Source organism: Phycicoccus ginsengisoli, from assembly GCF_054779295.1.
Genome location: NZ_BAAGYN010000002.1, coordinates 393644 through 504503, shown reverse-complemented (window position 1 = coordinate 504503; position 110860 = coordinate 393644). Strand labels below are relative to the sequence as shown.

General features: G+C 73.2%; 117 protein-coding genes, 2 tRNA genes and 1 riboswitch (2 of these 120 cut by a window edge). Of the genes, 42 read left to right on the top strand and 77 right to left on the bottom strand.

The genetic code is table 11. From position 1 onward, the window contains the following. The 3 genes in view from ACYVDO_RS05070 to ACYVDO_RS05060 are tightly spaced (at most 24 nt apart) and all read left to right on the top strand, a layout consistent with a single transcriptional unit that may run on beyond the window. On the top strand, positions 1–610 hold the 3' portion of the coding sequence (locus ACYVDO_RS05070; RefSeq protein ID WP_460933366.1) for an acetate/propionate family kinase. Its footprint begins 593 nt before the window's first position; only the last 610 of its 1203 coding nucleotides appear in the window; its start codon lies off the left edge, out of view; it ends in the stop codon at positions 608–610. Between the two features lie 24 nt (positions 611–634). Beyond that, a complete protein-coding gene (locus tag ACYVDO_RS05065; protein WP_460933364.1) occupies positions 635–2290 on the top strand; it encodes an amidohydrolase in 1656 nt (551 codons plus the stop codon). A 5-nt stretch (positions 2291–2295) separates the two neighbouring features. Continuing rightward, entirely contained in the window at positions 2296–3189 is an 894-nt protein-coding gene (locus ACYVDO_RS05060; protein WP_460933362.1) for a Gfo/Idh/MocA family protein, read from the top strand. On the opposite strand, the gene ACYVDO_RS05055 is transcribed toward ACYVDO_RS05060, so the two are convergent. Continuing rightward, entirely contained in the window at positions 3186–3653 is a 468-nt protein-coding gene (locus ACYVDO_RS05055; protein WP_460933360.1) for a ChaB family protein, read from the bottom strand. The two genes, ACYVDO_RS05060 and ACYVDO_RS05055, sit on opposite strands and share 4 nt — an antisense overlap. A gap of 106 nt (positions 3654–3759) precedes the next feature. Here ACYVDO_RS05055 and kamD point away from each other — a divergent pair, with 106 nt between their 5' ends. The 6 genes from kamD to ACYVDO_RS05025 all read left to right on the top strand — a co-directional run bounded on the left by kamD (position 3760) and on the right by ACYVDO_RS05025 (position 9898). Continuing rightward, the gene (gene kamD / locus ACYVDO_RS05050) at positions 3760–5358 is read left to right on the top strand and encodes a lysine 5,6-aminomutase subunit alpha (RefSeq protein ID WP_460933358.1); all 1599 of its coding nucleotides are present in this window, start codon (positions 3760–3762) and stop codon (positions 5356–5358) included. Further along, positions 5355–6185, top strand: a complete 831-nt coding sequence (gene kamE / locus ACYVDO_RS05045) for a lysine 5,6-aminomutase subunit beta (RefSeq protein WP_460933355.1) — start codon at positions 5355–5357, stop codon at positions 6183–6185. The genes kamD and kamE overlap by 4 nt, the downstream gene beginning before the upstream one ends. Next, a complete protein-coding gene (gene kal / locus ACYVDO_RS05040; RefSeq protein ID WP_460933353.1) occupies positions 6182–6577 on the top strand; it encodes a 3-aminobutyryl-CoA ammonia lyase in 396 nt (131 codons plus the stop codon). The genes kamE and kal overlap by 4 nt, the downstream gene beginning before the upstream one ends. Positions 6578–7009: 432 nt before the next feature. Next, positions 7010–8647: an apolipoprotein N-acyltransferase gene (lnt, locus tag ACYVDO_RS05035; protein WP_460933351.1), complete on the top strand. Its 1638-nt coding sequence runs from the start codon at positions 7010–7012 to the stop codon at positions 8645–8647. After that, on the top strand, positions 8640–9422 hold the full coding sequence (locus ACYVDO_RS05030; RefSeq protein ID WP_460933349.1) for a polyprenol monophosphomannose synthase: 783 nt from the start codon (positions 8640–8642) through the stop codon (positions 9420–9422). Before lnt ends, ACYVDO_RS05030 begins: the two co-directional genes overlap by 8 nt. Then, positions 9407–9898 carry an FxsA family protein gene (locus ACYVDO_RS05025; RefSeq protein WP_460933347.1) on the top strand — a complete coding sequence of 164 codons (492 nt, stop codon included), beginning with the start codon at positions 9407–9409 and terminating at the stop codon, positions 9896–9898. The genes ACYVDO_RS05030 and ACYVDO_RS05025 overlap by 16 nt, the downstream gene beginning before the upstream one ends. A 93-nt stretch (positions 9899–9991) precedes the next feature. On the opposite strand, the gene ACYVDO_RS05020 is transcribed toward ACYVDO_RS05025, so the two are convergent. From ACYVDO_RS05020 to ACYVDO_RS05005, 4 genes are all read right to left on the bottom strand, one after another. Next, positions 9992–10351 carry an RNA polymerase-binding protein RbpA gene (locus ACYVDO_RS05020; RefSeq protein WP_316008812.1) on the bottom strand — a complete coding sequence of 120 codons (360 nt, stop codon included), beginning with the start codon at positions 10349–10351 and terminating at the stop codon, positions 9992–9994. A gap of 188 nt (positions 10352–10539) precedes the next feature. Beyond that, positions 10540–12102: an MFS transporter gene (locus ACYVDO_RS05015; RefSeq protein WP_460933345.1), complete on the bottom strand. Its 1563-nt coding sequence runs from the start codon at positions 12100–12102 to the stop codon at positions 10540–10542. 120 nt (positions 12103–12222) lie between these two features. Then, positions 12223–13608: a D-alanyl-D-alanine carboxypeptidase family protein gene (locus ACYVDO_RS05010; RefSeq protein WP_460933343.1), complete on the bottom strand. Its 1386-nt coding sequence runs from the start codon at positions 13606–13608 to the stop codon at positions 12223–12225. Positions 13609–13742: 134 nt separating this feature from the next. Next, positions 13743–14303: a GNAT family N-acetyltransferase gene (locus ACYVDO_RS05005; RefSeq protein WP_460933341.1), complete on the bottom strand. Its 561-nt coding sequence runs from the start codon at positions 14301–14303 to the stop codon at positions 13743–13745. A 102-nt stretch (positions 14304–14405) separates the two neighbouring features. Here ACYVDO_RS05005 and ACYVDO_RS05000 point away from each other — a divergent pair, with 102 nt between their 5' ends. Next, a complete protein-coding gene (locus ACYVDO_RS05000; protein ID WP_460933339.1) occupies positions 14406–16106 on the top strand; it encodes an HAD family acid phosphatase in 1701 nt (566 codons plus the stop codon). Between the two features lie 116 nt (positions 16107–16222). Next, positions 16223–16654 carry a single-stranded DNA-binding protein gene (locus tag ACYVDO_RS04995; protein WP_460933337.1) on the top strand — a complete coding sequence of 144 codons (432 nt, stop codon included), beginning with the start codon at positions 16223–16225 and terminating at the stop codon, positions 16652–16654. A 58-nt stretch (positions 16655–16712) separates the two neighbouring features. Here ACYVDO_RS04995 and ACYVDO_RS04990 read toward each other — a convergent pair whose 3' ends face one another. Both ACYVDO_RS04990 and ACYVDO_RS04985 read right to left on the bottom strand, forming a co-directional pair. Further along, positions 16713–17198: a DUF3995 domain-containing protein gene (locus tag ACYVDO_RS04990; protein WP_460933335.1), complete on the bottom strand. Its 486-nt coding sequence runs from the start codon at positions 17196–17198 to the stop codon at positions 16713–16715. A gap of 10 nt (positions 17199–17208) precedes the next feature. Further along, positions 17209–17604 carry an SRPBCC family protein gene (locus ACYVDO_RS04985; RefSeq protein ID WP_460933333.1) on the bottom strand — a complete coding sequence of 132 codons (396 nt, stop codon included), beginning with the start codon at positions 17602–17604 and terminating at the stop codon, positions 17209–17211. A 246-nt stretch (positions 17605–17850) separates the two neighbouring features. Here ACYVDO_RS04985 and ACYVDO_RS04980 point away from each other — a divergent pair, with 246 nt between their 5' ends. Then, entirely contained in the window at positions 17851–19035 is a 1185-nt protein-coding gene (locus ACYVDO_RS04980; protein ID WP_460933331.1) for a methyltransferase domain-containing protein, read from the top strand. 16 nt (positions 19036–19051) lie between these two features. Here ACYVDO_RS04980 and ACYVDO_RS04975 read toward each other — a convergent pair whose 3' ends face one another. Continuing rightward, positions 19052–19342 carry a WhiB family transcriptional regulator gene (locus ACYVDO_RS04975; protein ID WP_460933329.1) on the bottom strand — a complete coding sequence of 97 codons (291 nt, stop codon included), beginning with the start codon at positions 19340–19342 and terminating at the stop codon, positions 19052–19054. Positions 19343–19568: 226 nt separating this feature from the next. On the opposite strand from ACYVDO_RS04975, the gene ACYVDO_RS04970 reads away from it, so the two are divergent. The 3 genes from ACYVDO_RS04970 to ACYVDO_RS04960 are packed head-to-tail and all read left to right on the top strand — an operon-like array spanning position 19569 to position 22268. Beyond that, positions 19569–20555 (top strand): MerR family transcriptional regulator, encoded by a 987-nt coding sequence (locus ACYVDO_RS04970; RefSeq protein ID WP_460933327.1) that lies wholly within the window; start codon positions 19569–19571, stop codon positions 20553–20555. A 22-nt stretch (positions 20556–20577) separates the two neighbouring features. Further along, positions 20578–21420: an aldo/keto reductase gene (locus ACYVDO_RS04965; RefSeq protein WP_460933325.1), complete on the top strand. Its 843-nt coding sequence runs from the start codon at positions 20578–20580 to the stop codon at positions 21418–21420. 5 nt (positions 21421–21425) lie between these two features. Further along, the gene (locus ACYVDO_RS04960) at positions 21426–22268 is read left to right on the top strand and encodes a DUF72 domain-containing protein (RefSeq protein ID WP_460933323.1); all 843 of its coding nucleotides are present in this window, start codon (positions 21426–21428) and stop codon (positions 22266–22268) included. On the opposite strand, the gene ACYVDO_RS04955 is transcribed toward ACYVDO_RS04960, so the two are convergent. Both ACYVDO_RS04955 and ACYVDO_RS04950 read right to left on the bottom strand, forming a co-directional pair. After that, the gene (locus ACYVDO_RS04955; protein WP_460933321.1) at positions 22260–22664 is read right to left on the bottom strand and encodes a DUF5655 domain-containing protein; all 405 of its coding nucleotides are present in this window, start codon (positions 22662–22664) and stop codon (positions 22260–22262) included. The two genes, ACYVDO_RS04960 and ACYVDO_RS04955, sit on opposite strands and share 9 nt — an antisense overlap. A 7-nt stretch (positions 22665–22671) precedes the next feature. After that, the gene (locus ACYVDO_RS04950) at positions 22672–23292 is read right to left on the bottom strand and encodes an L-threonylcarbamoyladenylate synthase (protein ID WP_460933319.1); all 621 of its coding nucleotides are present in this window, start codon (positions 23290–23292) and stop codon (positions 22672–22674) included. 74 nt (positions 23293–23366) lie between these two features. Here ACYVDO_RS04950 and tdh point away from each other — a divergent pair, with 74 nt between their 5' ends. The 3 genes from tdh to ACYVDO_RS04935 are packed head-to-tail and all read left to right on the top strand — an operon-like array spanning position 23367 to position 26219. Then, on the top strand, positions 23367–24404 hold the full coding sequence (gene tdh / locus ACYVDO_RS04945; RefSeq protein ID WP_460933317.1) for an L-threonine 3-dehydrogenase: 1038 nt from the start codon (positions 23367–23369) through the stop codon (positions 24402–24404). Positions 24405–24415: 11 nt separating this feature from the next. Beyond that, positions 24416–25645 (top strand): glycine C-acetyltransferase, encoded by a 1230-nt coding sequence (locus tag ACYVDO_RS04940; RefSeq protein WP_460933315.1) that lies wholly within the window; start codon positions 24416–24418, stop codon positions 25643–25645. A 25-nt stretch (positions 25646–25670) separates the two neighbouring features. Further along, positions 25671–26219, top strand: coding sequence for a dihydrofolate reductase family protein (locus tag ACYVDO_RS04935; RefSeq protein WP_460933313.1), 549 nt, complete (start codon positions 25671–25673; stop codon positions 26217–26219). Positions 26220–26235: 16 nt separating this feature from the next. On the opposite strand, the gene ACYVDO_RS04930 is transcribed toward ACYVDO_RS04935, so the two are convergent. From ACYVDO_RS04930 to ACYVDO_RS04920, 3 genes are read right to left on the bottom strand one after another with little or no spacing between them, the layout of a single operon-like run. Then, positions 26236–26697: an OsmC family protein gene (locus ACYVDO_RS04930; protein ID WP_460933311.1), complete on the bottom strand. Its 462-nt coding sequence runs from the start codon at positions 26695–26697 to the stop codon at positions 26236–26238. Then, entirely contained in the window at positions 26697–27233 is a 537-nt protein-coding gene (locus ACYVDO_RS04925; protein ID WP_460933309.1) for a DUF1697 domain-containing protein, read from the bottom strand. Before ACYVDO_RS04925 ends, ACYVDO_RS04930 begins: the two co-directional genes overlap by 1 nt. Beyond that, the gene (locus ACYVDO_RS04920; RefSeq protein WP_460933307.1) at positions 27233–28075 is read right to left on the bottom strand and encodes a PhzF family phenazine biosynthesis protein; all 843 of its coding nucleotides are present in this window, start codon (positions 28073–28075) and stop codon (positions 27233–27235) included. Before ACYVDO_RS04920 ends, ACYVDO_RS04925 begins: the two co-directional genes overlap by 1 nt. A gap of 30 nt (positions 28076–28105) precedes the next feature. Between ACYVDO_RS04920 and ACYVDO_RS04915 the strand changes: the two genes are divergently transcribed. Beyond that, a complete protein-coding gene (locus ACYVDO_RS04915) occupies positions 28106–28744 on the top strand; it encodes a histidine phosphatase family protein (protein WP_460933305.1) in 639 nt (212 codons plus the stop codon). Between the two features lie 14 nt (positions 28745–28758). Here ACYVDO_RS04915 and ACYVDO_RS04910 read toward each other — a convergent pair whose 3' ends face one another. The 3 genes from ACYVDO_RS04910 to ACYVDO_RS04900 form a co-directional block, all read right to left on the bottom strand. Then, positions 28759–29403 carry an RES family NAD+ phosphorylase gene (locus tag ACYVDO_RS04910; protein WP_460933303.1) on the bottom strand — a complete coding sequence of 215 codons (645 nt, stop codon included), beginning with the start codon at positions 29401–29403 and terminating at the stop codon, positions 28759–28761. A gap of 4 nt (positions 29404–29407) precedes the next feature. Next, on the bottom strand, positions 29408–30055 hold the full coding sequence (locus ACYVDO_RS04905; RefSeq protein ID WP_460933301.1) for a hypothetical protein: 648 nt from the start codon (positions 30053–30055) through the stop codon (positions 29408–29410). A gap of 94 nt (positions 30056–30149) precedes the next feature. Next, positions 30150–31631 (bottom strand): glutamate--cysteine ligase, encoded by a 1482-nt coding sequence (locus tag ACYVDO_RS04900; protein WP_460933299.1) that lies wholly within the window; start codon positions 31629–31631, stop codon positions 30150–30152. Between the two features lie 214 nt (positions 31632–31845). Between ACYVDO_RS04900 and ACYVDO_RS04895 the strand changes: the two genes are divergently transcribed. Both ACYVDO_RS04895 and ACYVDO_RS04890 read left to right on the top strand, forming a co-directional pair. Beyond that, entirely contained in the window at positions 31846–33087 is a 1242-nt protein-coding gene (locus tag ACYVDO_RS04895; protein WP_460933297.1) for an exonuclease SbcCD subunit D, read from the top strand. Beyond that, on the top strand, positions 33084–36176 hold the full coding sequence (locus ACYVDO_RS04890; protein ID WP_460933295.1) for an AAA family ATPase: 3093 nt from the start codon (positions 33084–33086) through the stop codon (positions 36174–36176). The genes ACYVDO_RS04895 and ACYVDO_RS04890 overlap by 4 nt, the downstream gene beginning before the upstream one ends. Before the next feature lie 131 nt (positions 36177–36307). On the opposite strand, the gene gcvP is transcribed toward ACYVDO_RS04890, so the two are convergent. The 10 genes from gcvP to ACYVDO_RS04840 form a co-directional block, all read right to left on the bottom strand. After that, positions 36308–39190, bottom strand: coding sequence for an aminomethyl-transferring glycine dehydrogenase (gene gcvP / locus ACYVDO_RS04885; protein WP_460933293.1), 2883 nt, complete (start codon positions 39188–39190; stop codon positions 36308–36310). A gap of 70 nt (positions 39191–39260) precedes the next feature. Then, positions 39261–39365, bottom strand: a riboswitch (glycine riboswitch). A 106-nt stretch (positions 39366–39471) separates the two neighbouring features. Next, a complete protein-coding gene (locus ACYVDO_RS04880; RefSeq protein ID WP_460933291.1) occupies positions 39472–40062 on the bottom strand; it encodes a MerR family transcriptional regulator in 591 nt (196 codons plus the stop codon). A gap of 155 nt (positions 40063–40217) precedes the next feature. Next, positions 40218–40715 (bottom strand): bifunctional nuclease family protein, encoded by a 498-nt coding sequence (locus ACYVDO_RS04875; protein ID WP_460933289.1) that lies wholly within the window; start codon positions 40713–40715, stop codon positions 40218–40220. 34 nt (positions 40716–40749) lie between these two features. Next, a complete protein-coding gene (ftsR, locus tag ACYVDO_RS04870; protein ID WP_460933287.1) occupies positions 40750–41418 on the bottom strand; it encodes a transcriptional regulator FtsR in 669 nt (222 codons plus the stop codon). Between the two features lie 36 nt (positions 41419–41454). Further along, on the bottom strand, positions 41455–41910 hold the full coding sequence (locus tag ACYVDO_RS04865; RefSeq protein ID WP_460933285.1) for an FHA domain-containing protein: 456 nt from the start codon (positions 41908–41910) through the stop codon (positions 41455–41457). A 108-nt stretch (positions 41911–42018) separates the two neighbouring features. Beyond that, entirely contained in the window at positions 42019–42408 is a 390-nt protein-coding gene (gene gcvH / locus ACYVDO_RS04860; RefSeq protein ID WP_460933283.1) for a glycine cleavage system protein GcvH, read from the bottom strand. A gap of 54 nt (positions 42409–42462) precedes the next feature. Continuing rightward, entirely contained in the window at positions 42463–43248 is a 786-nt protein-coding gene (locus ACYVDO_RS04855; protein ID WP_460933281.1) for a DUF881 domain-containing protein, read from the bottom strand. Between the two features lie 2 nt (positions 43249–43250). Next, positions 43251–43583 carry a small basic family protein gene (locus ACYVDO_RS04850; RefSeq protein ID WP_310156848.1) on the bottom strand — a complete coding sequence of 111 codons (333 nt, stop codon included), beginning with the start codon at positions 43581–43583 and terminating at the stop codon, positions 43251–43253. Next, complete coding sequence (locus tag ACYVDO_RS04845; RefSeq protein ID WP_460933279.1) at positions 43580–44566, bottom strand: DUF881 domain-containing protein; 987 nt, start codon at positions 44564–44566, stop codon at positions 43580–43582. The genes ACYVDO_RS04850 and ACYVDO_RS04845 overlap by 4 nt, the downstream gene beginning before the upstream one ends. Positions 44567–44575: 9 nt before the next feature. Further along, positions 44576–45205, bottom strand: coding sequence for a CDP-alcohol phosphatidyltransferase family protein (locus tag ACYVDO_RS04840; RefSeq protein WP_460933277.1), 630 nt, complete (start codon positions 45203–45205; stop codon positions 44576–44578). A 41-nt stretch (positions 45206–45246) separates the two neighbouring features. On the opposite strand from ACYVDO_RS04840, the gene ACYVDO_RS04835 reads away from it, so the two are divergent. Beyond that, positions 45247–46389 carry a MalY/PatB family protein gene (locus ACYVDO_RS04835; protein WP_460933275.1) on the top strand — a complete coding sequence of 381 codons (1143 nt, stop codon included), beginning with the start codon at positions 45247–45249 and terminating at the stop codon, positions 46387–46389. Positions 46390–46422: 33 nt separating this feature from the next. Here ACYVDO_RS04835 and ACYVDO_RS04830 read toward each other — a convergent pair whose 3' ends face one another. Continuing rightward, positions 46423–47073 carry a hypothetical protein gene (locus ACYVDO_RS04830; RefSeq protein WP_460933273.1) on the bottom strand — a complete coding sequence of 217 codons (651 nt, stop codon included), beginning with the start codon at positions 47071–47073 and terminating at the stop codon, positions 46423–46425. A 225-nt stretch (positions 47074–47298) separates the two neighbouring features. On the opposite strand from ACYVDO_RS04830, the gene ACYVDO_RS04825 reads away from it, so the two are divergent. Next, positions 47299–48078, top strand: coding sequence for a class I SAM-dependent methyltransferase (locus ACYVDO_RS04825; protein WP_460933271.1), 780 nt, complete (start codon positions 47299–47301; stop codon positions 48076–48078). 6 nt (positions 48079–48084) lie between these two features. On the opposite strand, the gene ACYVDO_RS04820 is transcribed toward ACYVDO_RS04825, so the two are convergent. The 12 genes from ACYVDO_RS04820 to xerD all read right to left on the bottom strand — a co-directional run bounded on the left by ACYVDO_RS04820 (position 48085) and on the right by xerD (position 58561). Continuing rightward, entirely contained in the window at positions 48085–48996 is a 912-nt protein-coding gene (locus ACYVDO_RS04820; protein ID WP_460933269.1) for a DMT family transporter, read from the bottom strand. Positions 48997–49150: 154 nt separating this feature from the next. After that, positions 49151–49227 (bottom strand) — tRNA-Pro (locus ACYVDO_RS04815). 32 nt (positions 49228–49259) lie between these two features. Further along, positions 49260–49433, bottom strand: a complete 174-nt coding sequence (locus tag ACYVDO_RS04810; RefSeq protein WP_460933267.1) for a hypothetical protein — start codon at positions 49431–49433, stop codon at positions 49260–49262. A 15-nt stretch (positions 49434–49448) separates the two neighbouring features. Next, on the bottom strand, positions 49449–50972 hold the full coding sequence (gene der, locus ACYVDO_RS04805; protein ID WP_460933265.1) for a ribosome biogenesis GTPase Der: 1524 nt from the start codon (positions 50970–50972) through the stop codon (positions 49449–49451). 93 nt (positions 50973–51065) lie between these two features. Continuing rightward, positions 51066–51749, bottom strand: a complete 684-nt coding sequence (locus tag ACYVDO_RS04800; protein ID WP_460933263.1) for a lysophospholipid acyltransferase family protein — start codon at positions 51747–51749, stop codon at positions 51066–51068. Next, on the bottom strand, positions 51746–52450 hold the full coding sequence (gene cmk / locus ACYVDO_RS04795; protein ID WP_460933261.1) for a (d)CMP kinase: 705 nt from the start codon (positions 52448–52450) through the stop codon (positions 51746–51748). Before cmk ends, ACYVDO_RS04800 begins: the two co-directional genes overlap by 4 nt. A 51-nt stretch (positions 52451–52501) precedes the next feature. Continuing rightward, on the bottom strand, positions 52502–53584 hold the full coding sequence (locus ACYVDO_RS04790) for a prephenate dehydrogenase (RefSeq protein WP_460933259.1): 1083 nt from the start codon (positions 53582–53584) through the stop codon (positions 52502–52504). 155 nt (positions 53585–53739) lie between these two features. After that, positions 53740–54819: a pseudouridine synthase gene (locus ACYVDO_RS04785; RefSeq protein WP_460933257.1), complete on the bottom strand. Its 1080-nt coding sequence runs from the start codon at positions 54817–54819 to the stop codon at positions 53740–53742. Next, complete coding sequence (scpB, locus tag ACYVDO_RS04780) at positions 54816–55508, bottom strand: SMC-Scp complex subunit ScpB (RefSeq protein ID WP_460933255.1); 693 nt, start codon at positions 55506–55508, stop codon at positions 54816–54818. The genes ACYVDO_RS04785 and scpB overlap by 4 nt, the downstream gene beginning before the upstream one ends. After that, entirely contained in the window at positions 55501–56445 is a 945-nt protein-coding gene (locus tag ACYVDO_RS04775; RefSeq protein ID WP_460933425.1) for a segregation and condensation protein A, read from the bottom strand. Before ACYVDO_RS04775 ends, scpB begins: the two co-directional genes overlap by 8 nt. Before the next feature lie 83 nt (positions 56446–56528). Beyond that, a complete protein-coding gene (locus tag ACYVDO_RS04770) occupies positions 56529–57344 on the bottom strand; it encodes a ParA family protein (protein ID WP_460933253.1) in 816 nt (271 codons plus the stop codon). Positions 57345–57610: 266 nt separating this feature from the next. Beyond that, entirely contained in the window at positions 57611–58561 is a 951-nt protein-coding gene (xerD, locus tag ACYVDO_RS04765) for a site-specific tyrosine recombinase XerD (protein ID WP_460933251.1), read from the bottom strand. On the opposite strand from xerD, the gene ACYVDO_RS04760 reads away from it, so the two are divergent. Beyond that, positions 58560–59207, top strand: coding sequence for a hypothetical protein (locus tag ACYVDO_RS04760; RefSeq protein WP_460933249.1), 648 nt, complete (start codon positions 58560–58562; stop codon positions 59205–59207). The two genes, xerD and ACYVDO_RS04760, sit on opposite strands and share 2 nt — an antisense overlap. Here the strand turns inward: ACYVDO_RS04760 and ACYVDO_RS04755 are convergent. From ACYVDO_RS04755 to ACYVDO_RS04745, 3 genes are read right to left on the bottom strand one after another with little or no spacing between them, the layout of a single operon-like run. After that, positions 59184–60431: a 4-alpha-glucanotransferase gene (locus ACYVDO_RS04755; protein WP_460933247.1), complete on the bottom strand. Its 1248-nt coding sequence runs from the start codon at positions 60429–60431 to the stop codon at positions 59184–59186. The two genes, ACYVDO_RS04760 and ACYVDO_RS04755, sit on opposite strands and share 24 nt — an antisense overlap. A 7-nt stretch (positions 60432–60438) precedes the next feature. Then, positions 60439–61824 carry a histidine--tRNA ligase gene (gene hisS, locus ACYVDO_RS04750; protein WP_460933245.1) on the bottom strand — a complete coding sequence of 462 codons (1386 nt, stop codon included), beginning with the start codon at positions 61822–61824 and terminating at the stop codon, positions 60439–60441. 1 nt (position 61825) lies between these two features. After that, a complete protein-coding gene (locus tag ACYVDO_RS04745) occupies positions 61826–62521 on the bottom strand; it encodes an MBL fold metallo-hydrolase (protein WP_460933243.1) in 696 nt (231 codons plus the stop codon). 44 nt (positions 62522–62565) lie between these two features. Here ACYVDO_RS04745 and ACYVDO_RS04740 point away from each other — a divergent pair, with 44 nt between their 5' ends. From ACYVDO_RS04740 to ACYVDO_RS04730, 3 genes are read left to right on the top strand one after another with little or no spacing between them, the layout of a single operon-like run. Continuing rightward, a complete protein-coding gene (locus ACYVDO_RS04740) occupies positions 62566–63390 on the top strand; it encodes a peptidylprolyl isomerase (RefSeq protein WP_460933241.1) in 825 nt (274 codons plus the stop codon). Between the two features lies 1 nt (position 63391). Beyond that, complete coding sequence (locus ACYVDO_RS04735; RefSeq protein ID WP_460933239.1) at positions 63392–64762, top strand: DUF349 domain-containing protein; 1371 nt, start codon at positions 63392–63394, stop codon at positions 64760–64762. 54 nt (positions 64763–64816) lie between these two features. After that, positions 64817–65242 (top strand): hypothetical protein, encoded by a 426-nt coding sequence (locus ACYVDO_RS04730; protein ID WP_460933237.1) that lies wholly within the window; start codon positions 64817–64819, stop codon positions 65240–65242. Positions 65243–65364: 122 nt separating this feature from the next. Here ACYVDO_RS04730 and ACYVDO_RS04725 read toward each other — a convergent pair whose 3' ends face one another. The 10 genes from ACYVDO_RS04725 to pdxT all read right to left on the bottom strand — a co-directional run bounded on the left by ACYVDO_RS04725 (position 65365) and on the right by pdxT (position 75546). After that, complete coding sequence (locus tag ACYVDO_RS04725; RefSeq protein WP_460933234.1) at positions 65365–67674, bottom strand: RelA/SpoT family protein; 2310 nt, start codon at positions 67672–67674, stop codon at positions 65365–65367. A 57-nt stretch (positions 67675–67731) separates the two neighbouring features. Beyond that, positions 67732–68283: an adenine phosphoribosyltransferase gene (locus tag ACYVDO_RS04720; RefSeq protein WP_460933232.1), complete on the bottom strand. Its 552-nt coding sequence runs from the start codon at positions 68281–68283 to the stop codon at positions 67732–67734. A gap of 22 nt (positions 68284–68305) precedes the next feature. Continuing rightward, entirely contained in the window at positions 68306–69484 is a 1179-nt protein-coding gene (secF, locus tag ACYVDO_RS04715) for a protein translocase subunit SecF (protein WP_460933230.1), read from the bottom strand. Further along, positions 69481–71322, bottom strand: a complete 1842-nt coding sequence (secD, locus tag ACYVDO_RS04710) for a protein translocase subunit SecD (protein WP_460933228.1) — start codon at positions 71320–71322, stop codon at positions 69481–69483. The genes secF and secD overlap by 4 nt, the downstream gene beginning before the upstream one ends. Before the next feature lie 13 nt (positions 71323–71335). Next, positions 71336–71671 carry a preprotein translocase subunit YajC gene (gene yajC / locus ACYVDO_RS04705; RefSeq protein ID WP_460933226.1) on the bottom strand — a complete coding sequence of 112 codons (336 nt, stop codon included), beginning with the start codon at positions 71669–71671 and terminating at the stop codon, positions 71336–71338. 134 nt (positions 71672–71805) lie between these two features. After that, positions 71806–72882, bottom strand: a complete 1077-nt coding sequence (gene ruvB, locus ACYVDO_RS04700; RefSeq protein ID WP_460933423.1) for a Holliday junction branch migration DNA helicase RuvB — start codon at positions 72880–72882, stop codon at positions 71806–71808. 29 nt (positions 72883–72911) lie between these two features. Continuing rightward, positions 72912–73523: a Holliday junction branch migration protein RuvA gene (gene ruvA, locus ACYVDO_RS04695; protein WP_460933224.1), complete on the bottom strand. Its 612-nt coding sequence runs from the start codon at positions 73521–73523 to the stop codon at positions 72912–72914. Continuing rightward, positions 73520–74056: a crossover junction endodeoxyribonuclease RuvC gene (ruvC, locus tag ACYVDO_RS04690; protein ID WP_460933222.1), complete on the bottom strand. Its 537-nt coding sequence runs from the start codon at positions 74054–74056 to the stop codon at positions 73520–73522. Before ruvC ends, ruvA begins: the two co-directional genes overlap by 4 nt. 123 nt (positions 74057–74179) lie before the next feature. Then, on the bottom strand, positions 74180–74941 hold the full coding sequence (locus ACYVDO_RS04685) for a YebC/PmpR family DNA-binding transcriptional regulator (RefSeq protein ID WP_460933220.1): 762 nt from the start codon (positions 74939–74941) through the stop codon (positions 74180–74182). Continuing rightward, entirely contained in the window at positions 74938–75546 is a 609-nt protein-coding gene (gene pdxT / locus ACYVDO_RS04680; RefSeq protein WP_460933217.1) for a pyridoxal 5'-phosphate synthase glutaminase subunit PdxT, read from the bottom strand. Before pdxT ends, ACYVDO_RS04685 begins: the two co-directional genes overlap by 4 nt. 38 nt (positions 75547–75584) lie before the next feature. On the opposite strand from pdxT, the gene ACYVDO_RS04675 reads away from it, so the two are divergent. Next, the gene (locus tag ACYVDO_RS04675; RefSeq protein WP_460933215.1) at positions 75585–76259 is read left to right on the top strand and encodes a GNAT family N-acetyltransferase; all 675 of its coding nucleotides are present in this window, start codon (positions 75585–75587) and stop codon (positions 76257–76259) included. A 117-nt stretch (positions 76260–76376) separates the two neighbouring features. Here ACYVDO_RS04675 and pdxS read toward each other — a convergent pair whose 3' ends face one another. After that, positions 76377–77291, bottom strand: coding sequence for a pyridoxal 5'-phosphate synthase lyase subunit PdxS (gene pdxS / locus ACYVDO_RS04670; RefSeq protein WP_460933213.1), 915 nt, complete (start codon positions 77289–77291; stop codon positions 76377–76379). Positions 77292–77637: 346 nt separating this feature from the next. Between pdxS and ACYVDO_RS04665 the strand changes: the two genes are divergently transcribed. Then, positions 77638–78216 (top strand): TMEM165/GDT1 family protein, encoded by a 579-nt coding sequence (locus tag ACYVDO_RS04665; RefSeq protein ID WP_460933211.1) that lies wholly within the window; start codon positions 77638–77640, stop codon positions 78214–78216. Positions 78217–78327: 111 nt separating this feature from the next. On the opposite strand, the gene ACYVDO_RS04660 is transcribed toward ACYVDO_RS04665, so the two are convergent. From ACYVDO_RS04660 to ACYVDO_RS04640, 5 genes are read right to left on the bottom strand one after another with little or no spacing between them, the layout of a single operon-like run. Next, the gene (locus tag ACYVDO_RS04660) at positions 78328–78915 is read right to left on the bottom strand and encodes a hypothetical protein (RefSeq protein WP_460933209.1); all 588 of its coding nucleotides are present in this window, start codon (positions 78913–78915) and stop codon (positions 78328–78330) included. After that, the gene (locus ACYVDO_RS04655; protein WP_460933207.1) at positions 78903–80102 is read right to left on the bottom strand and encodes a glycosyltransferase family 4 protein; all 1200 of its coding nucleotides are present in this window, start codon (positions 80100–80102) and stop codon (positions 78903–78905) included. The genes ACYVDO_RS04660 and ACYVDO_RS04655 overlap by 13 nt, the downstream gene beginning before the upstream one ends. Then, complete coding sequence (locus tag ACYVDO_RS04650; RefSeq protein WP_460933205.1) at positions 80099–81136, bottom strand: phosphatidylinositol mannoside acyltransferase; 1038 nt, start codon at positions 81134–81136, stop codon at positions 80099–80101. The genes ACYVDO_RS04655 and ACYVDO_RS04650 overlap by 4 nt, the downstream gene beginning before the upstream one ends. A 3-nt stretch (positions 81137–81139) precedes the next feature. After that, on the bottom strand, positions 81140–81760 hold the full coding sequence (gene pgsA, locus ACYVDO_RS04645) for a phosphatidylinositol phosphate synthase (protein ID WP_460933203.1): 621 nt from the start codon (positions 81758–81760) through the stop codon (positions 81140–81142). A 13-nt stretch (positions 81761–81773) separates the two neighbouring features. Next, positions 81774–82196: a thiol-disulfide oxidoreductase DCC family protein gene (locus ACYVDO_RS04640; RefSeq protein WP_460933201.1), complete on the bottom strand. Its 423-nt coding sequence runs from the start codon at positions 82194–82196 to the stop codon at positions 81774–81776. A gap of 48 nt (positions 82197–82244) precedes the next feature. Here ACYVDO_RS04640 and ACYVDO_RS04635 point away from each other — a divergent pair, with 48 nt between their 5' ends. After that, positions 82245–82736, top strand: a complete 492-nt coding sequence (locus tag ACYVDO_RS04635) for a hypothetical protein (protein ID WP_460933199.1) — start codon at positions 82245–82247, stop codon at positions 82734–82736. Then, the gene (locus ACYVDO_RS04630) at positions 82733–83689 is read left to right on the top strand and encodes a hypothetical protein (protein ID WP_460933197.1); all 957 of its coding nucleotides are present in this window, start codon (positions 82733–82735) and stop codon (positions 83687–83689) included. Before ACYVDO_RS04635 ends, ACYVDO_RS04630 begins: the two co-directional genes overlap by 4 nt. Here ACYVDO_RS04630 and ACYVDO_RS04625 read toward each other — a convergent pair. Beyond that, complete coding sequence (locus tag ACYVDO_RS04625; protein WP_460933195.1) at positions 83613–84155, bottom strand: HIT family protein; 543 nt, start codon at positions 84153–84155, stop codon at positions 83613–83615. The two genes, ACYVDO_RS04630 and ACYVDO_RS04625, sit on opposite strands and share 77 nt — an antisense overlap. A gap of 83 nt (positions 84156–84238) precedes the next feature. On the opposite strand from ACYVDO_RS04625, the gene ACYVDO_RS04620 reads away from it, so the two are divergent. Beyond that, positions 84239–84757, top strand: coding sequence for a GNAT family N-acetyltransferase (locus ACYVDO_RS04620; RefSeq protein WP_460933193.1), 519 nt, complete (start codon positions 84239–84241; stop codon positions 84755–84757). Positions 84758–84869: 112 nt separating this feature from the next. Here the strand turns inward: ACYVDO_RS04620 and thrS are convergent, their stop codons facing one another. Further along, positions 84870–86858 carry a threonine--tRNA ligase gene (gene thrS, locus ACYVDO_RS04615; protein ID WP_460933191.1) on the bottom strand — a complete coding sequence of 663 codons (1989 nt, stop codon included), beginning with the start codon at positions 86856–86858 and terminating at the stop codon, positions 84870–84872. A 140-nt stretch (positions 86859–86998) separates the two neighbouring features. Between thrS and ACYVDO_RS04610 the strand changes: the two genes are divergently transcribed. Genes ACYVDO_RS04610 through ACYVDO_RS04600 form a run of 3 tightly spaced genes read left to right on the top strand, consistent with a single transcriptional unit; the run spans position 86999 to position 88950 of the window. After that, positions 86999–87757: an N-acetyltransferase gene (locus tag ACYVDO_RS04610; protein WP_460933189.1), complete on the top strand. Its 759-nt coding sequence runs from the start codon at positions 86999–87001 to the stop codon at positions 87755–87757. 33 nt (positions 87758–87790) lie between these two features. Next, complete coding sequence (locus ACYVDO_RS04605) at positions 87791–88453, top strand: SDR family oxidoreductase (RefSeq protein WP_460933187.1); 663 nt, start codon at positions 87791–87793, stop codon at positions 88451–88453. Then, positions 88453–88950 carry a GNAT family N-acetyltransferase gene (locus ACYVDO_RS04600; RefSeq protein ID WP_460933185.1) on the top strand — a complete coding sequence of 166 codons (498 nt, stop codon included), beginning with the start codon at positions 88453–88455 and terminating at the stop codon, positions 88948–88950. The genes ACYVDO_RS04605 and ACYVDO_RS04600 overlap by 1 nt, the downstream gene beginning before the upstream one ends. A gap of 9 nt (positions 88951–88959) precedes the next feature. Here the strand turns inward: ACYVDO_RS04600 and ACYVDO_RS04595 are convergent, their stop codons facing one another. Genes ACYVDO_RS04595 through ACYVDO_RS04585 form a run of 3 tightly spaced genes read right to left on the bottom strand, consistent with a single transcriptional unit; the run spans position 88960 to position 92468 of the window. Beyond that, positions 88960–89829: a MaoC/PaaZ C-terminal domain-containing protein gene (locus ACYVDO_RS04595; protein ID WP_460933183.1), complete on the bottom strand. Its 870-nt coding sequence runs from the start codon at positions 89827–89829 to the stop codon at positions 88960–88962. 1 nt (position 89830) lies between these two features. Continuing rightward, positions 89831–91174, bottom strand: coding sequence for a 3-oxoacyl-ACP reductase (locus ACYVDO_RS04590; RefSeq protein ID WP_460933181.1), 1344 nt, complete (start codon positions 91172–91174; stop codon positions 89831–89833). A 1-nt stretch (position 91175) separates the two neighbouring features. Continuing rightward, positions 91176–92468, bottom strand: a complete 1293-nt coding sequence (locus ACYVDO_RS04585) for an acetyl-CoA C-acetyltransferase (RefSeq protein ID WP_460933179.1) — start codon at positions 92466–92468, stop codon at positions 91176–91178. Between the two features lie 100 nt (positions 92469–92568). Here ACYVDO_RS04585 and ACYVDO_RS04580 point away from each other — a divergent pair, with 100 nt between their 5' ends. After that, the gene (locus tag ACYVDO_RS04580; RefSeq protein WP_460933177.1) at positions 92569–93231 is read left to right on the top strand and encodes a TetR family transcriptional regulator; all 663 of its coding nucleotides are present in this window, start codon (positions 92569–92571) and stop codon (positions 93229–93231) included. Beyond that, positions 93228–95141 carry an acyl-CoA dehydrogenase family protein gene (locus tag ACYVDO_RS04575; protein ID WP_460933175.1) on the top strand — a complete coding sequence of 638 codons (1914 nt, stop codon included), beginning with the start codon at positions 93228–93230 and terminating at the stop codon, positions 95139–95141. The genes ACYVDO_RS04580 and ACYVDO_RS04575 overlap by 4 nt, the downstream gene beginning before the upstream one ends. 87 nt (positions 95142–95228) lie before the next feature. Here the strand turns inward: ACYVDO_RS04575 and ACYVDO_RS04570 are convergent, their stop codons facing one another. From ACYVDO_RS04570 to ACYVDO_RS04530, 9 genes are all read right to left on the bottom strand, one after another. Further along, complete coding sequence (locus ACYVDO_RS04570; RefSeq protein WP_460933173.1) at positions 95229–95654, bottom strand: VOC family protein; 426 nt, start codon at positions 95652–95654, stop codon at positions 95229–95231. A gap of 39 nt (positions 95655–95693) precedes the next feature. Then, positions 95694–97001 (bottom strand): class I SAM-dependent methyltransferase, encoded by a 1308-nt coding sequence (locus ACYVDO_RS04565; protein WP_460933171.1) that lies wholly within the window; start codon positions 96999–97001, stop codon positions 95694–95696. Beyond that, positions 96998–98413: an FAD-binding oxidoreductase gene (locus tag ACYVDO_RS04560; RefSeq protein ID WP_460933169.1), complete on the bottom strand. Its 1416-nt coding sequence runs from the start codon at positions 98411–98413 to the stop codon at positions 96998–97000. Before ACYVDO_RS04560 ends, ACYVDO_RS04565 begins: the two co-directional genes overlap by 4 nt. A 32-nt stretch (positions 98414–98445) precedes the next feature. Continuing rightward, positions 98446–98823 (bottom strand): hypothetical protein, encoded by a 378-nt coding sequence (locus tag ACYVDO_RS04555; RefSeq protein ID WP_460933167.1) that lies wholly within the window; start codon positions 98821–98823, stop codon positions 98446–98448. A gap of 82 nt (positions 98824–98905) precedes the next feature. Then, a complete protein-coding gene (locus ACYVDO_RS04550; protein ID WP_460933165.1) occupies positions 98906–99058 on the bottom strand; it encodes a hypothetical protein in 153 nt (50 codons plus the stop codon). Positions 99059–99163: 105 nt separating this feature from the next. Further along, positions 99164–99240: transfer RNA gene (locus ACYVDO_RS04545), tRNA-Val, on the bottom strand. A gap of 76 nt (positions 99241–99316) precedes the next feature. Next, positions 99317–99760 carry a TIGR02611 family protein gene (locus ACYVDO_RS04540; protein WP_460933163.1) on the bottom strand — a complete coding sequence of 148 codons (444 nt, stop codon included), beginning with the start codon at positions 99758–99760 and terminating at the stop codon, positions 99317–99319. A gap of 137 nt (positions 99761–99897) precedes the next feature. Beyond that, positions 99898–100743 carry an aminotransferase class IV gene (locus tag ACYVDO_RS04535; protein ID WP_460933161.1) on the bottom strand — a complete coding sequence of 282 codons (846 nt, stop codon included), beginning with the start codon at positions 100741–100743 and terminating at the stop codon, positions 99898–99900. Continuing rightward, positions 100740–101768 (bottom strand): chorismate-binding protein, encoded by a 1029-nt coding sequence (locus tag ACYVDO_RS04530; protein WP_460933159.1) that lies wholly within the window; start codon positions 101766–101768, stop codon positions 100740–100742. Before ACYVDO_RS04530 ends, ACYVDO_RS04535 begins: the two co-directional genes overlap by 4 nt. A 35-nt stretch (positions 101769–101803) precedes the next feature. On the opposite strand from ACYVDO_RS04530, the gene ACYVDO_RS04525 reads away from it, so the two are divergent. From ACYVDO_RS04525 to ACYVDO_RS04515, 3 genes are all read left to right on the top strand, one after another. Next, positions 101804–103003, top strand: a complete 1200-nt coding sequence (locus ACYVDO_RS04525) for a CapA family protein (RefSeq protein WP_460933157.1) — start codon at positions 101804–101806, stop codon at positions 103001–103003. A gap of 74 nt (positions 103004–103077) precedes the next feature. Beyond that, positions 103078–104220: an LLM class flavin-dependent oxidoreductase gene (locus ACYVDO_RS04520; RefSeq protein ID WP_460933155.1), complete on the top strand. Its 1143-nt coding sequence runs from the start codon at positions 103078–103080 to the stop codon at positions 104218–104220. Further along, complete coding sequence (locus ACYVDO_RS04515) at positions 104221–104850, top strand: FMN reductase (protein WP_460933152.1); 630 nt, start codon at positions 104221–104223, stop codon at positions 104848–104850. It begins immediately after the preceding gene. 172 nt (positions 104851–105022) lie between these two features. Here the strand turns inward: ACYVDO_RS04515 and ACYVDO_RS04510 are convergent, their stop codons facing one another. Together ACYVDO_RS04510 and ACYVDO_RS04505 are read right to left on the bottom strand one after the other, a co-directional pair. Then, the gene (locus ACYVDO_RS04510) at positions 105023–106255 is read right to left on the bottom strand and encodes an acetyl-CoA hydrolase/transferase family protein (protein WP_460933150.1); all 1233 of its coding nucleotides are present in this window, start codon (positions 106253–106255) and stop codon (positions 105023–105025) included. Continuing rightward, the gene (locus tag ACYVDO_RS04505; RefSeq protein WP_460933148.1) at positions 106252–106719 is read right to left on the bottom strand and encodes a pyridoxamine 5'-phosphate oxidase family protein; all 468 of its coding nucleotides are present in this window, start codon (positions 106717–106719) and stop codon (positions 106252–106254) included. Before ACYVDO_RS04505 ends, ACYVDO_RS04510 begins: the two co-directional genes overlap by 4 nt. Positions 106720–106847: 128 nt before the next feature. On the opposite strand from ACYVDO_RS04505, the gene ACYVDO_RS04500 reads away from it, so the two are divergent. Both ACYVDO_RS04500 and ACYVDO_RS04495 read left to right on the top strand, forming a co-directional pair. Continuing rightward, the gene (locus ACYVDO_RS04500; protein WP_460933146.1) at positions 106848–107777 is read left to right on the top strand and encodes a universal stress protein; all 930 of its coding nucleotides are present in this window, start codon (positions 106848–106850) and stop codon (positions 107775–107777) included. Next, on the top strand, positions 107774–108235 hold the full coding sequence (locus ACYVDO_RS04495) for a pyridoxamine 5'-phosphate oxidase family protein (RefSeq protein ID WP_460933144.1): 462 nt from the start codon (positions 107774–107776) through the stop codon (positions 108233–108235). Before ACYVDO_RS04500 ends, ACYVDO_RS04495 begins: the two co-directional genes overlap by 4 nt. A 52-nt stretch (positions 108236–108287) precedes the next feature. On the opposite strand, the gene ACYVDO_RS04490 is transcribed toward ACYVDO_RS04495, so the two are convergent. The 3 genes from ACYVDO_RS04490 to ACYVDO_RS04480 all read right to left on the bottom strand — a co-directional run. Then, positions 108288–108971, bottom strand: coding sequence for a response regulator (locus tag ACYVDO_RS04490; RefSeq protein WP_460933142.1), 684 nt, complete (start codon positions 108969–108971; stop codon positions 108288–108290). Between the two features lie 54 nt (positions 108972–109025). Next, on the bottom strand, positions 109026–109955 hold the full coding sequence (locus ACYVDO_RS04485; protein ID WP_460933140.1) for a universal stress protein: 930 nt from the start codon (positions 109953–109955) through the stop codon (positions 109026–109028). A gap of 121 nt (positions 109956–110076) precedes the next feature. Next, positions 110077–110860, bottom strand: partial view of a GAF domain-containing sensor histidine kinase gene (locus ACYVDO_RS04480; protein WP_460933138.1) — the end only. Its footprint extends 866 nt past the window's final position; 784 of the gene's 1650 nt are visible here — the last part of the coding sequence; its start codon lies beyond the right edge, outside the window; the stop codon is at positions 110077–110079.

The window sequence follows — 110860 nt, the reverse complement described above, 5'->3', positions numbered from 1 at the left end:
GGGGGAGACCAACCTCGTCGTGCTCCACCTCGGCAACGGCGCCAGCGCGTGCGCCGTCGCGGGGGGCCGCAGCGTCGACACGTCCATGGGTCTGTCCCCGCTCGAGGGGCTGGTCATGGGCACCCGGCCCGGTGACCTCGACCCGGCCCTCGGCGCCTACCTCTCCCGCGCCGCCGGCCTCGACCCCGCGGCCTACGACAAGGCCCTCAACACCGCGAGCGGGCTGCTGGGTCTGGCGGGGATCGCCGACCTGCGCGAGGTGCAGCAGCGACGGGCGGCGGGCGATCCCGACGCACGGCTCGCCTTCGACGTCATGACCTACCGGCTGCGCAAGTACGTCGGCGCGTACGCCGTGGCCCTCGGGCGCGTCGACGCCATCGTCTTCACCGGCGGCATCGGCGAGCACAGCGCCGAGGTGCGGGCCGCCGTCCTCGGCGACCTCGGGCTCCTGGGCGTGGAGCTCGACGCGGACGCCAACGACGACGGCCCGCCCGAGCGGGTGGTGACCACCGCCGCCAGCCGCGTGGTGGGGCTGGTCGTGCCCACCAACGAGGAGCTCGAGATCGCCCGCGCCTGCCTGGCCGTCGTGGGGGAGCGCAGCGGCGGGTAGCGACAGCCGCATAGGGTGCGGACCGTGAGCACTCTGTACCGCGGCGGCTTCGTGTACACCCCCATCGATCCCTTCGCGAACGCGATGGTGGTCGACGACGCTACGGGGACGATCGCGTGGATCGGCGGCGACGACGCGGCAGCGGTGCACGCCGACGCGGTGGACCGGGTCGTCGAGCTGGACGGGGCCCTGGTCACGCCTGCCTTCGTCGACGCCCATGCCCACGTGTCGCAGACGGGTGCGGGCCTGCGCGGCGTCGACCTGGGCACCGCACGCAGCACGGCCGAGGCGCTGAGCCGCGTCGAGGACGCCGCCCGACGCGAGCGCGGCCGCCCCGTCTACGCCCCCAACTGGGACCAGGGGACCTGGCCCGACAAGCGTCCCCACACCGCTGCCGAGCTCGACCGGGCGACGTACGGGGGAGTGGTCTACAGCCCCCGGGTCGACGGCCACTCGGCGGTCATCTCCTCGGCGCTCGCCGCCGCGAGCGGCGCCCGGGAGCTGCCCGGCTGGGAGGGCGACGGCCTCGTCACGCGCGAGGCGCACCACGCCGCCCGGGAGGCCTTCAACGCCGCGGTCACCCCCGCCCAGCGCAAGGCCGACATCGACCTCGCGCTGTCCACCGCGGCCGCCGCCGGCATCGGCCTGGTCCACGAGAACGGTGGCCGCACGCTGTCCGGCACGGACGACTTCGCCGAGGTCCTCGCCGCCGGGGACCGCGGCGACGGGCCGCAGACGATCGGGTACTGGGCCCAGCTCGTCTCCGACGAGCAGGAGGCCCGTGACGTCGCCACGCTGCGCGGCGCGCGTGGCCTCGCGGGCGACCTCAACATCGACGGCTCGATCGGGTCGCGCACCGCGCACCTGCGCCGCCCCTACACCGACCGCGAGGGCCACTCCGGCAACGCCTACCTCACCGTCGAGCAGGTCCGCGACCACGTCGCCGCCTGCTCCCTCGCCGGCGTCCAGGCCGGCTTCCACGTCATCGGCGACGCGGGGGTCGACACCGCCGTGGCCGGCTTCGAGGCGGCCGCAGAGCTGGTGGGCTCGCCGGTCGTCACCCGCGCCCGGCACCGGCTCGAGCACCTCGAGATGGTCTCCCGCGACGGCATCGAGCGGTTGGCCCGGCTCGGCGTCTCGGCCTCCGTCCAACCCGCCTTCGACGCCTTCTGGGGCGGGGAGTCGGGCATGTATGCCTCGCGGCTGGGCGCCGACCGCGTCCACGGCCGGGGTGAGGGCGACGCCGGCCCGATGAACCCGTTCGCCTGGATGATGGCGGCCGGCATGACGGTGGCCCTCGGCTCGGACTCCCCGGTCACGCCGTTCGCGCCGTGGGAGGCCGTGCGCGCCTGCGTCAACCACCACGACGAGTCGCAGCGGGTGTCGGCCCGCTCGGCGTTCCTGGCCCACACCCGGGGCGGCTGGCGCGCCGCGGGGTTCGACGACCGCGGCTACCTCGACCTGGGCCTGCCGGCGACGTTCGCGGTCTGGCAGGTGGGCGACCTCGTCGTCCAGGCCCCAGACGACCGGATCCAGACCTGGTCCACCGACCCCCGGTCCGGCACGCCCGGGCTGCCGGACCTGTCGCCCGGTGCCCCGCTGCCGGTGTGCCTGCGCACCTCCGTCCGTGGTCGGGTCGTGCACGACACCGGGGCGCTGGTGCCCACGACGGCGGGCTGACGGGCGTGCGGGTCGGGCTGGTGGGCGCGGGCTCGATCGCCGTGCCGCACGTGCAGGCGTGGCGAGCGCTCGGTGCCGACGTGGTGGTGCACTCCCGGCGGCGTCCCACCGAGTTCGCGGGGCGCCACGGCGCCGTCGTCGCCGACACCCTCGAGGAGCTGCTCGCCGCGAGCGACCTCGTCGACGTCTGCTCCCCGACCGACACGCACGAGCAGGTGGTCCTGGCCGCGGTGTCGGCCGGGCTCCCGGTGGTCTGCGAGAAGCCGCTGGCCCGCACGGCGCGGGCCGCCCAGTCGCTCGCCGACGCGGCCGACCGGGCCGGCGTCGCGCTGCTGCCCGCCCACGTCGTCCGGTGGTTCCCGGCCCACGAGGAGCTGCACGAGCGGCTGCTGGCCGGGTCTCTCGGAGCCGTCGCGGAGGCGTCGTTCACCCGCCAGGTCCAGACGCCGCCGGACGACAGCTGGTTCCACGACCTCGACCGCTCCGGGGGAGTGGTGCTCGACCTGATGCTCCACGACCTCGACCAGGCGCTGTGGGACTTGGGTCCCGTGCGCGACGTGACGGCACGGGCGCTCGACGGCCGCAAGCGCTCGGTCCGGGCGGTCCTGTCCCACGACTCGGGCGTCACGTCCACCGTCGAGGCGGTGTGGGGACCGCCCGGCACGCCGTTCGCGACGACGTACGCCGTCACCGGCTCACAGGGGTCCGCCCACCACGACTCCCGGACCGACGGCGTCCGGACCGACGGCGCCCCACCAGCGGCGGAGGACCCCTACCTGCGCCAGGCCCGTGAGCTGCTCGACCACGTCGAGGCGGGCACCCCGGCTCGGGTGAGTGCCGCCGACGGCGTCGCGGCCGTGGCCCTGGCCGAGCGGGTGCTCCAGGCCCTCCTGGCCTAGTCGCCCCGCGCCTTCGCGCTGGCCCGGTCGTTGGCCTTCTGCAGCGCGTCCACGAGCTCGGCCTTGGTCATCCGCGAGCGCCCGCGGACGTCCAGGCGCCTCGCCAGCTCCAGCAGGTGCTCCTTGCTGGCGTTGGCGTCGACGCCGCCCGCCGTGGGCTCGCGCGAGCCGTACCCCCGCTCGGCGTGGGGGTCCGACGGACCCTTCTCGTCCTTGGGCTCCCAGTGGTCGCCGACCTTCTCGTGGGTGTGCTTGAGCGAGGCGTAGGCCGTACGCTGCGCCCGCTCCTCGCTGTCGTAGGACTCGGCCGCCGAGTCGTACGTCTGCGCGTAGGTGTCCTTGGCCTTCTGGTCCGAGCGCTGCAGCGTGCTGGGCAGCTCGCTCTCCTTCGCCTTGCCGGACCTCGTCGTCTTCGGCACGACCACCTCCCGTCCCGCCGCGCGGTGCGGCGTCGTCCCCAGCATCGTCCGCACCGCGCCGGGAGGCGAGCCCGGCGGCCGACTGCAGCGGATCTTCCCGTCCCAGCGCCCGTACGCCGGAAATCCTGTGCTCCACTGCTAGATTCAGCGTGTGTCCTCCCGCGCCAAGCCCCTGCTCGAGCTCGACCCCGCCACCGTGCGCCAGGCCCGCGCCCTGGCCCGCAAGGCAGGCCGCCCGGTCGTCCGGATGGCCCAGGACCACACGACCGTGTCGATGGAGCGGGCCACCCTGCGGCTGGCCGGCCTCGCGGGCGCCGACCACGAACGGATCCCGTGGGTCAACCACCTCGTCGACCGCGTCCGGGCCGAGGTCGGGCTCGAGCACGGTGTCACCACCCCGGTCTTCGACGCGCTGCGACGCGGTGAGGCGGAGGACCTGCTGACCCTCGCGCAGAAGTCGGCGGGCGGCTCGGTGACCTTCCGCCTGCCGGAGGGGCGCGACGCCACGGCCGCGCAGAGGGCCGCGCGCACCGCGGTCGCCCGCGGCATACGCACCATCGACCGGCAGCGGGCCACGCGCGACCGGCTGGTCAGGCGCCACGGCGACCCGCAGCAGCGGCCGTGGATCTACCTCATCGTCGCCACGGGTGACATCTACGAGGACATCCCGCAGGCGCAGGCGGCCGCGCGCGAGGGCGCGGACATCATCGCCGTCATCCGCTCGACCGGGCAGTCGCTGCTCGACTACGTCCCGGAAGGCGCGACCCGCGAGGGGTATGCCGGCACGTACGCCACCCAGGAGAACTTCCGGCTCATGCGGGCGGCCCTGGACGAGACGTCCAAGGAGCTGGGGCGGTACATCCGGCTGACCAACTACGCCTCCGGGCTGTGCATGCCCGAGATCGCCACCCTAGCCGGCCTCGAGCGGCTCGACATGATGCTCAACGACTCGATGTACGGGATCCTCTTCCGCGACATCAACCCCGTGCGCACCTTCGTCGACCAGCGGTTCAGCCGCCAGATCCACGCCCGGGCCGGGATCATCATCAACACCGGTGAGGACAACTACCTCACCACGGCCGACGCGGTCGAGGCGGCGCACACGGTCACCGTGAGCCAGCTGCTCAACGAGTACTTCGCCAAGGAGGCCGGGCTGCAGGACTGGCAGCTCGGCCTCGGGCACGCGTTCGAGATCAACCCCGACCTGCCGGACAGCTTCCGGATGGAGCTCGCGCACGCGCTGCTCGCCAGGCAGCTGTTCCCCGACGCGCCACTGAAGTGGATGCCGCCGACCAAGCACATGACCGGCGACGTCTTCCGCGGCTACCTGCTCGACGGGTTCTTCAACCTCGTCGGCGCCATGACCGGCCAGGGCATCCTGCTCGTCGGGATGATGACCGAGGCCGTCGTGACGCCGTTCCTGTCCGACCGCGACCTCGCGCTGCAGAACGTCCGCTACGTCATGAACGCCGCAGGTGGCCTGCGCGAGGACTTCCACCCACCGCGCGACGGGTTCATCCAGACGCGTGCCCGCCAAGTGCTGGGCGAGGCGGTCGACCTGCTCGACAGCATCGTCCACGACAGCGACACGGCGGGGGACCCACCGCTGCTGGCGGCCATCGCCGACGGCACGTTCGGCCTGATGAAGCGGCCGGCCGACGCCGGCAAGGGCCTCGACGGCGTGGTGCGGCGGGCGGACGGGTACGACAACCCGGCCGTCACGCTGCTCGAGACGGGGGAGACGAAGTGAGCGCCTCCACCACCGACAGCGCCATGCCGCTCGACCCCTCGCCGACCCGCACCCCGGCGTCTGCCGCGGACGGCGGCCGACCGACCCCGGACATCGTCCGGCCCTACGGCGACACCACCGGCGACGGCATGGTGCAGGTGTCCTTCACGCTGCCTGTCCCGCACGACAAGCGGGCCGAGGGCGCGGCCCTGCAGCTCGCGGCGAAGATGGGCCTGGAGCCAGCCCTGCTCGTCCACGCCAAGGCGATGGGGCCGGACTTCACCTTCTTCGTGGTCTACGGCAGCGTGAAGCACCTCGTGGACCTGCGCGAGGTGACGGTCGTGGAGCGGGAGTTCCCCCTGCTGAGCCCCAAGGACGTCAACGCCGCGATCAAGGCACGCCTGCGCCGCAAGCTGGTCGTCGTCGGCGCCTGCATCGGCACGGACGCCCACACGGTCGGCATCGACGCGATCCTCAACATCAAGGGGTTCGCCGGCGAGAAGGGCCTGGAGTACTACCGCGAGATCAAGGTCGTGAACCTCGGCGCCCAGGTCCTCGTGCCCGAGCTCGTGGAACGGGCCCGGGCCGAGAAGGCCGACGCCGTCATGGTGAGCCAGGTCGTCACCCAGAGGGACGCCCACATCCACAACACGACGGCGATGAGCGCTGCGTTCCGGGAGGCCTACCCCGCCGGTCAGGTGCCGCTGCTCGTCGTCGGCGGCCCGCGGTTCGAGGAGGGGTCGGCCGAGCGGCTCGGCGTCGACCGCATCTTCGGCCGCGGCACCACCCCCGGCGAGGTCGCGAGCTACCTCGTCCACGCCCTCGCCCAGCCCAAGGAGAAGCGATGACCGGCCCCGAGCTCGGCACCACCGTCACCCACCGCCGCTACGTCCCCTACTCGCACGCCCACTACGCCGGCAACCTCGTGGACGGCGCCTACTCGCTGGCCGCCTTCGGGGACGTCGCCACCGAGATGTGCATCCGCACCGACGGTGACGAGGGCCTGTTCGCCAGCTACTCCGACGTCCAGTTCAAGGCACCCGTCCGCGCCGGCGACGTCATCGAGATCGAGGCCCGGCTCGTCCGGGCGGGCACGCGCAGCCGGGAGATGGACTTCGAGCTCCGCGTCGTGGGCCGCGGCGCGCCGGAGCGGGGCGAGTCCGCGGCCGACCTGCTCGACCCGCCGGTGACCGCCACGACCGCCCGCGGCGTCGTCGTGGTCTCCCCGAGAGAGCGCTGAGCCGGCCACCGGAGGGGGCGTCGGCGTGTCGTGGCGCGACACGCCGACCTGCCGAGAATTTACGAAGAATCCTCTGGAGCACAACGGAATTGGCGCAGACGCATGACCTGCGCCGATGACGTGACGGGGATCCGTCACGCGGGTTGACACCGGTGTTCGCGACGGTATGTTGGCTCCCGGTTGTTTCACCACAACGACCGCGACAGGGGGAGGCAGCACAGGGGACCCAGACGGCGATGCACGGTGACGAGCGCGCGCAGTCACCGCCTGCCAGCACCGCCGTCCCACCCCGGCTGACACCCCGCCCCGCCGCGGTGGTGGACGACGACACGGCCCGCGTGCTCAGTAGACAACAGCCGGGGGGTGGCATCCAGCCGGCCCCCTGCTGGTCCCAACGGCGGCGCGGGTCGTGTCGTGTCCTACCGTGGAGCCGTGCCGTCGCCAGCCCGTCGCACCCGTGATCTCACCCGGGTCCTCACCGCCGTGGTCTCGGGCCTGCTCACGGCACAGGCGTTCCCGACCTCGAACCACTGGTGGCTCGCCGTCGTGGGTGTGGCGCTGCTCTCGGCTGCCGTCCTGGGTGCCCGCTGGCGCCTCGCCGCCCTGGTCGGCCTGGGCCACGGGCTCGGCTTCTTCCTGCCCACCCTGTCGTGGACGGGCGTCTACGTCGGCAACCTGCCCTGGGCCGCGCTCTCGGTTCTGGAGGCGCTGTACGTCGTCGCCATGTGCGTCGTCACCGCCGCCGTGCAGCGCCCCCTGCTGCGCACCCGCTGGCGACCCCTGGCGTACGCCGTCGTGCCGCTGGCCTGGGTGCTCCAGGAGTGGGCGCGCGGGGCCACTCCCTTCGGCGGCTTCCCGTGGGCGCGGCTCGCGTTCAGCCAGGCGGACAGCCCGCTCGCGCCGTTCGCGCGGTATGCCGGGGCGCCGGGCCTGACGTTCGCCGTGGCCTGCACGGGCGTGCTCCTGCACCTGCTGGGCCGCGAGCTGACCCACCGCCTGGGCCGCCCGCGCCCCCGGGGTCCCCGGGTCGCCCCCGCCCTCGGGGCCGTGCTGGTGCTGGCGGCCCTGGCTCCGGCGGCGGCCGCCCTGGCCACCACCCCGCCGACCGACGGCCGCCGGGTCTCGGTGCTGTTCGTGCAGGGCAACGTCCCCAAGCCGGGCCTGGACTTCAACGCCGAGCGTCGCAAGGTCCTGGACAACCACGTCCAGGCGACCGTCAGGGCGACCGCCCACCGGTCGACGCCGCCCACCCTGGTCGTGTGGCCGGAGAACTCCTCCGACATCGACCCGCTGGAGAACCTCGACGCGGCCGCCGACATCCGCCTCGCCGTCGAGACGGCCCGGGCGCCGGTCCTCGTCGGCGCCGTCCTCGACGGCCCGGGGCGCTACGTCTCCAACGCCAGCCTGTTCTACCGTCCCGGCGGCGGGCCGCCGCAGCGCTACGTCAAGCAGCACCCGGTCCCGTTCGCCGAGTACATCCCCTACCGCTCCTTCTTCCGGAACTTCAGCGACAAGGTCGACCTCGTCGCCCGCGACTTCACCAGGGGTGACCGGCCGGGAGCCTTCGAGGTGCCGGTGCCCGGCAGCCGGCCGTACTGGATCGTCCCCACCATCTGCTTCGAGGTGGCCTACGACGGCCTCATGCGGGACTCGACGCTGCAGCCCGGGAAGCGCGACAGCATCCTGGCCGTGCAGACCAACAACGCGACGTTCGGGTTCACGGCCGAGTCCGAGCAGCAGTTCGCGATCAGCCGGATCCGCGCGATCGAGCACGGCCGCTCCATCGTCCACGTCTCGACCGTGGGGGTGAGCGGCTTCATCGCGCCGGACGGAACCTACGTGGACAAGACCTCGTTGTTCACCCAGGCGGCCCGCTACGGCTCCCCGGTGGTCCGGACGGAGGTCACCCCCTCGGACCGGATCGGACCACTGCCGGAGTATGCCGCGGCCCTGGGAATGCTCCTGCTCCTGGGGTTGGGACGGTGGCTGGGCCGCCGGAACGCTAGGGTCGGGCGCACCGCCGGACCGACGGAGCCGGCCGACCAGGAGAGGGAACGCGTCGTTGTCTGACCGCACGATCGAGCGGGTGCTGGTGTGCATCCCCACCTACAACGAGCGCGAGAACCTGCCGGCGGTGGTCCGCCGGGTGCGGGACTCGGTGCCCTCGGCCGACATCCTCGTGCTCGACGACAACTCGCCGGACGGGACCGGCGCGGTGGCCGACGACCTCGCCGCGCAGGACCCCCGGCTGCACGTCCTGCACCGGGCCGGCAAGGAGGGCCTGGGCCGGGCCTACCTGGCCGGCTTCGCCTGGGCGCTGGAGCGGGGGTACGACGCCGTCGTCGAGATGGACGCCGACGGGTCCCACCAGCCCGAGCAGCTGCCCGCCCTGCTGGACGCGGTGCACGCCGGCGCGGACCTCGTCATCGGTTCCCGGTGGGTCCGGGGCGGTTCGGTGGTCAACTGGCCGGTGCACCGCAAGGCGCTCTCGGTGGGCGGCAACCTGTACATCCGCGTCCTGCTCGGCATGCCCGTGCACGACGCCACGGCCGGCTACCGCGTCTACACGGCGGACGCGCTTCGCCGGATCGGGCTGCACGACGTGGCGTCGCAGGGGTACTCCTTCCAGACCGACCTCACCCGACGCGCCGTCTCGTTGGGCATGACGGTGGTCGAGGTGCCCATCACCTTCGTGGAGCGCGAGGTGGGGGACTCCAAGATGAGCGGGGCCATCATGCGCGAGTCGCTCCAGCGGATCACCGTCTGGGGGCTGCACCACCGCGCCGACCAGCTGCGCCGCCTGGGCCGCCCCGCGCGCAGGGAGGCCACGTGGCACCAGCTGTAGGGCGGACGTCCGCCGGCCGTCGCCGCCGTCCCCGGTGGCTGGCCGTCGTGTTCGTCCTGCTCCTGGTCGTCCCGATCCTGGAGATCGCGACGATCATCGCCGTCGGCAAGGTCATCGGCGGCTGGCAGACGCTCGTGCTCCTGCTGGTGGAGTCCGCGCTCGGTGCGTGGCTCGTGCGCCGCGAGGGAGCCCGCGCGTGGCAGGCCCTGGTCACGGCCCTCAACACCGGGCAGATGCCCAGCCGCCAGCTCGCCGACGCGGCACTGGTGCTCATCGGCGGCACCCTGTTGCTCGCACCCGGCTTCCTCACCGACGTGGTGGGCTTCTTCCTCATCCTGCCGGTGACCCGCCCCATCGCGCGGACTCTGCTCGAGACCGTGGTGGCGCGCCGCCTGCTCGGGGGCGTGTTCGGGGGAGGAGGCCGTGGGGGAGGGCCACCGTCCGGCCCGGACGTCATCGAGGGCGAGGTGCTCTGAGCCGTCGCACCCGAGGGCCCAGTGCGGGGTCCCGCGGCGGCATGACGAAGGCCACGTCCCAGGGGACGTGGCCTTCGTCGTCGACCGGCGTGGTCAGGCGGTGCGCTTGCGGCGGGGCTTCTCGCCCCGCGACTCGCGCAGGAGGGTCAGGCGCTCCTCGAGGAGCTCCTCGAGCTCGGGGATGCTGCGCCGCTCGAGCAGCATGTCCCAGTGCGTGCGCTGGTGCTTGACCGGCTTGTGCTCGGGCTCCGGACCGTCGACGAGACGAGCCTCCTCGCCGCACCGGCACTCCCAGGTGGGCGGGATCTCGGCCTCGATCGAGAAGGGGAGCTCGGTGCGGTGCCCCTGCGGGCACACGTACGCGGTGATCTGCCGTTCACTCGGGACGACGTGCTCGTCGGTCTCCAGGCTGTGCGAGACCATTCGGCTGCCGCGGAGGGTGCGTTCTGCCATGAGGGGTTCTCCCAACGTATGGTGTCCCTGCCCGCTCGGTTCTGGCGGGGCTCAGGGATTCGTTGTGGTCAACGCGGCGGATCGGCATTGTGTTCCGTCGGTACCTACCCCTGGAGACGGTGCAGGACGCCTGCACGTTGGCCGGTGTGACACACATCACACGACCTCGGCATGGCAGGCCCCGGGCGTCACACGTCACGGGGAAGCTCGTTCCCCGCGTCGAGGATGCCCTGGCGCAGGTCCACCCGGCGGAGCAGGGCAAAGCCCGCCACGAAGAAGACGATGAGGGCGACGATCGCCGGGCGGTAGGAGCCGGTGACCTGGTGGACCAGGCCGAACAAGAGCGTCCCGAACCACGACGTCCCACGCTCCATGGCCTGGTAGAACGAGAAGAACTCGGCCTCCCGCGCCTTGGGCACCAGCTGGCTGAAGAGCGAGCGGCTCAGGGCCTGGCTCCCGCCGAGGACGATGCCGATGAGGACGCCGAGGGCGATGAAGGGCACGAACGCCCTCGCCGGCAGGAAGAAGGCAGCCACCACGATGGCCGACCACGCGACGAGCGAGCCGAGGACGGTGCGCCACGCGCCGTAGCTGCGGGCCAGCCGCCCGAACAGCAGCGCGCCCCCGAACGCCACGAACTGGACCAGCAGGATCAGCGCGACGAGCTGGCTCTGCTCGAACTTCAGCTGCTCGGCGCCGTACAGGCTGCTCGAGGTGATGACGGTCTGGATGCCGTCGTTGAAGAACAGGTACGCGGCCAGGAAGGTCAGCGTCTGCGGGAACCTGCGCAGGTCCCGGAACGTGTGGCCGAGCTGCGTCCAGCTCCCACGCACGATCCCGGCCGCCGGGGCGTCGACTCCCCGGACCCCCGCCTGGCGCAGGTCCCACAGCCCCTTGACGGGGATGACGGTGAACACCCCCCACCACAACCCCGCCGACAGCAGGCTGACCCGGACCGCTGTCGCCTTGTCGAGGCCGACCAGCCCGGGCGCGGACACGATGACCAGGTTGAGGGCGAGCAGCAGGCCACCGCCGAGGTAGCCCAGGGCCCAGCCCTTGGAGGACACCGCGTCCCGGTCGTCCGGGCTGGCGATCCGGCACAGGATGGCGTCGTAGACCACGAGCGAGGAGCCGAGCGCGATCGTCGCCAGGATCATCATCCCCGCCCCGAAGCGCCAGTTCTGCCCGTGCAGGAAGAACAGCAGCGAGGCAGCCAGGGCCCCGGTCCAGGCGAAGGCGCCCAGCAGCCGCGCCGGCCGGGGCGTCCGGTCCGCGATGGCGCCCACGAAGACGAGCAGGACGGCGGACAGGATGGTCGACAGCGTGATCGTGTAGGACGCCACCGAGCCCGGGTCGAGGGGCGCGGTCAGGACGAGGGCGACGGCCCCGGCGCCCGCGGCACCCAGCGGCAGCGCGAAGGGCACCGGGGTCGGGCGGTCGCGCACGAGCTGCACGACGCCGCCGACGAGCACGAGCAGGGCCAGGACCGTGACGACGAGGGCGGCCTTCCAGACCCAGCCGGGCAGGTGGGCCGCGGCAGGGACGACGTGCAGGTTGACGGCGCAGCGCAGGTCGGAGGCCTGGCCCGGGCAGGCCGCCTGCTTGGCGACGGTCGTGAGGTAGGGACCGAACAGGACGGTGCCGACGGTCGTGACGAACGCGGAGTTGGCCCAGTCGTACCAGTACCACGGCCGCTTGTACCGGTCGGTGTCGGCGTAGAGCGCGTCCGGGGCGGACGCCTGTGTCGTCATGCGTGAAGGGTGGCACAGCGGGTCTGCGGCCGAATGCGTATTGCTACCCAGACCACGGGCGCGTTCTCGCCGCTCCACGCCGACCTGCCGGAGGCGTCCCGGCCGGGGGAGTGGCGTCGGTCAGCCCGCGAACTCCCAGTGCCACGGCTCGGGCAGCGAACCCTGCGGCTCGGCCCAGTCAGGGTGGAACCAGCCGTACAACGGGGCGTTCTGCGTCATCCAGAGGTGGGCCGGGTTGCCGAAGTCCTCGACGCCGCCGCACAGGTCGACCGCACGACCCAGGCCGTGCTCGCTCCTTCCCGGTTCGGCGGCCCACTTGCCGCGGCTGGCCTTGACCGACACCTGCTCGGCGTACGAGCGGTAGGAGTCGGTGATGCACAGCGGCTTCCCGCTGTCCTTCTGGTAGGCGAGGCTCATCGCGTTGAACGCGGCTGCCGCCCCGGGGCGCAGGCTCTGGCTGGGGTCGCCGACGAGCGGGCACAGGCCGGCAGCCGGGATCTGGCCGTTGGGATAGTCGTTCTCGTTGGTGCTGCAGGGCTTGACCGACCCGTCGGCCGACACCCCGGGGATGACCAGGGCCTTGCGGAGCCGCTTGGACGCCTCGAGGGCAGCGGCGTCCTCGCTGCCGAGCAGCAGCCCCGCGACCGGGCCGGCCTTCTGCACCTGGGCCGCGTGCAGCGACCTCGTGGTCTCGAGCTGTGACTTCTGCTCGGCGATGACGACGTCGAGCTCGTCCTTCGCGGCCTTGGCGGCCGCGGCTGCCTCGGTGGCCCGGGTGCTCGCCTCGACCGCACGGACCGCGACGGACCGCTGCAGCTCGGTCTGGTTCTGGACCCGCTCGAACGCACCCGCACGCAGGTCGCTGAGGTAGGACAGCTGGGCGGCGCTGTCGCTGGCCTCGGCGGGCGGCTTGGCCAACGTGTCGAGCAGCGCGCCGACGTCCGTGATGGTGCCGCCGGTCCCGGCATACGCCAGGTAGGCCCACTGCGCGAGGGCGCGCCGGTCCTGCCCCATCTGGCTGCTGAGCCGCTGGTACACCGCGACGTCCCGAACGGCCTCGTCGCGGGCGGCGCGCTCCTGGGTGCTCGCCTCGGAGTACTGCTGGAGCAGCGCGTTGGCCTGGACGGCCAGGCGCGACAGCTTCTCGGCGGCCGCCGCGATGCCGGCGTTGGACCGGGCGAGGTCGGCCGTCAGGGCGTCGGCCTTGGCGATCTGGGCCGCGAGGTCGGCCGGGCTGAGCGTGCGCTCGCCCGCCGCGCCCGGCGTGGCCGTGGCCCTTCCGGTCACCTCACCGGTCCCGCCCGTGGCCGGGTCGGTGGCGGTCCCGACGCCCGTGGGGGACGCGCCGGGTCCGCCGGTCGCCGGGCCGGTGCCGGGGGAGCGTGGGGCCGGTGTGGTCGATGTGACGGACGGGGTCGAGGACGAGGCGAGCGCCGGTGCCGCCCCTGCCAGCGTCACGGCCGCGAGTGCTGCTGCCGCGAGGCCGGCTCGTCGTCCGAACCCCACCATGTCGTCCTGTCATCCACCCCTGCCGCCGCCCCCGAGGCGCGACGACCTGCTGTCTCCACCTCGACGAACCCTAACCCGGAAGGGTCACGCGGCATCTCCTGCTTTCGGTGGACTTCTGCCGACCGAGCGGACTACCCACCCACCGCCGGTCGGCCGGGCACCGGGCCCGCACCGGCCGGCAGCTCCTTGACCATGAGCCCGACCCGGTGGCCCCGGGGACCCAGGGTCCCGACCTCCACGAAGCCGCGCGCCCGGTGGAACGCGAGGGACGGCTCGTTCGGGGGGTCGACGTTGACCTCCAAGGCCAGCCGGCCGGCGCGCCGGGCGCGCGCCTCGACGAGGTCGTAGACCCTGGAGGCCAGACCGCGGCGACGGAACCGGTCGTGCAGGACGATCCGGTCGAGGTAGAGGAACCCGGAGCCGTAGCGCTCGCAGAACCACCGGTAGTTCTCCGAGTCGTAGCCACTGCCCGGCGCGAAGGTGAGCACGAACCCCGCGACCTCACCATCGGCGGTGATGACGTCGGCACGCTCGCTCCACCCCACCAGCCGCCACAACCGGTCCTCGTCCAGCGGGGAGAGCAGCTCGACGTGGGTGGCGTTGAGCTCCAGCACGCCGGGGACGTCGGCCTCGGCGAGCGGGCGCAGGACGGCGTCGTCGGCGGGGGAGTGGAGGGCGGTGCCGGAGACCATGAACCGAGTCTGCCACCCATGACAAATGTCACTTCCGCCCACGTCAGCGCGTTGCATAGCCTCCCGCGGTCACCTACCGCGCGACCGTCAGGAGCTCGTCACATGAGTCGACCCAGCCAGCACCAAGGGGGCGGCTCGACCGCACCCCGCACCAGGCGAGGGGCGGTGGTCGCCGGGCTGGCGACCCTGACCCTGGCCGCAGCCGGCGTCACGGTCGCGGCCCCGGCGAGCGCCCACGGCAACGACGACCACCACGGCCGCCAGGACCGGCGCGACCAGCGGCTGGCGCCGCGTACCCACTTCACGATGAAGGACGACGGCTCCAGCGGCTACACGACCAGCGGCGAGGGCATCCCCAACATCGACTCGGTCAAGAAGACGATCTACGCCTACTACGGCGACCCCAAGGGCACGGGTGCCGCGAACCCGACCGACTCGCCGTACGTCCGCGAGATGGCCGGGATCCTCGCCCGGGAGCGCCAGCAGCTGCCGCGCCTGCTCGCCGACGCGAAGCGCCACCACGAGAAGCCGGCGATCGTCTTCGACGCCGACGACACGACGCTGTGGACCTACCAGATGGAGGTGGGGGACATGAAGTTCGTCTTCACCCCCCAGGCGCAGGCGCCGTGGGTCGACGGCGAGAAGTTCCCGGCCGTCCCCGGCATGGTCGACTTCGTCAACGACGCCCAGGCGATGGGCTTCACGGTGTTCGGCCTCACCGGCCGCAGCGACAGCCAGAAGGCGCACACCCTCGGCAACCTCGCCAAGGTCGGCTACACGGCCTTCACCCCGGACAACTACTTCACCAAGTTCAACTCGGGGACGACGCCGCCGGCATACCTCAGCTGCGCCGCCGTGACCACGTGCACGACGGTCGAGTACAAGGCGGGCACCCGCAAGCACATCGAGCAGGACCTCGGGTACGACATCGCCCTCAACGTCGGCGACCAGTTCTCCGACCTGCAGGGCGGGTACGCCGACCACTGGCTCAAGCTGCCGAACCCGACGTACTACCTCCCGTCGCCGGACCTGCCCGGCGTCAAGGAGCCGTGGCTCGCGCCGCGCACCCACTTCACCATGGCGCCGGACGGCTCGAGCGGCCTGACCCAGGGCGGCGAGGGCATCCCCAACATCGACTCCGTGAAGAAGACCGTGTACGCCTACTACGGCGACCCCAAGGGCACCGGCACGGCCGCGACCACCTCGTCCCGCTACATCTCGGAGATGGCCACGATCCAGAAGCAGCAGCGCACGCGCCTGCTGCAGGCCTGCGCGACCAGGGCCGGCCAGGGCCGGAAGCCGGCCATCGTGCTCGACGCCGACGACACCACCCTGTGGGGCTACAACATGGAGGTCGGTGCCATGCACTTCGTGTTCACCCCGCAGGCGCAGGCCCCGTGGGTGAACGAGGGCAAGTTCCCGGCGACGCCGGGCATGGTCGACCTCGTCAACTCCGCCGCGCAGGCCGGGTGCACGCTGGTGGGCCTCACGGGTCGCAACGACACCCAGAAGGACGCGACCCTGGCCAACCTGGCCAAGGTCGGGTACCAGGGCTTCACGCCGCAGACGTACTTCACCAAGTGGGTCAGCGGCTCGACCCCGCCGGCCTGGGTGACGGCGTCCGACTGCGTGGCCTACCCGTCCTGCACGACGATCGAGTACAAGTCGACCGTCCGCAAGCACGTCGAGGACGACCTCGGGTACGACGTCGTGGCGAACTTCGGCGACCAGTTCAGCGACCTCATCGGCGGCCACGCCGACCGGACGGTCAAGCTGCCGAACCCGATGTACTACCTGCCCTGACCGCAGCCGCCTGCCGTGAGGCAGTCGTCCACAGACCCGGCCGCGGCCGGCCCCCGTCCACAGGGGCGCCGGTCGCGGCTGGTGTGCTTCCCGGCCCGGGCAGCACCATCGAACACATGATCGACACAGGGGAGTGGGCCAACGAGGTGCGCCTCGTCGGCAGGGTGAGCGGCAGCGGCCAGGAGCGCGAGCTGCCCAGCGGGGACGAGGTGGTGTCGCTGCGCATCGTCGTCCCGAGGACAGGCCGGTCGCCACGCAGGACGACGGCGAGCGTCGACACGATCGACGTCGCGTGCTGGACGACCCGGCTGCGCCGGACGGCACGTGGACTCGCCGACGGCGACGTGGTCCAGGTGGAGGGTTCGCTGCGGCGCCGGTTCTTCCACACCGGCGCGGGTGCGGCGAGCCGGTACGAGGTCGAGGCGGTGACCCTGCACCGGGTCCGCAGCCAGGGCGGGACGGACCGGCGGTCGCGACGAGCCTCCGGGACCGTGTCGGCTGCTCCGACCGGCGGAGCGAGTCATCGAGGGCGTGCATCGGCCGGTTGACCCGGACCCTTCAGTCCTTCCCACGCGCCACGGTACAACGCCGATAATCCACATTATGTCATTCCAACGGCTCCGTGAGCAGGCGACCCCGCTCCCTCGCCCGGGTTTGCCACAGGCCCGTCCCGAGCGCGACCCCCCACGCCAGGAACAGCGGGTCCCACAGCCAGGCGTGGCCGCGCGTGGCTGCGAGGTCGTCCACCGCACCGCCGACGCCGGCGAGGGCGAGATTCGCGGCGGCCGTGTTGGCCAGGCCGTAGACCACCAACAGCGCCGAGCCGGCCCAGCACCACCGACGAAGGGCCCCGTGGGGTCCTCCTGCCCGGGCCGCCGCCCAGGGCACGCACGCGGCGGCCAGCTTCCCCAGCCCGATGCCGGCCAGGGCAAGGCCGGCAGCCACGGGAGAACCCGCCCGCCAGGCCACGGCCCACTCCCCGACGGTGTCGGCGAGCGCGTCGCCGCCGAACGCCCAGTACAGACTGGCGGCTGCATGCACCACGCCGAGTCCGGCAGCCGTCGTGAACGAGATCAGGGTGCCGCGGCGCATGGCGTCGACCCTAGGTGCTCCGAGCGCCAGCGCGGACCGGGTGAGACCCCTCTCCCGGCCTGGGCCCCTCCGCGGGTCCCTCCGCGGGCTGCGACTCCCCCTCCGCCCGAGCCTTCAACCCCAGCAGCATGGCGCGGTTCATCACCAGGTAGCCCGGCGTGAGCAGCCGGTCGACCGCGCGCAGCGCAGCCGGACGCCCCGGACCCGACCTGGTCCGGAACACCAGCCTGGTGCCACCCGCACGGTCCTCGTGCAGGACGAACTGCCACGTGCCCGTGACCGCCCCGCCGGGCGCGCCGGGGCTGGAGTCGAGCACGAGGTGGTGACCGGCCGCCAGCTGGACGACCCGGGGCCCGCTGCGCCCGCCGGGATAGCCCGCCGGGGTGAAGGCGATGACGTCGCCCACCCCCAGGTCCTGCCATTCGGGATGGATCCGGTCCGCGTGGGTCACGCCGAGGTGGAGCAGCGGGCGACGAGGCCGAGTGCCGACCCGGCCAGCAGCCCCAGGTACGGCGCCCTCGCCTCCCGTCGGCCGCCGCACCACCGGCGGGCAGGGCCGGACGTCCCGGGCGTGGCAACCGATGGTCGCCCCGGTGCCGCGCCGTGGTGTCCCCCGCCGGTCGTGCGGGTGCGCGCCCCTTACCCTGCTCGCGTGCAGTGCGACTACTTCGACGCCGGCGTGTGCCGCTCGTGCTCGCTGATGAACGTCCCGTATGCCGTGCAGCTGGCCGACAAGGACGCCTCGGTCCGGACCGCCCTCGCCGACCACGTCGCGGACTCGCAGTGGCTGGAGCCGTACGCCGGCCCGGAGTCGGGCTTCCGGAACAAGGCCAAGCTCGTCGTGGGCGGTCGGCGCGGCGCCCCCGTCCTCGGCATCCTCGACAGCCACGGCGGTGCGGTCGACCTCACCGGGTGCGGGCTCTACGAGCCCGGCCTGCGCGAGGCGGTCCTGGCCCTGCCTGGACTGGTCGCCCGCAGCGGCCTGACTCCGTATGACGTCGCCCGCCGGTCGGGAGAGCTCAAGCACGTCCTGGTCACCCACTCCCCCGACGGCGAGCTCATGGTCCGGTTCGTCCTGCGGTCCCCCGGCCAGCTCCCTCGGCTGCGCGAGGCCCTCTCCGACCTCGCCACCACCCTGCCCCGAGCCGCCGTGGTGACCGCCAACCTGCTCCCCGAGCACAGGGCCGTCCTCGAGGGCAGGGAGGAGGTCGTCCTCAGCCGGACCGACTCGCTGTCGATGCGGGTCAACGACCTCACCCTGTACCTGCGACCGCAGAGCTTCTTCCAGACGAACACCACGGTCGCGGCGGCGCTGTACGCCCAGGCGACCCAGTGGGTGGCGAGGTCGCGTCCCGGCCTGCTGTGGGACCTCTACTGCGGGGTGGGCGGCTTCGCCCTGCACGCCCTGCGGTCAGGAGCAGCTGCGGCCGTGCGGGGGCTGGAGGTCTCCCCTGCCGCCGTCGCCAGCGCCGAGCGCAGCGCGCGGGAGCTCGGCGCCGCACCGGGATCAGCCGTCTTCGAGGCCGTCGACGCCACCGCGCATCCACTCGGCACGACCCTGCAGGAAGGTGGGGCCCCCGGCCCCGAGGGCGCCGGACCGGACTCGCCCGACGTCGTCGTCGTGAACCCCCCGCGTCGTGGCCTGGGGTCCGACCTGGCCGGCCGCATCGAGCGCTTCTCCGGCCTGCGCCACGTGATCTACTCCAGCTGCAACGTCACGACACTCTCGCGCGATCTTGCCGCCATGCCGTCGCTGCGCGTCCGCGAAGCACGGCTGTTCGACATGTTCCCCCAGACCTCCCACCACGAGGTGGCGGTCCTGCTGGAACGGGGGTGATGTCGTGGTGGACCGCTCAGACCGCCGCAGCCCGACGCACCATGACCTCGCGCTCCTCGGGCGTCGTGCCACCCCAGACGCCGTAGGGCTCGCGCACCTTGAGCGCGTGGGCCAGGCACGCCTGCACGACGGGACAGGTGGCGCAGAGCGCCTTGGCCGCTGCCTCCCGGGCCATCCGCCGCTTCCCCCGCTCGGCCTCACCGAAGAAGAACTGGTCCGGGCTGCTGCTGCGGCAGGCCCCCTCCAGCTGCCAGTCGTAGTTGTCCATGAGGGGCTTCGGCAGCCGCTTGATGTTGCCCACGTCCATTGGGTGTCCCGTCCTGTTCGCTGGTGGAGAACTGCGTCGGCGAGGCTGCCAAATTCTGCACAACCTCTTCAAACGTGTGTCAACAACTTATGCAGAAACGCTTCACTATGCAACACCCTCGAATAAGTTCTATAGTTGTTCATGCCCGGAAGACCGTGGCGGCGGTGATCGATCGAAACCCCCGACGGCAGGTGTCCCGGGCGCTAACTGTGAGGAGTGGTACCCAGTGACCTCCGGGCCCGAACGCAATCCGGACGCCCCCGTCCGCCGCTCGGTGTCGGAGCCGACCCTCGCCGCGGATCCCGCGGACCTGGACTGGTCGGTCGGCCGGGTGGCGGATCGGTTGGGCATCCCCACCGCCACGCTGCGCACCTGGGACCGCCGGTACGGCGTCGGGCCGTCCCAGCGCACGCCCGGCGGTCACCGGCGCTACTCCGAGGAGGACATCCGCCGCGTGCGCGTCATGTCCCGCTTCATCGACAAGGGCGTCCCAGCCCAGTCAGCGGCGCGGGTGGCCTCGGCCATGGACACCACCAGGCTGCAGGTCGAGACGGCAGAGGACCACCCGGTCCAGGCCCAGGGTGACCGCGGTCGCGTGGCCGCCATCACCAGCGCCGCCCTGGCCCTCGACCCCGAGTCCCTCTCCCGCCTCTACCAGGCCACCCTGCGCGAGCGAGACCTCGTCGGCGCGTGGACCGACGTGTTCGCCCCCGCGATGCGCGAGATCGGCGACCAGTGGGGCCGGGGCGCGCTCGGGGTGGAGTCGGAGCACCTGGCCAGCGAGATGCTCGTGACCGAGCTCCGCGCCGTGATCCAGGCCAGCCGGCCGCAGCGGGTCCAGGCAGAGGTGATCCTGGCCAGCGCGGACGAGGAGCAGCACTACCTTCCCCTGCTCGCGCTCCAGGCCGAGCTCGCCCGGCAGGGACTCGGTGTCTCCTACCTCGGGCCCCGGATGCCCACGCACGCGCTGAGCAACGTCATGCGCACGCGCCGACCCGACCGCGTGTTCCTGTGGGCCTCGCTCGAGCGGGCGAGCAACGAGCCGATCTGGCAGACCCTGAACATCATCGACCACCCGATGCTCCTCGTCATCGGCGGACCGGGCTGGCCGGACACGACTCCCCCGGTGTCGCCGCGCGTGACCGTGGCTCGCGCGAACGACCTCGCCAGCGCCGCGAACCTGCTGATGCACCCTCCCGGGTCGCGTTCCTGACCCGTCCTCGTACGGTGTGTCCATGGCGACCCAGGACCTCACGTACCGGCTCAACGACGGCACCTCGGTGCCCTTCATCGGTTTCGGCACCTACCCGCTGCGCGGCGAGGAGGGCGTCGCCGCGATGACGACCGCGCTCGAGGCGGGCTACCGCTACCTCGACAGCGCGGTGAACTACGAGAACGAGCACGAGGTCGGCGAGGCCCTGCGTCGCAGCGGCATCCCTCGTGGCGAGGTCCGGTTGGCGACCAAGGTCCCCGGTCGCTTCCACGCCAGGGACCTGGCCCTGCGCTCGCTCGCGGAGTCCGCCCAGCGCCTGGGGGTCGACCAGATCGACGTCGCCCTGATCCACTGGCCGAACCCCAGCCGGGACCTCTACCCGCAGGCGTGGCAGGCCCTGGTCCAGGCGCAGCAGGACGGCCTGGTCCGCACCATCGGGGTCAGCAACTTCACCCGCGAGCACCTCGAGCGGATCATCGAGGACACCGGTGTCACGCCTGCCCTCAACCAGGTCGAGCTGCATCCCTACTTCCCCCAGCAGCAGCTGCGGGCGACGCACGAGGAGCTCGGCATCCGCACCCAGGCGTGGAGCCCGCTGGGCAAGAACCCCACCCCGTTCCACGAGCCGGCCGTGGCCGACGCAGCGCAGGCCCACGGCGTCAGCCCGGCCCAGGTCGTGCTGCGGTGGCACGTCCAGCTCGGCTCGATGCCGCTGCCGAAGTCCGGCACGCCCGCGCGCCAGGCCGAGAACCTCGACGTCCTGGGCTTCGAGCTCACCGAGGACGAGGTGAGCGCCATCAGCGCCCTCGAACGGGCGGACGGACGGCGGTTCGGCGGCGATCCCGACACCCACGAGGAGATGTAGCGCCGGTGAGCCGGCAGGGCCGCGCGTGGGTGGGGACGTCCGGGTGGCTGTACCCGCGGTGGCGCGGTGAGTTCTACCCGAAGGGCCTGCGGCAACGGGACGAGCTCAGCTACCTCGCGGACCGGGTCACCTCGATCGAGGTCAACGCCTCGTTCTACTCGCTGCGCCGCCCCAGCACGTATGCCGGGTGGCGCGGGGCGGTGCCTGACTGCTACCCCCTGGCGCTCAAGGGCGGGCGCTTCATCACCCACCTCAAACGGCTGCGCGGGGTGGAGGCGGGCCTGGCTAACTTCTTCGCGTCGGGGCCGTTGGCCCTCGGGCCCAGCCTGGGACCGATCCTGTGGCAGCTGCCCGAGCGGGTCGAGTTCGACGCTGCCGTCGTGTCCGACTTCCTCGACCTGCTCCCCCGCACCACGACGGCGATGGCCGCCCTCGCCCGCCGGCACGACGACAAGCTGTCCGACGACCGGGTCCTCACCAAGCCCGGGACGCACCGCCCCGTGCGGCACGCCCTCGAGCCCCGTCACGCCTCCTTCGACACCGACGAGGCGCGAGCCCTCCTGCGGGACAAGGACGTCGCCATGGTGCACGCCGACACCGCCGGTCGGTTCCCGACCATGGGCGACGGCACGGCCTCGTTCCACTACGTCCGGCTCCACGGCGAGCAGCGGCTCTACGGGGGTGGCTACTCCGAGGGCACGCTCGCGTCGTGGGCGGAACAGCTGGCCGGGTGGACGTCCGCGGGCGAGGACGCGTATGTCTACTTCGACAACGACGCCGACGGCCGCGCACCGTACGACGCGGTGCGGCTGATCGGCCTGCTCGGCGACCGTGCCGGCTCAGGGTGAGGGCGGGTCGGGCGGCCCGGCTGCGGCGGCCGCCTGCCGCAGCAGGTCGACCACCTCCTCGTCGACGTCCCCGGGACCGGCCAGCTCCAGGTGGTGCATCCAGGTGCCCGGCGAGGGATGAACCACCTCCTTCACGCGGGGGCCCGGGACCTCGCGGGGCAGCGCGACCGAGAGCACCGCGGGGACGGCGCTCCCGACGTACTGCCCGGGCCGCCACACGTACGCAAAGCCGCGGCGGCGCGACCACGCCACCTGGCTGCGGGTCACCCGCTCGCGCGCTCCCCCGAGCCCGTCCACGACCCGGCGCACGGCGCGGTACACCTCGAGGGACTCGGGATGACGGGCGAACAGCTCCTCGGCACCTCCGGCGAGGACCTGGCCGCGTCGCGTGGCCACGGCCGGCTCACTCGAACGGGATGGGGTCCCCGGCGCCGACCCGGGTGACGACCGGCGTGCCGTCGGAGTAGTCCACGACGGTCGTCGGCTCGGTGCCGCACTCCCCCGAGTCGATGACGGCGTCGACGAGGTGGTCCAGCTCGTCCTTGACGACCCAGCCCTCGGTCATCGGCTCCTCGTGCCCGGGCAGGATCAGCGTGCTCGACAGCAGCGGCTCCCCGAGCTCGTCGAGGAGCGCCTGTACGACGCGGGAGCCGGGGATCCGCACCCCGACCGTCTTCTTCTTCGGGTGCAGCAGGCGGCGGGGTACCTCCTTGGTGCCGGGCAGGATGAACGTGTACGGCCCCGGCGTCGCGGCCTTGACGGCCCGGAACACCGCGTTGTCGATGTGCACGAGCTGCCCCAGCTGGGCGAAGTCACGGCACACGAGGGTGAAGTGGTGCCGGTCGTCGAGGTGGCGGATGCGCAGGATCCGCTCCTTGCCCTCCTGGTTGCCCAGGGCGCAGCCGAGGGCGTAGCCGGAGTCGGTGGGGTACGCCACCAGGCCCCCGTCCCGGATCAGGGCCACCGCCTGCCCGATGGCCCGCGGCTGGGGGTCGACCGGGTGGACGTCGAGGTAGCGGGCCATGCCCAGACTGTATGCCGCGGTGGCGGGGCACCGCGGCATACGGCCGCTCCCGCGGGGGTCACTAGGGTGGTCGCGTGCGCGCACTCGTGAAGACCCATGCGGGTCCTGGCCTTGAGCTGTTGGACGTTCCCGAGCCGCGGGTGGGGCCGTTGGACGTGAAGATCCGGGTGCTGCGGGCCGGGCTGTGCGGCACGGACCTGCACCTGGAGCAGTGGGACGACTGGGCCGCCTCGACGGTGCACCCCCCGATGACGATCGGCCACGAGTTCTACGGCGAGGTCGTCGAGGTCGGTGAGGACGTCGAGTCGGTGCGGGTGGGTCAGCGCGCCTCGGGTGAGGGGCACATCGTGTGCGGCACGTGCCGCAACTGCCGGGCCGGCCGCCGGCACATGTGCATCCACACCCAGGGTGTCGGGGTGAACCGCGACGGCGCGTTCGCGGACTTCGTGGTCATCCCCGCGTCGAACGTGTGGGTGCAGCCGGACGACCTGGACCCCGACCTCGCTGCGGTGTTCGACCCGTTCGGCAACGCCACCCACACCGCGCTGCAGTTCCCGATGGCCGGTGAGGACGTGGTGATCACCGGGGCGGGGCCGATCGGGGTGATGGCCGCCGCGCTCGCCCGGCACGTGGGGGCACGGCACGTGGTCGTGACGGACGTGAGCGACTACCGCCTGGACCTGGCGAGCAACGCCGGGGCCGACCTGGTCGTGAACGCCGCGACGAGCAACCTGGGTGAGGCGATGGCCGAGCTCGGGATGCGTGAGGGCTTCGACGTGGGTCTGGAGATGTCCGGTGTGCCCTCGGCCGTCGAGGACATGCTGCGCAACATGAACCACGGCGGCCGGGTGGCGATGCTGGGCCTGCCGAAGGACCCGTTCGCGATCGACTGGGGGCGGGTCATCACGCACATGATCACCATCAAGGGCATCTATGGCCGGGAGATGTACGACACCTGGTACGCGATGAGCTCGATGCTCGGCAGCAGCGAGCTGCTGCGCGAGCGGGTGGCGTCGGTGATCACCCACCGCTTCCCTGCCGAGCAGTGGCAGGACGCGTTCGCCGCGGCCCGGTCCGGGCAGTGCGGCAAGGTCATCATGGACTGGAGCTGAGAGGGGCACCCGTGTACGGCACCGTCAAGGACGAGCTGGCCGCAACGCTGCGCGAGATCGAGCAGGCCGGCCTGTACAAGCACGAGCGGCAGCTGGCCTCACCCCAGTCCGCCCACATCCGCACCCGCACGGGTGGGGACGGCGAGGCGCCGGGCCAGGCGGAGTCGCTGAACTTCTGCGCGAACAACTACCTCGGCCTGGCCGACGACCCGCAGGTCGAGGACGCCGCCGCGGCCGCGCTGCGCGAGTGGGGCTTCGGCATGGCCAGCGTGCGGTTCATCTGTGGCACGCAGGTCCTGCACAAGCAGCTGGAGCGCGCCCTGTCGGACTTCCTGGGCACCGACGACACGATCCTGTACTCCTCCTGCTTCGACGCCAACGGCGGCGTGTTCGAGGTCCTGTTCGGCGAGCAGGACGCGATCGTGTCCGACGAGCTCAACCACGCCTCGATCATCGACGGCATCCGCCTGTCCAAGGCCCAGCGGTACCGGTACAGGAACGCCGACATGGCCGACCTGCGCGCCCAGCTGCAAGCCGCCCGCGACGCCGGCGCCCGCCGCACCGTCGTCGTGACCGACGGCGTGTTCTCCATGGACGGGTACCTCGCCCCGCTGGACCAGATCTGCGACCTCGCCGACGAGTTCGGCGCGATGGTCCTGGTCGACGACTCCCACGCCGTGGGGTTCATCGGCGACGGCGGCCGCGGCACCCCCGAACGGTTCGGCGTCATGGACCGCGTCGACATCCTCACCGGCACCCTGGGCAAGGCCCTCGGCGGCGCGTCCGGCGGGTACGTCGCCGCCCACCAGGAGATCGTCGACCTGCTGCGCCAGCGCTCGCGCCCGTACCTGTTCTCCAACGCCGTGGCCCCCTCGGTGGCGGCCGGGTCCCTGCAGGCCCTGCAGCTCGCCGCCGCCTCCACCGACGCCCGCGAGCGGCTGCGCACCAACACCGCCCTGTTCCGAGACCTCATGACCGAGGCGGGGTTCGAGCTGCTGCCCGGCGAGCACCCCATCACCCCGGTGATGTTCCCCGGCGAGGACGGCGCCCGCCGCGCCGCCCAGGTCGCCGACGCGATGCTCGCCCGCGGCGTCTACGTCATCGCCTTCTCCTACCCCGTCGTCCCCCAGGGCAAGGCCCGCATCCGCGTCCAGCTCTCCGCCGGCCACAGCGAGGACGACGTCCGCGCCTGCGTCCAGGCCTTCACCGCCGCTCGCGACGAAGTCGACGGGATCGGCTGAGGCCGGGGGGACCATGGGCCGGCTGGTGTTCACCGCCATCTGCTCGCTCGACGGGTACGTCGTCGACGCGGACGGCAGCTTCCGCTGGGCGGCGCCGGACGCCGAGGTCCACGCGCACGTCAACGACGAGGCGCGCGGCATCGGCACCTACCTGCTCGGCCGCCGCATGTACGAGGTCCTGCGCTACTGGGACGGTCCCGACGAGCAGGCCGACCGCGAGCCCGTCATCCGGGACTACCGCCGGGTCTGGCAGGCGGCCAAGAAGGTCGTGTACTCCACGACCCTGGCCGCGCCGTCGACGCCGGGGACCGCGGTGGAGCGGTCCTTCGACGGCGCGGCGGTCCGCCCCCTCGTCGAGCTGTCCGCGGCCGATGTCAGCGTCGGCGGGCCGACCCTGGCCGCGGAGGCGTTCGCTGCCGGGCTGGTGGACGAGGTGCGTCTGTACCGGCACCCGGTGTCCGTGGGTGGTGGCACCCCGGCCCTCCCGGCTGGACAGCGCATCGACCTCGAGCTCGCCGAGGTGCGCACGTTCGGCAGTGGCGTGGTCTTCACCCGCCACCGGGTGCGGCCCTGACGACCGCACCGACCGCCTAGGAGTCGGCCAGCCCGGCGTCGATGGGCGTGCCGTGCGCGACGGTGCGGCTCACGGTGCACAGCCGCTCCTCGGACATCTGGATCGCCTTGGGCAGCATCTCGCGAGCGCGGTCGCCGTCCGGCCCCTCGGGGAACGTCACGGCGAAGCGGACCGTCAGGCCCTCCATCCGGTTGGTGCCCTGCTCGTCGCGGATCTTGTCGCCCTCGGACGTCACGGTGAAGGTGACCGGCTCGGCCCGCTTGGCCGTGATGAAGTCGACGTCGACGGCCGAGCAGCCGGCGATGGCCGTCAGGAGCAGCTCGACCGGGGTGAAGTCCGCGGTGTCGCCACCGCCGATCCGCATCGTGCCGCCGCGCACGTTCGTCACGTCGAACACGCCCTTGGACACCCGCTCCATGCTCACGCTGCGGTGGCCCAGACCGGTGCCGCCGGTCTTCTCACTCGTCTCCTGCGCCATCAGGCACCCCATTTCTCAGCGATGGCCCGCACCACGGTCATGTTGCGGGCCGTTCCGTCCACTCCAGCGATCTTCTCCAGCAGGGCATTCCCGAGCCTGGCCTCGTGGAAGGGGCCACCGATCTCGAGCAGCACGTGCTTCCCGAGGACGAACGCCCTCTCCTGGCTCTCGTCCCACTCCTCCAGCCGGGTGCGCGCCGCTGCGGCCGGCTCTGCGGCGAGGAACGAGACGTAGCGCGAGGCGCCCTCCCACACCGCCGGTATGCCGTCGACCTCCTCGACGAGGGCGCGGACCTGCTTGCGGGTGCGGGCCATCGAGACGATGTCGAAGCCGGCGTGCGCGCTGAGGCACTCGCTGACCGCCGCCTCGACCTTCGCCGCGCTGCGCATCGCCGTGCCGAGCAGGAAGTTGCCGGTCTGGATGTGCGACTCCACGTCGGCGAAGCCGCTGCGCGACAACGCGTCCCGCGCCTCCGCCATGGTGAGCTTGCGCTTGCCGACGTTGACCGCGCGCAGGAAGACGATGAACTCGGGCATCAGAGGACGACCTCTCCCCCACCGACCTCGCGCACGAGCCCGCCCACGCGGACCGTGCCGTCGTCGTCGACGCGCAGCCGCAGCGTCGATGGGCGGGACACCTGCTCGCCCTGGCTCACCTGCCACGTCCCCGAGGTGCCCTGGGCGGCGAACCAGGCGCCGAGGTTGGAGCACGCCGAGCCGGTGGCCGGGTCCTCCGCGACCGAGGAGCCGTCGCTGAGCAGCGCCCGGGCGAGGATGTCCCCCGGCTCCGTCTCGGCCCACACGTAGACCAGCGCCTCCCCGCTGCGGCCCATCCCGGCATACGCGGGGAAGGCGGTCGGGACCACCCGCGCGCTGCGCACGGCGTCGGCGTCGACCGCGTGCGCGATGACCTGCGGCGTGCCGACGGACACCTGCTGCGCCGGGGCCACGACTGCTCCGGCGTCCAGCGACAGGGCGGCCGCGAGGTCGTCCACGTCGAGGTCCGCCTCGACCCGTCCGGGGTTGGCGGTCAGCGTCCAGGTGTCGCCGGCCGCCTCGACGGGGATCACGCCGGCCGGCATCGAGAGGCCGAGGCGGTCGCCGCCGAGGCCGAGGGCCCGGGCCACGTGAGCCGTGCCGAGCGTCGGGTGCCCGGCGAAGGGCATCTCGTAGGCGGTGGTGAAGATCCGCACCCCCGCGTCGGCGCCCTCGCCGGGCGGCACCAGGAAGGTCGTCTCGGACAGGTTGAACTGGCGCGCCAGGCCGAGCATCTGCTCGTCCGACAGCGCCGAGCCGTCCTCGAAGACGCACAGGGGGTTCCCCGAGAACGGGTCGCCCTCGCGGGCGAAGACGTTGAGCAGCCGGTACCGCAGTCGCATGACGCCACTGTGTCAGAGAGACTGCGCCGTGTGAGCCCCACACCCTCCAGCCCGTCCACCCCCGACGGCCGGCTGGTCCTGCTCAGGCACGGCGAGACGGAGTGGTCGAGGTCGGGCCGGCACACCGGCCGGACCGACGTCCCCCTCTCCGGGCACGGCGAGGAGCTGGCCCGGGCCTCCGGGCGACTGCTGACGGGGTACCGGTTCGTGCTCGCGCTGACCTCGCCGCTGCAGCGGGCCCGCCGGACGGCGCAGCTCGCCGGGCTCGCGCCCGAGGTCGACGACGACCTGCTCGAGTGGGACTACGGCGGCTACGAGGGGCTCACCACACCGCAGATCCGCGAGCAGCTGGGCTACGACTGGAGCGTCTTCGAGAACGGCGTCGTGCCCGGGGACACCCCGGGCGAGACGGTCGAGGAGGTCGCGGCCCGGGCGTCCCGCGTGCTGCGCCGGGTGCTGCCCGCGCTGCACGAGGGCGACGTCGCGCTGGTCGGCCACGGCCACTGCCTGCGCGTGCTCGCGACGGTCTTCCTGCGCCAGGAGCCGCGGATGGGGGCCCAGCTGCTGCTCGATGCCGGGTCGGTGAGCGTCCTGCAGTACGAGCGGGAGCGACCGGCGGTCCGGGTGTGGAACCACGGACCGGCCGTGACGGCCGCCCACGCCACCTGACCGGTCCCGGGTCGCTACTCCGTCGCGCCCGGCCGGGTCGTGCGGGTCCGGGGCGGCCGGACGACCGTGAGGTCCGCGAGGCGGGGCGGCGCGAGCGGGACGGGCACGCCCTCGACGGCCGCCGCCTCCACCGGCGTGGGGTCCACCGGCCAGTCGGGCTGCCCGGCCCGGCCGAACAGCGCCACGGCGGTGGCGTCACCGGGGGTGAAGCGCGGACCGTAGGCCACCCCGCCCAGCCCGGCGTCGTCGAACGCGCTCGCCCAGGCCTGCGGCACGGCATACGGCACCATGCTCTCGAGCTCGCGGGTCACCCCGAAGTCCCCCGCCGACCGCGACTGCACGTCCGCCACCTCCCGGAGGCCGGGCAGTCGCAGGCGGGACACCAGCACCTCCTCGAGCAGGGACGCCGGCACCTCGCGCCGCCCACCCAGGACGGGGCCGAGACGCTCGCGCACCGCGCTGCACCGGTCGAGCGCCGCGTAGCAGGTGCCCCGCGGGGCGGTGAGGTCGAACCGGCCTCCCCCGTCGTGCCCGAACCACCACGGGCCCCGGTCGCTGCGGTGGGCGCGGAAGAGGTCCGTGGTGCGGGTCAGGCGGCGGGTCGGGAAGCCGTCGAGGGACGCCGGCGGTCGCCCCTGGGCCGGGCGCTGTCGGTCCACCACGTCAGGCGGCCCACCGGGCGGCGTCGGCCGCTGCCGCCGTCGCGACCCGGGTGACCGCGGCGGCCGAGGACCGGTGGACGACGAGGTAGTCCACCGCGCTCTCGCCGTCGAAGACCTCGCTCGGCGTGGTGAGCCACGTGCCGGTGACCCAGCCGTCGACACCGGCCTTGGTGAAGGCCCCGACCGCCTCGAGCACGCCAGGACGCACCTGGCCCGTGCGGCCGAACTGCAGGGACGGGTACACGAGGTGCCCGTCGTCGGTGCGGCAGGCGAGCACCGTGCCGCGCCGGACACGGTCGAACAGCGCCTGCCGCGAGATGCCCAGCCAGGCCGCGAGCCCGGTGGTGTCGTAGAACGGCGCCAGCGGCTGGTCCAGCGGGTGCACCGTCGGCAGGGCGGCGACCATGCGGTCGGCGAGGTCCTCGACCTGCGCCAGGTCGAGGCGGCGCCCGTGGGCCACCAGGCCCCGGGCACGCTCCTCCACCCGGCGACGGACCTCGGCCACCAGGGCGTCCACGGCCTCGGGGTCGACCGCGACGGCGTCCGCACCCGTGACGTCCGTCGCGGGGCGGCCCTGCGCAGGGCCGCCCGTCGCAGGGCTGCCCGTCGCCTCGGTGGCCGGGGTCGGCCGGGTCGTCGTCCGGGCCATGGCGTTCGCCTCCTGCGTCAAGGGTGTCAAGGCCTGTGGCAGAGCCTACCCCGCGGCGCCGACGTCGCTACCACGACGGCCGATCGAGGCATGGTCAGGGCAGCGGCCAGGTGTGCACCGGGTCGTTGCTGTGCATGTGCCCGGCATACACCCGCAGCATCTCGGCCAGCGCGCTCTGCCGGTCCAGGCCCCGGGACTGGAGCCGGGCCACCGCCTCGGTCTGCCACGTCGCGCCGTTGGTCGAGGTGGTGCACCGGCCCTCGATCACGGACAGGTACCGGTCGCGCACCTTCTCCGAGACGCCCCACTCGGTGAGGCCCTCGTGCGCCATCGGGAGCAGGTGGCGCAGCACCAGCTCCTCGGCCCGGACCTCGCCGAACCCGGGCCAGTAGAGCCGCGACTCGATGCCGTCACGCGCCGCGCTGTGGAAGTTCTGCTCGGCCGCGGCGAAGCTCATCTTGGTCCAGACCGGCCGGTCGTCGGCCGCGAGCCTGCGCATGACGCCGTAGTAGAACGCCGCGTTGGCGAGGACGTCGATCAACGTGGGGCCGGCCGGCAGCACCCGGTTCTCGACCCGCAGGTGAGGGGTCCCGCCGACGATGTCGTAGATCGGGCGGTTCCAGCGGTAGACGGTCCCGTTGTGCAGCCGCAGCTCGGACAGCGCCGGCGCCTCCCCGGCCTCCAGCCTGGCGACCGGGTCCTCGTCGGAGACCTCCGCGAGCAGCGCCGGGAAGTAGCGGACGTTCTCCTCGAACAGGTCGAAGATCGAGGTGATCCAGCGCTCCCCGAAGAACACCCGCGGGCGGACGCCCTGGTTCTTGAGCTCGATGCTGCGGGTGTCGGTGGCCTGGCTGAACAGCTCGATCCGGGTCTCGGCGTGCAGCCGCTGGCCGAAGAAGAACGGGCTGTTGGCCGCGAGGGCGATCTGGGGGGCGACCAGCGCCTGCGCGGCGTTCCAGTGGGCCGCGAAGTCCTGCGGCGACACCTGCAGGTGCAGCTGCACGCTCGTGCACGCCGACTCCGGCGCGATGGAGTCGCAGTAGGTCGCGACCCGCTCCCCCGTCGGTCCCTCGATGTCGAGGTAGATGTCCTCGCCGCGGGCGTAGAAGATCGAGTCGTTGAGGGCGGTGTAGCGGTTGTTGGCGCTGATCCACTCACCCTCGAAGTGCTCGGGCATGATCGTGGGGAGGATGCCGACGGCGACGATGTGGGCGCCGCGCTTCTCGGCGGCGGCGCTCGCGGCGTTGAGCGAGGCGCGCATCTCGTCCTCGAGCTCGATGGCCGCGTCGCCCGGCAGGGGCCGCGGCGGCACGTTGAGCTCGATGTTGTAGCGGGCCAGCTCGGTCTGGTAGCCGGGGTCGGCGATCTCCTCCAGCACCTCGGCGTTCGCGAACTTGGGCCGGTAGTCGGCGTCGACGAGGTTGAGCTCGATCTCCATGCCGGTCATCGGCCGCTCGAACTCGAAGACGCTCTGGGCCAGCATGCGCTCGAAGACGTCGAGGTTCTGGCGGACCTTCTCGCGGTACCGCTGGCGCTGCTCGCGGCTGTAGCTCTGCGCGGTCACCTCTTCGCCCACTGACGGCCTCCTGTGCGGTGCGGCACGCGGTGCGTGCGGTGTGCGGGTGCGGCGTTCGGTCGGCGGATGCCCCGTGCGGGTCGGCGTGTCGCCTCGTCCTGGGACGACCCAACCACAGCGGACGCGCCCCTGCCACCAGCGCTCGACGATGCCCGCGAGAGGCACGCCGAGGCGCCTCACCGATCGTGTCGGTGCGCGCTCCTACCCTGCTCGTGTGCGGTTCCTCCACACCTCCGACTGGCACCTGGGGCGCTCGTTCCACCAGGTGGGGCTGCTCGCCGCCCAGTCGCAGTTCCTGGACCACCTCGTCGAGGTCGTGCGCACCGAGTCGGTCGACGCCGTGCTGGTCTCCGGCGACGTCTACGACCGGGCGATGCCGTCCCCCGACACGGTGCGGCTGCTGTCGGAGTCGGTCACCCGTCTCGTCGACGCGGGCGCCCAGGTGGTCCTGTCCAGCGGCAACCACGACTCCGCCATCCGGCTCGGGTTCGCCAGCGACCTCCTGGCGCGCGCCGGCCTGCACATCCGCTCCTCGCTGGCCTCCGTCGGCACCCCGGTCGTGGTCGGCGGCGTCGCCGTCTACCCCCTGCCGTACCTCGAGCCCTCGGTCGCGGCCGAGCCGCTGGGCGTGTCCGACCGCACCCACGCGGGTGTGCTCGGTGCGGCGATGGCGCGGGTGCGTGACGACCTGGCCGCGCGCGGGCTGCGGGGGGTCGTGATGGCGCACGCGTTCGTCACCGGTGGTGCGACGAGCGACTCCGAACGCGACATCTCCGTGGGTGGCGTCAGTGCCGTGCACCCCTCGGTCTTCGACGGGTTCGCGTATGCCGCGCTGGGCCACCTCCACGGGCGCCAGCAGGTGGGCGAGACGGTGCGCTACAGCGGCTCCCCCGTCGCCCTGTCGTTCAGCGAGTCGGGGCACACCAAGGGCTCGTGGCTCGTCGACCTCGACGCCGCCACGGGCGCCGTGGCCGTCGAGCAGGTCGAGGCGCCCGTGCACCGCGAGCTGGCGGTCCTGCGGGGTGACCTCGACGACCTGTTGCTCGACCCCCGGCTCACGCCGGCCGAGCGCGCGTGGTGCCAGGTCACCCTGACCGACCCGGTCCGGCCGCTGGGCGCGATGGAGCAGCTCCGGCGACGCTTCCCCCACACCCTCGTCCTGCAGTTCGACCCGCAGGGGGCAGCGGTGCCGGTCCGCAGCTACACCGAGCGGACCGCCGCCGAGGACCCTGTCGACGTCTGCTGCGACTTCCTCGGGCACGTGCGTGCCGGTGCCGTCGCGAGCGGGGCCGAGCGGGCGCTGCTGGCCCAGGCCGTGGAGGCCGTGCGCCTCGACCGTGGCGTGCGCGAGGACGAGGGCCGGGCCGACACCGGCGGCCGCGGTACTGCTGGCACCTCACCGGGGAGCGACGCTGCCGACGCGGCTGCCGCCCGACACGACGTAGGGGCGGCATGAGGCTGCACCGGCTGTCCGTCACGGCGTTCGGGCCGTTCGCGGGCACCGTCGAGGTGGATCTCGACGCGGTCGCCGAGGGTGGCCTGTTCCTCATCCGCGGGGCCACCGGGGCGGGCAAGACCAGCCTGCTGGACGCCATCGCGTTCGCCTTGTACGCCGACGTGCCCGGTGCGCGCACGAAGAAGGGGCTGCACAGCGACCACGCCGAGCGCGGCGCCGTGCCCCTGGTGTCGCTGGAGCTGACCGCGGCGGGGCGGCGGCTGCGGATCGACCGTTCCCCGGAGTTCAGGCGGCCCAAGGCGCGGGGGCGCGGCGAGGTGTCGGTGCCCGCCAAGGCCACCCTGTCCGAGCTGAGGGACGGCGCCTGGGAGGCACTCAGCTCCCGGCACGACGAGATCGCCGACGTCGTCGCCGACGTGCTCGGCATGGGTCTGGAGCAGTTCAGCAAGGTGGTGCTGCTCCCCCAGGGTGACTTCGCGGCCTTCCTGCGTGCCACCCCCGAGGAGCGACGCGCCCTGCTCGAGCGGCTCTTCGACGTGGGTGGGTACGTCGGCATCGAGGACTGGTTCGCCGAGCAGCGCAAGGCCGCCGGGAGCACGGTCGAGACCGAGCGCGCCGGGCTGTCCGCCGCCCTCACGGTCCTCGGCGAGCACCTCGTCGGCGCGCCGCCCGAGCTCACCGCCGACCTGCCCGAGTGGCACGACCTGGCCCCGGAGTCGCTCGACGAGGCCCTGCAGGGCCTCGAGGCGGCGGTCGAGGCCTGGGTGGCCGTCTCGATGGCCGACCTCGACGCGGCGCGCCTCGAGGAGTCGCGGGCCGTCACCGCACACGTCTCCGGCCAGGAGCTGGCAGCCCGCCGGCGCCGCGGCACCACCGCCCGGCGCGAGCTGGCCGAGCTCGACCTCGCCGGCCCGGACCACGTCGAGGCCACCGCCGCGCTCGAGCGAGCCGTGCGCGCGCGCTCCGTCTCCGGGGACCTCAGCGCGCTGGCACGGGCGACCGCGGCTGTCGCCGGTGCGCGTACCACGGTGGAGGCGACCTCGGGCCCCGTCGCCGCTCTCGGCCTGGCGGACCGGTCGGAGGGGGCGTTGCGGACCGCCCTCGAGCAGCTCGCGACCTCCGGGGAGCACCTCGTCCAGGCAGTGCACCATGCCGACGGCGTCGAGCAGGCGCTCGCGGAGCGCGCCGAGGTGGCGTCCCGCCTCGCGCGCAGCACCGAGCGGCTGCCCGTCCTCGCCACCGAGCGGTCCCGTGCGGCCGAGGAGCGGATCCTCGCCCAGCAGCGCGTGGTCGACGCGGAGCAGGCGCACCAGGCGCTCGCGCCGGCGATCTCCCGGGCCGAGGCCGCCGCTGCCACGCTGCGCCACCGGGAGGCGCTGGACGCCGCGACCCGACAGCTGACCGAGCTGCGCGACGAGCTCAGGGCCGCCCGCGACCACGAGCAGTCGCTGCGCGACACCTACCAGCAGCTGCGCGAGGCCCGGCTGGAGGGCATGGCGGCCGAGCTCGCCGCCCACCTGGCGGAGGACTCCCCGTGCCCCGTCTGCGGCTCCCCCGAGCACCCGGCTCCCGCGACCTCGGCCGACCCGGTCAGCGCCGACGACGTCGCCGTCGCCGAGAGGCGGTGGCGCGAGGCCGAGCAGGACTCCACCGCCGTGCGGGTCCGGATCGCTGCGGTCGAGGCGACGGCCGACCAGCTCGCCGAGCTGCTGGTGGACGTCGACCGGGACGCCGGCGAGCTCACCGCCGACGTCACCGCCGCGCAGCAGGCGGTGGTCACGCTGCAGGCTCGCGCCGCCCAGCTCGACCCAGCCCGCGACCAGGTCGCGGCGCTGGACGATCGCTGCTCCTCGCTGGCGGACCAGGAGGCGTGGCTGCGGGAGACCGTCTCGGCCGCGACGGCGTCCCTGGCGGACCTGGACCGGCGCCTGGCGGAGGGTCGGGTGCGGTTCGCCGACACGGTCCGCGACCACGACGCGCTGTGCCCCTGCTCGGCGCAGGCCCCTGGAGGCGAAGCAGCCGTCGCGGACGACGACGAGGTGGCCGTCGCCCGCTCCGGTGTCCGGGACAGGGCGACTCGCCACCGCGCCGCTGTCGACGGCCTGGTCGCCCACCTCGACGCAGTGACCCGGTTGCGCGAACGGTCCGCCGAGCACCGGCAGGTCGAGCTGTCCACCACCGCGGCGCTGGAAGAGCACGGGTTCGCCGACCCGGACGAGGCCGTCGCCGCGACGCTGGCGCCCGAGACGGTGCGGCTGCTGACCGAGAGCACGCGGGAGCACGATCGCCGGCGCGCGATCGCCACGGCCACGCTGGCCGAGTCGGACGTGGCCGCGGCCCTCGAGCAGGCGGCCCCCGACCTGGACGCCCTCGCCGCCACGCGGTCCGCGGCCGGGGAGGCCCTGTCTGCGGCCACGTCGGCCGATACCCTGGCCCGGGCCATGCTCGTCAACGTCCGCCGGGCCCGGGCTGCCGTCAGCGCGACCGCCGAACGGCTGGGCGAGGCCGCCCACCGCCACGAGGTCCTGCGTGACCTCGCGGACACCGTCGCGGGGACCGGCCCCCACAACGCGCTGCGGATGCGCCTGTCGGCCTTCGTCCTCGCCGCCCGGCTCGAGAAGGTCGCTGCCCTCGCCAACGAGCGGCTGCGGTCGATGGGCGACGGGCGCTACCTGCTGCGCCACACCGACGGGCTCGCCGCGAGGGGTGCCCGCAGCGGCCTGGGGCTCGAGGTGCTCGACCAGTGGACCGGCCAGAGCCGGGCCACCACGTCCCTGTCGGGGGGTGAGTCCTTCATGGCCTCACTCGCCCTGGCGCTGGGACTGGCCGACGCGGTCCGCGAGGAGTCCGGCGGGTTCGAGCTGCAGACCCTGTTCGTGGACGAGGGGTTCGGCACCCTCGACGACGACAGCCTCGAGCAGGTCATGGAGGTGCTCGACGGACTGCGCGAGGGTGGACGAGCGGTGGGCGTCGTGAGCCACGTCGCCGAGCTGCGCACCCGCATCCCGAGCCAGGTCGAGGTGGTCAAGACGGAGCGCGGGTCGACCGTCCGGCTGCGCGGCACCGCCGACTCGGCGGCCGTCGCCTGACCCCTCCCGCGCGCCCGAGGCCGTCACCCGGCCGAGGCGGCGCGCCGTTGCCCCGCCACGGGGAGACGCAGTGTGCCCACCCCACCGAGGTGGCGTGGGCACGCTGCGTGGCTTCGTCCGGCCCGGACAGGTCAGTCCTCGAACGACTCCGGCGGCGGGCAGCTGCACACGAGGTGGCGGTCGCCGTAGGCGCCGTCGATGCGAGCGACCGGCGGCCAGTACTTGTCGGCCGCCTCGATGCCCACCGGGAAGGCGGCCTCCGAGCGCTCGTACGGGTACTCCCACTTGCCGGCCAGCGCCTTCGCGGTGTGCGGGGCGTTGCGCAGCATGCTGTCGGCCACCGCGACCTCCCCGGACTCGACGGCGGCGATCTCGTGCCGGATGGCGATCATGGCGTCGCAGAACCGGTCGATCTCGTACCGGTCCTCGCTCTCCGTGGGCTCCACCATGAGGGTGCCGGCCACCGGGAACGACATCGTCGGCGCGTGGAACCCGTAGTCGATGAGGCGCTTGGCCACGTCGTCGACGGTCACCCCGCTGCGCTTGGTCAGCTCGCGCAGGTCGAGGATGCACTCGTGGGCCACGATGCCGTCGTGACCGGCATACAGGACCGGGTAGTGCTCGCGCAGCCGTGCCGCGATGTAGTTCGCGTTGAGGACAGCCACCTGGGTCGCCCGGGTCAGTCCCGCCCCACCCATGAGGCGCACGTACGCCCAGGAGATCGGCAGGATGCTCGCCGAGCCGTACGGCGCGGCCGAGATGGGGCCGACCCCGCTCTCGGGGCCCGCTTCCGCCGCCAGCGGGTGGTTCGGCAGGTGCGGCGCGAGGTGGGCGCGCACCGCGACCGGGCCGACGCCGGGGCCGCCACCGCCGTGCGGGATGCAGAACGTCTTGTGCAGGTTGAGGTGCGACACGTCGGCGCCGAACTTGCCGGGCCGGGCCAGCCCGACCAGGGCGTTGAGGTTGGCGCCGTCGACATAGACCTGGCCGCCCGCGTCGTGGACCAGCCCGCACAGCTCGGTGATGGTGTCCTCGAAGACGCCGTGGGTGGACGGGTAGGTGACCATGATGGCGGCGAGCTCGTCGCGGTACTGCTCGACCTTCGCGCGAAGGTCGTCCATGTCGACATCGCCGCCGGCGGCGGTCCTGACGACGACGACCTTCATCCCGGCCATGACCGCGCTGGCGGCGTTGGTGCCGTGGGCGCTGGCGGGGATCAGGCAGATCCGGCGCTGTGACTGGCCGTTCGCCTCGTGGAAGGCGGAGATCGCGAGGAGGCCGGCGAACTCCCCCTGCGAGCCGGCGTTCGGCTGGAGCGAGACGGCGTCGTAGCCCGTGATCTCGCACAGCCACGCCGACAGGTCGTCGATGAGCTCGCGGATCCCGGTCGTCTGCACGGCGGGGGCGAACGGGTGCAGGTCCGAGAACTCCGGCCAGGTGATGGAGACCATCTCGGTCGTGGCGTTGAGCTTCATCGTGCACGAGCCGAGCGGGATCATGCCGCGGTCGAGGGCGAAGTCGCGGTCGGAGAGCCGGCGCAGGTAGCGCAGCATCGACGTCTCGCTGTGGTGGGTGTTGAACACCGGGTGCTCGAGGTAGCCGCTCTCGCGGGTGAGGGCGGCCGGCCACTGCGGCGCCGCCACGTCCACCGACGTCGTCCCGGCCACGCCGAAGGCGCCCCAGACGGCCTCGAGGTCACGCAGGTCGGTCGTCTCGTCGACGCTCAGCGACAGGTGGTCGGCGTCCACCCGCCAGAGGTTGACCCCACGCTGCGCAGCCTCCTGCAGAACCTCGTCGGCGCGTCCCGGCACGGCCACGGTCAGGGTGTCGAAGTACGTCCCGGTGACCACCTCGAGTCCGCCGGCCGCCAGACCCTCGGCCAGCGTCCGCGCGTGCGAGTGGACGCGCGTCGCGATCGCGGCCAGGCCCTTCGGGCCGTGGTACACGGCGTACATCGACGCCATGACCGCGAGCAGCACCTGGGCGGTGCAGATGTTCGAGGTGGCCTTCTCGCGGCGGATGTGCTGCTCGCGCGTCTGCAGCGCGAGCCGGTAGGCGGGGGCGCCCTCGGTGTCGACGCTCACCCCGACCAGCCGGCCCGGGAGGGACCGCTCGAGCCCGGAGCGCACCGACATGTACCCGGCGTGCGGGCCGCCGAAGCCCATGGGCACGCCGAAGCGCTGGCTCGTGCCGACAGCCACGTCGGCGCCCCACTCCCCCGGCGCCGTGGCCAGGGTGAGCGCGAGCAGGTCGGCGGCGGCGGTCACCAGCGCGCCGGCCTCGTGGGCCGCAGCTGCCAGGGCGGCCCAGTCACGCAGCTCCCCGTCGGCACCGGGGTACTGCACGAGCACCCCGAACACGTCGCGGTCACCGGCGGCCGCCCGCAGCGACTCGACCGAGTCGACCCCGGCCAGGTCGGCCACGACGAGGTCGATCCCGAGCGGCCGCGCCCGGGTCTGCATGACCGCGATGGTCTGCGGGAAGGCGTGCCGGTCCACGAGCAGGACCGCGTCGTGGGTGGCCTTGCTGGAGCGGCGCATGAGCGTCATCGCCTCGGCGGCGGCCGTGCCCTCGTCGAGCAGCGAGGCGCCCGACGTCGTGAGCCCGGTGAGGTCGCTCACCACGGTCTGGAAGTTGAGCAGCGCCTCGAGCCGGCCCTGGGAGATCTCGGGCTGGTACGGCGTGTAGGCGGTGTACCAGGCAGGGTTCTCCAGGACGTTGCGCTGGATCACGGCCGGCGTGAGGGTGCCGTAGTACCCCAGGCCGATCATCGACGTCAGCACGTGGTTGCGCCGGGCCAGGCCCCGCAGCTCCTCGACCACGGCGGCCTCGGACGCGGCGGCGTCGACCCGCAGCGGTCCCTGGGCGCGGATGGCCCCCGGGATCGCGTGGTCGACGAGCGCGTCGAGCGAGTCGTGGCCGACGGCCGCGAGCATCGTGGCGACGTCGTCGGGCGAGGGGCCGATGTGGCGGCCGGCGAAGGCGGGCAGGTCGGCGGCGGGCTGCGCGGACAATGAGGCTCCTGAACGGTTCGGTGCTCGGATCGCCTCCCCATCTGTCACGGGCGGACCGCTCCAGAGGTGCCTGTCCCGTGCAGTCCTGGCGCCTGAGAGGTTCCGGGGAGTTTGCCCCTTCGGCGCCCCGCCGCACGCCGGCCGGCGCACGCGGGGACTCTCCCGCACGGGATGTTCAGCGGACCCAATCTAACACCGCGGCCCGCCTCCCCGAAGGGACGACGGGCCGTGCGGGACAGGTGGGTGGGTGGGGCGCGTGCCGGGTGGCCTGCGCCGGGGGTTCAGGCCAGGCGCGCCGCGCGACGCGCGCTGAGCTCGTCGTCCGGGTGCGCGGCGGGGGCCTCGTCCTCGGTCCGCTCGCTCGGCAGCTCGGCGAGAGTGCCCTCGACCTCGCGCCACACGCGGCCGACTGCGATGCCGAAGACGCCCTGGCCGCCCTGCACGAGGTCGATGACCTCGTCGGCGGACGTGCACTCGTAGACCGAGGCGCCGTCGCTCATCAGGGTGATCTGCGCCAGGTCCTCGACACCGCGCTCGCGCAGGTGCTGGATCGCGACCCGGATCTGCTGCAGCGAGACCCCCGTGTCGAGCAGCCGCTTGACCACCTTGAGCACGAGGATGTCGCGGAAGCCGTAGAGCCGCTGGGTGCCCGAGCCGGTGGCGCCGCGCACGGACGGCTCGACGAGCCCGGTGCGGGCCCAGTAGTCGAGCTGGCGGTAGGTGATGCCGGCCGCCTTGCAGGCCGTCGGTCCGCGGTAGCCGATGTCCTCGCTCAGCTCCGGAAGGTCGTCCGTGAACAGGAGCCCCTGGGCCGCTGCCGGCACGCTCCTGTGGCCGTGCTGAGCCTCTTCGCTCGGGGTCACAGCGCTCACCTCCCGGGTGTAACTACATCGGTCGCATTACGGGTCTTGCCCCGACGGTACGGCGGGGCGTCACGGCAGGTCAACAACCACTGGACCTTCGCGCGTCGGCGTGTCGCCCGGCGAAGGCCATCTCTCGATGTGAAGTTGAGGGTCAGGGTCGGGCGCTAGGCCTCGGGGCCGCTCTCCCCCGGCTCGGTCTCGAAGTCCTCGGCCGAGACGTGGTCGAGGAACTCCTTGAACCGCTCCACCTCGTCGTCCTTGTCCTCCTCGGCCGACATCGACACGCCTGCCTCCTCGAGCAGGCTCTCCCCCGTCACGATCGTGGTGCCGGTGCGCAGGGCCAGGGCGATGGCGTCCGAGGACCGCGAGGAGATCTCGACCGTGCCGTCGAAGACGAGGGCGGCGTGGAAGACGCCGTCCTTGATCTCGACGATCCGCACCTCGGTGAGGCGGTGCCCCAGGTCCTCGATGATGTTCTTCATCAGGTCGTGGGTGAGCGGGCGCGGAGGCTCGATGCCCTGCTGGGCGTACGCGATGGCCGTCGCCTCCGCGGCACCGATCCAGATGGGCAGGTAGCGGTCGCCGTCGCGCTCCCGCAGCAGCACGATCGGGTGGTTGGTGGGCATCTCCACCCGCACGCCGAGGACATCGAGGACCTTCACGGTTCCACCGTACCCCCGGCCTCCCGGCAACGGCTCAGGCCCTTCGCAATCCGTCCTTGACCAGGGCGGTGTGCAGTGCGACACACAGCCGCAGCACCTCGCCGGTGGGGTCGTCGGCCCGCCCGGTCGCGACCTGCTGCACGAGCCCGACCTCGCGATCGGCGGCCGTCCGGAACGGTCGCAGGTGCCGGGCCTCGATGCCGTAGGCCGCGAGGCCGGCGGCGCTCGTGGCGACCGCCAGGGCGGCGTCGCCGTAGTGGCCACCGTCGTCCGGGCGCACCAGGCCGAACGTCTCGAGGTCGGCCAGGAGGGACTCGCCCGCCCCGCTGGCCGCCAGCAGCTCCGCGCGGGTCAGCCGGAGGGTCGGGGCGGCGGTGAGCGCCGCCGCGGTGGGGACGTCGGGGTCGGGGGCGGCCGCCGGGACCTCGGGCCGCGACATACCGGCCCGGTCCTGGCGGGGCGGGGTCAGGCCACGGTCGAGCGCGTCGAGCGCCTCACGGATCACCTTGAGCGGCCAGAAGTGGTCGCGCTGGGCGGTGAGGACGTAGTGCAGCCGCTCGACGTCGGCGTCGGTGTAGGTGCGGTAGCCCGATGCGGTCCGCGCGGGCGTGACCAGCCCCTCGGCCTCGAGGAAGCGGATCTTGGAGATCGTGACGTCCGGGAAGTCCTGCCGGAGGGTCGCCAGCACGGCCCCGATCGTCATCGACCGGTGTGGAGGACGGGCGGACACCGTGCGGTGTCAGGCCTTGCCGGCGTAGAAGACGAGGCGGAACTTGCCGATCTGCACCTCGTCGCCGGTGTGCAGCGCGACCTCGTCGATCCGCGCGCGGTTGACGTAGGTGCCGTTGAGCGAGCCGACGTCACGGACGACGAAGGTCTCGCCCTCGCGGCGGAAGGTGGCGTGCTTGCGGGACACAGTGACGTCGTCGAGGAAGATGTCGCTGTCGGGGTGGCGCCCGGAGTGGACCTCGTCGTCGTCGAGCAGGAACCGGGCTCCGGTGTTGGGCCCGCGCAGCACGACGAGCAGGGCCGTGCCCGGGCGCAGCGCGTCGACGGTGGCCTGGTCGGCCTTGCTCAGCGCGACCTCCGGCTCGGCGGTCGTGTCGACCTGCTCCAGGTCGTGGATGCCGGGCAGCCGCATGGTCGTCGGCTCGTGCGGCTGCGACGCCTGGTCGTCCCTCTCGCTGCCGTTCATGACTGCGCGCTCCCTCGTCGTGTTCGACTGTCCCGGCCCTAGCAAAGCACACACCCTAGGCGACGCCGCAGACAGCACGCAGCGGATTCGCCCGGAGCGCGGGCAGGGTCAGCCCAGCTGGTCCTTGTACGCGGCCTGGTCGAGGAGCGCCTCCACGGCGCCACCGTCGGACGGGCGCAGCTCGTACATCCAGCCCTCGCCGTAGGGGTCGGTGTTGACCAGCTCTGGGGTGGCGTCCAGGGCCGGGTTGACGGCGGTGACCTCGCCGGCCAGCGGCGCGTAGAGGTCGCTGACCGACTTGGTCGACTCGACCTCGCCGCAGGCGTCACCGGCGGCGACCGTGTCGCCGACGGCGGGGAGGCTGACGTACACGACGTCGCCGAGGGAGTCCTGGGCGAAGGAGGTGATGCCGATCCGGACCGTCCCGTCGTCCCCGGCGCGCACCCACTCGTGCTCAGCGGTGTAGCGCAGGTCCTCGGGGTACTCCAGCTCGCTCATGCTGCTCCTTGCTCGGGTTGCGGAGGTCGACGGGCGCCGTCGTCCGGGGTGGGGTCACGTGGAGGGCGCCGGGACGGGCCGAGCGTAACGAGGCTCCGTCAGGGTGTGCAACGCGGTCACCTCGACCGTGTCGGCCTGCCGCACCGTGGAGGTCGCGCCGTCGCGCCGCACCGACTCGGTGACGCCGCCGGGGATGTCCATCGCGGACGCCATCGTCGCGCTGTCCCCGATCGCGCGGATCGTGTACGGCGGGCGGATCTGGTGCCCGCTCACCTCGACCGCGCCGTCGCTGTCGGTGAACCAGGTGTCGGCGACGACCCGCACGTCGTTGATCTGGACCGCCTCTGCGCCGGCGTCCCGCAGCTCCTGCAGGGCGTCGAGCAGCCGGGCCGCGGTGACCTTGTGGTCCGGGTCGCTGATCGTGATGACGACGCCGGGGCCGGTCGCCGGGACGGTCCCGGTGAGGATGCCCAGGGTGTCGACCCGCTCCTGCGCGGACTTCAGCGCCTCCTCGCTGCCGTCCACCCCGGACAGCAGCCGGTCCCGTCGCAGCTCGAGCGTGCGCAGGTCCGTCGAGAGCCGGTCCTGCTCCTGGCTCACGTCGTCGAGGATGCGGACCAGCTCGTCCTCGCGGAGCTGCTCCAGGCCGCTCTGGCTCGTCTGCTGCACCTGGGTGGCGATCGCGAAGCCGAGCCCGATCGCGAGCAGCGCCGCGAACGCGTTGGCCCGGGTGGCCCGCGGCCTGGCCATCCGCAGCAGGGTCCGCCAGGAGCCGTCCTGCCCCGGGGGGCGGGGCGGGGTGCCCTGGCTGTCCGGGGCGGCCGGCGGAGTGGTGGTCATCGTCAGGCCTTGAACAGGTGCCGCCGGATCGAGGCGACGTTGGAGAAGATCCGCACACCGAGGACGACCACGACGCCGGTGGACAGCTGCGAGCCCACGCCGAGCTGGTCGCCGAGGAAGACGATGAACGCGGCCACGACGACGTTCGCGAGGAACGAGACGACGAACACCTTGTCGTTGAAGATCCCGTCGAGCACGGCACGCACCGCGCCGAACACCGCGTCGAGGGCGGCGATGACGGCGATGGGCAGGTACGGCTGGAGGGCGACCGGCACGTCGGGGCCCCAGACGAGGCCGATGACGACGCCGCCGATGAGGCCGAGCAGGGGGATCACGGTGAGGTCTCCGAGGTGGACGGTGTGCCGGACGGGGTGGTGGTCGGGGAGCCCTTGCCGGAACGGGTGGGCGTGGGCGTGGCGGTCGCCTCCGGCCGCAGGACCCGGGCCTTGTCGACCGACAGCGACGCGGCAGCGGGCAGGGTCAGCGACGAGGCGCTGTCCATGGAAACACGGATGCCGTAGTTGTCGTGCAGGGCACGCGCGTAGGACCCGCCGGCGTTCTCGGCGAAGTTCGTCTGCAACGTGCTGGGGTCGCCGATGGCCTGGATCCGGTACGGGCGGGTCAGCGGCCGGTAGTTGACCAGGATCGCCTCACCGGCGAAGCGGATCGCCGACCGGGAGGTGAGCCGCTGGCCGTTCACGGCGATCGCCTCGGCGCCTGCCTGCCACAGCCCGTTGACGACGATCTGCAGGTCCTTGGAGTAGACCTTGCCCTCGTCGGTGCCCGAGGTGGTCCGCGGGTTGCCGTCGGCGCTGTTCGACTCGCTGCCCGGGGCGTTGTCCAGGACGAGGGTGATCCCCTTGCCGGTGGCGGCCTCGGACCCGGACACGAGGGTGAGGGTGTCGAGCTCGGCCTGCAGCGCCGCCTGCTGGGAGCCGAGCGCCTCCTTGCGCAGCCGGTCGATGTCGGCCTGGGTCGTGCGCAGGGCCGTCTCCTGCCGGTCGGCTGCCGCCCGACGGGTCTCGATCTGGGAGACGATGTCGGCCTTCGCCCTGGCGGCGGCGGTCGAGGGCGCGCGCAGGGCGATCGCGCCGAAGGTCAGCAGCAGCCCCACGACCGCGGACGCCACGACGACGATCGGCGTGCTGAAGCCAGTGGCGGCCGGGAGGCCGGCGGCCACGCGCCGTTCGGCGGCCGCGGCATACCCCGGGTCGAGCGGGCGCTCCATCATCGAGGTGAGCAGCGTCATCGACTCGTCCACGCGCCGTCCACCAGGGGTGGCCGGTGGTGCGTCCGAGCGGTGTGAGGTGGGGACCACGGCGCGCCCCTACCGGGCGAGCGCGACGCGGTGGGCGGCCGCCACCTGCCGCGCCTGGACGATGTACATGACGCCGGCCACCCAGTACAGGACCGTCCCCCACCACGCGAAGGCCCAGCCGATCGGCTGTGCCCAGTGGGCGAAGCCGCTGGTGCCGTCGCCGAGGAGCAGCAGCGGGAAGGCGTACAGGAGGTTGAAGGTCGCCGCCTTGCCGACGAAGTGGACGGGCAGCCCCACCTGGCCGTACCGGCGGATCCACCAGAGGACCACTGCGAGCAGGACCTCGCGACCCACCAGGGCGCCGACCAGCCACCACGGGATGATGTCGCGCCAGGCCAGGCCGAACAGCGTGGTGGCGATGTAGAGGCGGTCCGCGAGCGGGTCGAGCAGCTCGCCGAGCCGGGAAACCAGGCCGAACCGCCGCGCGATCTTGCCGTCGAGGTAGTCGCTGACCCCGGACACCATCAGGGTCAGCAGCGCGACGGCGTCGTGGCCGGCGAGGATGGCCCACAGGAAGACCGGCACGCCCACGAGGCGCAGGGCGGACAGGGCGTTGGGGACGTTGACCACCTGGTCCGTCCGGGTCGCCGGGCGTGCGGCACCCTCGACCGCACTCCCCCGCTCCGCCCGTTCGACCACGTCCGAAGCCTAACCGGCTGCTGCTGCGTAGAGTCGCAGGCATGGACAACCCGCTGCTGGGCCCGGGCCTGGAACGGCTGCGCGAGCGGCGCAGCGTCAAGTGGCGGCTCTACGGCCCGGACGTGCTGCCGCTGTGGGTCGCGGAGATGGACGTCGTGCCGGCCGAGCCGGTGCGGCGTGCGGTCCACGACGCGCTCGAGTCCGGCGACACGGGATACCCGTGGGCGGCCGACTACGCCGAGGCGCTGGCGGCCTTCGCGGCGGAGCGCTGGGGGTGGCATCCCGACCCGGACGCGATGCAGATCGTGCCGGACGTGATGCTCGGCGTCGTGGAGGTGCTCAAGCTCTTCACCGGCTCCGGGGACGCCGTGGTGGTCAACTCCCCCGTCTACCCGCCGTTCTTCCAGTTCGTCGAGCACCTGGGCCGGCGCGTGGTGCAGGCGCCGCTCGGTGCGACCGGGCGGATCGACCTCCACTCGCTGGAGCGCGCGCTGGCGGACGCCACGAGCGGTGGCGCCCGCGCGGCATACCTGCTGTGCAACCCGCAGAACCCGACCGGCACGGTGCACACCGCCGACGAGCTCACGGCGGCCATCGAGCTGTCCGAGCGGTACGGAGCCAGGGTCGTCGCCGACGAGATCCACGCGCCCCTGGTGCCGGTGGGGGCGAGCTTCACGCCCGTCGCCTCCCTGCCGGAGGGGTCGCGGGCGGTGGCACTGGTGTCGGCCTCGAAGGCGTTCAACCTCGCCGGGCTCAAGGCCGCACTGGCCGTACCCGGGCCCGACGCGGCGGCCGAGCTCGCGCGGATCCCCGAGGAGGTGTCGCACGGGGCCAGCCACGTCGGCGTCATCGCGCACCGGGCGGCCTACCTCGAGGGGGCGTCGTGGCTCGACGCGCTGCTCGCCGGGCTCGACGAGAACCGGCGCCTGCTGGCCGACCTCGTGCAGAGCAGGCTGCCCGGCGTCGGCTACCGCGTGCCGGAGGGCACGTTCCTGGCCTGGCTCGACTTCACGCAGGTCGGGCTCGGGGACGACCCGAGCGCCGTGCTGCGCGAGCGGGCGGGCGTGGCGCTGCACCCCGGGCCGGGCTTCGGGATCGGTGGCGCCGGCCACGCCCGCCTCAACTTCGGGACGTCGCCCGAGATCCTGCGCGAGGCGGTCGACCGCATCGCCGCCGCGCTCTAGCCCTCGCGGGGCGGGGCTAGCCGCTGTGCGGTCTCAGTGCGAGCGGTGACCCTTGCCGTGCCCCTTGGCCGTGGACTTGCCGTGACCCTTGCCCGACGTGCCGTGGCGGGACGTGCCCTCGCGGGACGACGTGGCGGTCCCGGTCGAGGTGGCGCTCGGCTGCTCGGTCTCGGACGGCTCCGGCTGCTCGGTCTCGGAGGGCTCGGGCTGCTCGGTGTGGGCAGCCATGATCGGGGCGCAGTACGCGCCCACCTGGTCTGCTCCACCGGCCGCCGTCGCCAGGGCGCGGAACGCCGTGGAGTCGGCGGACTTGCCGGTGGTGTGGCCCTGGTGGTGCGACCACGCGGTGCAGAGGCCGAAGGCGGCCGGGCCGCTGGCGTCCGGACCCCGGTCACCGGTCTCGGTCGGGTCGGCCGTCTCGGTCTCCGTCGGGTCGGCCGTCTCGGTCTCGGTCGGGTCGGCCGTCTCGGTCTCCGTGGGGTCGGCCGTCTCGGTCTCCGTGGGGTCGGCCGTCTCGGTCTCGGTCGGGTCGGCCGTCGAGGCGGTGGTCGCGGCTGCAACAGGCGTCGAGGTCGCGTCCGTGGGTGCGGCCGTCAGCGCGTAGGCGACGGTGCCGCCCCCCGCGACCCCGAGGGCGATGACGAGGGCAGCGCCGAGCTTGACGCCGATGATGGTGGGACGCATGGGGGGATCTCCTGCTCGAGCCCGGACCGACGGACGAACTCTAGCGCCGGACGACCGCGCATGGGGGCCGTTTGCGGGACTCCACGGCCACGAGCGGCCCCCCAGTGCTGGTTCAGTCCGTTTGCACCCGTTTGCAGGCAGCCTGTGTCGATGCCGCGGCGCCCCACCCCGGAGGTCGGGGAGCGCCCATTGACGACGCCCCGGCCGAGGCGGACCCTCAGGTGGGTGGGCTTCGAGGTGACGGCGCAGGCGTACGGGCGGTTCATGGGCCGCTTCTCCGAACCGCTGGCGGCGGGGTTCGCCGACGCCGCCGGCGTCCCACCCGGGGGCGCGACCGGCGGCACCACCCCGCGCGTGCTCGACGTCGGGTGCGGACCGGGCGCCCTCACCGCTTTGCTGGCCGAGCGGCTGGGGGCAGACCGCGTCCATGCCGTCGACCCCTCGCAGTCGTTCGTGGCCGCGGCCCGCGACCGGTTGCCGGGGGTGGACGTGCGAATCGCCACGGCTGAGGACCTGCCCTTCGAGGACGACGCGTTCGACCTCGCCCTGGCCCAGCTCGTGGTGCACTTCATGCGCGACCCGGTGGCCGGGCTGCGCGAGATGGCCAGGGTGACCCGGCCCGGCGGGTTCGTGGCTGCCTGCGTGTGGGACCACGCCGGGAGGCAGGGCCCGGTGTCGGCGTTCTGGGACGTGGTGCGCGAGTTCGACCCAGGGGAGCAGGGCGAGGGGCTGCTGGCCGGGACCGAGCGGGGACAGCTCGGCGAGCTCATGCGTGCCGCGGGCCTGGAGGAGGTCCGTGAGTCCTCGATCGCGGTCACGTCGCGGTTCGACTCCTTCGAGGACTGGTGGGAGGGGTACACGTACGGCGTCGGGCCCGCCGGCGCCTACCTCGTCGGGCTCGACGACGACCAGCAGGCCGCGCTGCGCGCCCTGGCCGAGCAACGCCGTCCCCCGGCCCCGTTCGAGGTCCGTGCCGAGGCGTGGTGCGCGGTGGGAACCGCTTGAGGCTCCTCAGGCCCCGACGCGCTCCGGCTCCCTCGCGGCCGCCGGCCGGACGGTCGTACGGCTCGCGCGGCTGCCCGAGCGCTGCTGCCCCACCACGATGCCACCCAGGACCAGCGCAATGCCCGCCAGCTGCCAGGGGGTCAGGTGCTCACCGGCCACGAGGGCGCCGAGCAGGACGCCGGTCACCGGGTTGAGCAGCCCGATGACGCCGACAGTGCCGGCCGACAGGCGGCGCAGCCCGTCGTACCAGACGACGAAGGCCAGGGCGGTGCCCGCGAGGCTCACGAACGCGGCTCCCGCCACGCCCCGGGCGTCGAGGGCTGGCGGGGCTCCCTCGACGACGGCGGCCACCACGGTGAGCAGCGCCCCGCCGAAGAGCATCTGCCAGGCGGTCGTGGCGACGACCGGGGTGTCGTCGGACCAGCGCTTGGCGAGGACGAACCCGAACGAGGACATCGCCATCGCGGACGCCGAGGCGGCCACGCCCCACCCCGAGACGGCACCCGTCCCGGCGGCCACGACGAGCAGCACGCCGAGCATGCCCACCACGGAACCGGCCACAACCCGAGCCGTCGGCCGCTCTGACGCGAGCAGCCAGGCGAACCCGGCCAGGACGAGCGGTGACGCGGCCATGATGGAGGCCGCGACGCTGCTCGGGAGCATCTGCGCCGCGAGGTAGACGAGCAGGAAGAAGCCGCCCACCGTCAGGGTGCCGAGGACTGCGGATCGCCACCACCAGGCGCCTCGGGGCAGCCGGCGGGCCACCACCAGCAGGACGAGCGCTGCCGGCAGGGCACGCAGGGCCGAGCCCCACAGGGGGCTGTCGGCGGGCAGAGTGTGCCGGATGACGTAGTAGTTGGCGCCCCAGGCGATCGGGGCGAGGGCGGTCGTGAGGACCACGCGCAGGTTCGACTCCACGGGACCCTCAATGCCTTCCGAGGAAGGCATATTCCGCGAATTCTCGGCCCGGTCGTCCCGAGCTGGTCAGGGCAAGGCCGCGCTCGGTGTCGTCAACGGCGGTCTGGGCGGGGCATTAAAGGGCCTGACCTGTGGTGACAGGTCAGGCCCCGGTTGGTCGGGCTGACAGGATTTGAACCTGCGACCCCTTGACCCCCAGTCAAGTGCGCTACCAAGCTGCGCCACAGCCCGTGGCATTCGCCCCTCGCGGAGCGAACGAAACCTTAGCGCACGGCATACCGGGCCTTGAAATCGGTGCCCGCAGGTCGGCCGCCACGCGCCGACAGGGTGGCATCTGGCTCCTCGCCACGGCGGGAACCGCCGTTCGCCACCCTCTCGATGCCGGCCTTGTCGATGCCGGCCTTGTCGATGCCGGCCGACGCGGTCCCGCGCGGCACACCGGGCAGCCGTCGCTACCGGCGCTTGCGCTTCTCGCGCACCCGCACGGACACCTCGATCGGCGTGCCCTCGAAGCCGAACTCCTCGCGCAGCCGGCGCTCGACGAACCGCCGGTAGCCGGCCTCGATGAACCCGGACGCGAATAGCACGAACCTCGGCGGGCGGGTCGAGGCCTGCGTGGCGAACAGGATCCGCGGCTGCTTGCCGCCGCGCACGGGGTGGGGGTGCGAGGCCACGATCTCGCCGAGGAAGGCGTTGAGCCGCCCCGTGGGGACACGGGTGTCCCAGGAGTCGAGCGCCTTCTCCAGGGCGGGGACGAGCTTCTCGACGGCGCGGCCGGTCTTGGCGGAGATGTTGACCCGCGGCGCCCACGGGATCTGCACCAGCTCGCGCTCGATCTCGCGCTCGAGGTAGTAGCGGCGCTCCTCGTCGAGCAGGTCCCACTTGTTGTAGGCGACGACCAGGGCACGCCCGGCGTCGATGACCTGCTGCACGACGCGGATGTCCTGCTCGGCGATGCTCTGCTCGGCGTCGATGAGGACGACCGCGACCTCCGCCTTCTCCAGCGCGGTTTGGGTGCGCAGGGAGGCGTAGAAGTCGGCACCGCGCGTCTGGTGAACGCGACGGCGGATGCCGGCGGTGTCGACGAAGCGCCAGGTCTTGCCGCCGAGCTCGATCAGCTCGTCGACCGGGTCGCGCGTGGTGCCGGCGACGTTGTCGACGACGACGCGCTCGGAGCCCGCAAGCTTGTTGAGCAGCGAGGACTTGCCGACGTTGGGGCGGCCGATGAGGGCCACGCGGCGGGGCCCACCACGCTCGTAGGCGCCGCCGACGCCCGAGACCGCGGGCAGCACCTCGAGGACCGCGTCGAGGGCGTCGCCGCTCCCCCGGCCGTGCAGCGCGGAGACCGGCCACGGCTGGCCCAGTCCGAGGTTCCACAGAGCGGCGGCGTCGGCCTCGGTACGCTGGTCGTCGACCTTGTTCGCGATGAGGACGACAGGCTTGCCGGAGCGGCGCAGCAGCTTCACGACGGCCTCGTCGTCGTCGGTGGCACCGACCGTCGCGTCGACGACGAACATGACCACGTCGGCCAGCTCGACGGCGACCTCGGCCTGCTCGGCGACCCGCAGGTGGATGCCCGTGGCGTCGATCTCCCAGCCGCCGGTGTCGACGAGGGTGAACCGGCGGCCGGCCCAGTCGGCGTCGTAGGCGACGCGGTCGCGGGTCACGCCGGGCACGTCCTCGACGACCGCCTCGCGGCGACCGAGGATGCGGTTGACGAGGGTGGACTTGCCGACGTTCGGACGGCCGACGACGGCGACGACCGGACGCGGACCCTCCTCACGGGCGTACCCGTCGTCGTCGAGCTCCCCGTCGACGAGGGCGCGGTCCTCCTCGCTGAGGTCGAACTCCTCCAGGCCGGCGCGCAGGGCGCGCTCGACGGTGGAGTCGTCGGTCAGGTGCTCGGTCACGGCGGGTCCTCGGGGAGTCGTGGGAAGGCCGCCGCGGCGCTGGTATGCCGTGGGGCCGGCGTCCATTGTCTCGCACTTCGCGGGGTGTCCCGGACAGCGCGGCCCGGACGGGGCGCGCGGGCACGGCGCTGGGTGGGGACGAGGGCGCAGGGGGGGCGGTCAGCCCTCGTCCCCCGGGAGGAACACCTGGTGCCGGGCCTGGGACTCCCGGACGTGGGAGGCCAGGGCGTCGCGCACCTGCTCGGTCGCGGCGACGAGCCGCTGCCGACCGGTCAGGGCCGGGTCGGCGGCCAGGCGGACCGGATGCCCGAACTCGACCACCACCCTGCTGCGCAGTCGCGGGACGGAGTTCCTCGACGCGCCCGCCATCCGGGTGCCGAGGAAGGCCACGGGCACGACGACCGCACCGCCCTGCTGGGCGAGCCATGCCGCCCCCTGCTGCACCGCTGCGACGTCGCCTCGCCCGCGGGTGCCCTCGGGGAAGATCCCGACGGCTCCCCCGGACTGCAGGATGGCCACGGCGGCGCCGAGGGCGCCCCGGTCACCGGCGCCGCGGGTCACCGGGATGTGCCCGATGAAGGTGAGGAACCGCCCGAGCGGTCCGCGGAACATCTCCCGCTTCACGAGCACGCACGTCGGCCGCGGAGCCACGCCGGGGAGCATGGGCCCGTCGAGGAAGCCGACGTGGTTCCCGACGAAGACGACCGGACCCTGCTTCGGCACCCGGTCCCGGCCGATCACCCGCAGCCGGTAGAGCGCGTGGAAGAGCGGCCAGCCGATGACCATGTTGACCCGGACCCGCCAGGGGGCGGGGACGGGCGCCGGGCCGGTCCGGTCAGTCACCCGCGGACCTTGGCGGGCGCCTCCGCGTGCACGAGGTCCACGAGGGCCGCGACGCTCTGCTCGAAGTCGAGGTCGGAGGTGTCGAGCAGCGTCACGCCGTCCGCCGCGTCCATGAAGTCCGACACGGTGGAGTCGTCCTCGTCGCGGCGGACGATCTGGTCGCGGGTCGCCTCGACCGCGGCGGCGTGGTCGTCGCCGTGGAGCTCCTTGGACCGGCGGCGCAGGCGGGCCTCGACGCTGGCCGTGAGGAGGACGCGCACGTCGGCGTCCGGCGCGACCACGGTGGTGATGTCGCGCCCCTCGGCCACCACGCCACCGTTGCGGGTGGCGATGGCCTCGATGAGGTCGCGCTGGAGCTGCTGCAGCACGGGGCGGACGTCGGTGTTGGTCGCGACCTTCGAGACGACCTCCGACACCCGGGTGGTTCGGATGGCGTCCTCGATCTCGCGGCCGCTCACCCGCACGCTCGGGCGCGCCGGGTCGGTGCCCATCTCCAGGGGGATGTCACGAGCCGCCTGGGCGACGGCCGCGCGGTCGTCGAGGTCGACACCCTCCTCGAGGCACCACCACGTCACCGCCCGGTACATCGCACCGGTGTCGAGGTAGCCCACACCCAACCTGCGGGCGGCGGCTCGCGACACGCTGGACTTCCCGGAGCCGGAGGGGCCGTCGACGGCCACGACGAGGTGCTCACTGCTCATGGCGGTCGAGCCTAGTGGCCGCCCCGGCCGGCGGGCGCCCGAAGACCGGCCTCAGCCGTGCAGCCGCCAGCCCCGCGACCGCAGCTCCTCGCCGAGGCGCTCGACCACGCCGGGCAGCACCGAGATCTCCGCCAGCCCGAACGGCTGGCCCAGCCCGTGCTCGAGGTGCAGGTCCTCCAGGTTGACGCCCGCGTCCCCGACGTCGTGCAGCAGCCGGGCGAGCTCGCCCGGCCGGTCCGGGACCAGGACCACCACGACGCCGTATGCCGTCGGCGCCGCCCCATGCTTGCCGGGGATCCGCGCGTGGCCGGCGTTGCCGTGCGCGACGACGCGGGCCAGGACCTCACGGGCGCCGACGGCGTCCCCCTCGGTCAGCCGGTCCAGCGCGGTGACGACCTCGTCGAGCTCCTCCCGGAGGTCGGCGAGCACGTGCCGGACGGCGGGCGCGTTGCCGGTGAGGATCTGGGTCCAGAGCTGGGGGTCGCTGGCCGCGATCCGGGTGACGTCCCGGATGCCCGGGCCGGAGAGCGCGACGGCGCCCTCGCCGAGGTCGCGCAGCCGGCTCGCGACCAGGGAGGCCGCGACCTGCGGCACGTGCGAGACCGCCGCGACGGCCGCGTCGTGGGCCTCGGGGTCCATGGTGGACACGGTCCCGCCGGCGGCCCGGGCGAGCTCCTGCACCGTCTCCACGGCACCGGCGGAGGACTCGGCGTGCGGCACCACGACCCAGGCCCGGCCGTCGAAGAGGTCCCCGCGTGCCGCCACGGCACCCGACCGCTCGCGGCCCGCCATGGGGTGGGAGCCGACGTACCGCGTGACGTCGCCACCCCGGGCGCGGACGCCGTCGAGGACGGCGACCTTGACCGAGGCGACGTCGGTGACCACGGCGTGCGGCCACGAGGCGAGCTCGAGGGCGACCACCGCGCCCGCCACGTCCGGGGGCGCGGCGACCACGACGACGTCCGGGTCGGGTGTGTCGGCTCCGGCGACCGCTCCGGCCCCGAGGTCACGGGCCAGCGCCACCGCGGTGGGCGACGGGTCCGCCAGCGACACGGCATACCCGGCCCTGCTCAGGGCGATGCCCAGGCTGGTGCCGATGAGGCCGGTGCCGACGATCCGCACGGAGGGGGTCACGACGCGAAGGCTACCGACGACCTTGTCTCCAGCGTGGCGGCTGCCCACCGGGGTCAGACCCGTGTCTCCGGTGCTACGTCACTGATCAGCGTGGCCGATCAGTGACGTAGCAGCGCGAACACGTGGCCCGAGCTGCCTCGGGGAGCGGCGTGCGGTCAGAGGCCGGCGGCCGCGTAGAGCTTGCCGACCTCGTCGCTGTTGAGCTTGCGCATCTTGCCGGGCTTGGTGTCACCGAGGTGGATCGGCCCCACCTGGGTGCGCACGAGCGAGAGCACCGGGTGGCCGACGGCGTCGAGCAGGCGCCGCACGATGTGCTTGCGCCCCTCGTGCAGCACCACCTCGACGAGGGCCCTCCCCGGCTGGGAGTCCACGACGCGGAACGAGTCCACGGTGGCCGGCCCGTCGTCGAGCTCGACGCCCTCGCGCAGCCGCCGTCCGAGGTCGCGCGGGACCGGCCCGGCGATCTGGGCGAGGTAGGTCTTGAGCACGCCGTACTGGGGGTGCTGCAGCCGGTGGGCGAGGTCGCCGTCGTTGGTGAGGATGAGCAGGCCCTCGGTGTCGGCGTCGAGGCGTCCGACGTGGAACAGCCGCTGCTCGCGGTTGCCGACGTAGTCGCCGATGTTGATCCGGCCGAGCTCGTCGTTCATCGTCGTGACGACGCCGAGCGGCTTGTTGAACGCGAAGTAGAGCCGGTTCTCGTCGAGCTGGACCCGCAGCCCGTCGACGTGGACCACCTGGTCGGGACGGATCCGCACCCCGAGCTCGGTCACGACCTGCCCGTCGACCTCGACGCGCCCCTCGGAGATGAGGTTCTCGCACACGCGGCGCGAGCCGACGCCGGCCGCCGCGAGCAGCTTCTGCAGCCTGATGCCGTCCGGGTCGTGGACATCGACGTCGGGCCTGGCCGTCTCGCGGGGAACGCGGGTCGGCTGGCTGCGCTTGGTGGTCCCGGAGCTCCCACGCTGGGGGCGCTCGGACCGCTTGGCTGCCGGTCCTCCCCCGCTGCCGGCCCCGGCGCCGCGGAACCCGGCACCGCCGCCGCGCGTCCCGCCGCCGGATGCTCCGGGGCGGCCTTCGCCGGACGCGGACCTGCCGCCGGAGGAGGACCGTCCACCGCTGGAGCCGGACCGTCCACCGCCGGAGCCGGGCCGAGCACCGCCGGTGGGCCGTCCGCCACGGGAGGGCCGCTGGGGGCGGCCGCCCCCCGCGCCGCCGCGGTCCTTGGGCGGGGTCATGCCCGACCCTGCTCTGCGATCTCGTCGAGCATGTCGACCTCCGGGAGGTAGGGGGCCAGGGCAGGCAGCTCGTCGAGCGAGCCGAGGCCGAGGCGTTGCAGGAAGTAGGCAGTGGTGCCGTAGAGGACCGCGCCCGAGTCGCCCTCGGCACCCAGCTCCTCGATGAGCCCGCGGTTGAGCAGGGTGCGGACGACCCCGTCGACGTTGACGCCGCGGACCGCACTGACCCGCGAGCGGGAGATCGGCTGGCGGTAGGCGATGACGGCGAGGGTCTCCAGCGAGGCCTGGGTGAGCTTGGCCTGCTGGCCGTCGAGGAGGAACTTCTCCACGACGGGGGCGTAGTCGCTGCGGCTGTAGATCCGCCAGCCACCGGCGACGCTGCGCAGGGTGAAGCCGCGCTGCTGCTCGGCGTACTCGCGCTCGAGGCCCTCGAGGTGGTCGCGGACGTCGTCGACGGGCAGCTCCAGGGCGGAGGCCAGCGCCAGGTCGGTGACCGGCTCGTCGACCACCATGAGCACGGCCTCGATCGCGGACCGGGCGCCGCCGGGGAAGTCGCTGACGTCGAAGGCGATCTGCTCCTCGACCACGGGCTCCGCGACGGCCGACTCCTCGACGGCCGGCTCCTCGACCACGGGCTCCGCGACGGCGGGCGAGTCCACCGGCTCGCTCTCGGCCTGCTGCTCACTCATCGTCGGCGCTCTCCTGCGTCGTGGGGTCATCCTGCTCGGGCCGCTCGGGCTGCTCGCGTTCGTCGGCCTCGTCGCCCTCGTCGGACTCGTCGCCCTCGTCGGACTCGTCGGCCTCGTCGCCCTCGTCGAACTCGTCGCTGACGTCGATCTCGCCCTCGTCGGTGCCGGTCCAGCGCACCGTGAGCTCCCCCAGCGCCTCGGCCTGCTCGAACGCGATCGCAGCCTCGCGGAACAGCTCGAGCAGGGCCAGGAACCGCGCCACGATGACCAGCGTGCTGTCCGCGTCGGCGACGAGCGCCCGGAACGAGCAGACCCGCTCGGACCGCAGTCGCGTGCCGATGATGCCCGCCTGCTCGCGCACGCTCACCTGGGGGGTGTGGAGGTGGTCCAGCCCCACCGAGGGGGCCACCCTGGGGGTCATCGCCTTGGCCGCGATCATCGCCAGCTGCTCCGGCGTGATGCCCATGACGAGCTCGGGCAGGAGCTTGGCGAACTGCGGCTCGAGGCCGGCCTGGCGGGGCGTCATCCGCCCAGCCGTGGCCATGCGGTCCGCGAAGGTGAAGGCGATGTCCTTGAACGCGCGGTACTGCAGGAGCCGGGCGAACAGCAGGTCCCGCGCCTCGATGAGCGCCAGGTCCTCCTCGTCCTGCGGTCCGGTCTGCGGCAGCAGCCGTGAGGCCTTGAGGTCGAGCAGGGTCGCCGCGATGAGCAGGAACTCGGACGCCTGCGACAGGTCCCAGTCCCGGTCTGCCTCGCGAGCGGCCTTGATGTGGGCGATGAACTCGTCGGTGACCTTGGCCAGGGCGATCTCGGTGATGTCGAGCTTGTGCTTGCTGATCAGGCCGAGCAACAGGTCGAACGGGCCGGAGAACACGTCGAGGTGCACCTCGAAGGGCGTGACGGCGCCCCGCCGGGTGATGACGCCTCCCGGCGTGATCGGCTCCTGCTCAGGGGTGGAGGCCTGCTCAGGGGTGGTGACCTGCTGCTCGGCGGCCGCCACCGGGTCCTGGGTCACGACGGTCAGGCCGAACCGCCCCGAGCGATGAGCTCGCGGGCGAGCTGGCGGTACGAGGCGGCCGCACCGTGGGTGGAGGCGTACGTGGTGATCGGCTCCGCCGCCAGGGTGGCGTCGGGGAACTTCACCGTGCGGCTGATGACGGTGTGGAACACCTGCTCGCCGAAGTGGTCGACGACGCTGCGGACGACCTCACGGGAGTGCAGGGTCCGGGAGTCGAACATCGTCGCGAGGATGCCGTCGACCTGCAGCCGGGGGTTGAGCCGGTCGGTGATCTTGTCGATCGTCTCCACGAGCAGCGCGACACCACGCATGGCGAAGAACTCGCACTCGAGCGGGATCACGACGCCGTGGGCAGCGGTGAGGGCGTTGACGGTGAGCAGCCCGAGCGAGGGCTGGCAGTCGATGAGGATGACGTCGTAGTCGTCCATGACCGGTCGCAACACCCTGGCCAGGATCTGCTCCCGCGCCACCTCGCCGACCAGCTGGACCTCGGCGGCCGACAGGTCGATGTTGGCCGGGATGACGTCGAGGTTGTCGGTGGCCGTCTGCTGGATGACCTCGCGCACGTCGTGGCCGCGCTCGATGAGCAGGTTGTAGATCGTCACGTCGAGCTCGTTGGCGCGCACGCCCAGGCCCACGGACAGGGCACCCTGCGGGTCGAAGTCCACGAGCAGCACGCGCCGACCGACCTCCGCCAGCGCGGCCCCCAGGTTGATGGTGGTCGTCGTCTTGCCGACTCCGCCCTTCTGGTTGCACATGGCGATGATGCGGGCCGGGCCGTGGCCGTCCAGCGACGGCGGCTCCGGGAAGTCGGGCATCGGCCGACCCGTGGGCCCCAGCTGCCCCGCGCCCGCGGCCTCGATCCCGGGGAGCCGGCCGTCGGTCGACGGGGTGGGCTGGGGGGTCGCCTCGGGTGACGGCGACGGCTGGTGGTGCGTCGTGGTCGCCTCAGGGTCCACAGGCGTTTCACTCCCGGTGAGGTTGCGTTCGTCGGTCAGCCTCTCGCTGATCGCCCCGACCCTATCAGCGGGTATGCCGCGAACTGGGCTCACGGCGCCGACGGGACGTGGCGCGTCGAGCGGTGTCAGCGGGCCCTGGGGTGGGACTGGGCGTAGACCTCCCGCAGCCGCTGCACGGTCACGAGCGTGTAGATCTGGGTCGTGGTCACCGACGCGTGCCCGAGCAGCTCCTGCACCACCCGCACGTCCGCACCGCCGTCGAGCAGGTGCGTCGCGAACGAGTGGCGCAGGGTGTGCGGGGACAGGTGCCCGGACAGGTCCGCCCGCTCGGCCGCGGCCCGCAGCGCCGCCCACGCCGACTGCCGCGAGAGCCGGTTGCCCCGCTGGTTGAGGAACACCGCGGCAGTGCCCTTCCCCCGGGTGGCCAGCGCCGGGCGCCCGCGGACGAGGTAGGCGCTCAGGGCCTGCGCGGCATACGAGCCCAGCGGGACGAGCCGCTCCTTGCGGCCCTTGCCGAAGAGCCGGACCACCCCCTCCTCGGTGTCGATGTCGTCGACGTCGAGGCCCACGGCCTCGCTGATGCGGGCACCGGCGCCGTACAGCACCTCGAGCAGCGCCCGGTCGCGCAGGGCGACAGGGGTGTCCCCCACGCCCGCCGCGGCGAGGAGCCGCTCGACCTCCTCGACGGTGATGGCCTTCGGCAGGCGCGCGGGCGGCGTGGGCGGGCTCACGGCGGCCGTCGGGTCGGTCCCGACCTCCCCCTCGAGCGCGAGGAACCGGTGGAAGCCGCGCACGGCGACCAGCGTCCGGGCCGCCGAGGAGGCGGCCAGCGGACGGTGCCCCTCGCTGCCCTCGCGCAGCGAGGCGAGGAAGTCGGTGACGTGGGCCTCGCGCACGTCACCGGGGTCGCTGACCCCCTTGGCTGCCAGGTATGCCGTCCAGCGGGCCAGGTCTCGCCGGTAGGACGACAGCGTGTGCGGGCTCGCGCCGCGTTCGACGTCGAGGTGGTCCAGCCAGCCCCGGACGGCTCGCTCGAGCGCGCTGGCTGGTGGCACGGATGGGAGTGTAGGCGGCATGAAGCTCTACGCAGACCTGCCCGGCCGTCGCACCGCGCAGATCCTGGCCGACGTCGGGATGCTCGCGTGGGTGTGCGTCTGGGCGTGGGTGGGACGGTTCGTGCACGACTCGACGATGCAGCTCGCGGCGCCCGGCCACCGGCTGGAGAGCGCCGGCAGCGGCTTCCGCGAGCAGATGACCAGTGCGGGCGACACGGTGAGGGACGTGCCGCTCGTCGGGGACCGGATCGCCGCGCCCTTCCGCCAGGCGAGCGGCGCCGGGACCACGATCGAGCAGGCCGGCACCGACCTGGTCGACGCGGTCACGAAGCTGGCGAACCTCCTCGGGTGGGTCACCGCGCTCGTCCCGATCCTGGTCGTCGGCCTGGCGTGGGCACTGCTGCGAGGGCGGTTCGTCCGCCGGGCGAGCGCGGCCCAGCGGTTCCTCGACAGCGCGGCCGACCTCGACCTGTTCGCGTTGCGGGCCATGGCCACCCAGCCGATGCGCAAGCTCGCGGCGATCTCCGACGACCCGACCGGCGCGTGGCGGCGCGGGGAGGCCGCGACCATCCGCGCCCTGGCGCTGCTCGAGCTCGAGGACAGCGGGCTGCGGCCACCGGTCCCAGCAGGCACGCAGCCGACCTCAGTGGGCGGGCAGCCGGCCTGACCCCTCGGTGACGTCGCGCAGCCGGCGCGCGAGGTCCGGTGTGAGCGCGCCGGGCTCCATCCGCCAGCGCCAGCCGCCCTCGATGCCCGGGGCGTTCATCCGCGCGTCCGAGCCGAGGGACAGGACGTCCTGCGCCTGCGTCACGGCCAGGCCGCACGGGGCAGCGTGCGCCAGCTCGATGAGCGCCCACGAGGGCTCGTCGTCGATCCGGGACCTGGTCCCGGCCCGTCCGCACGCGTCCCGCGCCATCCGCCGGCGCTCCTCGGGCAGTGCCGTCCACCAGCCGCAGACGGTGTCGTTGTCGTGGGTGCCCGTGTAGACGACCTGGTTGGCCTCGAGCCGCTCGGGGTCGTGGACGTTGTCGGCGTACGCCGGCTCGAACGCGAACTGCAGCACGGCCATGCCGGGGTAGCCCAGGGCCCGGCGCAGGTCGACGACGGGCTGGTCGATGTCGCCGAGGTCCTCCGCGAGCACGGGCAGGGTCCCGAGCTCGGCCGTCGCGGCGTCGAAGACCGCCCGGCCCGGCCCGGGCTCCCAGCGGCCGCCCAGGGCGGTCTCGGCCCCCGCCGGCACGGCCCAGTACGCCGCGAACCCGCGGAAGTGGTCGACGCGCACGACGTCGAACAGCGCGAAGGTGCGCCGCATCCGCTCGACCCACCAGCGGTAGCCGTCCTCGCGCAGCGCGTCCCAGTGGTACAGCGGGTTGCCCCACAGCTGGCCGGTCGCGGCATACGCGTCCGGCGGCACCCCCGCGACGGCGTCGGTGCGGAAGAACTGCGGCCACGCGCGCTCGTCGGCGCCGTCGGGGGCCACGTAGATCGGCACGTCGCCCATGAGGCGCACGCCGCGCTCCGCGGCATACGCCCGCAGCGCGGACCACTCGCGGCCGAACCGGACCTGGTCGTCGAGGTCGCCGCCGTAGTCGGTCCAGGAGGGCACCCAGTACGCCTGCTGCTCGGCGAAGGCGCGCGCCTCGTCCGGGTCGACGGGCGCGTCGGGCTGCTCGAGCAGCGCCGGGGAGGCGGCGAACGCCGACGGCGACTTGTACGGCGACCCGTGGCGGTCCGGCACCGACACGGGCAGCACCTGCCACAGCGTCTGCCCCGCGTCGGCGAGCCAGTCGACGAACCGGCGGGCCTCGTCGCCGAGCCGGCCGCCCGGCAGCGAGGTGACGTGGCACTGGACGCCGCTGGACCGTGGTTCGGTGACCGGGCTGCCCGTCATGGGGTCCTCACTCCTGGGGGTCCTCACTCCTGGGGTCGTCCGCGGTGCGCAGGACGCGCGGGTGCAGGTCCTCCGCCGGAGGGTTCCACGCCGCCGCGTCCGCGTCGACCTGGGCCCCCGACCTGATGTCCTTCACCTGGTCGCCCCCGTCCTCGGCAGCACCGGTGAACCACACGAACGGGATGCCGCGCCGCTCTGCGTACCGGATCTGCTTGCCGAACTTCGCCGGCTTGGGCGCCACCTCGCACGCGATCCCCCGCTCCCGCAGGGCCGAGGCCACGGCCTGGGACGCAGCGCGGGACTCCTCGTCGGTGACCGCGACGAGGACGCACGCCGGGGTGGACCGGGTCGCCCGGACCAGCCCCTGCGAGAGCAGCAGGCCGAGCAGCCGGGACACGCCGATGGAGATGCCCACCCCCGGGTAGGTGGTGCGCCCGTCGGAGGCGAGCGAGTCGTACCGGCCGCCGGAGCAGAACGAGCCCCACGATTCGTACCCCTCGAGCTGGGTCTCGTAGACGGTGCCGGTGTAGTAGTCGAGCCCGCGCGCGATCTTGAGCTCGGCGACCATCGCCCCCGGCGCGTGCTCCAGGCCGGCGCGGATGACGGCGGCCAGCGCCTCGAGGCCCTCGTCGAGGGTGGGGTGCTCCACGCCGAGCGCCCGCACCTGCTCGACGAACGAGAGGTCCTCGCTGCGGATGGCGGCCAGTGCCAGGCACTGGTCGGCCTGCTCGGGCGTGCGCCCCGCCTCCACGAGCGCTTCCTTCACGCGGGCGGCGCCGATCTTGTCGAGCTTGTCGATGATCCGCAGGGTCTGCTGGATCTGCGTGTCGTCGTCCGTGCCGATCCCGATGCCGCGGTAGAAGCCCTCGGGGATCTTGCGGTTGTTGACCTGGATGACCATCCGGCCGATCGGCAGCCTGCGGAACACCTCGGCGACGACGAGCGGCATCTCCGCCTCGAAGTGCGGGGCCAGCTCCCCCACGTCGACCACGTCGATGTCGGCCTGGGTGAACTCGCGGTAGCGGCCCTCCTGGGGCCGTTCGCCGCGCCACACCTTCTGGATCTGCTGGCGGCGGAACGGGAAGGCGAGGTGCCCGGCGTTCTCCAGCACGTACCGGGCGAAGGGCACGGTGAGGTCGAAGTGCAGCCCGAGCTCGGCGTCGGCGACGGCCGCGGGGTCGTCGGCGTTCGCGAGGCGCCGGATGCCGTAGATCTCCTTGTCGGCGTCGCCGCCCTTGCCGAGCAGCCGCTCGACCGGCTCCACCGCGCGGGTCTCGATCGAGGGGAACCCGTGCAGCTCGAAGGTCTCGCGGATGACGTCGAGGAAGTGCTGCTCGACGATCCGCTGGTCCGGGAGGTACTCGGGGAATCCGCTGATCGGGGAGATCTTCACGTCACAAGCCTTGCAGATAGGGGTTGGTCGCCCGCTCGCGGTCCATGGTGGTGGCCGGTCCGTGCCCGGGGAGCACGAGGGTCGTGTCCGGCAGCGGCAGCACCACCTCGCGGAGGGAGTGCTGCATCGCGGTGTCGCTGCCGCCCGGCAGGTCGGTGCGGCCGATGGAGCCGGCGAAGAGCACGTCACCGGTGAGGACGGTGGAGCGCACGTCGACCTGCTCGGCCACGCCGTCCGGGACCGTGGGCAGGCGGAAGAGGACCGACCCCTCCGTGTGGCCGGGCGCGTGCACCACGTCGACGGTGAGCCCGGCCAGCTCGAGGGTCTGCCCGCCCGTGACGTCGACGACCCGCTCCGGTTCCTTCCAGGTGGCCCGCGCCCCGAACTGCTGCTCCACCATCGACAGCAGGGGTGCGCTGATGAGCGCGAGCGGGTCCCGCAGCCGGTACCGGTCCGCGGAGTGGATGTAGGCCGCCGTGTCGCCACCGCACACCGGGGTCACGGAGTAGACGTGGTCGAGGTGACCGTGCGTCAGCAGGACCGCCGCCGGCCGCAGGCGGTGCTCGCGCAGCACCTCGCGCAGGGTGTCCTCGATGCCGATGCCCGGGTCGACGACGAGGCACTCCTCACCGGGACCGGGCGCGATGACGTAGCAGTTCGCGTCGATGACCCGACCCGGGAAGGCGAAGGTGAGCACGGCCTGCAGCCTAGCCAGAGGGCAGCCTGCCTAGACTGACGCGCGTGACCAGAGAGCAGGAGCGGGCCCGCGCACGCCGACGGGCCGAGAAGTTGGACGCCAAGATCGCCGCCAAGCAGCGTGAGGCGGCCCGCAACCGCCAGGTCGCGTGGGTGGTGGCTGCCGTCCTCGTGGTGGTCGCGGCCTTCGTCCTGCTGGCCGGCAAGCTCTCCGGCGACACGCCCACCACGCCGGCCGCCGGCGCGACGGCGACGTCCTCCGCGCCCTCCGCCTCGGCCACCACCGCCGCGGTCGCGGGCTGCACCCCGGCCCCCCAGGCGCCGACGACCGCGAAGAAGGAGAAGCTCCCCGCCAAGTCGACGGCGGCCGGCAAGACCTTCACCGCCGTCGTCACGACCAACTGCGGTGACCTCACCTTCCAGCTCGACGGCTCCAAGGCACCGCAGACCGTCGCCTCCTTCGTGGCGCTGGCCCGGGACGGCTACTTCGCCGACTCCCCCTGCCACCGCGTCACCACCTCCGGCATCTACGTCCTGCAGTGCGGCGACCCGCTGGGCGGCACGGGCACCGGCCCCGGCTACACGTTCGGCCTCGAGAACACGCCGAAGGACGGCAAGTACCCCAAGGGAACCCTGGCCATGGCGCGCACCACCGACCCGAACTCGAATGCCGACCAGTTCTTCATCGTCTACAAGGACACCGACCTCAGCAGCGTCCCTGAGGGCTACTCCGTCTTCGGCACGGTCACGTCCGGAATGGATATTGTCGAGAAGATCGCCGCAGCAGGTGCGGCCGGCGGCACCGGTGACGGGGCCCCGAACGCGCCCATCAGCATCCTCAAGGTTGCTGTGACCGAGAAGAAGGCCTGACGTGACCGACCAGACGCCGAAGCCCACCCCGCCGAAGCCGGGGCCGCCCTCCCCCGCGGCCGTGCGCAAGGTCGCCCACGCCCCTGCGCCCGCCCCCGCTCCTGCGCCGCCCAGCGGCCCCCCTGCGGAGACCTTCGGGCGGGTCGCCGAGGACGGCACGGTCTTCGTGCGGACGGCGGACGGCGAGCGTGAGGTCGGCGCCTACCCCGGAGCCAGCGCCGAGGAGGCGCTGCACTACTTCGCCCGCAAGTACGACGAGCTCTACGCCTCCGCCGCCCTGCTGCACCAGCGGGTCACCACGACGGACCTGTCCGCCAAGGACGGCGCGGACGGGCTCACCAAGCTGCGCGAGCACTGCGCCGAGGCCAACGTGGTCGGGGACCTCGCGGCGCTCGACGCCAAGGTGGCCGAGATCGAGGAGGCCGTGACCGCGCGACGCGAGACCGAGGCGGCCGAGCGGTCGGCTGCCCGGGCCGCCGCGGCGACCGAGCGGGAGGCCATCGTCTCCGAGGCCGAGAAGATCGCCGCCCAGCCCGAGACCAAGATCCAGTGGAAGGCCAGCGGCGCTCGGATGCGCGAGCTGCTCGAGGAGTGGAAGAACCACCAGCGTTCCGGTGCGCGCCTCGACCGCGAGACCGAGGGCGCGCTGTGGCAGCGGTTCTCGGCCGCCCGCAACTCCTTCGACAAGGCCCGGCGGGTCCACTTCGCCCAGCTCGAGGGCACCCAGGCCGAGGCGAAGGCGGCCAAGCAGGCGCTCGTCGCCGAGGCCGAGGCCATGGCCACCAGCACCGACTGGGGCGTGACGGCCGGGGCGTACAAGCGGCTCATGGACCGCTGGCGCCAGGCCGGTCGCGCCTCCCGAGCCGACGACGACGCCCTCTGGGAGCGGTTCAAGGCGGCGCAGGACGCCTTCTTCGCCGCCAAGGACGAGGTCGCCGCGCAGGAGGACGAGGAGTACCGCGCCAACCTCGCCGTCAAGGAGGAGCTCCTCAAGGAGGCCGAGGCCATCCTCCCGGTGACCGACCTCGACGCGGCCAAGTCCGCCCTGCGGACGGTCCAGGAGAAGTGGGACGCCGCCGGTCGGGTGCCGCGCGGCGACGTCGACCGGATGGAGAAGGGCATGCGCCGGGTCGAGCAGGCCGTGCGCGACGCCGACGACCGGAGGTGGAAGCAGACCAACCCCGAGGTGGCCGCGCGCGCGCAGAGCATGGTCGACCAGCTCGAGTCGTCGGTCGCCTCCCTGCGCGCCGACCTCGAGAAGGCCCAGGCGTCCGGGAACGAGCGCAAGGTCAAGGACGCCCAGGACAAGTTGGAGGCCCAGGAGCAGTGGCTGGCCCAGGCCCGGGGCAACCTCGACGAGTTCTCCGGCTGACCGCGACCCGGACAGCCTGACCCCGACCGCCCCGCAGAGCCCGGTCCCCAGCTCGTGGTCGACGCACCCGCCGCGGCGCTGCTCGGGGCTGCCGGCCTGCACGCGGGCTTCCAGCTGACGGTCACCGCGCTCGTCTACCCGGCCCTGGCCCGCGTGCACGCCTCGGGGTGGACGGCGGCCCACGACCGGCACAGCCGTGCCATCACCCCGCTGGTCGGCCTCGTCTACCTGCTGCTGCTGACGGCCGGCGTCTGGGCCATGGCGGCGCTGCCGCTGACCGCCGGACTGGTCACGAGCGCCCTCGGCGCCGGGCTCGCCCTCGGGACGACCGCCGTGGTGGCCGCACCCCTGCACGGTCGCCTGGGCCGTGAGGGCCCCGCACCGGCGCTGGTGCGCCGGCTGCTGGTCGCCGACCGCGTGCGCTGCGCCAGCGCCCTGCTCTGCCTGGCCGGCGCTGCACTCGTCTGCCTGCGCCCCTGACGAAACGGCAGTTGCTGGCGTGAAACGGGACTTCTGAACTGCCGTTTCATGCCAGCAACTGCCGTTTTGCGGGGGGTCAGGTTGCACGTGAGGTAGGCCGTGCTGCGCTGCGAGCAGGGGGGTCAGGCCTTGGCTGCGGTCGCCTTGGTGCCGGTGATCCGGTAGACGTCGAAGACGCCGTCGATCCTGCGAACGGCCTTCATGACGTGCTCGAGGTGGCTGGGGTCGCCCATCTCGAAGGTGAACTTGCTGATCGCCACCCGGTCCCGCGAGGTCTGCACCGACGCCGACAGGATGTTGACGTGCTGGTCGGAGAGGACGCGCGTGACGTCGGAGAGGAGCCGGTTGCGGTCCAGCGCCTCGACCTGCAGCTGCACCAGGAACACCGAGGCCGACGACGGCGCCCACTCGACCTCGATCATCCGGTCCGGCTGGGACAGCAGCGACTCGGCGTTGGTGCAGTCGGTGCGGTGCACCGAGACGCCGTTGCCCCGCGTGATGAAGCCCATGATCGGGTCCCCCGGCACCGGGGTGCAGCAGCGCGCGAGCTTGACCCACACGTCGGCGGTGCCCACGACGACCACGCCCGGGTCCCCGGTCCGGCGGCGCATCGAGCGCGTCGGCGTCGTGGCCTCGGCGAGGTCCTCCGAGGCCCCCTCCTCGCCGCCGAGCGACGCGACCAGCCGGCCCACCACGTGCTGGGCGGACACGTGCCCCTCGCCCACCGCGGCATACAGGGCGTCGATGTCCTGGTAGCGCAGCTCGGACGCGAGCCCGGTCAGGGTCTCCACGGTGAGCAGGCGCTGGAGCGGCAGGCCCTCCTTGCGCATCGCCTTGGCGATGGCGTCCTTGCCGGTCTCGATGGCCTCCTCACGCCGCTCCTTGGAGAACCACTGCTTGATCTTGTTGCGGGCGCGCGGGCTCTTGACGAAGGTCAGCCAGTCACGCGATGGCCCGGCGCCGTCGGCCTTGGACGTGAGGACCTCGACGACGTCGCCGTTCTCGAGGGTGGACTCCAGCGGCACGAGCCTGCCGTTGACCCGGCCGCCGATGCAGTGGTGGCCGACCTCGGTGTGCACGGCGTACGCGAAGTCGACCGGGGTCGAGCCGGCGGGCAGTGCCACGACCTCGCCCTTGGGCGTGAAGACGTAGACCTCGCGGGCGTTGATCTCGAACCGCAGCGAGTCGAGGAACTCACCCGGGTCGGAAGTCTCCTTCTGCCAGTCGAGCAGCTGGCGCAGCCAGGCCATGTCGCTGATGGGGCCGGTCTCGCCGTCCCGCGCCGTCGCGGCCGAGGCGGTCGCGTCCTCCTTGTACTTCCAGTGGGCGGCGACGCCGTACTCGGCGCGGCGGTGCATCGTGTGGGTGCGGATCTGGATCTCGACCGGCTTGCCCTCTGGCCCGATGACCGTCGTGTGCAGCGACTGGTACATGTTGAACTTCGGCATCGCGATGTAGTCCTTGAACCGCCCGGGCAGGGGGTTCCACCGCGCGTGCAGCGCACCGAGCGCCGCGTAGCAGTCGCGCACCGAGTCGACGAGCACGCGCACCGCGACGAGGTCGTAGATGTCCTCGAAGTCGCGGCCGCGCACGATCATCTTCTGGTACACGGAGTAGTAGTGCTTGGGGCGACCGGTGACGGTCGCCTTGATCTTCGCAGCCTTGAGGTCCTCGCTGACCTGCTCGCGCACGCCGGACAGGAACTCCTCGCGAGCCGGGGCGCGCTCGGCGACCAGCCGGACGATCTCGTCGTACACCTTGGGGTAGAGCGTCGCGAACGACAGGTCCTCGAGCTCCCACTTGATGGTGTTCATGCCGAGCCGGTGGGCCAGCGGGGCGTAGATCTCGAGGGTCTCGCGAGCCTTGCGCTGGGCGGACTCCACCGAGACGTAGCGCCACGTGCGGGCGTTGTGCAGCCGGTCCGCGAGCTTGATGACCAGGACGCGGATGTCCTTGGCCATCGCGACGACCATCTTGCGGACGGTCTCGGCCTGGGCCGCGTCGCCGTAGGTCACCTTGTCGAGCTTGGTGACGCCGTCGACGAGCATCGCGACCTCGTGGCCGAAGTCCTTCTCGAGCTGGTCCAGGCCGTAGGCCGTGTCCTCGACCGTGTCGTGCAGCAGCGCGGCCGCGAGGGTGGGCGGGGTCATGCCCAGCTCGGCGAGGATGGTGGTGACCGCGAGGGGGTGCGTGATGTACGCGTCGCCGGACTTGCGCTTCTGCCCCCGGTGGGCCTCCTCGGCCACGACGTAGGCACGCTGGATGACCGTGAGGTCGGCCTTCGGGTGGGTGGCGCGGACCGTCTGCAGCAGCGGCTCGAGGACGGGGTTGGCCGGGGCCCCGCGGGCGCCGAACCGCGCCAGTCGCGCCCGGACCCGGCTGGCCGAGGACGGACCGGTCCCGATGGGGCCGGTGGCGACGTCCTCGGTCATGACGAAAGCCTACGTGATCCGGCCGTGCCGTCGACGCAGGTCCGGGGTCCGCCGGCCTCAGTCCCCCGTGACGACGACCGACGTGTGGACCTCGCGGCCCGCGAGCCGGTCCCGGCCACCGAGGAAGGTCAGCTCGACCAGCACCTCGAAGGCGACGACCGTCGCGCCGACCTGCTCGACGAGGCGGCAGGACGCCTCGGCCGTGCCGCCGGTGGCGAGCACGTCGTCGACGACCAGCACCCGGGCGCCCGGCTCGAACCCGTCCTCGTGCACCTCGATCGTCGCGCTGCCGTACTCGAGCTCGTAGGACAGCGACACGGTCGCGCCCGGCAGCTTCCCGGCCTTGCGGACCGGCACGAAGCCGATGCCCAGCTCGTGGGCCACGGCGGCGCCGAAGATGAACCCCCGCGCCTCGACGCCCGCGACGACGTCGACGCGCCCGGCATACCGCTGCGCCATGTCGCGCACGACGTCGCCGAGGAGCACGCCGTCGGCGAGCACCGGCGTCAGGTCCTTGAACACCACCCCGGGCTCGGGGAAGTCGGGGATGTCGCGCAGGGCGCGGTCCACCCGCTCGGCGAGGGTGAGCACGGTCTCGTGGGTCGTCATCGGTCGTGGGTCCCGGCCGCGCTCAGCGCCGCGACTTCGGCGCGCGACGAGGCTGGTTGCGCGGGCCCGACGTGGCGTACCGGTGCGTCTCCCGGGCCACGGCCGTGCGGGCAGCCGTGGGGGTCGCCTCGCGCTCCGGCGCGCCCTCGTCGGACGGCTCGTCGGTCTCGGGGAGCTCGTGCGCGTGCGGGGCGACGTCGTGCGAGGTGGGGGCCCCGTGCCGCTGCTGGTAGCGCAGGGCGGCCTTCTCCAGCTGCTGCACCTCCGGCTCCTTCGACCGCAGCGTCACCAGCAGCGGTGTCGCGATGAAGATCGAGGAGTAGGCGCCGACCGCCATGCCGATGAAGAGCACGAGCGAGAGGTCGAGCAGGGTGCCGGGACCGATGGTGGCGAAGCCGACGACCAGCACCGCCAGGGTCGGCAGCAGCGCGACGACCGTGGTGTTGATCGAGCGGACCACCGTCTGGTTCACGGCGAGGTTCGCCGCCTGGGCGTACGTGACCCGCTTGCCCGCGAAGGCCTCGCCCGTGTTCTCGCGCACCTTGTCGAACACGACGACGGTGTCGTAGAGCGAGTAGCCGAGGACCGTGAGGAAGCCGATCATGGTCGCCGGCGACACCTCGAAGCCGGTGAGGGCGTAGACGCCCACGGTGATGACCATGTCGTGCAGCAGGGCGACCAGGGCCGCCAGCGCCATCTTCCAGGTGCGGAAGTAGAGCGCCATCACGAGCATCGTCAGCGCGAGGAAGACGATGAGGGCGCGCAGCGCCTGCTGGCTCAGCGACGCACCCCACGACGGGCCGATGAAGTTCGCGCTCACCTTGTCGTTGGGGACGTCGAACTCCTTGGCGAGGGCGTCCCTGACGTTGGCCGACTGCGTGTCGTCGAGCTGCTCGGTCTGCACGCGGACCGTGTTGCTGCCGAGCTTGGTGACGTTCGCGTCCTGCGCCGAGCCGACCGAGCGGACGGCGTCCTTGGCCCGGGCCTCGTAGTTCTGGGTGCCGGCCGCCGTGGTGGAGACGCGGAACTCGGACCCACCGGTGAACTCCAGCCCGAGGTTCAGGCGGAAGACCAGCAGGCCCACGAGCGCGATCACCATGACGACACCGGACGCGATGTACCAGCGGCGGCGGTTCTGGATGAAGCGGACCGACCGCTTGCCGGTGTAGAGGTCGTTGCCGAGCTGGGCGAAGTTGATCATCGGGCGCTCCCCTGGGTCGCGGTGGCGGCCGGGGCGGCGAACCGCCCCCGTCCGACGTAGCGCGGCGTCACCTTGGCCCCGAGGCGCTCAGGGCTGAGGCCAGACCACTTGTGGCCGCCGCCGAAGAACTTCGTCTCGGCCAGCACGCCCACCACCGGGTGGGTGAACAGGAACACGACGAGGATGTCGAGCAGGGTCGTCAGGCCGAGCGTGAACGCGAAGCCCCGCACGCCGGACGAGGCGAGGAAGTACAGCACCACGGCGGCGAGGAAGTTGACGCCGTCGGCGACGAGGATGGTCCGGCGGGCGCGGCGCCAGCCGGTCTCCACGGCCGCCCGCAGCGGCCGACCCTCGCGGACCTCGTCCCGGACCCGTTCGAAGTAGACGATGAACGAGTCGGCCGTCACGCCGATCGCGACCACCAGGCCCGTCACGCCCGCCATGTCGAGGCGGTAGTTGTGCGACCAGCCGAGGATCGTGATGAGCAGGTAGGTCAGCAGGCCGGCGATCGCGATGCTGGCCACCGTGACCAGGCCGAGCGCGCGGTACTGGAACAGCGAGTACACGGCGACGAGGGCCAGGCCGACGAGCCCCGCGAGCAGGCCCATGGTCAGCTGCTCCGAGCCGAGGGTCGGGCTGATCTGCTCCCGCGTCTGCAGGGTGAACGAGATCGGCAGCGCCCCGAACTTGAGCTGGTTGGCGAGGGCGCGCGCGCTCTCGATCGTGAAGTTGCCGGTGATGCTGGCCTGGCCGTTGAGGATGGCCTCGTTGAAGGACGGCGCCACGATGGAGCGGTTGTCCAGCACGGCTGCCATGCGGTTGCGCGGCGGCTCCAGGCCGACCATGCGCTTGCTCGCCTCGCCGTACGCCTTGGCGCCGGCCGACTTGAACGACAGCGAGATCTCGACCGTGCTCGACGGCTGGCCGTTGGACAGCGGGCGGTACCCGGCGGCGGCCTTGTCGATCTGGTTGCCGTCGACGATGACCGGTCCGAGGATGAACTTCTCGACGCCGTCGTCGCTGCAGGTCACCAGCGGCTTCTTCGGGTCGTTGACGATGTTCTCCAGCACCCCGGGCTTGGAGCAGTCGAGCGCCTCGAACTGCTTCTGCAGCTCGGGCGTCACCCAGGCCAGGTCGTTGGGGTTGGTCGGCGTCGCGCCCGTCCCGCCCGTGGTGGCGGTGCCGGTCGGCGTCGCTGCGCCGGTGGTGGCGGTCGCGGCACCGGTGGTGGCGGTCGCGGCGCCGGTGGTCGCCGAGGGGGTGGGCGGCGGGGTCGTCGCCTGCAGGAAGGAGCCGGGCAGGGCGCTCTTGGCCGTGGTGGTCGCCGCACCGGTGGCGGTCGGGACCTGCGGGGTGCCAGTGGCCTTGCCGGTGGCCTTCCCCGTGGGGGAGCCGGTCGCGGTGCCGGTCGCCGTGCCCGTGGCCGTCGGGGCCGGCTGGGGGCTCCCCGGGCCCGAGACGAGCACGCCGCGGAACTGCATCTGCGACGAGCGGCGGATGGCCTCCTCGTCCTGCTTGGACGGCTCACCGGGCATCGACACGACGATGTCGTTGCCGCGGGTGGTCACCTCGGCGCCGGACACACCGTTGGAGTCGATCCGCTGGACGATGATCCCGCGGGCCTGGTCCAGCTGCTGGCTGGACACCTTCTGGCTGCCGACCAGCTTGGGCTGCAGCACCATCTCGGTGCCGCCCTCGAGGTCCAGCCCCAGCTTGGGCGTCCAGCTGGCCGTCCCCCACGTGTTGGCGCTGAAGAGCAGCGCGCCGAGGGCGACCGTGATGGCGGCCAGCCAGGCCAGCACCTTCAGCGGCTTGCGGATGTACGGGTTCGTTGCCACGGGCTGCTGACCCCTAGTCAGTCGGGCTGGGCGCGTCGGTGGACGAGCCGCCGGCCGCGGGCGGCGTGCCGTCCGTGGTGGGCGTGGGCGTCCTGGTGCCGATGGCGCGCCGGTCGAAGCGGATGGTGACCCCCGGGCTGACCTCGAGGGTGACGACGGCGTCGTCGAGTGCGGTGATGCGGCCGAAGACACCGGAGGTCGAGCACACCTCGTCCCCCACGGACAGCCCGGCCTGCAGGTCCTGGGTCTGCCGCTGCCGCCGCCGCTGGCTGAACACCATGAAGGCGATGAGCGCGACCGGCAGGAGGAAGATGAGCAGGCTGGACGCGGACGAGCCGCCGTTCGACATGGGAAAGGTCCTTCGGGCAGGGTGCTTGGACGCGCCGGGCTGGGCGACCGCCCGAGTGTAGGTGACACCGGGCATACCGACCAACGTGGCCCGCGCGGGTCGCGTTCCAATCGTGACCAACCCGTGCGGCGGCCTCAGGCGCCGAAGCGGCCCTCGCCGTCGAGCGGCAGGGGGACCTGCACGTCCGCACCGGGGGGCGGGGTGAGGCCCAGGTGCGTCCACGCCAGCGCGGTCGCGGCCCGGCCCCGGGGCGTACGCGTCACGAGTCCCTCGCGCACGAGGAACGGCTCGGCGACGGTCTCCACCGTGTCGGCCTCCTCCCCCACGGCGACCGCCAGTGTGGAGAGCCCGACCGGGCCCCCGGCGAACCGGCGGCACAGGGCGTCGAGGACGGCGCGGTCGAGCCGGTCGAGCCCGCGGTCGTCCACGTCGAAGAGGGCGAGGGCGGCGTGCGCCGCCTCCTCGTCGACGACGTGCCGGCCGTGCACCTGGGCCCAGTCGCGCACGCGGCGCAGCAGGCGGTTGGCGATGCGCGGCGTACCCCTCGACCGGCGCGAGATCTCCAGGATGCCGGCCTCGTCGGCCGTGACGTCGAGCAGCCGCGCCGAGCGGCGCAGGATCGTCACGAGGTCCTCGGTGGCGTAGAAGTCGAGGTGGCCGGTGAACCCGAACCGGTCGCGCAGCGGTGCCGGGAGCAGGCCGGCCCGCGTGGTGGCCCCCACGACGGTGAACGGCGGCAGCTCGAGCGGGATCGCGGTCGCGCCCGGACCCTTGCCCACGATCACGTCGACCCGGTAGTCCTCCATGGCGAGGTAGAGCATCTCCTCGGCCGACCGCGACATGCGATGGATCTCGTCGAGGAAGAGCACCTCGCCCTCGGAGAGCGAGGACAGCACCGCCGCCAGGTCGCCCGCGTGCTGGATGGCGGGCCCGCTCGTGATCCGGATGGGTCGCTCGAGCTCGGTGCCGATGAGCATGGCGAGGGTGGTCTTGCCGAGCCCGGGCGGCCCGGAGAGCAGGACGTGGTCGGGGGCGCTCCCCCGGCGGCGGGCCGCCTCGAGCACGAGGGACAGCTGGTCACGGACCCGGGACTGGCCGGAGAACTCGCTGAGCCGCCGGGGCCGCAGGGCGTTCTCGACGGTGCGCTCGTCGGCGTCGCTACCGGGGTCGACGACGCGCGCGGTCGCGTCGACGGAGTGGTCCTCGAACATCTCGGAGGAGAAGCCGTCGGCCACGGCGCTCACCGGCCCAGCTCGCGCAGGGCGGCGCGGAGCATCGCCGACACGTCCGGCGAGCCTGCCGACGCGTCGGCGCCGTCCGCGACCCGGGCCACGGCGTCCTCGGCCTGCCGGGTCGTCCAGCCCAGCCCGGTGAGCGCCTCGGTCACCTGCTCGCGCCACGGCGCCACGGTCGCGGCGGTGGTTCCGGCGGCCCCTGCCGCCGTGGCGGCCGGCAGGCCGATCTTGTCGCGCAGCTCCAGGACCATCCGTTCGGCGCCCTTCTTGCCGATGCCGGGCACCTTGGTCAGGGCGGCGACGTCGCCACCGCCGATCGCGGCGCGCAGCCGGTCGGGGGGCATGACCGACAGCATGGCGAGGGCGAGCCGGGGTCCGACCCCCGAGACCGTCTGCACCTGCTCGAAGACGTCGCGCTCGTCGTCGGTCGCGAACCCGTAGAGGGTGAGGCTGTCCTCGCGGACGACCAGGGTGGTGGCGAGGGCGGCCTCCTGTCCCCGGTGGACGGAGGCGGCGGTCGCCGGGGTGGTGTGCAGCAGCATCCCGACGCCGCCCACCTCCACCACGACGCGGTCGAGCCCGGCGTGCAGCACCGAGCCGCGGACCGAGGCGATCACGACGACACCGCCTTGAGCCGGGCCCGCTCGGACGCCGCGGCCAGCGCGAGCCGGCGGTCGGCGCCCCCGCGCCAGTGGTGGCAGATGGCGAGGGCCAGGGCGTCCGCGGCGTCGGCGGGTTTCGGGGCGACCTCCAGGGCGAGGATGCGGGTGACCATGGCCGTGACCTGGGCCTTGTCGGCGCGACCCTGGCCGGTCACCGCCGCCTTGACCTCGCTGGGGGTGTGGGTGCCGAGCGGCAGGCCGCGGCGGGCTGCGGCGAGGAGGACCAGCCCCGAGGCCTGCGCCGTGGTCATGACGGTGGGCACGTGGTCGGCGGCGAAGACCCGCTCCAGCGCGATGGCGTCCGGCTCGAACCGGTCCAGCCACGCGTCGAGCTGGTCCTGCAGGTAGACGAGGCGCTCGCCCGTGTCGCTTCCGCCGGGCGTGCGCACGACCCCCACGGCCACCATCGCGAGGCGTCCGCCGCGGCTCCCGTCCACCACGCCGAGGCCGCACCGGGTCAGCCCCGGGTCGACTCCCAGCACGCGCACGTCAGTCCCTTTCCGTCCGAACAGGTGTTCGGTCGAACGCTACACACGACGACGCCCACTCCCCCGCACCAACACGCTGGGGCGGGCGCCGCTGTCGCTCGCGTCGGCGTCCTACTCGTCGCCCTACTCGTCGCCCTCGAGCTCGGCGAGGACGTCGTCGGGGATGTCACCGTTGGCGAAGACGTCCTGGACGTCGTCGGAGTCCTCGAGCGCCTCGATGACGCGGATCATCTTCCGGGCGCCGTCGGCGTCCAGCTGCACCTGGAGGTTGGGGACCCAGGAGGCCTCCGCCGAGTCGTACTCGACCCCGGCCTCCTGCAGCGCGGTCCGCACCGCGACGACGTCGGTCGCCTCGCTGACGATCTCCCAGGTGTCCCCGTTGTCGTTGACCTCGTCGGCGCCGGCGTCCAGCACGATCTCGAGGATGTCGTCCTCACCCTGGCCCTCGGTCTTGGGCACGATGACGACACCCCTGCGGTCGAAGACGTAGGCCACGGAGCCCGGGTCCGCGAGCTGGCCGCCGTTGCGGGTCAACGCGGTCCGGACCTCGGCTGCCGCGCGGTTGCGGTTGTCGGTGAGGCACTCGATGAGGATCGCCACGCCCCCGGGCGCGTAGCCCTCGTACGTGATGTTCTCCCAGTCGGCCCCGCCGGCGGTCGCGCCGCTGCCCCGCTTGACCGCGTTGTCGATGTTGTTGTTGGGGACCGAGGACTTCTTCGCCTTCTGGATGGCGTCGTAGAGGGTGGGGTTGCCCGTCGGGTCACCGCCGCCCTGGCGCGCCGCGACCTCGATGTTCTTGATGAGCTTGGCGAAGAGCTTGCCGCGCTTGGCGTCGATGGCAGCCTTCTTGTGCTTCGTGGTGGCCCATTTGCTGTGGCCGCTCATGCGTTGCCTCTCACGATCTCGACGAACAACTGGTGGAACCGGTGGTCACCGGTCACTTCCGGGTGGAAGGAGGTGGCCAGCAGGGCCCCCTGACGAACGGCGACGATCCTACCTGCGGCGGGACCCTCCTCGACCTGGGCCAGCACGTCCACGGCGTCGCCCACCTGCTCGACCCAGGGCGCCCGGATGAACACGGCCCGCATCGGCGCCCCGCCGATGGCGTGGATGTGCAGGTCCCCCTCGAAGGAGTGCACCTGCCGACCGAAGGCGTTGCGGCGCACGGTCATGTCGATGCCGCCGAGGGTCTGCTGGTCGGGTCGGGCGTCCGCGATGCGGTCGGCGAGCATGATCATCCCCGCGCACGAGCCGTAGGCCGGCATACCGGCTGCCAGCCGTGCGCGCAGCGGGTGGTAGAGGTCGAACGCGCGGACGAGCTTGTCCATCGTCGTGGACTCGCCGCCGGGCAGCACCAGCCCGTCCACCCCCTCGAGCTCGGCCGTGCGCCGGACGGGGACGGCGCGGGCGCCGGCGTCCTCGAGGGCGCGCAGGTGCTCGCGGACGTCGCCCTGGACGGCCAGGACCCCGATCGTGGGCTGCGTGGTCACGGCGGGAATGCTACGACCGGCCTCCTAGGCTGGATGCCGTGACCCTCCCCGACGCCCCCGCGGCCGACGTGCCGGAGACCGATGGCCCCGTGCCGGAGACCGATGGCCCCGTGCCGGAGACCGATGGCCCTGTGCCGGGGACCGATGGCTCCAGGTCGGGGTCGGCTGGGCCCGTCCCGGCGAACCCCCGACCGACCGTGCGCATCCGCGAGCGGACCGCCGAGGACCTCCCGGCCCTCGCCCGGGTCCTGGCCGTGCAGCAGCCGCACACGGGCTACCCGCAGCGGTGGCCGCTGCCGTGGCCGGTCGAGTCGTTCCTGCAGCGGCAGGGCGAGCTCGGCGCCTGGGTGGCCACCGTCGACGGTGGCACCCCGGTGGGCCACGTCTCCGCGACCACGGTGGCGGGCGACGGGCCCGAGGTCGCGGGCTGGGTCGCCGGCACCGGGAGGCCGGTCGAGGAGCTGGCGGCGGTCTCGGTCCTCTTCGTCGACCACGAGCGGTCCGGCCTGGGCGTCGGCACGGCGCTGCTCGACGCGGCGGTGGGCTTCATCCGGGACAGTGGCCGCGTCCCGGTCCTCGACGTGGTGCAGGAGACCGAGCGCGCGGTGCGCCTCTACCAGCGCAGGGGGTGGCAGGTGGTGGGTGAGGCGCGTCCGTCGTGGCTGCCGGACACCCACCGGCCCGTCCTGCTCATGGCGCTGCCGGAGGCCTAGAACCAGTCGAGGGGACGCGACGCGCTGACCGGACCGGGTGTCCGTCAGCGTGTCGCGTCCCCTCGAGGAGTCACCCTGAGGTGGGACGGCTGCGGGTGGCCGGAGCCACCCGCGGGCTCACCAGCCGCGCTCGGCCAGGCGGTGCGGCTCGGGGATCTCGTCGACGTTGATGCCGACCATGGCCTCACCGAGGCCGCGGGAGACCTTGGCGATCACGTCGGGGTCGTCGTAGAAGGTCGTCGCCTTGACTATCGCCTCGGCGCGCTGGGCCGGGTTGCCGGACTTGAAGATGCCCGAGCCCACGAAGACGCCCTCGGCGCCGAGCTGCATCATCATCGCGGCGTCGGCCGGGGTCGCGATGCCGCCCGCGGTGAACAGCACGACGGGGAGCTTGCCCGCCTCGGCGACCTCCTTGACGAGGTCGTACGGCGCCTGCAGCTCCTTGGCCGCGACGTAGAGCTCGTCCTCGGGCAGGTTCTGCAGCCAGCGGATCTGGTCACGCATCTTGCGCATGTGGGTGGTGGCGTTCGAGACGTCGCCGGTGCCGGCCTCCCCCTTGGAGCGGATCATGGCCGCGCCCTCGGTGATGCGGCGCAGGGCCTCGCCGAGGTTGGTCGCACCGCAGACGAAGGGGACGGTGAACGCCCACTTGTCGATGTGGTTGGTGTAGTCGGCCGGGGTCAGCACCTCGGACTCGTCGATGTAGTCGACACCGAGGGACTGCAGCACCTGGGCCTCGACGAAGTGGCCGATCCGGGCCTTGGCCATGACCGGGATCGAGACGGCCTCGATGATGCCGTCGATCATGTCGGGGTCGGACATGCGCGAGACGCCGCCCTGGGCGCGGATGTCGGCGGGGACGCGCTCGAGCGCCATGACGGCGACGGCGCCGGCGTCCTCGGCGATCTTGGCCTGCTCGGCGTTGACGACGTCCATGATGACGCCGCCCTTGAGCATCTCGGCCATGCCGCGCTTGACGCGCTGGGTGCCGGTGCCGGCCGAGGTCGTGGTGGTGGTCGTGTCGGCGGACATGGGGCTGCCTACTTCCGGTCGTTCAGAGGGCGCAGCGCAGGGGGCGCGCTTCGACTCCATGGTAGTTGGTGGCCGGTGGTGGGTATGCCGTGTGGTCACCCTGTGGCGAGGGGCGCGGGAGGGGCGGTGCAGGAGCCGGCGACCGCACGGCATACGCTGGGCCGCGAAAGGGAGTAGTCCCCAACCGCCGCGTCGACACACTGACCCCCGGGTCCGGTGCGGTGGGCCACCCTCCGCAGGTGGCGGACGAGACTTTCGACCAGTTCGACGTACCCACGACGGGCGTCCTGGTCGAAGGGACGTCCGGACACGGGTCTCCTCGGCCGGGCGCCGGAGGAGAACCACCATGGATGCCTTCCTGCTCAGCACCGCCGTCATCTTCGTCGCCGAGCTCGGCGACAAGAGCCAGCTCATGGCGATGACCTTCGCGACCCGGTACCGGGCCAGACAGGTGCTGGTCGGCATCACCGTCGCGACGGCTGTCGTGCACCTGGCCTCGGTCGGGATCGGCCGGCTCGTCGGCACGGCCTTCGGCGACGCCCAGTGGCTGGTCAACGTGGTCGCCGGTGTCGCGTTCCTGGCCTTCGCGGCCTGGACGCTGCGCGGGGACGAGCTGACCGAGGACGAGGCGGACAAGGCGCGGCGCAGCACCGGCGCCGCGCTGCTCGCCGTCGGCACCGCGTTCTTCCTCGCCGAGCTCGGCGACAAGACCATGCTGGCGACGATCACGCTCGCCACGAAGGAGGGCTGGTTCGGCACGTGGGTCGGCAGCACCCTCGGCATGGTGCTCGCCGACGCCCTGGCGATCGGCGTCGGTGCGGTGCTCGGGCGCAGGCTGCCGGAGAAGGTGATCCGGGTCGGGGCTGCGGTCGCGTTCCTCGTGTTCGGGATCCTGCTGGTGGTCCAGGGCCTGCTCTCGCGCTGACCTAGACGGCCTCCCCCGCACTGCGGGCCACCCAGCCCCGCCCGGCCGCGTCGGTCGGGCGTGAGGTGGCCCGAAGTGCGGGGCCACCGGGGGCGCGGGAACGGGAGCGCGTCAGGTGCTGCGGACGGCGGGCGGGAGCTCGTCGTCGAACTCGACGGTCCGCGGCAGGTCGGCGTGGCCGGCGAGCCGGAAGACGCGCACCACCTGCTTGCGACGCACCCGCCGCACGTCGGTCACCGCATCGTTGTGGAACCGCCGGGCAAGCTGGACCCGCACCCCCGCGGCCTCGACCCGCTCCAGCGCCGCCGCGGCCGGTCCCGAGGGGTCGCGGCGCAGGTGGGCCACGACGTCCGGCGTCAGGGCCGCCTGCAAGGCCTCGGTGAGGCCGCTCTCGATGCCTTCCCGGGGGCCGAAGACCTGTCCCTCGAGCAGGTCGTCCTCGAGCGCGCGCTCGTTGTGCGCCTCAAGCGACTCCGAGGCCGCGCTCACGAGCATCAGGGCGGAGGCGGGGTCGAGCGCACCGGAGTTGGCCAGCTCCACGGTCGCCTCCGCCCGGCGGACGAGCTGCGCGTCGAGCGCGGACAGCGCCCCCTCCGCGCGGGTGTGCAGCCGGTCGAGCCGGGCGGCGCTGTAGGACAGGTACCAGGCCACGCCCAGCAGGAAGGCCACGGCGACCGCGCCCCAGGTCAGCGCGTCCACGACTCCTCACCTCCCCGGCGGCCGCGCAGCAGCCGGGTCCACCGCGTGTCCGAGCCCGAGTCGAAGCGGGCCTCCTCGGCGCCGTGCGTGACCATCTCGTAGACCGCCATGACGTCGCGCGCGACCTCAGACCAGTCGAAGACCATCGCCCGCCGGTGCCCCTCCTGCGCGAGGCGCGCCCGCTCGCTCGGGTCGTCGAGCAGGCCGCAGAGCTTCGCGGCGAGGTCCTCGTGGTCCTCGTTCGCGAACATGACGCCGGTGCGGCCACCGTCGAGCACGCGCAGGAATGCCGCCAGGTCGCTGGCCACGACGGGCGACCCGGCGCTCATCGCCTCGACGAGCACGATCCCGAAGGACTCGCCGCCGGTGTGCGGGGCGACGTACGCGTCGACGGAGGAGAGCAGGGCGGCCTTGTCGTCGTCGGACACCATCCCGAGGAACTCGGTCGCGCCCGCCACCTCCGGCGCCATCCGCTCGCGGGCCGCCTCGACGTCGCCGGGGCCGGCCACGAGCAGCCGGGTGCCGGGGTGCCTGGCGAGGACGTGGGTCATCGCGGCCGAGAGCACCGGCAGTCCCTTGCGGGGCTCGTCGATCCGTCCGAGGAAGGCCAGCGTCGGGGCGTCCGCAGTGCCCTGCCACGAGGGGTTGGGCGGGGCGGAGGCGAACCGGGCGACGTTGACACCGTTGGGGATCACGACCGCGTCGCCCCCGAGGTGCGTCGTGACGGTGCGCCGGGCGTCCTCGGACACGGCGATGCGGGCGCTGATCTTCTCCAGGCTCGGGCGCAGGATCGGGAACGCCGCCTGCATGGCGCGCGAGCGCAGGTTGCTGGTGTGGAAGGTCCCGACGATGGGGCCCTCCGCCGCCCAGAGGGCCAGCAGCGAGACGCTGGGCGTCACCGGCTCGTGGATGTGCAGGACGTCGAAGTCGCCCTGCTCGAGCCAACGGCCGACGCGCGCCGCCGTGACCGGCCCGAAGCTCAGCCGTGCCACCGACCCGTTGTAGCGCACCGGGACCGCGCGACCGACGGAGTCGACGTAGTCGGGCAGCGGCGTGTCGTCGTCCGCCGGGGCCAGGACGCGGGCGTGGTGCCCCTCGCCGAGGAGGTGCTCGGCGAGGTCGCGGACGTGGAACTGCACTCCCCCGGGCACGTCGAAGGAGTACGGGCAGACGATCCCGATCCTCACCGCCGCACCTCGTCCCCCCGGTCCGCGCCCGGTGCGGCTCCCGGCTCTCCGCCCGGCCGAGGGGCCGGCTCTGCACTCGGTCGAGCACCCGGCTCGCTCCCGCGCCCGGCACTACGTCCCGCTCCCGGCAGGTCCTCGAGGAAGACCCGCTGCAGCATGTGCCAGTCCTCCGTGTGCTCGCGGATCGCGCCCCCGAGGGCGTCGGCGCACTGCTGGGTCATCGCGACCGCCTTGGCCCGCGTCGCGCCGGCGGCGGGCGGGATGACGCGGTCGTGGAAGGTGATGACGACCCGGTGCCGCCACCGCGGCTGCTGCATCGGCTCGTAGTGGATGGAGACCGGGAAGAGCGCGGCGCCAGTGGCGAGCGACAGTGCCGCGGGTCCCGCCGCCATCGACGTGCGGTGGCCGCAGAGGTCGACCTCGACGCCGCGCGCCGTGAGGTCGCGGTCGGCGAGCAGGGGCATGAGGACCGGTCGGGTCAGGTGGCCGCGCAGCTGGGCGAACAGGTCACCCCCACCCGTCAGCGGCAGGATGGTCATGCCGAGCGACTCCCGGAAGGCGAGGAACTCGGCATACACCTCCTCGGGCTCGAGCCGCTCGGCGACGGTGACGACGGGCGCGATGGCCTTCGTCCCCCAGGCGCCGGCGAGGTCCCAGTTGCCGAGGTGGCCGAGGAAGCAGACGACCGGGCGCCCCGCGGCGATCTCCTCGCGGACCGGCCCGTCGCCGACCACCCGCACCGAGGTGTCGAGCTCGGCGTGGCTGCGGTCGGGCAGCCGGAACGCCTCGCAGTAGTAGCGCAGGTACGACCGCATCCCCGCCCTGACGAGGGCTTCCAGCTCGGCCGGGCCCAGCTCCGGGCGCACCTTCGCGTAGTTGGAGCGCAGTCGCTGCACGCCCTTCCCGCCGCGGGCGACGGTGAGGTCCGCGATCCGGTCGAACACCGTGTATGCCGTGCGCTCGGGGAGGCGACGGACCGCTCCCCACCCGAGCCGGTATCCCCCGACGGCGAGGACGTCGCCGATGCCGCCCACGGCTCAGGCGGTCTCGGCCAGCGCCTGGCGGCGCACCACGAGCATGCGCTGCACCACGGTCACCAGGCTGGCGACGGCCAGCAGGGCGAGCACGACACCGAGGACGATCTCGGGCAGCCCCAACCCCACGAAGCCGGTGGTCACGAGCACGGCCACGAGGCGGTCGGCCCGCTCGGCGATGCCGACGTTGGCGGTGAACCCGAGCCCCTCGGCCCGGGCCTTGGCATAGGACACCACGCTGCCGAGGATGAGGCAGGCCAGGGCCAGGCCGGCCATGAGGAAGTTGTCGCCGCGGCCGGCGTACCAGAGCACGAGCCCACCGAAGATCGCCGAGTCGCCGACCCGGTCGAGGGTCGAGTCGAGGTAGGCGCCCCAGTTGCCCGACCGGCCGGACATCCGCGCCATGACGCCGTCGACGGTGTCGGAGAAGACGAAGAGCGTGACGACGAGGCTGCCCCAGAAGAAGTTGGCGCCACCGCGGGGGTAGAAGGCCAGCGCTCCCACGCAGACACCGATGGTGCCGACGGTCGTGACCACGTCGGGGCTGATCCCGAGCTTGAGCAGGAACCGGGCCACCGGCGTGAAGACCTTGGTGAAGAAGGCGCGTGCGTACTTGTTGAGCATGGTGGGCGTCAGCCTACTGAGCCGACGGCGCGGCGGGAGCCGGCGCGCAGGCAGGGGTGCCGCCGGGCAGCTGGTAGCGGTGGTCCGCCACCCACGTGTAGGCCCGGCCGGCGACCCGGCGGACACCCGGGGCCGCCACCAGCCAGCCGAGCGGGCGCCAGGCCGGTGCGCCGCGCTTGAGGCCCTCGGCGATGGCCAGGTGCGCGGACACGACCGACCCGTCGGGCCGCACGAACTGGGCGGCCTCGATGCACTGCTCCTCGGTGAGCCCGAGGGCGGGGAGGTCGAGCTCCTGCCACGGCTCGACGGCGTACCGCCCGCGACGGTCGACCCAGCGCTGGGCGAACCTCGCGCTCGTCGTGCAGAAACCGCAGTCACCGTCGAAGACGAGCAGTCCACGGGACGTGCCCCGATCCGTGCCGCCACTGGAGTCCATGGGGCCAGTGTGGCATCCCGCGCAGGTCGCTCTGGCACCATGTGCGCCATGACGGGGGCTCTCACGCGGCGGCTTCGCCCGGTGGCCTTCGGGTGGCGGGTGGTGGTGACGGCCGCGGTCGTGGTGACGGCCGCGCTGGGGACGCTGGTGGGCAACGACGACTGGTGGCCGTTCGCGCCCATGTCGCAGTACGCCTTCTCGGTGCGCAACGACGGCGTCATCAACTCCCTGGGCATGGACGCGCTCACGGTCGACGGCGAGGTCGTCCGGGTGCCGCTGTCGAAGGAGATGATCGGCATCGAGCGCGCGGAGATCGAGGGCCAGGCACCGCGGATCATCCGCGACCCCGAGATCCTGCAGGACATCGCGGTGCTGCACTCCCGCCGGCTGCCGCACGAGCCCGCCTACCGGACCATCTGGCTGCGCAACACCCAGACCCGGATCCGCACCGGCGAGGTGGTGGTGCGGACCTTGGCCACCTGGGACGTCCGCGACCCGCTGCACCCGGAGCCCACCGGCATACCGGGTGGTGCGCCGTGACCGGGAAGGGCGTGGGCGTGGCCGCGACGGTGCGCGGCGCGGAGGCGGTGCGCGGGTTCCTCGTGCCGGCGCTGCCGCCCGCCCGCGTGGCGTGGCTCCGGCGGGTCATCTACCCGTTCGTCTGGCTGGACGTGCTGTGGATCGTCACCGACCCGATCCCCCACGGCGACGTCCCGCCCAGCCTCTACCGGGGGCTGCTGGTCCGCGACCTGCTGCACCTGCCCGTGCCGTCGCACGACTACGTGCGCTGGCTGCTCGGCGTCATCCTGGTGAGCTCGGCCGTGGCGGCGACCGGCCGACTCCCCCGGCTCGCGGGCTGGCTCTGCGCCGTCGGCATGCTCGACTGGGTCAGCAACGCGTTCGCGTACTCCAAGGTGGACCACGACCACTTCGCCCTCGTCGTGGCGCTCTTCGTCCTCCCGACGGCCGGGCGCGCGACCACCCGGGAGGTGGACGTGCGGTCGGAGGCGGCCGGCTGGGCGGTGCGGATGGTGCAGGTCGGGGCCGTGTGCATCTACGCGCTGTCCGCCTGGGCCAAGATGCGGTTCGGCGGCTGGGGGTGGGCCAACGGCGCCACCCTGATCTGGGCGCTCACGAGGCGCCCCAACGGCATCGGGCCGTGGGTCGGTACGCACCCGGCGCTGACGCACGCGCTGCAGTGGATCGTGCTCGTCGCCGAGTTCTGCTCCCCCGTCCTGCTGTGGCTGAGGGGTCGGGCGCTGTATGCCGGTCTGCTCTTCTGGGCGGGCTTCCACCTGAGCACCTACGTGATGCTGAAGATCCACTTCCTGCCGCTCGCGGTGTGCCTGCTGGCGTTCCTGCCGCTGGAGCGGCTCGGTGGGGTCGTCGACCGGGTCGCGGGCCCCCGGCCCCGGCTCAGGCCGGCCAGGCCGCGACGAGACTCTTCCGGACGTCCTCCAGCAGAGTCGGAAGCGCTTTCGTCTGCGCGATGACCGGCAGGAAGTTCGCGTCACCGCCCCAGCGCGGGACGACGTGCTGGTGCAGGTGCGCCTGGACCCCGGCCCCGGCGACGGCCCCCTGGTTCATGCCGATGTTGTAGCCGTGCGGGCCGCTCGCGGCGTCGAGTGCCGCGATGGACTGCTTGGTCAGGGCCGTGAACTCGGCCGTCTCCTCGTCGGCGAGGTCGACGTAGCGGGACACGTGGCGGTAGGGGCAGACCAGGACGTGGCCGGGGTTGTACGGGAACAGGTTCAGCACGACGTAGCAGTGCAGCCCCCGGTGCACGAGGAGCCCCGCGGCGTCGTCGCTGCCCGGGGCGGCACAGAAGGGGCAGCCGTCCCCGGCCTCCTCGCTGGGCCGCTCCCCCGTCACGTAGACCATGCGGTGCGGTGTCCAGAGCCGCTCGAATCCGTCGTGCACGCCGGCGAAGTCGGTGTCGGGCTCGAGCTGGTCGGTCATGGCGCGATCCTATGAGGAGGGCCGGCCTCGGGGCCCGGCCCGGGGTGGAGGCGACAGGGCCCCCGGTCCGCCACAATGGCGCCGTGACCACGTCCGAGGACCCTGCCGTCCCCTCGGCGCCCCAGGCCGCACCGGGCGCTCCGCCGGCGATCCGCCCGGCCGGCCCGGACGACGCGCCCGCGCTCGCGGAGCTGTTCTGGCAGGTGCGGACCGAGTCGGTGCCGAGCATCCCGATGATCGTCCACCCGCGCGAGAGCGTCCTGCCGTTCGTCGAGACGGTGCTGCTGCGCGAGTTCGAGGTGTGGGTGGCTCAGGACAGCGATGCCCTCGTCGGCTTCCTGGCCCTGATGCCCCCGGACCAGCTGGGCCACCTCTACATCAGGGCGCCCCACACCGGTCGCGGTCTCGGGACCCGGTTCGTGGCCCTGGCGCAGACCCGGTTCCCGGCGGGACTGGAGCTGTGGGCGTTCCAGGGCAACGAGGGCGCGCTGCGGTTCTACGAGCGGCACGGGTTCGAGCCGGTCGAGTGGACCGAGGGCGACAACGAGGAGAAGGCACCGGACGTCCGCATGGTCTGGACGCCGCGTTCGGAGTCGGCCTGAGGCTCGACCGTCCGCGCGTACCCGAGCGGTACCTCACCGGGGTCGAGGAGACGCGACACGCTGAAGCAGCGCGGCTGCGGTCAGCGTGTCGCGTCCCCTCGACGCGGACCCCTCAGACCTGGCGGCGGGACTCCACGGCCTCGAGGACCTCGGCGACGGCCTCGGCCACCGGGACACCGTTCTTCTGCGAGCCGTCGCGGTAGCGGAACGAGACGGCCCCCTTGGACCGGTCCTCCTCGCCCGCGATGAGCACGAAGGGCACCTTGGACTTGCTGGCGTTGCGGATCTTCTTCGGGAACCGGTCGTCGCTGTCGTCGACCTCGACGCGGATCCCCTTGGCGCGCAGCTGGTCCGCGACCTCGTGGAGGTACTCGGAGTACTCCTCGGCGACGGGGATCCCGGTGACCTGGACGGGCGACAGCCAGGGTGGGAAGGCACCGGCGTAGTGCTCGACGAGCACCCCGATGAACCGCTCGATCGACCCGAACTTGGCCGAGTGGATCATGACCGGCTGCTGCCGGGTGCCGTCGGCGGCCTGGTACTCCAGCTCGAACCGGGCCGGCTGGCTGAAGTCGTACTGGATCGTCGACATCTGCCAGGTGCGGCCGATCGCGTCGCGGGCCTGCACCGAGATCTTCGGGCCGTAGAAGGCCGCGCCACCCGGGTCGGCCACGAGCTCGAGGCCGCTTCCGTCGGCCACCTCCTGCAGGATCGCGGTCGCCTCGGCCCACTCCTCGTCGGTGCCGATGAACTTGTCCGGCTTGCTGTCGTCCCGGGTCGACAGCTCGAGGTAGTAGTCGTCGAGCCCGAAGTCGCGCAGCAGCGACAGCACGAAGTCGAGCAGGTGCCGGACCTCGTCGGGCGCGCCCTCCTTGGTGACGTAGGAGTGGCTGTCGTCCTGGGTGATCATCCGCACGCGGGTCAGGCCCGACAGCACACCCGACTTCTCGTCGCGGTAGACGGTGCCGAACTCGAAGAACCGCAGCGGGAGCTCGCGGTAGGACCGGCCGCGCGACTTGTAGATGAGGTTGTGGATCGGGCAGTTCATCGCCTTGAGGCGGTAGTTCTGCCCGTCGACGTCCATGGGCGGGAACATGCCCTGGGAGTAGTACGGCAGGTGGCCCGAGGTGTAGAAGAGCTCCTCGCGGCTGATGTGCGGCGACCCGACGTAGCTGAAGCCCTCCTCGAGGTGCCGGCGCCGGACGTAGTCCTCCATCTCCCGCTTGATGACCCCGCCCTTGGGGTGGAACACCGGGAGTCCCGCCCCGAGGACCTCGGGGAAGGAGTAGAGGTCGAGCTCGGCACCGAGCCTGCGGTGGTCGCGCTTCTCGGCCTCGGCGAGCCGGTCGAGGTAGGCCTTGAGGTCGTCCTTGGTCGGCCAGGCGGTGCCGTAGATCCGCTGCAGCTGCGGTTTCTTCTCGCTGCCGCGCCAGTAGGCGCCGCCGCTTCGCATCAGCTTGAACGCGTTGCCCAGGACCTTGGTGCTGGGCACGTGCGGGCCGCGGCACAGGTCGCCCCAGGCGCGCGAGCCGTCACGACGGATGTTGTCGTAGATGGTGAGCTGGGCTCCCCCGACCTCGACCGACGCGCCCTCGGCTGCCTCCTCGACGTCGCCGGACGCACCGCCCTTGAGCCCGATCAGCTCGATCTTGTAGGGCTCGTCGGCGAGCTCGACGGCCGCCGCCTCGTCGCTCACCTCGCGCCGCACGAAGGTCTGCCCCTCGTTGACGATGCGCTGCATGACCTTCTCGAGGGCCTTGAGGTCGTCGGGGCTGAACGGCTCCTCGACGTCGAAGTCGTAGTAGAAGCCGTCGCGCACGGGCGGCCCGATCCCGAGCCGAGCCTTCGGGTTGACCTCCTGCACGGCCTGCGCGAGGACATGGGCGGCGCTGTGCCGCAGCACGTCGAGCCCGTCCTGCTCCTGGGCGGTCACCGGCTCGACGGTGTCGCCGTCGGCGAGGACGTGCGCGAGGTCGCGCAGCTCGCCGTTGACCCGGGCGACGAGCACGGCCCGGTCGCCATCGAAGAGCTCGGCCGCAGTCGTCTGCTCCGGCACCGATCGCTCGCTCCCGGCGACGTGGACGGTGATCTCGGCAGGCACGCTGGCTTCTCCTCGGGTGGGTGGTGCGGTGCGGTGCTTCGGGTGTGCCGTGCGCGCACCTGGACGCGCGGCCTCCCGATGCTATCCGCCGGGCGGAAAAGGACGCGCGTGAGTATCGGCGCGCGGCATACCGTCGCGGCATGGACCTGGAGATCGTCACCCTCGCCGAGCGCCCGGACCTGGCCGAGCGCCTGTGGGACTTCGACGACCTGTGGCCGCGGTTCATGCAGCAGGACCCGATCGGGGACCTCTTCTACTCCCGGACGGCGAGCACGTATGCCGAGTACACCCTCCTCGCGTTCGACCGTGCCGAGCCGGGTGGCCGGCCGGTGGCCCGGTCGTGCGCGATCCCGTTCGCGATGGGCCCGGACCTCGACCGCTCCGAGCTGCCGGAGGACGGCTGGGACGGCGTCATCCGCTGGGCCTGGCTCGACGAGGTGGCGGGCCGGGAGCCGACGCACGTGTCCGCCCTCGAGGTCGCCATCCGCCCTGACCTGCGCGGCACGGGGCTGGCGGCCGTGCTCCTGGAGGCCAAGCGGGCCAACGCCGCACGGCTCGGCTTCGCCGAGCTCGTCGCCCCGGTGCGCCCGAGCGGCAAGCACCTCGAGCCCCGGACCTCGATGCGCGAGTATGCCGCGCGCACCCGGCCGGACGGCCTGCCGCAGGACCCGTGGCTGCGGCTGCACGTGCGGGTCGGCGCCGAGGTGGTCGCCGTGTGCCCCCGGGCGATGACCATCTCCGGGACCCTCGCGCAGTGGCGCGAGTGGACCGGTATGCCGTTCGACTCCACCGGCGACGTCGTCGTCCCCGGGGCGCTGAACCCGGTGCACTGCGACGTCACCCACGACCACGCGGTCTACGTCGAGCCCGGGGTCTGGGTGCGCCACCACCTCCGCTGAGCGCGTGCCACCGGCCGCTGGTAGACAGGTCGCATGCGCGTCGTCATCGCCGGTGGACACGGTCAGATCGCCCTCCTGCTCGAGAAGCGCCTCGCCGACGCGGGCCACGACCCGGTCGCGCTGGTGCGCAACCCCGACCACGAGCCGGACGTCCACGCGGCCGGCGCCACGCCCGTCGTGCTCGACCTGGAGTCCGCGTCGGTCACCGATGTCACCCACGTGCTCCGGGGCGCCGACGCCGTCGTGTTCGCCGCCGGGGCCGGCCCCGGGAGCACGGCGGAGCGCAAGGACACCGTCGACCGTGCCGGCGCGGTGCTGCTCGCCGACGCCGCCTCGGCCGCCGGCGTGGCCCGGTACGTCATGGTCTCCTCGATGGGCACCGACCGGGCCGACCCGACCTCCGACGACGTGTTCCAGGTCTACCTGCGCGCGAAGGCCGCGGCCGACGCCGACCTGCGCGGCCGCTCCGACCTGGTCTGGACGATCGTCCGACCAGGGCGCCTCACCGACGACGCCCCCACCGGCCGGGTCACCGTCGGCGCCGCCCTGCCCAGCGGGTCGATCCCCCGGGCCGACGTCGCCGACGTGCTGCTCGCCGCGCTGGAGAGCCCTGCCGCCGACCGCCGGCAGTTCGACGTCGTGGCCGGTGACACCCCAGTGCGGGACGCCGTGGCGTCGCTCATCACGCTCGGCTGATGCCGCCCGGTGCAGCACCACCCGAGCTGCGGCTCGAGCGGGTCGACTTCCTCGACCCCCGTGTCCGGCGGCTCGTCGATGAGGTGCAGGCCCACTACGTCACCATCTACGGCGGGCCGGACGACTCCCCGGTGGACGCCCGGGAGTTCGCCGCGCCCCTGGGCTGCTTCCTGCTCGGCAGTGTCGGCGGGGAGCCGGTCGCCATGGGCGGGTGGCGGATGCGGCCCGAGCTCACCGACGTGGTCGGCGGTCGCAGCGCGGAGGTGAAGCGGATGTACGTCGCGGACTCGGCCCGGCGGCAGGGCCACGCCCGGCGCGTCCTCGGCGCGCTGGAGCAGACGGCGCGCGAGGCAGGTGCCGAGCTCCTCGTCCTCGAGACCGGCACGATGCAGCCCGAGGCGATCGCCCTCTACGAGGCCGCCGGCTACACCCCGACCGTGGCCTTCGGCCACTACGCCGACTCCGCGCTGGCCCGCTACTACGCCAAGCGCCTCTGACCCGGTCCGTCAGGAGCGGGTGAACGTCAGGGTCAGGTGGCGCACGGAGTGGTCCTTCGCCGAGCGCAGGCCGGCCACGACCGGCTCCGAGCGGTCGTCGACGACCAGCTCGACGGTGCTCGGCAGCAGCAGCGGCTTGGCGAACCACACCTGCGACGTGCCCGGGCCGGTGACGCCGGGACCGAGGGCGGCCAGGGTGCGCGCGGCCGTCCACATGCCGTGGGCGATGGCGCGGGGGAAGCCCATCGCGCGGGCGGTCAGCGGGTGCAGGTGGATCGGGTTGACGTCACCGGACACGGCGGCATACGCCCGGCCCTGCCCCTCGGGCACGCGCAGGACGGCAGCCGGCGCGCGGTCGGGAAGCGCAGGAGCCGGCGCCGGCTCGGCACCGGACCGGTCCCGCGCGCCAGCGGTGGCGGGACCTCCCCGGCGCAGGTAGGTGCTGCGGCCCTCCCAGACCCGCTCGCCGCCGACGTCGACCTCGGTGACGAGGTCGACGAGACGGCCCTTGGCATGCGGCCGGAGGTCCTCGGCCCGGACGGCGACGTCCAGCCGGTCGTCGGCGGCGAGCCGCCGGTGGACGGTGATGGTGTTCTCGAGGTGGACCAGCCCGGGAAGGGGGAGCGGGAACGCACGGTCGGCCATGAGGGCCACCTGCAGCGGGAACCCCAGCACGTGCGGGTAGGTGTGCGGCAGGTCGTCGGACCCGCCGAATCCGCACACCCGCTGGTACCCCAGCAGGTGGTCCCGGTCGACGGTGACACCCTCCCGGCGAACCACGGTCGACGGCAGGGCTCCCCCGCGCCCGCGAGCGGTCAGGGCTGCCCTGGCGAACAGCGGTGCGAGGGAGGGCGACTCGCCCAGGGTCACGTCGGCCACGTCACGCCCCCAGCAGGCTCTGGCCGCAGACGCGCACCACGTTCCCGGTGACGCCCGCGTTGGCGTCCTGGCTGAACCACGCGATCGTCTCCGCGACGTCGACCGGCAGGCCGCCCTGGCTGAGCGAGTTGAGCAGCCGCCCGACCTCGCGCGTCGCGAACGGCACCTTGGCCGTCATCTCGGTCTCGATGAAGCCCGGCGCGACCGCGTTGACGGTGATGCCGCGCCGCCGCAGGTCGTCGTCCGCGGACAGGGCGTCGACGAGGCCGATGACACCCGCCTTGGATGCCGCGTAGTTGGTCTGGCCGCGGTTGCCCGCGATCCCGGCGATCGAGGACACGAGGACGACGTGGCCCCCGTCGCGGATGCCGCCGTCGCCCAGCAGGACCTCGTTCATCCTCAGGATGGAGCCGAGGTTCACGTCGAGCACCGATGCCCAGCGCGGCTCGTCCAGGTTGGCCAGCAGCTTGTCGCGCGTGATCCCCGCGTTGTGGACCACGATGTCGAGGCCACCGTGCCGCGTCGTCGCGTGGTCGAGGATGCGACGGCCCGCGTCCGGGGCCGTCACGTCGACCTGCAGGGCGGTGCCACCCACCCGGTTCGCGGTGCGGGCCAGCGCGTCACCGGCGGCCGGGACGTCGACGCAGACGACCGTGGCACCGTCGCGGGCGAGGACGTCGGCGATGGACGCCCCGATCCCGCGGGCGGCGCCGGTGACGACCGCCACCTTGCCGGCCAGCGGGGCCCGCCAGTCCTCGGGCATTGTGGGGGCACCCGCACCGACCCGGACCACCTGGCCGTCGACGTAGGCCGAGCGGCCGGACAGCAGGAACCGGATCGTGGCGTCGGTGTTGGCGTCCGCGTCGTCGGCCACGAGGACGAGGTTGGCAGTGGCCCCGGCCCGCAGCTCCTTGCCGATCGAGCGGGTGATGCCCTCGAGGGCACGACGGGCAGCAGCCTGGGGGAACCCCTTGGCCTCCTTGGGGTCCCGCCCCACGACCACCACGCGACCACTGGGCTGGAGCCGCCTGAGTGCCGGGGCGACCAGCGCCCGCAGCGACTCGAGGTCGGCCGGGTCCTCGACGGCGGTGAGGTCTGCGACGACCGCGCCCACGCGGTGGTCCGGGGCCACCTCGTCGACCGTCTCGACGCCCGCGCTCTCGAGCAGCGACCGGACGCGCTCCGCCACCGGGGTCGCGCCGAGCCCCCCGACGAGGACCGGACCGTCGACGAGGGGCGCCTCCACGGCATACCGGCGCAGGCGCACCGGGCGCGGCAGCCCGAGCTGGGCGGCGAGCTTCTTCCCGATGGGGTTCTGCACGAACCCCGCGTACGCGCCGGCCACGTCAGGCCGCCTCGAGGATCGCCATGACACCCTGCCCACCGGCCGCGCAGATCGAGATCAGGCCACGGGAGCCGGATCCCCTCTCGTGCAACGACTTCGCGAGCGAGGCGACGATGCGACCACCGGTGGCCGCGAACGGGTGGCCGGCCGCGAGGGACGAGCCGTTGACGTTGAGGCGAGACCGGTCGAGCTCACCGACCGGCGCGTCGAGGCCGAGCCGGTCGCGGCAGAACTGCTCGCTCTCCCAGGCCGCGAGCGTCGTCAGGACGGTGGCGGCGAAGGCCTCGTGGATCTCGACGAGGTCGAAGTCCTGGAGCTTCATGCCCTGGCGTGCGAGCAGCACCGGGAGGGCGTAGGCCGGCGCCATGAGCAGGCCCTCGTGCCCGGTGACGTAGTCGACGGCCGCGGTCTGCGCGTCGACCACGTGGGCCAGGACCGGCAGCCCGCGCTCGGCAGCCCACTCGTCGCTCCCCAGCAGCACCACCGAGGCGCCGTCGGTGAGCGGCGTCGAGTTGCCCGCGGTCATGGTGGCGTCCGGGCCCTTGCCGAAGACCGGCTGGAGGCCCGCGAGCTTCTCGACGGTGGAGTCGGCCCGCAGGTTCTGGTCGCGGGTGAGGCCGTGGAAGGGCGTCATCAGGTCGTCGAAGAACCCGCGCTCGTAGGCCGCGGCGAGGTTGCGGTGCGAGGCCGCGGCGAGCTCGTCCTGCGCCTCGCGGGTGATGCCCCACTGCGCTGCCGTCTGGGCCATGTGCTCGCCCATCGACAGCCCGGTGCGCGGCTCGACGTTCTGCGGGATGGCGGGCACGAGGTGGCCGGGCCGCAGTCCGGCGAGGGCCTTCGCCCGCTGCGCGGGGGTCTTGGCCCGGTTGGCCGCCAGGAGGGTCTGGCGCAGGCCCTCGCTGACGGCGATCGGTGCGTCGGACGCCGTGTCCGTGCCGCCGGCGATGCCCGACTCGACCTGTCCGAGCGCGATCTTGTTGGCGACCAGGATGGCCGCCTCGAGGCCGGTGCCGCACGCCTGCTGCACGTCGTAGGCCGGCGTGGTGGGGGCGAGGCTCGAGCCGAGCACCGACTCGCGGGTGAGGTTGAAGTCCCGGCTGTGCTTGAGCACGGCGCCCGCCGCGACCTCCCCCACCTGCTCCCCCGCGAGGCCGTGCCGGGCGACGAGGCCCTCGAGGGCGGCGGTGAGCATGTCCTGGTTCGAGGCGCGCGCGTAGGCGCCGTTGGCACGGGCGAACGGGATGCGGTTGCCACCGATGACGGCGGCGCGGCGCGGGCTGCGGGAGGCGGCCACGGGTACTCCTCAGGGTCGGCAGGGTGCACCGTCGCCGGTGCGGGAGGTAACTGATACCGACGGTAGCAGGTACGAACAGTACCTGCTACCGTCCGGAGGCATGAGCACCTCGACCGACGGCCGCAGCACCCGCTGGGACGCCCACCGCGCCACCCGCCGGCGAGAGCTCGTCGAGGCGACCCTGCGCGCCATCCGCCAGCACGGCGCCGGAGTGGGGATGGACGAGATCGCCGCGACGGCCGGCACCTCCAAGACCGTCGTCTACCGCCACTTCACCGACCGCCAGGGCCTGTATGCCGCGGTGTGCGAGAGCGTGGACGCCCTCATCCTGCGCGACCTGGAGCGTGCGCTCGGCGCCTCGAGCGGCGAGGACCTGGGCACCGTCGAGGCCTCCCCCCGAGCGCTCATCGCGGCGGCGATCGACTCCTACCTCCTGCTCGTCGAGCGCGACCCCGAGGTCTACCGCTTCGTCGTCACCGCCCCCCTGCTCGACACACCGGCCGGCGGCGACCCGGCCGGGCCCGTGACCAGCCACATCGCCGAGCGGCTGGCGACCGTCGTCTCCGAGGCCCTGCGCGCCGCCGGGCGCGACGACCGCGCCGCCGCCGTCTGGGCCGCGGGGCTCGTCGGCATGGTCCGCGCCGCCGCCGACCAGTGGCTCACTGACCCCGGCTCGATGCCGCGGGACGAGCTCACCGACCACCTGACCGACCTCGCCTGGAGCGGGCTGGCGTCCGCCTGGACCTCACAGGAGCCACGATGACCGACCTCACGACCGAGCTGCGCCACGTCCTCGACGGGCGCTGGGCCGCGATCAAGCAGGAGCTGCGCGACGACCCCGACCCCGAGCGGTTCGCCCCGCCGCGCGAGGAGCTGACGATGGAGCAGTACCGCGCCCGGGTGGCCGAGCAGGTGCAGCACATCGCGGCGACGGGCCACCCCGCCCGCGGCTTCCCGAAGGAGGCCGGAGGCAACGGCGACCTCGGCGGCTCGGTCACCGCGTTCGAGATGCTCGGCCACGCCGACCTGTCGACCATGGTCAAGGCCGGGGTCCACTGGGGCCTCTTCGGTGGCGCGGTGGCCAACCTCGGCACCGAACGCCACCACACGGCATACCTCCCCTCGATCATCGACGGCACGCTCCCCGGCTGCTTCGCGATGACCGAGACCGGGCACGGCTCCGACGTCCAGTCGCTCGGCACGACGGCGACCTACGACCCCGACACCGACGAGCTGGTCGTGCACACGCCCACCCCGGCGGCGCGCAAGGACTACATCGGCGGGGCGGCGCGGGACGGCCGGATGGCCGCGGTCTTCGCCCAGCTCGTCACCGGCGAGGAGACCCACGGGGTGCACTGCGTCCTCGTGCCGATCCGCGACGAGTCGGGTGCGCCGATGCCTGGGGTCACGATCGACGACTGCGGCGCCAAGGCGGGCCTCCCCGGCGTCGACAACGGCCGGCTCACCTTCGACCACGTGCGCGTGCCCCGGACCAACCTGCTCGGCCGCTACGGCGACATCGACGAGCGCGGCACCTACTCCTCCCCCATCGCCAACCCCACCCGGCGCTTCTTCACGATGCTCGGCACGCTGGTGCGTGGCCGGATCAGTGTCGCCGGGGCTGCCGGCGCCGCCACCCGCACGGCCCTGGCCCTCGCGGTGACGTATGCCGGGCACCGGCGCCAGTTCGGGCCCCCGCAGACGCAGGAGGAGGTCCTGCTGCTGGACTACCGGACCCACCAGCGCAAGCTGCTGCCGGCGCTGGCGAAGTCCTACGCCCTGCAGCTGGCCCAGAACGGCCTCGTGTCGTTCATGCACGACGTGCAGACCGCCGGAGACGCCGTCGACGAGCTCGACCAGCGCCAGCTCGAGGCGCGTGCCGCCGGGCTCAAGGCTGTCTCCACCGCACATGCCACTGCCACGATCCAGGTGTGCCGGGAGGCGTGCGGTGGTGCGGGCTACCTCGCCGTCAACCGGCTCCCGGCGCTCAAGGCCGACACCGACGTGTTCACGACGTTCGAGGGCGACAACACCGTCCTGCTGCAGCTCGTCGCCAAGGGCCTGCTCACCGACTACCGCGACGCGTTCGGCGACCTCGACACCCTCGGCATGGTGCGGTTCGGCGCGCGGCAGTTCGCCGGGGTCGTCCTCGAGCGGACCGCCGCGCGCGGGCTCGTCCAGCGGCTGGTGGCCGCGGCGCCGGGGCGCGACCGCGAGAAGGGACCGACCGACCGCGGCTGGCAGCTCGCCCTCGTCGAGGACCGTGAGCGGCACCTGCTCGAGACGCTGGCGCTGCGGCTGCGCAGGGCCGGCAAGCCCGGTGCGGACCTGTTCGCGGTCTTCAACGACTGCCAGGACCACGTCGTGGAGGCGGCCCGGGCGCACGTCGACCGGCTCGTGCTCGAGTCGTTCGTCGCCGCCATCGACGGCTGCGAGGACTCCGCGGCGGCCTCGATGCTGGGGACGGTGTGCGACCTGTACGCGCTGTCGATGATCGAGGCCGACAAGGGCTGGTACCTCGAGCACGGGCGGATCACCCCGGCCCGCAGCAAGCAGGTCACGGCGGCGGTCAACGACCTGTGCGCGCAGCTGCGGCCGCACGCGCAGACGCTCGTCGACGCGTTCGGCATCCCCGAGACCTGGCTCGCCACCGAGCTCACTGCGCCCGCCTGAGGCGTGGGGCCCGCCTGAGGCGTGGGGCGCGCCTGAGGCGTGGGGCGCGCCTGAGGCCTAGGGACCGCCTGAGGTGTGGCGCCCCGGTCAGGCGCCGGGGCGCAGGAGGGTCCGGCCGTCGTCGGTGACGGTCCAGAACGGGTTGTGCGCGACCTCCCAGGGGTGGCCGTCGGGGTCGAGGAAGACGCCGGAGTAGCCGCCCCACGGCGTCGGTGCCCCGGACCGCCCGATCGTCCCGCCGGCCTCGGCCGCCTCGGCCAGGACCGCGTCGACCTCCTCGGGCGAGCGCAGGTTGAGCGCCAGCGTGACGCCGCCCCAGCCACCTATGTCCTCGACCACCGAGTCGGCCGCGAGCTCCTCGCGGGACCACAGGGCAAACACCATGCCGCCGCACTGGAAGAAGGCGACCTCCGGTTCCTCGTTGCCCCTGCGCCAGCCGAGCGCCGAGTAGAACCGCTCGGCCCGCTCGAGGTCGCTGACCCCGAGGGTCACCAGCGAGACGCGCTGCTCCACGACGACCGCCCTCTCGTCCTCAGGCCGGTGGTGCCGGCCTCAGGCCTGCCACCACGGGCGGAGCGGGAGCCCGGCGTCACCCTTGTCGCCGACCTCGACTGCGAGCACCTGGTGCAGCTGGACGACGTTGCGGTCGAAGCCGAGCCGCGACCCAGCCATGTACAGGCCCCACACGCGGGCCGTGGCCTCGCCGACCTCCGCGACGCACTCGTCCCAGTTCTGCTCGAGGTAGGCGCACCAGCCAGCGAGCGTCTTCGCGTAGTGCTCGCGCAGGTTCTCCTCGTGCCGCACCTCCATCCCGATGTCCTGGATGGAGCTGATGATCGTGCCCGAGCCGGTGAGCTCGCCGTCGGGGAAGACGTACCGGTCGATGAACGCGCCGGTCGGCGTGCGCTTGTTGTCGGGGCGGGTGATGCAGTGGTTGAGCAGCAGTCCGCCGGGACGCAGCCGGGACTTGATGAACCGGAAGTACGACGGGTAGTTCTTCACGCCGATGTGCTCGGTCAGGCCGATCGAGGACACCGCGTCGAAGCCCGTCTCCGGGATGTCGCGGTAGTCGCTGAACCGCACCTCGGCCAGGTCCTGCAGTCCCTCACGGCGGATCGCCTCCTGCGCCCACTGGGCCTGCTCGCGCGACAGGGTGGCGCCGATGACGCGCACGCCGCGCCGCGCGGCATACCGGACCATCCCGCCCCAGCCGCAGCCGATGTCGAGCAGGCGGTCGCCCTCCTTGAGCCGCAGCTTGTCGAAGACGAGGCGGTACTTGTTCTCCTGCGCCTCCTCCAGCGTCGCGTCCTCGGTCGGGAAGCAGGCGCAGGTGTAGGTCATCGACGGCCCGAGGACCATCTCGTAGAACCGGTTGGACACGTCGTAGTGGTGGTGGATCGCCTCGGCGTCGCGGGTCTTGCTGTGCCGCAGGCCTTCTGCGACCCGGCGCCAGCGGGGCAGCGCCTCCTGCGGCGGGGGCGGCGGCGGCTTGAGCAGGTCGACGCCGAGCGAGCGCGCGATGGTGGCGGCCGTGCGCGGCGACGGCATCGAGAAGTGCAGGTCGCCCATCGCGGCGAGCAGCGGGTAGGGGTCACCGGGGTGGACGCCGTGCAGGTCGAGGTCGCCCGCGACGTACGCGCGCGCCATGCCGAGGTCGCCGGGGGCCGTCGCGATGTAGCTGGCGCCGCGCGGGGTCTTGAGGTGCAGCCCGTAGGGCGCGTCCTCGGGCCCGGTGGCCGAGCCGTCGTAGGCCGTGAAGCGCAACGGGACCTCGCCGCGGGTCACCGCGTCGAGGATCTGCGCCATGGAGAGGCGCTCCGCCGTCGCGGCGTCGTGCCGGTTGGTCTTGAGGATCGTCACTTGCGTCGCACCGCCTTGGAGTAGAGGTCGAGGAGCCGGGAGTCGGGGTCGTAGCGCTGTTTCACGCCCCCGTAGTCGTCGCCGCCGTAGAGCCGCCAGAAGGTCTCCTCGTCGTAGTACGCGTCGGAGTACAGCGACTTGTGCCCGTCGAGGCGGGTGACCTCGTCCTCGACCAGGCGGTTGGTGTGGCCGGGGTCGGACGGGTCCCGCGGGACGCTGGACCAGAAGCCGACGTTGACGTAGAGCTCGCCGGGCTGCAGCGGGTACAGCGGCCACGAGCCACGGGTCTGCACGGGGCACAGCCAGATCGGCTCGATCGGGACCTCGCGCAGGAACCAGTGCAGGAACTCGGCCGTGCGGCCCAGCGGCACCTCGACGTCCTGGACCACGCGCTCACGGGGCGGGCGGCCCTTGCGGGCCTCGAGCCGGTCGGCGAGGTCATACCGGTGGTCGAGCGCGATGAGCTTCCAGTAGAAGGAGCTCCGCCGGTAGCGGCGGGGCCAGACGCGGCGGATCCGCGGGTCCTGGGCGCCGAACGCGCGGCTGCACCAGAACCAGTCGGTGTCCCAGCGCCAGAGGTAGTCGTGGATCGTGAGCCGGTCGACCTTCGGCACGGGAGAGTCGTGCTGGATCGAGCGGTAGTAGACCTGCTGGCCGGTGTAGTCGCTGACCGGGCCCGGCGCGGCGGTGCGGCGGCCGAGGGTGAGGTAGGACTCGGTGGCGGAGAACACGACGCCGTCGAGGTAGTCGACCCCCACACCGTCGTACTCACCACTCGCGGCGATGTCGCCGATCGCCGCCACGAGCGTCTCGAGGTCGTGGAAGCGCACGTGCCGCAGCTCGACCCAGGGATCGACCGGCTCGAGCGCGATCCGCAGCCGCGTGGCGTAGCCGAGCGTGCCGTAGGAGTTGGGGAAGGCGTGGAAGAGGTCGGCGTGCTCGCCCTCGGGCCGGGCGGTGACGACCTCGCCGGCGCCGGTGAGCACATCCATCTCGAGGACCGACTCGTGCGGCAGGCCGGAGCGGAACGACGTCGACTCGATGCCGAGGCCCGTGACGGCCCCGCCGAGGGTGATGGTCTTGAGCTGCGGGACGACCAGCGGGACGAGCCCGTGCGGCAGCGTGGCGTCGACGAGGTCCTCGTACGTGCACATGCCCTGCACGTCGGCGGTCCGCGCGACCGGGTCGACCCCGAGGACGCCGCCGAGCCCGCTCACGTCCAGGCCCGGTGCCGAGGTGGCGGCCCTGGCACGGAACAGGTTCGAGGTCTTCTTGGCCAGCCGCACCGGTGCGCCCGGCGGGATGGCGGCGTAGCTCGCCAGCAGCCGCTCGACCGCCTGCTCGTGGGCGACGCGCGGGTCGTCCCCGTCCCGGACGCCCCGCCCCTGACCCTCCTCGACGCGCACAGCCACGCAGCGACCTTATGCCGTCGCCTCGCGCGTCGTCACCCGGGTTCCCCGGGGTGTCCGACCGCGTCCCCGACGGCGACGGGGTCGCCCACCGACACCGTCCCGGGGCGCCGCACCGAGGCATACACCCCGGGGCAGCTGCCGGCGGGTCCGGTGACCTCGAGCTCCACCGTGCCGACGCGGAGGACGGCGCCGATCGCGGCCGAGAGGTCCTCGGGCGGCATCGTGACGACGACGTTGGCCCGGGCGCCGGTGGTGTCCTCGGCGGACACCACCATGACGGGGGCCTTCTTGGGCCGGTCACCCTGCAGCCCGGCGGGGTCGACGTCGACCGTCGAGACCTCCTGCCCCGGCTCGCCCTTCGTGGGGTACACGTGGATCTGCGTGACGGTCGCGCCGGGTGCCTGCTCCACGCCTCGATCGTATGCCGGTCCGCGCGTGGGCGCGGGTCGGCGCGGCCACGGGCTGCGGGTCAGCGCGGACCCGCGCGGCGGGTCAGCGCGGCGCGGCGAGCTGGTGGCTCGCGCCGTCGCCCGCACCGTCGACGAGCAGCCGCGGGGGCGGCGCCAGACCCCGGGGCGCGGACGCGGGGCCGGCCGTGGGGCGGCGTTCCTGGACGGTGCGACGGTGGTCGTGGTGCTCGGTCATGGTGATCCCCTCTCGGGTCCACGACACCACGGCGCCGCACTCGCGGGGACCCCAGAAACACGCAGGCCCACCTCCCCCAGGAGGTGGGCCTGTGCTTCGGGCGGCTGGTGGACGTGAAGGGACTCGAACCCCTGGCCTCTCGCGTGTGAAGCGAACGCTCTAACCAACTGAGCTACACGTCCAGCGCCCTTGCGGGCTCGCCGAAGAATAGCCGCACCCCCGCCCCCGGGTGAAATCCGGGTCCGGCGGTGCGGCGGGTCAGCCGAGGCCGGGGAGGCGGGTCAGGCGCTCCTCGAGGATGTCCGGGATGAGACCGGGAACGCCCGAGAGCAGGAACAGCCCGTAGAAGACCGCGAGCACCAGGACCAGCGTGGCGAGGCCGACGAGTCCCTTGAACCACCACGGTTTCGGGGCCAGCCACGTGTTCCAGTCGTCGAGCCGCGCCCGTCCCCAGTGCAGCAGCCGCTGCGCCCACTCGAACTCCGACGCGAGGATGCCCACCCCGACGAAGACGATGAGCCAGCCCGGTCCGGGCGCCGGCACGGCGACGAGGCCGCCCAGGGTGACGAGCGCGCCGACGATGCCGACGACCCAGCGGTAGATGCGGTAGCTGTGCGGGTTGGCCCGGATCCGCCGGCGCCACTCCCAGTCGTCGTCCCCGTCGTCCTCCGCGTCGGACGCCCCGCGCTCCCCCGGCTGCACCTGCGACGGTGAGGGCTGCCGCTCGGGCCCCGAGCCTGTGTCCAGCCCGGGCCCCGAGCGCGGGTCCAGCCCGGGCTCCGAGCCTGGGTCCAGCTCGGGCCCCGACGGAGGCCGCGACCGGGACCGCTGCCGGTCGGTCACGGGTCCACCCGCTCCGAGCAGAGCCGCGCGAAGACGGCGGCCGCACGCGCCGTCACGGGGCCCGGCTCGAGCGACCGGTCGTCGACGGCGTGGACCGCCAGGACGTCCTTGGTGGAGCTGGTGATGAACACCTCGTCGGCGTCCCGCAGCACCTCCAGGGGCAGGGTCTGCTCGCGGACGTCCATGCCGTCCTCACGGCACCACTCGATGGTCACCTCGCGGGTGATCCCGGCGAGGCAGCCGGACTCCAGCGGCGGGGTGATGACGACGCCGTCGACGACGACGAAGATGTTGGAGCCGGTGCCCTCGCACAGCTCACCGCGGGTGTTGCCGAAGACCGCCTCGATCGCGCCCCGCTCCTTGGCGTACGCGAGGGCGACGACGTTCTCGGCATACGAGGTGGTCTTCAGGCCCGCGACGGCGGAGCGCTCGTTGCGCACCCAGGGGACCACCGCGACTGCGGCGCTGGCCGGCGGCCGGGGCTGGGCCCCGGCCGTGACGATGTAGGTGAGCGGGCCCGAGTCGCGGTCGGAGCCGAGCGGCCCCGCTCCCCCGGTCACCGAGTAGCGCAGCCGCCCGAACTCGATCTCCGGGCCCGCCCCGAGGACCGCCTTGACCCCCTCGGCGATGTGGTCGTGGTCGGCCGGCGGCAGCCCGAGCCCGGCCAGCGTGCGGTCGAGCCGACGCGCGTGCCGCGTCGCCGCGAAGACCTGGCCCCGGTCGACCTTGGCCGTCTCGAACGCGCCGTCCCCGACCGTCACCCCGTGGTCGAGCGCCGCGATCGACGGCTCGTCGACGCCGGTCAGCCTGCCGTTGACCCACACCCTCGGCTCGTTGCTCATGCCTCCACCCTTCCAGACGCCAACCCCACCAGCCGTCGGGACTTCACCTGAGTCTCCACCCATTCCTGCTCGGGGTCGGACCCCCACGTGATGCCCGCGCCGGCCCCGAACCGCAGCCACCGGTGACCGTCCTCGTCCCGGTCTGCCCAGAACGACCGGATGCCGACCGCGAGTTCCGCTCGCCCCGCGTCGCCGTCGACCCAGCCGACCGCACCGCAGTACGGTCCCCGCGCCTGCGTCTCGAGGTCGGCGATGGCCTGCAGTGCCGTGTGCTTGGGCGCTCCGGACACCGACCCGGGCGGGAAGGTCGCCGCAAACACGTCGTCCCACCCCACCCCCGGGCGCAGCTCGCCGCTCACCGTGGAGACGAGGTGCACCATGCCCGGGTGCTCCTCCGGACGGCAGAGGGCGTCGACGCGCACCGTCCCCTCGCGACAGACGTGCGACAGGTCGTTGCGGACGAGGTCGACGATCATGACGTTCTCGGCGTAGTCCTTGGCGAGCATCGTGCCCAGCGTGACGGCCGTCCCCTTGATGGGCCTGGACTCGAGCCGGTCCCCGTCCCGCAGCAGGTATGCCTCGGGACTGGCGCAGACGACGTCCACCCCCGCCTCGGGGACGTGCACCCGACCCGCGTGCGGTGCGGGGTTGCCGCGGGCGAGCAGCTGGGCGAGGCCGTCGAGGTCGGCGTCCTCGGGCAACCGGTGGGACAGCACGCGGCAGAGGTTGACCTGGTACACCGTCCCGGCGGCGATCCGCTCGCGCACCTCGGCCACCCCGTCGAGGTAGGCCGCGTGGTCCAGGCTCGTGCGCCACTCCCGGTCCAGGGGGGCCCAGGGGACCGCGGGCGGTGGCGGGGCGTCCCGGTCGACGTCGGCGAACCGGACCGCGGTGACCTCGCCCTCGAAGCTGACGACCAGGGCCCAGAAGCCGCGGTCGAGCCCGGACAGGTCGTGACGGACCTCCACCGGCCTGGTCGCCGACACCGTCCCGAACCGGGCGTGCCCCGACGCTGGCGCCTCCACGACGGAGATCCTAGGCGGACCTACACTCGGCCCCCATGCGCCTGTCCACCCCAGCCGTCGCCGCGCTCTGCGCGCTGCTGGCCGCTGGGTGCGCGGGGGCGGCCGAGGGGTCGGCGACGGGGCCGGGGGCGCGAGCGGCCACGGGACGACCGGCGGCGACCGGGACGGCGCCCGCTCCCTCCTCCTCCCCCTCGGCGACAACCGAGCGCACGGCCACCCGGGGAGCCGCGCCCACGACGTCCGGGGCCGGGGCGGCGAGCACGTCGTCCGACCCGGGGACCCTGACCATGGCCTTCGCGGGAGACATCCACTTCGAGGAGTACCTCGCCCCGCTGGCCCGCGACCCGCGGGGGCTGGCGGAGCTGCAGGCCACCCTCGGGGCCGCGGACCTCGCCGTGGCCAACCTCGAGACGGCCATCACCGAGCGAGGCACCAGGATCGGCAAGGAGTTCCACTTCCGCGCGCCGGCCTCGGCCCTGGAGACCGTCCGCGGCGCCGGCATCGACGTGGTGAGCATGGCGAACAACCACGGCGTCGACTACGGCCCGGTCGGGCTGCAGGACACCCTCGCCGCCAAGCGCACCAGCCCGGTCCCGGTCGTCGGCATCGGCCGGGACGAGGACGAGGCCTTCGCCCCGGCCGTCGTGGAGGCCAAGGGGCTGCGGGTGGCGGTGTTCGGTGTCTCGCAGGTGTACGAGATGACCCTCGCGCGGTACTCCGCCGGCCCGGAGAAGGCGGGGATCGCCTCGAGCATGCCGACGACGCGCATCCGGTCGGCGGTCGAGCGGGCGGCCCGCCGCTACGACCTCGTCGTCGTGTTCCTGCACTGGGGCACGGACTACCAGCAGTGCCCCGACCGGCTGTCGATCGACACCGCACGGGTCCTGGAGCAGGCCGGAGCGGACATCGTCGTCGGCGGCCACTCCCACCGGGTCAACGGGGCGGGCTGGCTCGGCCGCTCCTACGTCGACTACGGCCTGGGCAACTTCGTCTGGTGGCGCAGCCGCGAGCCCGACTCGCGCTCCGGCGTCCTCACCCTGTCCGTCGACGTGGCGGCGGCGAAGGGCACGAGGCGCACGGCCGCCAGTGCCGTGCGCAAGGCGGTCTGGACACCCATGCTCATCGGCACCGACGGCATACCGAGGGTCCCGCGAGCCGCCGACAGCGCGCGCCTGCAGTCGCTGTGGAAGCAGTCCCGCGCCTGCACGGGCCTCGCCGCCTCCCCCGCGGAATAGGGGGACCCGATACCCCGTTAGGGTAATTGAAATCGCAACTACCCAGCGAGAGCAGAACGAGGAGCACGAGCACCATGCAGTTCGGCATCTTCACCGTCGGGGACGTCACCCAGGACCCCACGACCGGCCGCACCCTGAGCGAGAACGAGCGGATCAAGAACACCGTCGAGCTCGCGGTCCGGGCCGAGCAGGTCGGGCTGGACGTCTTCGCCACCGGCGAGCACCACAACCCGCCGTTCGCCGCCCCCGCCAACCCGCCGGTGCTGCTGGCCCACATCGCCGCCCGGACCTCCCGCATCGTCCTGTCGACCGCGACGACGCTGATCACGACCAACGACCCGGTGCGCATCGCCGAGGACTACGCCTACCTGCAGCACCTCGCCGACGGCCGCGTCGACCTCATGATGGGCCGCGGCAACACCGGGCCGGTCTACCCGTGGTTCGGCAAGGACATCCGCGACGGCATCCCGCTGGCCGTCGAGAACTACGCGCTGCTGCGCAGGCTGTGGACCGAGGAGAACGTCACCTGGTCCGGCAAGTACCGCACGCCGCTGCAGTCGTTCACGTCCACGCCGCGCCCGCTCGACGGTGTCGCGCCGTTCGTCTGGCACGGCTCGATCCGCTCCCCCGAGATCGCGGAGCAGGCCGCCTACTACGGAGACGGCTTCTTCCACAACAACATCTTCTGGCCGATGAGCCACACCAAGCAGATGGTGGCGCTGTACCGCCGCCGGTTCGAGCACTACGGCCACGGGAAGGCCGATCAGGCCATCGTCGGCCTCGGGGGGCAGGTGTTCATGCGCCCCAACAGCCAGGACGCCGTGCGCGAGTTCCGGCCCTACTTCGACAACGCCCCGGTCTACGGGCACGGCCCGTCGCTGGAGGAGTTCACCCGCGAGACGCCCCTCACCGTGGGCAGCCCGCAGCAGGTGATCGAGCGGTATGCCGCGATGGCCGACGAGGTGGGCGACTACCAGCGCCAGCTGTTCCTCATTGACCACGCCGGTCTCCCGCACGAGACGGTGCTGGAGCAGGTGGAGCTCCTCGGCACGCAGGTCGTCCCCGAGCTGCGGCGCATCGCCGAGGCCCGCAGGCCGGCGCACGTGCCGGACGCCCCGACCCACGCCTCGCGCGTGGCGGCCGCCGGTGGCGCGCGTGACCTCACGGTCCACGGCGTCGACGAGGTCACCGGGCTCACCGCCGAGGAGGTGGCCTGAATGACCACGGCCACACCCCGCCGGGTCGTCGTGATCCAGGCCGGTCTCGGGCAGCCGTCGTCGACGCGCCTGCTGGGCGACCGGCTCGCCGAGGCGACCCGCGACGCGCTCCTCGAGCGCGGCGTGGAGTCGCAGGTCGAGGTCGTGGAGCTGCGCGACCACGCGCAAGCGCTGGCCTCGACGCTGCTCACCGGGTTCGCCACCGGCGAGCTGCGGGCCGCACTGGACTCGGTCGCCGCAGCCGACGCGGTCATCGCGGTGACGCCGGTCTACCAGGGCTCGTTCAGCGGGCTGTTCAAGACCTTCGTCGACGTGCTCGACGACGGCTCGCTGCGGGGCACGCCGGTCCTGCTGGCCGCGACGGCCGGCACCGCACGGCACTCGCTCGTCCTCGAGCACGCGATGCGCCCGGTGTTCACCTACCTCAAGGCGGTCACTGTGCCGACCGCGGTCTTCGCGGCCTCCGAGGACTGGGGCTCCGGCGGCACCGTCGACGGCGGCCTGGCGCGACGGGTCGAGGTGGCCGCCGGCGAGCTGGCCGACCTCGTCTCCGGCCAGGGCCGGCGGCGCGAGCGGCCGGACGAGTTCGCCGACCCCGTGCCGTTCGAGGAGCTGCTCCGCGGCCACTGAGCAACACGCACCGATCGCGGGCACCCAGCCCACGCACCGAGCCCACGCACCGAGCCCACGCACCGAGCCCACGCACCTAGCCCACGCACCGAGCCCACGCACCGAGCCGCCGCGACCACACCTGGTCGCGGCGGCTCCGTCGTGTCGCCCGCGTCGGGTCGCCCCCGTCGCGTCAGCCGGCGGCGAGGCCGAGGGCCTGCGCCTCCTCCCACAGCTCGTCGCGCACCCGCGGGTGGGCGGCGTGCTCGATCAGCGCCCGGGCCTGCGCCTGCTGGTCGCACCCGAACAGCGGCGCCGCCCCGTGCTCGGTCAGCACCGCACTCGGCTGGAACGACGTCACCGGCTCGTCGAGCAGTGGCACGACGGTCGACACGTCGGCCCGCGGGTGCCAGCTGCGCAGGGCGATGAGCGCCTGCCCCCCGGGCGAGTGCAGGGCCCCCACGACGAAGTCGGTCTGGCCGCCGTAGCCCGAGTGGATCCGCCCACCCACCCGCGAGGCGTTCACCTGCCCGTAGAGGTCGACCTCCAACGCGGTGTTGATGCTGACCATGGCGGGGTTGGCCGCGATCCGGCCGGGGTCGTTCGTGCGCTCGGTGCGCAGCATCCGGATCGTGCGGTTGTGGTCGACGTGGGCGTAGAGCTCCGGCGAGCCGAAGCAGAACGACGCCGTCACGGGCCGGTCGGGGTCCAGCGCGCCGGCCGCGTGCAGCGAGAGCAGCCCGTCGGAGAACATCTCGGTCCAGATCCCCAGTCCGCGCCGTGCGGTCAGGCCCGCCACGACGCAGTCGGGCACCGCGCCGATCCCCATCTGGATCGTGGCGCCGTCCTCGACCCGGGCCGCCACCCGTTCGGCCACCTGGCGGCTGGCGTCGTCGGGCACCGCCGGCACGGGCGTCGGCAGCGGCTCGTCGACCTCGACGGCCAGGTCGACCATCGACTCCTCGAGCTCCCCGTCGCCGTACGTGTACGGCATGTGCCGGTTCAGCACCGCGACGACCAGACCGTCCCGCGCACGGCAGGCCTCCACGGCCGCGGGCAGCACGTTGACCTCCGCACCCAGGCTGAGCCGCCCGTCCTCCCCCGGGGCGCAGTGCACGACCACCACGTCGGGCGGTGTCACGGTCCGGAGCAGGAGCGGTGCCATCGACAGCCGGCACGGCAGGTACGACAGCGCCGGGTGGTGGCGCATCCCGGGCCCCACGAACGTCGTCTCGGCGACGACCCCCTCCCGTGTCGGCACCCCGGTGCCGGCGTTCAGCATCCAGAGCCGGTATGCCGGGACCGCCCGGTCGAGCGCGGCGACGACGGTCCACGGCGTGGCGGCGTTGCCGCTGACCACCACCCGGGGCTCGCCGGGCAGCGCGGCGAGGCGGCACTCGAGCTCCGCGAGGCCGACGGTCCTCACTCGGCGGGTCGAGCGGGAGCGGTGGTCGTGGCGCGGTAGCCACCGCGCACCGGGAACCGGCGACCGCTCACCGAGTCGGGCTCGATGCGGACCAGACGTGGCTTCGGGCCGGCGTGCCACGGCAGCAGCGGCAGGGTCAGCACGTCCAGGATGTCGTCCACGTCGTGCACCTCACGGGCGTGGCCGCGCAGGACGACGCTCCACGCGGTCCCCTGCTCCGCGGCATACCCGTCGACCTCGAAGGCCACCCACGACCCGGCCGAGCTGGCGAAGAGCGTGCCCGACCCCGTGCGGAAGACGACGCTGCCGTGGTCGACCACGAAGTTGACCGGGAAGATGTCCGGCCGTCCGTCGTGCAGGACGGCCAGCCGCCCGACCGGTTGCTCGCGCAGCAGGGCCCAGCACTCCGGCACGTCCAGGAGCTCCAGGGGTGCTGCACCGGCGACGGGTTGGTTGGCGTCCATGGCTCCACGGTGCCCTGTCCGCTTCCACCGCTTCAAGGCCCAAAGTCCCTGTCCCACAGCCACCGCGGCAATGAGGCTGGACGGGCAGGAGCCGACCGCTCATGCCACACCGACCCCAGGAGGAGCAAATGTCGACCACCAGCACGCGGCACCCGATCGTCGTGGGCGTCGACGAGAGCCCGCAGAGCCGCCTTGCCCTGGACTGGGCCGTCGACGAGGCGCGACGGCGCAAGCTCCCCCTCGAGCTCGTCCACGCCCAGCCGATGCCGCTGCGCGGGCCGGCGGTCGACACCGCCTTCACCCGGCCCGGCGTCGACGGCGTCCTCGAGGACGCGACCGCCCGGGTCCGTGCCCTCTCCCCCGACGCTGAGGTCATGGCCTCCGGTGGCCACGGCTCGGCCGCCCCCATGCTGGTCGACGCCTCCCGCGACGCCACCATGGTGGTCATCGGCGCGCGCGGCCGCGGGGCCCTGCGCAGCGCCATGCTCGGGTCGACCTCCCTCGACGTCGCCGCCCACGCCCACAGCCCGGTGGTCGTGGTGCGCGAGCTCTTCCAGCCACTGCCCGACCGGCCCGGGGTCGTCGTCGGGATCGACGGCTCGCCGCTGAGCGAGGGCGCGCTCGCCGAGGCCTTCCGACAGGCCGACGCCCGCGGACTCCCCCTGACAGTGGTCCACGCGTGGTTCCTCGACTATGCCGGGACCGGGCTGGCCGTCCTGGCGACCGACACCCAGGTCGCCGAGCTGGCCGAGGAGGAGCGCCGGCTGGCGGACGACTCCGTCGCCCGGTGGGTCCGGACGTATCCCGGCGTCACCGTCCGCAAGCACGTGCTCAACGCCCATCCTGTGCAGGCGCTCGTCGACCACTCCAAGGGTGCCGAGCTCCTCGTGGTCGGCAGCCGCGGTCGTGGTGGCTTCGGCGGCCTGGTCCTGGGGTCGGTGAGCCAGGGCGTCCTGCACCACGCGCACTGCCCGGTGATGGTGGTGCGGACCCAGCTCGAGACCGTGCCCTCGGCAGCAGCCGTGTCCGCCTCGGGGTCACAGGTGGTGGCGCCATGACCACCGACCAGGCCCGGTCGGCCGGCGCCCGTCGTCCCGGTGTCGACGTCCCGACGGACCACACGGGGCTGCGGGTGCTCGATCTCGATGAGTGCCTCGAGCTGGTCGCGTCGACGCCCGTGGGCCGGATCGCCTTCGAGCTCGACGGCGAGATCACGGTGCTGCCGGTGGCGCACCTCGTCGACGGCGTGGACGTCTGCTTCCGAACGGCCGGCAGTTCGAAGATCCAGGCCGCGGTCGACCGCGAGCGGGTCGCCTACGAGGCCGACGCGTTCGACCCGACGACGCGGACCGGCTGGAGCGTGCTCGTCCAGGGAATCGCGACCATCGTCGAGGAGGAGGCCGAGGCGCGCCGGCTCGACCAGCACGCGCCGGCCCTGTGGGTTCCCGTACAGCCCGAGTCGATGACCTGGGTGCGGGTGCGGGCCCAGTCCGTCAGCGGACGCGCGGTCGGCTGACCGGAGAAGGTGCCGGACCCGGTCTCGTGCGGGTCCGCCGCGCTCGTACGGGTCACCCGCGGGCGGTCGAGTCGTGCGACCCGGCACCGTTGTGGTTGTTGTGGTTCAGCCCCTGACCGGCGACGTAGACCGCAGCCTGGGTGCGCCGCTCCATGCCGAGCTTGCCCAGGACCGACGTGACGTAGTTCTTGACGGTCTTCTCCGCCAGCGACAGCCGTTCGCCGATCTGCCGGTTCGTCAGACCCTCGCCGACGCACTCGAGGATGCGGCGCTCCTGCGGGGTGAGGCTGGCCAGCCGGGGGTCGGTCGGTTGCTCGTGGCCCCACTGGGCCCTGAGCCGCTGGACCACCGCGGCGTCGAGCAGCGTCTCACCGGCCGCGACGCGCCTGATCGAGCTGACCAGGTCGCTGCCGTGGACGTCCTTGAGGACGTAGCCGGCGGCGCCCGCGGCCACGGCTGCGGTAAGGGCCGCGTCGTCGTCGTAGGAAGTGAGGATGAGCCCGGCGATGGAAGGGTCGACCGAGCGCACGTCACGGCACACGTCGATGCCCGACCCGTCGGGCAGCCGGGCGTCCAGGACCATCACGGAGGGTCGCAGGGCGGGGATCCGCCGGGCGGCCTCCTGGGCGCTGCCGGACTCGCCGACTACGACGAGGTCCTCCTCGACCTCCAACAGCTCGCGAAGCCCGCGCCGGACCACCTCGTGGTCGTCGAGCAGGTACACACCGATCTTCACAGAACCACCTCCGGTCGGTCCCAGCCTAGGGCGTCATGGGCGACCCCGGGCGCTTCACCACCACCCCTGCCGGACGACCGCCACCGGCACGAGTGCCGTGCGCACGACCGAGTGGCAGACCGAGCCGAGCGCCAGCCCGGCGAAGCCGCCGTGGCCGCGACTCCCGACGACGAGCAGCCCCGCGTCCTGCGCGCTGGCGCTGAGGACGTCGGCGACCGGTCCCTGCACCACCGACCCGCCCACGTCCAGGTCGGGGTGCTCGTGCCGTACGTGCTCGACAGCTCCCGCGAGCTCGCGCCGGGCCTCCTCCTCGCGTGCCTGCGAGACGAAGGCCTGGTCGCCGGGGGTCGCGGTCAGCGGCCCCGGTCCCGTGGGCTGCCACGCCGTCACGACCCGGACGTCCCCGCCACCGGCCAGGGCCAGGCGCGCCCCGAGGTCGAGCGCCGACCTCGAGGACCGCGAGCCGTCGACCCCGACGACGACGTCGCGCGAGGCCAAGCGGGGGTCCGCGTGCTCGGGCACCAGCACGACCGGGCAGCGGGCGTGCAGGGTCACGCCGAACGACACGGACCCCAGGGCGGCGACGCCCCGTGCGCGAGCCGCACCGACCACGACGAGCGCCGCGGAGGCCGACCGCGCGACGAGCTCCCCGGCGGCACCGCCCGCGGTCCCCACGACCCGAGCCGGAGCAGCGCCGGGAGCGGCGTCGTGGGCGATCTGCGCGCCCCGCCGAGCCAGCTCCCGACCCATCCGGACCGCCTCCGGTGCACGGGCGCCCAGCCCTGCCCCTGCGCCGAGCTCGACCGCGCAGACGACCGTGAGCACCGAGCCCAAGCGCTCGGCCTCGACGGCCGCCCACCGCACCGCCGCGTCGGCCGCCGGGGTCGCGTCGTAGCCGACGACCACCTCGCCCCAGCTGAGGTCGGGTTCGTCACCCAGCGTGGCCGGGCGACGGCCCCGCGGGGCCAGCGACGTCACATTCATGCGGCCCATGCTGACGGTTCAGCCGGGCCGCGGGACAGGGGCCAAGGTCCCTGTGGACGGGGACCCGCGAGCGGGCCCTGTCGGGAACCCGGCACGACCCCGTGGCGTGGGCGGACGACCGTCAGGCCTTCTCCAACGGGACGGACCAGACGAGCTCGGTGCCCCCCTCGGCCGGCACGCCGATGACCAGCTGGCCGCCCCGGGTCGTGGCGCGGCGGGCGAGGTTGTCCAGGCCGGAGCGGCGGGTGCCGGGCTGCACGCCCCGACCGTTGTCCCGCACCTCCACCCGCAGCTGGTCGGCCGCGTCCACCAGCACCGACACGACGCTCGCGCCGGCGTGGCGCGCGGCGTTGCTGAGGGCCTCCCGGACCACCGCGAGCAGGTCGGCGGCGAGCTGCTCGGGCACGTCGGCGAGGGTGCCTCTCACCGTGAGGGAGGGGGCGAACCCCAGGGTGACCACGGCGTTCTCGCACAGCGTCGTGACCTCCGACGCGAGGCTGCGCGAGTCGGGTGAGCGGTGCAGCGCGAAGATGGTGTGGCGGATGTCCTTGATCACGGCGTCGACCTCGTCGACCGCGGCCTCGACCCGCTCCCGGGCCGCAGCGTCGGTGAGCTGCCGGCCCAGCGACTGCAGCGACAGGCCGGTGGCGAACAGTCGCTGGATGACGTGGTCGTGCATGTCGCGGGCGATCCGGTCCCGGTCCTCCAGCAGGTCGATGCGACCACGCTCCTCCTGGGCCTGGGCAGCCGTCAGCCCGACCCCGAGCCGTTGGCCGAAGTCGAGCAGCGGTGCGGTGAAGCCGTTGACGGTGGTCATGTCCCGGACGGCCAGCACGCCCAGCGGCTCGCCCCCCGCACCCAGGGAGACCAGCACCAGCCCGCCCTCCGCCTCATGCACCCCCCGG

Excerpts from the sequence above, each read along its gene's own strand:
- ACYVDO_RS05055 (WP_460933360.1), bottom strand. The coding sequence starts at position 3,653 with ATGCTGGGGACGACGCCGCACCGCGCGGCGGGACGGGAGGTGGTCGTG.
- kal (WP_460933353.1), top strand. The coding sequence starts at position 6,182 with ATGACCGGCCCCGAGCTCGGCACCACCGTCACCCACCGCCGCTACGTC.
- ACYVDO_RS05020 (WP_316008812.1), bottom strand. The coding sequence starts at position 10,351 with ATGGCAGAACGCACCCTCCGCGGCAGCCGAATGGTCTCGCACAGCCTG.
- ACYVDO_RS05015 (WP_460933345.1), bottom strand. The coding sequence starts at position 12,102 with ATGACGACACAGGCGTCCGCCCCGGACGCGCTCTACGCCGACACCGAC.
- ACYVDO_RS05005 (WP_460933341.1), bottom strand. The coding sequence starts at position 14,303 with ATGGTCTCCGGCACCGCCCTCCACTCCCCCGCCGACGACGCCGTCCTG.
- ACYVDO_RS05000 (WP_460933339.1), top strand. The coding sequence starts at position 14,406 with ATGAGTCGACCCAGCCAGCACCAAGGGGGCGGCTCGACCGCACCCCGC.
- ACYVDO_RS04995 (WP_460933337.1), top strand. The coding sequence starts at position 16,223 with ATGATCGACACAGGGGAGTGGGCCAACGAGGTGCGCCTCGTCGGCAGG.
- ACYVDO_RS04990 (WP_460933335.1), bottom strand. The coding sequence starts at position 17,198 with ATGCGCCGCGGCACCCTGATCTCGTTCACGACGGCTGCCGGACTCGGC.
- ACYVDO_RS04975 (WP_460933329.1), bottom strand. The coding sequence starts at position 19,342 with ATGGACGTGGGCAACATCAAGCGGCTGCCGAAGCCCCTCATGGACAAC.
- ACYVDO_RS04965 (WP_460933325.1), top strand. The coding sequence starts at position 20,578 with ATGGCGACCCAGGACCTCACGTACCGGCTCAACGACGGCACCTCGGTG.
- ACYVDO_RS04950 (WP_460933319.1), bottom strand. The coding sequence starts at position 23,292 with ATGGCCCGCTACCTCGACGTCCACCCGGTCGACCCCCAGCCGCGGGCC.
- ACYVDO_RS04930 (WP_460933311.1), bottom strand. The coding sequence starts at position 26,697 with ATGGCGCAGGAGACGAGTGAGAAGACCGGCGGCACCGGTCTGGGCCAC.
- ACYVDO_RS04925 (WP_460933309.1), bottom strand. The coding sequence starts at position 27,233 with ATGCCCGAGTTCATCGTCTTCCTGCGCGCGGTCAACGTCGGCAAGCGC.
- ACYVDO_RS04920 (WP_460933307.1), bottom strand. The coding sequence starts at position 28,075 with ATGCGACTGCGGTACCGGCTGCTCAACGTCTTCGCCCGCGAGGGCGAC.
- ACYVDO_RS04905 (WP_460933301.1), bottom strand. The coding sequence starts at position 30,055 with ATGGCCCGGACGACGACCCGGCCGACCCCGGCCACCGAGGCGACGGGC.
- ACYVDO_RS04890 (WP_460933295.1), top strand. The coding sequence starts at position 33,084 with ATGAGGCTGCACCGGCTGTCCGTCACGGCGTTCGGGCCGTTCGCGGGC.
- ftsR (WP_460933287.1), bottom strand. The coding sequence starts at position 41,418 with ATGACGATCGGGGCCGTGCTGGCGACCCTCCGGCAGGACTTCCCGGAC.
- ACYVDO_RS04865 (WP_460933285.1), bottom strand. The coding sequence starts at position 41,910 with ATGAACGGCAGCGAGAGGGACGACCAGGCGTCGCAGCCGCACGAGCCG.
- gcvH (WP_460933283.1), bottom strand. The coding sequence starts at position 42,408 with ATGAGCGAGCTGGAGTACCCCGAGGACCTGCGCTACACCGCTGAGCAC.
- ACYVDO_RS04855 (WP_460933281.1), bottom strand. The coding sequence starts at position 43,248 with ATGACCACCACTCCGCCGGCCGCCCCGGACAGCCAGGGCACCCCGCCC.
- ACYVDO_RS04835 (WP_460933275.1), top strand. The coding sequence starts at position 45,247 with ATGGACAACCCGCTGCTGGGCCCGGGCCTGGAACGGCTGCGCGAGCGG.
- ACYVDO_RS04830 (WP_460933273.1), bottom strand. The coding sequence starts at position 47,073 with ATGCGTCCCACCATCATCGGCGTCAAGCTCGGCGCTGCCCTCGTCATC.
- der (WP_460933265.1), bottom strand. The coding sequence starts at position 50,972 with ATGGACGCCGGCCCCACGGCATACCAGCGCCGCGGCGGCCTTCCCACG.
- cmk (WP_460933261.1), bottom strand. The coding sequence starts at position 52,450 with ATGAGCAGTGAGCACCTCGTCGTGGCCGTCGACGGCCCCTCCGGCTCC.
- ACYVDO_RS04785 (WP_460933257.1), bottom strand. The coding sequence starts at position 54,819 with ATGACCCCGCCCAAGGACCGCGGCGGCGCGGGGGGCGGCCGCCCCCAG.
- scpB (WP_460933255.1), bottom strand. The coding sequence starts at position 55,508 with ATGAGTGAGCAGCAGGCCGAGAGCGAGCCGGTGGACTCGCCCGCCGTC.
- ACYVDO_RS04770 (WP_460933253.1), bottom strand. The coding sequence starts at position 57,344 with ATGCCCGACTTCCCGGAGCCGCCGTCGCTGGACGGCCACGGCCCGGCC.
- ACYVDO_RS04760 (WP_460933249.1), top strand. The coding sequence starts at position 58,560 with ATGAAGCTCTACGCAGACCTGCCCGGCCGTCGCACCGCGCAGATCCTG.
- xerD (WP_460933251.1), bottom strand. The coding sequence starts at position 58,561 with ATGCCGCCTACACTCCCATCCGTGCCACCAGCCAGCGCGCTCGAGCGA.
- ACYVDO_RS04755 (WP_460933247.1), bottom strand. The coding sequence starts at position 60,431 with ATGACGGGCAGCCCGGTCACCGAACCACGGTCCAGCGGCGTCCAGTGC.
- ACYVDO_RS04725 (WP_460933234.1), bottom strand. The coding sequence starts at position 67,674 with ATGACCGAGGACGTCGCCACCGGCCCCATCGGGACCGGTCCGTCCTCG.
- ACYVDO_RS04720 (WP_460933232.1), bottom strand. The coding sequence starts at position 68,283 with ATGACGACCCACGAGACCGTGCTCACCCTCGCCGAGCGGGTGGACCGC.
- secF (WP_460933230.1), bottom strand. The coding sequence starts at position 69,484 with ATGATCAACTTCGCCCAGCTCGGCAACGACCTCTACACCGGCAAGCGG.
- yajC (WP_460933226.1), bottom strand. The coding sequence starts at position 71,671 with ATGTCGAACGGCGGCTCGTCCGCGTCCAGCCTGCTCATCTTCCTCCTG.
- ruvB (WP_460933423.1), bottom strand. The coding sequence starts at position 72,882 with ATGTTCGAGGACCACTCCGTCGACGCGACCGCGCGCGTCGTCGACCCC.
- ACYVDO_RS04685 (WP_460933220.1), bottom strand. The coding sequence starts at position 74,941 with ATGAGCGGCCACAGCAAATGGGCCACCACGAAGCACAAGAAGGCTGCC.
- pdxS (WP_460933213.1), bottom strand. The coding sequence starts at position 77,291 with ATGTCCGCCGACACGACCACCACCACGACCTCGGCCGGCACCGGCACC.
- ACYVDO_RS04665 (WP_460933211.1), top strand. The coding sequence starts at position 77,638 with ATGGATGCCTTCCTGCTCAGCACCGCCGTCATCTTCGTCGCCGAGCTC.
- pgsA (WP_460933203.1), bottom strand. The coding sequence starts at position 81,760 with ATGCTCAACAAGTACGCACGCGCCTTCTTCACCAAGGTCTTCACGCCG.
- ACYVDO_RS04640 (WP_460933201.1), bottom strand. The coding sequence starts at position 82,196 with ATGGACTCCAGTGGCGGCACGGATCGGGGCACGTCCCGTGGACTGCTC.
- ACYVDO_RS04635 (WP_460933199.1), top strand. The coding sequence starts at position 82,245 with ATGACGGGGGCTCTCACGCGGCGGCTTCGCCCGGTGGCCTTCGGGTGG.
- ACYVDO_RS04625 (WP_460933195.1), bottom strand. The coding sequence starts at position 84,155 with ATGACCGACCAGCTCGAGCCCGACACCGACTTCGCCGGCGTGCACGAC.
- ACYVDO_RS04610 (WP_460933189.1), top strand. The coding sequence starts at position 86,999 with ATGGACCTGGAGATCGTCACCCTCGCCGAGCGCCCGGACCTGGCCGAG.
- ACYVDO_RS04605 (WP_460933187.1), top strand. The coding sequence starts at position 87,791 with ATGCGCGTCGTCATCGCCGGTGGACACGGTCAGATCGCCCTCCTGCTC.
- ACYVDO_RS04600 (WP_460933185.1), top strand. The coding sequence starts at position 88,453 with ATGCCGCCCGGTGCAGCACCACCCGAGCTGCGGCTCGAGCGGGTCGAC.
- ACYVDO_RS04580 (WP_460933177.1), top strand. The coding sequence starts at position 92,569 with ATGAGCACCTCGACCGACGGCCGCAGCACCCGCTGGGACGCCCACCGC.
- ACYVDO_RS04575 (WP_460933175.1), top strand. The coding sequence starts at position 93,228 with ATGACCGACCTCACGACCGAGCTGCGCCACGTCCTCGACGGGCGCTGG.
- ACYVDO_RS04550 (WP_460933165.1), bottom strand. The coding sequence starts at position 99,058 with ATGACCGAGCACCACGACCACCGTCGCACCGTCCAGGAACGCCGCCCC.
- ACYVDO_RS04535 (WP_460933161.1), bottom strand. The coding sequence starts at position 100,743 with ATGAGCAACGAGCCGAGGGTGTGGGTCAACGGCAGGCTGACCGGCGTC.
- ACYVDO_RS04525 (WP_460933157.1), top strand. The coding sequence starts at position 101,804 with ATGCGCCTGTCCACCCCAGCCGTCGCCGCGCTCTGCGCGCTGCTGGCC.
- ACYVDO_RS04520 (WP_460933155.1), top strand. The coding sequence starts at position 103,078 with ATGCAGTTCGGCATCTTCACCGTCGGGGACGTCACCCAGGACCCCACG.
- ACYVDO_RS04515 (WP_460933152.1), top strand. The coding sequence starts at position 104,221 with ATGACCACGGCCACACCCCGCCGGGTCGTCGTGATCCAGGCCGGTCTC.
- ACYVDO_RS04505 (WP_460933148.1), bottom strand. The coding sequence starts at position 106,719 with ATGGACGCCAACCAACCCGTCGCCGGTGCAGCACCCCTGGAGCTCCTG.
- ACYVDO_RS04500 (WP_460933146.1), top strand. The coding sequence starts at position 106,848 with ATGTCGACCACCAGCACGCGGCACCCGATCGTCGTGGGCGTCGACGAG.
- ACYVDO_RS04495 (WP_460933144.1), top strand. The coding sequence starts at position 107,774 with ATGACCACCGACCAGGCCCGGTCGGCCGGCGCCCGTCGTCCCGGTGTC.
- ACYVDO_RS04485 (WP_460933140.1), bottom strand. The coding sequence starts at position 109,955 with ATGAATGTGACGTCGCTGGCCCCGCGGGGCCGTCGCCCGGCCACGCTG.